The organism is Levilactobacillus yonginensis (assembly GCF_964065165.1).
Taxonomy (GTDB): Bacteria; Bacillota; Bacilli; order Lactobacillales; family Lactobacillaceae; genus Levilactobacillus; species Levilactobacillus yonginensis_A.
Genome location: NZ_OZ061549.1, coordinates 1960019 through 2075361 on the forward strand (window position 1 = coordinate 1960019; position 115343 = coordinate 2075361).

Annotated in this window: 99 protein-coding genes and 1 riboswitch (2 of these 100 running past the window's edge); of the genes, 56 read left to right on the forward strand and 43 right to left on the reverse strand. The window is 47.4% G+C overall.

The window, feature by feature from the left end; genetic code table 11:
- From AB3Y94_RS09225 to AB3Y94_RS09255, 7 genes are all read right to left on the reverse strand, one after another.
- Positions 1-288, reverse strand: the start of a protein-coding gene (locus tag AB3Y94_RS09225; protein ID WP_367295961.1) for a GGDEF domain-containing protein. 837 nt of this gene lie to the left of the window's left edge; the window shows 288 of its 1125 coding nt (coding positions 1-288); it begins with the start codon at positions 286-288; its stop codon lies off the left edge, out of view.
- A gap of 253 nt (positions 289-541) precedes the next feature.
- Positions 542-760 carry a winged helix-turn-helix transcriptional regulator gene (locus tag AB3Y94_RS09230; RefSeq protein WP_367295962.1) on the reverse strand — a complete coding sequence of 73 codons (219 nt, stop codon included), beginning with the start codon at positions 758-760 and terminating at the stop codon, positions 542-544.
- On the reverse strand, positions 754-951 hold the full coding sequence (locus AB3Y94_RS09235) for a winged helix-turn-helix transcriptional regulator (RefSeq protein ID WP_367295963.1): 198 nt from the start codon (positions 949-951) through the stop codon (positions 754-756). The genes AB3Y94_RS09230 and AB3Y94_RS09235 overlap by 7 nt, the downstream gene beginning before the upstream one ends.
- Positions 952-1141: 190 nt before the next feature.
- Entirely contained in the window at positions 1142-1582 is a 441-nt protein-coding gene (locus tag AB3Y94_RS09240; protein WP_367295964.1) for a hypothetical protein, read from the reverse strand.
- 111 nt (positions 1583-1693) lie between these two features.
- Complete coding sequence (locus AB3Y94_RS09245) at positions 1694-2779, reverse strand: family 20 glycosylhydrolase (protein ID WP_367295965.1); 1086 nt, start codon at positions 2777-2779, stop codon at positions 1694-1696.
- A 106-nt stretch (positions 2780-2885) separates the two neighbouring features.
- The gene (locus AB3Y94_RS09250; RefSeq protein WP_367295966.1) at positions 2886-3281 is read right to left on the reverse strand and encodes a type II toxin-antitoxin system HicB family antitoxin; all 396 of its coding nucleotides are present in this window, start codon (positions 3279-3281) and stop codon (positions 2886-2888) included.
- Positions 3282-3327: 46 nt separating this feature from the next.
- Entirely contained in the window at positions 3328-3510 is a 183-nt protein-coding gene (locus AB3Y94_RS09255; protein ID WP_367295967.1) for a type II toxin-antitoxin system HicA family toxin, read from the reverse strand.
- A gap of 340 nt (positions 3511-3850) precedes the next feature.
- Here AB3Y94_RS09255 and AB3Y94_RS09260 point away from each other — a divergent pair, with 340 nt between their 5' ends.
- Genes AB3Y94_RS09260 through pglX (AB3Y94_RS09275) form a run of 4 tightly spaced genes read left to right on the forward strand, consistent with a single transcriptional unit; the run spans position 3851 to position 12263 of the window.
- Positions 3851-4444: a DUF1819 family protein gene (locus AB3Y94_RS09260; protein ID WP_367295968.1), complete on the forward strand. Its 594-nt coding sequence runs from the start codon at positions 3851-3853 to the stop codon at positions 4442-4444.
- 1 nt (position 4445) lies between these two features.
- Complete coding sequence (locus AB3Y94_RS09265; RefSeq protein WP_125682911.1) at positions 4446-5024, forward strand: DUF1788 domain-containing protein; 579 nt, start codon at positions 4446-4448, stop codon at positions 5022-5024.
- A 12-nt stretch (positions 5025-5036) separates the two neighbouring features.
- Positions 5037-8708, forward strand: a complete 3672-nt coding sequence (brxC, locus tag AB3Y94_RS09270) for a BREX system P-loop protein BrxC (RefSeq protein WP_367295969.1) — start codon at positions 5037-5039, stop codon at positions 8706-8708.
- A gap of 36 nt (positions 8709-8744) precedes the next feature.
- Positions 8745-12263, forward strand: a complete 3519-nt coding sequence (gene pglX, locus AB3Y94_RS09275) for a BREX-1 system adenine-specific DNA-methyltransferase PglX (RefSeq protein ID WP_367295970.1) — start codon at positions 8745-8747, stop codon at positions 12261-12263.
- 59 nt (positions 12264-12322) lie between these two features.
- Here pglX (AB3Y94_RS09275) and AB3Y94_RS09280 read toward each other — a convergent pair whose 3' ends face one another.
- Positions 12323-13411 (reverse strand): tyrosine-type recombinase/integrase, encoded by a 1089-nt coding sequence (locus AB3Y94_RS09280; RefSeq protein WP_367295971.1) that lies wholly within the window; start codon positions 13409-13411, stop codon positions 12323-12325.
- Between the two features lie 304 nt (positions 13412-13715).
- On the opposite strand from AB3Y94_RS09280, the gene AB3Y94_RS09285 reads away from it, so the two are divergent.
- On the forward strand, positions 13716-14768 hold the full coding sequence (locus AB3Y94_RS09285) for an IS30 family transposase (protein ID WP_367294742.1): 1053 nt from the start codon (positions 13716-13718) through the stop codon (positions 14766-14768).
- Between the two features lie 118 nt (positions 14769-14886).
- On the opposite strand, the gene AB3Y94_RS09290 is transcribed toward AB3Y94_RS09285, so the two are convergent.
- Positions 14887-15807: an IS30-like element ISLsa1 family transposase gene (locus AB3Y94_RS09290; RefSeq protein WP_011373852.1), complete on the reverse strand. Its 921-nt coding sequence runs from the start codon at positions 15805-15807 to the stop codon at positions 14887-14889.
- Between the two features lie 84 nt (positions 15808-15891).
- A complete protein-coding gene (gene pglX, locus AB3Y94_RS09295; RefSeq protein ID WP_367295972.1) occupies positions 15892-17904 on the reverse strand; it encodes a BREX-1 system adenine-specific DNA-methyltransferase PglX in 2013 nt (670 codons plus the stop codon).
- An 87-nt stretch (positions 17905-17991) separates the two neighbouring features.
- On the opposite strand from pglX (AB3Y94_RS09295), the gene pglZ reads away from it, so the two are divergent.
- From pglZ to AB3Y94_RS09315, 4 genes are all read left to right on the forward strand, one after another.
- Positions 17992-20529, forward strand: coding sequence for a BREX-1 system phosphatase PglZ type A (gene pglZ, locus AB3Y94_RS09300; protein ID WP_367295973.1), 2538 nt, complete (start codon positions 17992-17994; stop codon positions 20527-20529).
- A 432-nt stretch (positions 20530-20961) separates the two neighbouring features.
- A complete protein-coding gene (brnQ, locus tag AB3Y94_RS09305) occupies positions 20962-22344 on the forward strand; it encodes a branched-chain amino acid transport system II carrier protein (protein WP_367295974.1) in 1383 nt (460 codons plus the stop codon).
- A 364-nt stretch (positions 22345-22708) separates the two neighbouring features.
- Positions 22709-24094, forward strand: coding sequence for a branched-chain amino acid transport system II carrier protein (gene brnQ / locus AB3Y94_RS09310; protein ID WP_367295975.1), 1386 nt, complete (start codon positions 22709-22711; stop codon positions 24092-24094).
- A 92-nt stretch (positions 24095-24186) separates the two neighbouring features.
- Positions 24187-25512: a replication-associated recombination protein A gene (locus tag AB3Y94_RS09315; protein WP_367295976.1), complete on the forward strand. Its 1326-nt coding sequence runs from the start codon at positions 24187-24189 to the stop codon at positions 25510-25512.
- Between the two features lie 18 nt (positions 25513-25530).
- On the opposite strand, the gene AB3Y94_RS09320 is transcribed toward AB3Y94_RS09315, so the two are convergent.
- The gene (locus AB3Y94_RS09320) at positions 25531-26073 is read right to left on the reverse strand and encodes a DUF805 domain-containing protein (RefSeq protein WP_367295977.1); all 543 of its coding nucleotides are present in this window, start codon (positions 26071-26073) and stop codon (positions 25531-25533) included.
- Between the two features lie 318 nt (positions 26074-26391).
- Between AB3Y94_RS09320 and arsC the strand changes: the two genes are divergently transcribed.
- On the forward strand, positions 26392-26814 hold the full coding sequence (gene arsC, locus AB3Y94_RS09325) for an arsenate reductase (thioredoxin) (protein WP_367295978.1): 423 nt from the start codon (positions 26392-26394) through the stop codon (positions 26812-26814).
- Positions 26815-27121: 307 nt separating this feature from the next.
- Positions 27122-28306, forward strand: a complete 1185-nt coding sequence (locus AB3Y94_RS09330) for an ROK family protein (RefSeq protein WP_367295979.1) — start codon at positions 27122-27124, stop codon at positions 28304-28306.
- A 139-nt stretch (positions 28307-28445) separates the two neighbouring features.
- Here the strand turns inward: AB3Y94_RS09330 and AB3Y94_RS09335 are convergent, their stop codons facing one another.
- Positions 28446-30656 (reverse strand): MucBP domain-containing protein, encoded by a 2211-nt coding sequence (locus AB3Y94_RS09335; protein WP_367295980.1) that lies wholly within the window; start codon positions 30654-30656, stop codon positions 28446-28448.
- 319 nt (positions 30657-30975) lie between these two features.
- Entirely contained in the window at positions 30976-31305 is a 330-nt protein-coding gene (locus tag AB3Y94_RS09340) for a hypothetical protein (RefSeq protein ID WP_367295981.1), read from the reverse strand.
- 373 nt (positions 31306-31678) lie between these two features.
- Here AB3Y94_RS09340 and xylA point away from each other — a divergent pair, with 373 nt between their 5' ends.
- The 5 genes from xylA to AB3Y94_RS09365 all read left to right on the forward strand — a co-directional run bounded on the left by xylA (position 31679) and on the right by AB3Y94_RS09365 (position 39705).
- The gene (gene xylA / locus AB3Y94_RS09345; RefSeq protein WP_125682939.1) at positions 31679-33034 is read left to right on the forward strand and encodes a xylose isomerase; all 1356 of its coding nucleotides are present in this window, start codon (positions 31679-31681) and stop codon (positions 33032-33034) included.
- A gap of 667 nt (positions 33035-33701) precedes the next feature.
- Positions 33702-35213 carry a xylulokinase gene (gene xylB, locus AB3Y94_RS09350; protein WP_125682941.1) on the forward strand — a complete coding sequence of 504 codons (1512 nt, stop codon included), beginning with the start codon at positions 33702-33704 and terminating at the stop codon, positions 35211-35213.
- 253 nt (positions 35214-35466) lie between these two features.
- Positions 35467-36840, forward strand: a complete 1374-nt coding sequence (locus AB3Y94_RS09355; protein ID WP_367295982.1) for a sugar porter family MFS transporter — start codon at positions 35467-35469, stop codon at positions 36838-36840.
- 325 nt (positions 36841-37165) lie between these two features.
- The gene (locus AB3Y94_RS09360; protein WP_367295983.1) at positions 37166-38542 is read left to right on the forward strand and encodes a sugar porter family MFS transporter; all 1377 of its coding nucleotides are present in this window, start codon (positions 37166-37168) and stop codon (positions 38540-38542) included.
- A gap of 383 nt (positions 38543-38925) precedes the next feature.
- Positions 38926-39705 carry a (S)-acetoin forming diacetyl reductase gene (locus AB3Y94_RS09365; RefSeq protein ID WP_367295984.1) on the forward strand — a complete coding sequence of 260 codons (780 nt, stop codon included), beginning with the start codon at positions 38926-38928 and terminating at the stop codon, positions 39703-39705.
- Between the two features lie 96 nt (positions 39706-39801).
- Here AB3Y94_RS09365 and AB3Y94_RS09370 read toward each other — a convergent pair whose 3' ends face one another.
- On the reverse strand, positions 39802-41100 hold the full coding sequence (locus AB3Y94_RS09370; protein ID WP_367295985.1) for a tyrosine-protein phosphatase: 1299 nt from the start codon (positions 41098-41100) through the stop codon (positions 39802-39804).
- Positions 41101-41301: 201 nt separating this feature from the next.
- On the opposite strand from AB3Y94_RS09370, the gene AB3Y94_RS09375 reads away from it, so the two are divergent.
- Positions 41302-41676, forward strand: a complete 375-nt coding sequence (locus AB3Y94_RS09375) for an iron chaperone (protein ID WP_367296505.1) — start codon at positions 41302-41304, stop codon at positions 41674-41676.
- A 342-nt stretch (positions 41677-42018) separates the two neighbouring features.
- Here AB3Y94_RS09375 and AB3Y94_RS09380 read toward each other — a convergent pair whose 3' ends face one another.
- Both AB3Y94_RS09380 and AB3Y94_RS09385 read right to left on the reverse strand, forming a co-directional pair.
- Positions 42019-42534: a universal stress protein gene (locus tag AB3Y94_RS09380; protein ID WP_367295986.1), complete on the reverse strand. Its 516-nt coding sequence runs from the start codon at positions 42532-42534 to the stop codon at positions 42019-42021.
- 23 nt (positions 42535-42557) lie between these two features.
- Complete coding sequence (locus tag AB3Y94_RS09385; protein WP_367295987.1) at positions 42558-43067, reverse strand: YbhB/YbcL family Raf kinase inhibitor-like protein; 510 nt, start codon at positions 43065-43067, stop codon at positions 42558-42560.
- 199 nt (positions 43068-43266) lie between these two features.
- Here AB3Y94_RS09385 and AB3Y94_RS09390 point away from each other — a divergent pair, with 199 nt between their 5' ends.
- Together AB3Y94_RS09390 and AB3Y94_RS09395 are read left to right on the forward strand one after the other, a co-directional pair.
- Complete coding sequence (locus AB3Y94_RS09390) at positions 43267-44436, forward strand: ArgE/DapE family deacylase (RefSeq protein ID WP_367296506.1); 1170 nt, start codon at positions 43267-43269, stop codon at positions 44434-44436.
- 344 nt (positions 44437-44780) lie between these two features.
- Entirely contained in the window at positions 44781-45557 is a 777-nt protein-coding gene (locus tag AB3Y94_RS09395; RefSeq protein WP_367295988.1) for a potassium channel family protein, read from the forward strand.
- A 20-nt stretch (positions 45558-45577) separates the two neighbouring features.
- Here AB3Y94_RS09395 and AB3Y94_RS09400 read toward each other — a convergent pair whose 3' ends face one another.
- Positions 45578-46195 (reverse strand): hypothetical protein, encoded by a 618-nt coding sequence (locus AB3Y94_RS09400; protein WP_367295989.1) that lies wholly within the window; start codon positions 46193-46195, stop codon positions 45578-45580.
- A 206-nt stretch (positions 46196-46401) separates the two neighbouring features.
- Between AB3Y94_RS09400 and AB3Y94_RS09405 the strand changes: the two genes are divergently transcribed.
- Positions 46402-47265: an aldo/keto reductase gene (locus AB3Y94_RS09405; protein WP_367295990.1), complete on the forward strand. Its 864-nt coding sequence runs from the start codon at positions 46402-46404 to the stop codon at positions 47263-47265.
- On the opposite strand, the gene AB3Y94_RS09410 is transcribed toward AB3Y94_RS09405, so the two are convergent.
- The gene (locus tag AB3Y94_RS09410) at positions 47266-47655 is read right to left on the reverse strand and encodes a hypothetical protein (RefSeq protein ID WP_367295991.1); all 390 of its coding nucleotides are present in this window, start codon (positions 47653-47655) and stop codon (positions 47266-47268) included.
- Positions 47656-48250: 595 nt separating this feature from the next.
- Between AB3Y94_RS09410 and AB3Y94_RS09415 the strand changes: the two genes are divergently transcribed.
- Both AB3Y94_RS09415 and nhaC read left to right on the forward strand, forming a co-directional pair.
- Positions 48251-48781: a GNAT family N-acetyltransferase gene (locus tag AB3Y94_RS09415; RefSeq protein WP_367295992.1), complete on the forward strand. Its 531-nt coding sequence runs from the start codon at positions 48251-48253 to the stop codon at positions 48779-48781.
- A gap of 356 nt (positions 48782-49137) precedes the next feature.
- The gene (gene nhaC, locus AB3Y94_RS09420; RefSeq protein ID WP_367295993.1) at positions 49138-50583 is read left to right on the forward strand and encodes a Na+/H+ antiporter NhaC; all 1446 of its coding nucleotides are present in this window, start codon (positions 49138-49140) and stop codon (positions 50581-50583) included.
- A gap of 29 nt (positions 50584-50612) precedes the next feature.
- On the opposite strand, the gene AB3Y94_RS09425 is transcribed toward nhaC, so the two are convergent.
- Positions 50613-51269, reverse strand: a complete 657-nt coding sequence (locus tag AB3Y94_RS09425; RefSeq protein WP_367295994.1) for a metal-dependent transcriptional regulator — start codon at positions 51267-51269, stop codon at positions 50613-50615.
- A 382-nt stretch (positions 51270-51651) separates the two neighbouring features.
- Between AB3Y94_RS09425 and AB3Y94_RS09430 the strand changes: the two genes are divergently transcribed.
- The 4 genes from AB3Y94_RS09430 to AB3Y94_RS09445 all read left to right on the forward strand — a co-directional run bounded on the left by AB3Y94_RS09430 (position 51652) and on the right by AB3Y94_RS09445 (position 55872).
- Positions 51652-53238, forward strand: a complete 1587-nt coding sequence (locus AB3Y94_RS09430; RefSeq protein WP_367295995.1) for an Nramp family divalent metal transporter — start codon at positions 51652-51654, stop codon at positions 53236-53238.
- 3 nt (positions 53239-53241) lie between these two features.
- Entirely contained in the window at positions 53242-53673 is a 432-nt protein-coding gene (locus AB3Y94_RS09435) for a universal stress protein (protein WP_367295996.1), read from the forward strand.
- Positions 53674-53865: 192 nt separating this feature from the next.
- A complete protein-coding gene (locus AB3Y94_RS09440; protein WP_367295997.1) occupies positions 53866-55428 on the forward strand; it encodes an Nramp family divalent metal transporter in 1563 nt (520 codons plus the stop codon).
- 12 nt (positions 55429-55440) lie between these two features.
- On the forward strand, positions 55441-55872 hold the full coding sequence (locus tag AB3Y94_RS09445; protein ID WP_125682980.1) for a universal stress protein: 432 nt from the start codon (positions 55441-55443) through the stop codon (positions 55870-55872).
- 61 nt (positions 55873-55933) lie between these two features.
- On the opposite strand, the gene AB3Y94_RS09450 is transcribed toward AB3Y94_RS09445, so the two are convergent.
- On the reverse strand, positions 55934-56920 hold the full coding sequence (locus AB3Y94_RS09450) for a GMP reductase (RefSeq protein WP_367295998.1): 987 nt from the start codon (positions 56918-56920) through the stop codon (positions 55934-55936).
- Between the two features lie 27 nt (positions 56921-56947).
- Complete coding sequence (locus AB3Y94_RS09455; RefSeq protein WP_367295999.1) at positions 56948-58234, reverse strand: adenylosuccinate synthase; 1287 nt, start codon at positions 58232-58234, stop codon at positions 56948-56950.
- A 275-nt stretch (positions 58235-58509) separates the two neighbouring features.
- Here AB3Y94_RS09455 and purB point away from each other — a divergent pair, with 275 nt between their 5' ends.
- Positions 58510-59802: an adenylosuccinate lyase gene (purB, locus tag AB3Y94_RS09460; RefSeq protein ID WP_367296000.1), complete on the forward strand. Its 1293-nt coding sequence runs from the start codon at positions 58510-58512 to the stop codon at positions 59800-59802.
- Between the two features lie 374 nt (positions 59803-60176).
- On the opposite strand, the gene AB3Y94_RS09465 is transcribed toward purB, so the two are convergent.
- The gene (locus AB3Y94_RS09465) at positions 60177-61109 is read right to left on the reverse strand and encodes an alpha/beta hydrolase (RefSeq protein ID WP_367296001.1); all 933 of its coding nucleotides are present in this window, start codon (positions 61107-61109) and stop codon (positions 60177-60179) included.
- A gap of 71 nt (positions 61110-61180) precedes the next feature.
- Positions 61181-61981, reverse strand: coding sequence for a tyrosine-protein phosphatase (locus tag AB3Y94_RS09470; RefSeq protein ID WP_367296002.1), 801 nt, complete (start codon positions 61979-61981; stop codon positions 61181-61183).
- A 155-nt stretch (positions 61982-62136) separates the two neighbouring features.
- Here AB3Y94_RS09470 and AB3Y94_RS09475 point away from each other — a divergent pair, with 155 nt between their 5' ends.
- Together AB3Y94_RS09475 and AB3Y94_RS09480 are read left to right on the forward strand one after the other, a co-directional pair.
- On the forward strand, positions 62137-63033 hold the full coding sequence (locus tag AB3Y94_RS09475; RefSeq protein WP_367296003.1) for an alpha/beta hydrolase fold domain-containing protein: 897 nt from the start codon (positions 62137-62139) through the stop codon (positions 63031-63033).
- 263 nt (positions 63034-63296) lie between these two features.
- Positions 63297-65141: a protease pro-enzyme activation domain-containing protein gene (locus AB3Y94_RS09480; RefSeq protein ID WP_367296004.1), complete on the forward strand. Its 1845-nt coding sequence runs from the start codon at positions 63297-63299 to the stop codon at positions 65139-65141.
- 277 nt (positions 65142-65418) lie between these two features.
- On the opposite strand, the gene AB3Y94_RS09485 is transcribed toward AB3Y94_RS09480, so the two are convergent.
- The 3 genes from AB3Y94_RS09485 to AB3Y94_RS09495 all read right to left on the reverse strand — a co-directional run bounded on the left by AB3Y94_RS09485 (position 65419) and on the right by AB3Y94_RS09495 (position 67672).
- On the reverse strand, positions 65419-66021 hold the full coding sequence (locus AB3Y94_RS09485; RefSeq protein WP_367296005.1) for a hypothetical protein: 603 nt from the start codon (positions 66019-66021) through the stop codon (positions 65419-65421).
- A gap of 183 nt (positions 66022-66204) precedes the next feature.
- Positions 66205-66861, reverse strand: a complete 657-nt coding sequence (locus AB3Y94_RS09490; protein WP_367296006.1) for a hypothetical protein — start codon at positions 66859-66861, stop codon at positions 66205-66207.
- Between the two features lie 76 nt (positions 66862-66937).
- The gene (locus AB3Y94_RS09495; RefSeq protein ID WP_367296007.1) at positions 66938-67672 is read right to left on the reverse strand and encodes a gamma-glutamyl-gamma-aminobutyrate hydrolase family protein; all 735 of its coding nucleotides are present in this window, start codon (positions 67670-67672) and stop codon (positions 66938-66940) included.
- A 159-nt stretch (positions 67673-67831) separates the two neighbouring features.
- On the opposite strand from AB3Y94_RS09495, the gene AB3Y94_RS09500 reads away from it, so the two are divergent.
- The 4 genes from AB3Y94_RS09500 (at position 67832) to tnpA (ending at position 71328) form a co-directional block, all read left to right on the forward strand.
- Positions 67832-68077 (forward strand): hypothetical protein, encoded by a 246-nt coding sequence (locus AB3Y94_RS09500; protein ID WP_367296008.1) that lies wholly within the window; start codon positions 67832-67834, stop codon positions 68075-68077.
- A 119-nt stretch (positions 68078-68196) separates the two neighbouring features.
- Positions 68197-68844: an endonuclease III domain-containing protein gene (locus AB3Y94_RS09505; protein WP_367296009.1), complete on the forward strand. Its 648-nt coding sequence runs from the start codon at positions 68197-68199 to the stop codon at positions 68842-68844.
- Between the two features lie 135 nt (positions 68845-68979).
- Complete coding sequence (glpK, locus tag AB3Y94_RS09510) at positions 68980-70497, forward strand: glycerol kinase GlpK (protein WP_367296010.1); 1518 nt, start codon at positions 68980-68982, stop codon at positions 70495-70497.
- A 366-nt stretch (positions 70498-70863) separates the two neighbouring features.
- Entirely contained in the window at positions 70864-71328 is a 465-nt protein-coding gene (tnpA, locus tag AB3Y94_RS09515) for an IS200/IS605 family transposase (RefSeq protein WP_367295194.1), read from the forward strand.
- Positions 71329-71555: 227 nt separating this feature from the next.
- Here tnpA and AB3Y94_RS09520 read toward each other — a convergent pair whose 3' ends face one another.
- The 4 genes from AB3Y94_RS09520 to rlmD form a co-directional block, all read right to left on the reverse strand.
- Positions 71556-71750, reverse strand: a complete 195-nt coding sequence (locus tag AB3Y94_RS09520; protein ID WP_367296011.1) for a helix-turn-helix domain-containing protein — start codon at positions 71748-71750, stop codon at positions 71556-71558.
- 333 nt (positions 71751-72083) lie between these two features.
- Entirely contained in the window at positions 72084-72890 is an 807-nt protein-coding gene (locus AB3Y94_RS09525) for a DUF368 domain-containing protein (RefSeq protein ID WP_367296507.1), read from the reverse strand.
- A 971-nt stretch (positions 72891-73861) separates the two neighbouring features.
- Positions 73862-74311 carry a hypothetical protein gene (locus AB3Y94_RS09530; protein WP_367296012.1) on the reverse strand — a complete coding sequence of 150 codons (450 nt, stop codon included), beginning with the start codon at positions 74309-74311 and terminating at the stop codon, positions 73862-73864.
- 82 nt (positions 74312-74393) lie between these two features.
- Complete coding sequence (rlmD, locus tag AB3Y94_RS09535) at positions 74394-75947, reverse strand: 23S rRNA (uracil(1939)-C(5))-methyltransferase RlmD (protein WP_367296013.1); 1554 nt, start codon at positions 75945-75947, stop codon at positions 74394-74396.
- 946 nt (positions 75948-76893) lie between these two features.
- Between rlmD and AB3Y94_RS09540 the strand changes: the two genes are divergently transcribed.
- The 6 genes from AB3Y94_RS09540 (at position 76894) to thiE (ending at position 82003) form a co-directional block, all read left to right on the forward strand.
- Positions 76894-77547 (forward strand): ATP-binding cassette domain-containing protein, encoded by a 654-nt coding sequence (locus tag AB3Y94_RS09540; protein WP_367296014.1) that lies wholly within the window; start codon positions 76894-76896, stop codon positions 77545-77547.
- Complete coding sequence (fetB, locus tag AB3Y94_RS09545; protein ID WP_125691230.1) at positions 77544-78311, forward strand: ABC transporter permease; 768 nt, start codon at positions 77544-77546, stop codon at positions 78309-78311. Before AB3Y94_RS09540 ends, fetB begins: the two co-directional genes overlap by 4 nt.
- 11 nt (positions 78312-78322) lie before the next feature.
- On the forward strand, positions 78323-79159 hold the full coding sequence (locus AB3Y94_RS09550) for an oxidoreductase (RefSeq protein WP_367296015.1): 837 nt from the start codon (positions 78323-78325) through the stop codon (positions 79157-79159).
- 47 nt (positions 79160-79206) lie between these two features.
- A riboswitch (TPP riboswitch) is annotated at positions 79207-79311 on the forward strand.
- A gap of 412 nt (positions 79312-79723) precedes the next feature.
- Entirely contained in the window at positions 79724-80512 is a 789-nt protein-coding gene (gene thiM, locus AB3Y94_RS09555; protein ID WP_367296016.1) for a hydroxyethylthiazole kinase, read from the forward strand.
- A gap of 22 nt (positions 80513-80534) precedes the next feature.
- Positions 80535-81350, forward strand: a complete 816-nt coding sequence (thiD, locus tag AB3Y94_RS09560; protein WP_367296017.1) for a bifunctional hydroxymethylpyrimidine kinase/phosphomethylpyrimidine kinase — start codon at positions 80535-80537, stop codon at positions 81348-81350.
- The gene (thiE, locus tag AB3Y94_RS09565) at positions 81350-82003 is read left to right on the forward strand and encodes a thiamine phosphate synthase (RefSeq protein WP_367296018.1); all 654 of its coding nucleotides are present in this window, start codon (positions 81350-81352) and stop codon (positions 82001-82003) included. The genes thiD and thiE overlap by 1 nt, the downstream gene beginning before the upstream one ends.
- 83 nt (positions 82004-82086) lie before the next feature.
- Here the strand turns inward: thiE and AB3Y94_RS09570 are convergent, their stop codons facing one another.
- Both AB3Y94_RS09570 and AB3Y94_RS09575 read right to left on the reverse strand, forming a co-directional pair.
- Positions 82087-82980 carry an IS3 family transposase gene (locus AB3Y94_RS09570; protein ID WP_367294846.1) on the reverse strand — a complete coding sequence of 298 codons (894 nt, stop codon included), beginning with the start codon at positions 82978-82980 and terminating at the stop codon, positions 82087-82089.
- Complete coding sequence (locus AB3Y94_RS09575) at positions 82977-83651, reverse strand: helix-turn-helix domain-containing protein (RefSeq protein WP_367294845.1); 675 nt, start codon at positions 83649-83651, stop codon at positions 82977-82979. Before AB3Y94_RS09575 ends, AB3Y94_RS09570 begins: the two co-directional genes overlap by 4 nt.
- Positions 83652-84261: 610 nt before the next feature.
- Here AB3Y94_RS09575 and AB3Y94_RS09580 point away from each other — a divergent pair.
- From AB3Y94_RS09580 to AB3Y94_RS09605, 6 genes are all read left to right on the forward strand, one after another.
- Positions 84262-85560 carry a Y-family DNA polymerase gene (locus tag AB3Y94_RS09580; protein ID WP_367296019.1) on the forward strand — a complete coding sequence of 433 codons (1299 nt, stop codon included), beginning with the start codon at positions 84262-84264 and terminating at the stop codon, positions 85558-85560.
- Positions 85553-85861 carry a hypothetical protein gene (locus AB3Y94_RS09585; RefSeq protein WP_367296020.1) on the forward strand — a complete coding sequence of 103 codons (309 nt, stop codon included), beginning with the start codon at positions 85553-85555 and terminating at the stop codon, positions 85859-85861. The genes AB3Y94_RS09580 and AB3Y94_RS09585 overlap by 8 nt, the downstream gene beginning before the upstream one ends.
- A gap of 14 nt (positions 85862-85875) precedes the next feature.
- Positions 85876-86268, forward strand: coding sequence for a hypothetical protein (locus tag AB3Y94_RS09590; RefSeq protein ID WP_367296021.1), 393 nt, complete (start codon positions 85876-85878; stop codon positions 86266-86268).
- A gap of 274 nt (positions 86269-86542) precedes the next feature.
- A complete protein-coding gene (locus AB3Y94_RS09595) occupies positions 86543-86932 on the forward strand; it encodes a hypothetical protein (protein ID WP_367296022.1) in 390 nt (129 codons plus the stop codon).
- Between the two features lie 12 nt (positions 86933-86944).
- Complete coding sequence (locus tag AB3Y94_RS09600) at positions 86945-87073, forward strand: hypothetical protein (protein ID WP_367296023.1); 129 nt, start codon at positions 86945-86947, stop codon at positions 87071-87073.
- 403 nt (positions 87074-87476) lie between these two features.
- Positions 87477-88265 carry a CAP domain-containing protein gene (locus AB3Y94_RS09605; RefSeq protein WP_367296024.1) on the forward strand — a complete coding sequence of 263 codons (789 nt, stop codon included), beginning with the start codon at positions 87477-87479 and terminating at the stop codon, positions 88263-88265.
- A gap of 659 nt (positions 88266-88924) precedes the next feature.
- Here the strand turns inward: AB3Y94_RS09605 and AB3Y94_RS09610 are convergent.
- Both AB3Y94_RS09610 and AB3Y94_RS09615 read right to left on the reverse strand, forming a co-directional pair.
- Complete coding sequence (locus AB3Y94_RS09610; protein WP_367296025.1) at positions 88925-90142, reverse strand: hypothetical protein; 1218 nt, start codon at positions 90140-90142, stop codon at positions 88925-88927.
- Between the two features lie 100 nt (positions 90143-90242).
- Positions 90243-91349: a hypothetical protein gene (locus tag AB3Y94_RS09615; RefSeq protein WP_367296026.1), complete on the reverse strand. Its 1107-nt coding sequence runs from the start codon at positions 91347-91349 to the stop codon at positions 90243-90245.
- A 324-nt stretch (positions 91350-91673) separates the two neighbouring features.
- On the opposite strand from AB3Y94_RS09615, the gene AB3Y94_RS09620 reads away from it, so the two are divergent.
- From AB3Y94_RS09620 to AB3Y94_RS09630, 3 genes are all read left to right on the forward strand, one after another.
- Positions 91674-92234, forward strand: coding sequence for a sigma-70 family RNA polymerase sigma factor (locus AB3Y94_RS09620; protein ID WP_367296027.1), 561 nt, complete (start codon positions 91674-91676; stop codon positions 92232-92234).
- Between the two features lie 102 nt (positions 92235-92336).
- The gene (locus tag AB3Y94_RS09625) at positions 92337-92534 is read left to right on the forward strand and encodes a hypothetical protein (protein ID WP_125691254.1); all 198 of its coding nucleotides are present in this window, start codon (positions 92337-92339) and stop codon (positions 92532-92534) included.
- A 36-nt stretch (positions 92535-92570) separates the two neighbouring features.
- Positions 92571-92825 (forward strand): DUF2922 family protein, encoded by a 255-nt coding sequence (locus tag AB3Y94_RS09630; RefSeq protein WP_125691256.1) that lies wholly within the window; start codon positions 92571-92573, stop codon positions 92823-92825.
- Between the two features lie 663 nt (positions 92826-93488).
- Here the strand turns inward: AB3Y94_RS09630 and AB3Y94_RS09635 are convergent.
- Entirely contained in the window at positions 93489-94397 is a 909-nt protein-coding gene (locus AB3Y94_RS09635) for a LysR family transcriptional regulator (RefSeq protein ID WP_125683053.1), read from the reverse strand.
- Between the two features lie 829 nt (positions 94398-95226).
- Between AB3Y94_RS09635 and AB3Y94_RS09640 the strand changes: the two genes are divergently transcribed.
- A complete protein-coding gene (locus AB3Y94_RS09640) occupies positions 95227-96441 on the forward strand; it encodes a PLP-dependent aminotransferase family protein (RefSeq protein ID WP_367296028.1) in 1215 nt (404 codons plus the stop codon).
- Between the two features lie 615 nt (positions 96442-97056).
- Here the strand turns inward: AB3Y94_RS09640 and AB3Y94_RS09645 are convergent.
- From AB3Y94_RS09645 to AB3Y94_RS09655, 3 genes are all read right to left on the reverse strand, one after another.
- Complete coding sequence (locus tag AB3Y94_RS09645; protein WP_367296029.1) at positions 97057-97803, reverse strand: hypothetical protein; 747 nt, start codon at positions 97801-97803, stop codon at positions 97057-97059.
- Positions 97804-97901: 98 nt separating this feature from the next.
- The gene (locus AB3Y94_RS09650) at positions 97902-99236 is read right to left on the reverse strand and encodes a DUF5776 domain-containing protein (protein ID WP_367296030.1); all 1335 of its coding nucleotides are present in this window, start codon (positions 99234-99236) and stop codon (positions 97902-97904) included.
- Positions 99237-99319: 83 nt separating this feature from the next.
- On the reverse strand, positions 99320-100606 hold the full coding sequence (locus AB3Y94_RS09655; RefSeq protein ID WP_367296031.1) for a DUF5776 domain-containing protein: 1287 nt from the start codon (positions 100604-100606) through the stop codon (positions 99320-99322).
- Positions 100607-101507: 901 nt separating this feature from the next.
- On the opposite strand from AB3Y94_RS09655, the gene AB3Y94_RS09660 reads away from it, so the two are divergent.
- On the forward strand, positions 101508-102878 hold the full coding sequence (locus AB3Y94_RS09660; RefSeq protein ID WP_367296032.1) for an S-layer protein: 1371 nt from the start codon (positions 101508-101510) through the stop codon (positions 102876-102878).
- Positions 102879-103428: 550 nt separating this feature from the next.
- Positions 103429-104952, forward strand: a complete 1524-nt coding sequence (locus AB3Y94_RS09665; RefSeq protein WP_367296033.1) for an S-layer protein — start codon at positions 103429-103431, stop codon at positions 104950-104952.
- A gap of 104 nt (positions 104953-105056) precedes the next feature.
- Here AB3Y94_RS09665 and AB3Y94_RS09670 read toward each other — a convergent pair whose 3' ends face one another.
- A complete protein-coding gene (locus AB3Y94_RS09670; protein WP_367296034.1) occupies positions 105057-106862 on the reverse strand; it encodes a DUF5776 domain-containing protein in 1806 nt (601 codons plus the stop codon).
- Between the two features lie 388 nt (positions 106863-107250).
- On the reverse strand, positions 107251-108582 hold the full coding sequence (locus AB3Y94_RS09675; protein WP_367296035.1) for a tyrosine-protein phosphatase: 1332 nt from the start codon (positions 108580-108582) through the stop codon (positions 107251-107253).
- Between the two features lie 228 nt (positions 108583-108810).
- Between AB3Y94_RS09675 and AB3Y94_RS09680 the strand changes: the two genes are divergently transcribed.
- Both AB3Y94_RS09680 and AB3Y94_RS09685 read left to right on the forward strand, forming a co-directional pair.
- Entirely contained in the window at positions 108811-109353 is a 543-nt protein-coding gene (locus AB3Y94_RS09680) for a hypothetical protein (protein ID WP_367296036.1), read from the forward strand.
- Between the two features lie 114 nt (positions 109354-109467).
- Positions 109468-110838 (forward strand): hypothetical protein, encoded by a 1371-nt coding sequence (locus tag AB3Y94_RS09685; protein WP_367296037.1) that lies wholly within the window; start codon positions 109468-109470, stop codon positions 110836-110838.
- A 60-nt stretch (positions 110839-110898) separates the two neighbouring features.
- On the opposite strand, the gene AB3Y94_RS09690 is transcribed toward AB3Y94_RS09685, so the two are convergent.
- Entirely contained in the window at positions 110899-111573 is a 675-nt protein-coding gene (locus AB3Y94_RS09690) for a hypothetical protein (RefSeq protein WP_367296038.1), read from the reverse strand.
- Between the two features lie 308 nt (positions 111574-111881).
- Between AB3Y94_RS09690 and AB3Y94_RS09695 the strand changes: the two genes are divergently transcribed.
- A complete protein-coding gene (locus tag AB3Y94_RS09695) occupies positions 111882-112658 on the forward strand; it encodes a hypothetical protein (protein WP_367296039.1) in 777 nt (258 codons plus the stop codon).
- Positions 112659-112907: 249 nt separating this feature from the next.
- Positions 112908-113288, forward strand: coding sequence for a MarR family winged helix-turn-helix transcriptional regulator (locus AB3Y94_RS09700; protein WP_367296040.1), 381 nt, complete (start codon positions 112908-112910; stop codon positions 113286-113288).
- Between the two features lie 54 nt (positions 113289-113342).
- Here the strand turns inward: AB3Y94_RS09700 and AB3Y94_RS09705 are convergent, their stop codons facing one another.
- Positions 113343-113600 (reverse strand): hypothetical protein, encoded by a 258-nt coding sequence (locus AB3Y94_RS09705; RefSeq protein ID WP_125683564.1) that lies wholly within the window; start codon positions 113598-113600, stop codon positions 113343-113345.
- A 134-nt stretch (positions 113601-113734) separates the two neighbouring features.
- Complete coding sequence (locus AB3Y94_RS09710) at positions 113735-114337, reverse strand: hypothetical protein (protein ID WP_367296041.1); 603 nt, start codon at positions 114335-114337, stop codon at positions 113735-113737.
- Positions 114338-115200: 863 nt separating this feature from the next.
- Here AB3Y94_RS09710 and AB3Y94_RS09715 point away from each other — a divergent pair.
- Positions 115201-115343, forward strand: the 5' portion of a protein-coding gene (locus AB3Y94_RS09715; RefSeq protein WP_125683567.1) for a hypothetical protein. The gene runs 124 nt beyond the window's last position; 143 of the gene's 267 nt are visible here — the first part of the coding sequence; it begins with the start codon at positions 115201-115203; its stop codon lies off the right edge, out of view.

The following is a 115343-nucleotide window of genomic DNA, read 5'->3' on the forward strand; positions in this document are numbered from 1 at the left end:
GACCAGCGGCATAACTAGGTTAACCAGAGTAACAGCCAGGGTCTGCATGGCGTATAAGCTAAATAGCAATACCATTAACTGAGCAATCGCATAGCCCCAGCTGAGGACACTCCCACCGTTTAGCACGAGGAAGGTTTGTCTCAAAATCACGACGCCACCGACCACCACGCCGGCTTCCAGTAAATCGACGATGATGGTGTAGGGCCGGGAAAGTCTAACGGTGCGTTGTGCCAAAATATAGGTCATAATCATCATAAGGGTGATGAGACCAACGGTAATTAAGGCCATGATTACCGATTTAATGTTAAATATATCCTGGAAAAAGTTCTCAAGTAGGTCCATAGAATCACCCAATCGTTATGATGTTCTAGATTCAGTTTAAGCATACCATAAATGGGGGTGACGGTTTTATTGATTAATAAATAAATTGTTAAAATGATGGTGATTGGGGCTATTTTGATTTTTGGTTTTATGGTGAATGCCGGAAACCAGGGCTTTTCGTGAGTAGTAGCCTTCCGCAAGAAATGCTAACCAGAGATTACTAACGGCGCTGGGGCTCTTCACGATTTGATGTGAGTGTGATTGAACACTGTGTTGCGCTTCCAAGGCATTGCCCCAATCGAAGAGCTCGCCCATGGTAAGGACTGGGGCTTTTACCCAAATCGGTGAGGTGATAGGTCACGGCGAGCAGCACGGTCTCATAACTGTGGCGCCGGACTAAGCCGTCGTATTCTAACTCACGGAGGCTCTCAGTTAACATGGTGTTGGTGATATGTTACCAATGGTCCGTTTAAGCTGATTGTCGTGTTGGTCGTCTTCCAGCGTCAGGTGCCAGAGGATGGGAATCTTCCATTTCGACCCGATGATTTTTAAGGCGTATGGAATCGGGCATTGTGGTGGTATATTCTGTTTGAAGTGAGCAATTTCTTGATCAAAAATGGTTGAATCCATATTGATACTTCCAGAGATGGTGGAAAGAAAAGTAGGCGTACATGATTATAAGTTGCTATTACAGCACGCTGCTAGGTGATCTCAGTCAAGCCAGTAGGATTAGGGGACAATTTAACTATTATCAAAACAGGCCACCGATTTAGGATCGGTGGCCTGTTCACTTCAGTTAGAATTATGTAGTTTTAAAAAGTTAGAAAGGTGTGGAATTGCTGACCTTAGTAATTACATGTTTATAAGGTGCATAGACGTAAGCTTTCTTTTTAGTCTTTACTTTGAATTTAGTGATTGTCGTGCCGCCTTCAACCCAGTACTGTTTTAACTGATAAACATGATGGTGTAAGGATCTGTAAGTTGTTTTTTTAGTACTTCCGGCAGAATTTCCACCATCTTTTAGGACGTCGAGCCAAGTATTGGAGATATAAAAACGGATTCGATAATGGTGTGGATTACCTTTCTTGAATGGAATTCGACTTTTACTATAGAGTTGCTTAGTGTTCCAAGAACCTCTTAAAACTTTAGGGGTTCCTTTATGCCAAGTAGCAGCCTGTGCGGGTGTTAGTGGCGTTATAGTTAACACACTTAAAATTACTATAGAAATCAATAGTAAACTAACCTTAATCTTTTTTCTCATGGATTATTTCCCTCCTTAATATAGTTCAAGTGTAGCATTAAAGAGGGACAATAGGGAATAAAAATCGCCAACTCATAGTGGAGTGCTTCATAGGGTCGGCGGCTTTTTACTTTACTTTGGAATCTTAATACGATGAATAAATTTCACGATAGCCTTGGTGGAGATATGAGATGAATCATGGCCCCACAGGCTGACTAACGTCCCTTTGGTTTTTACCTTTGGTTGCATGGTGCGGTTGTTGTTCTGATTTTTAGCGGTAATTTCGTTAAACATCGTGGGCTTGTAACGATTGCGAAGATAATTGATGAAGTAGTTATCATCGGTTTTGTTACCAATGTACTTCAACTGATAGTAGGTGGCGTAGCTGTTGGCGTTAACGATTCGTCGTTTTGCGCTCACCAGGTTCTTCACGGCAACCCGGTGCGTTCGACGGTTGGTCAATGTCTTTTTATCGGAACGGTTCCCCGCCTGGGACCAATAGTTGACGACGATATTTTTGGCTATTCGGGGAAGCTCACTCTTTAGAATTGAGTCGTTCCAGACAGTTGTGGTGAATCCCCGCTTATTCTGGAAGCGATTGAGTTCATTGATGAAAGTGGTTAGAGACTTGTATGCTTCGGGACTGCCAGGCACTTCGTCAGCTCCTAGGATAAAGTCTCGCAAAGATTGTTTCTTGAAAATGGTGTCGAGTTCGCCGTAAATCTTTTGGACGACGGTAATGGACTGCTTCTTGGTGTAGTCCAAGGTATGGCTATCCATTTTGACCTTTTTATAGGTTGTGGGCCGTTTCTTCTTTAGTTGACGGAGGATGGCCCCAGCGTGTGAAGGGGCATCAACGTCTGGGACGAGCTGAATGTGTTTTTTCTTGGCAAAGGTGACTAAGCGTTTTAAGGCGGCCTTGGAAAGGACCTTCTTACTTGCCTTGTTACCAAGATAGGTGGACTGGAAGCTCAGATGTTCGTTATCACTGAGGTGTAGAACCACGTAATTTAATTTTTGGTCACGAGCTGCCTGGATGACTGATTTAACGGACTTTTCGGTTAGGGGATGCCGACCGAGGTCAATCAAAATCCCCTGACGGTTAGGCAATTTAGAAGCCTTGACGGCAGCCTGAGAGGTAGTCGGTGCCTGCCAGAATAGGAACATACTGAGTAACAATAGTAATGTTGTCAGGAACTTTTTGTGACGGTTAAACATGGTGCACCTCCCTAGTTTAGTGTGTGGTGAATGGTATTTTCTAGCATACCCCGCGGTATCTTGGTGGGTCAACGAAAGGGGCTTGGTTGTGTCAGATTTTGCATGTTTAAGATTGCAGTTTGTCTTTCAATGCTTCAGTTAGCGTAGCAGAAAAATTAAGGTTAGCGGCAATTCCTAAATCGTTGAGATATTTGGGAATGCTAAGTGTTTTTTTGATACTTCGATTCTGTTCTCGTTCGCGAGCAATTTTTGTGTCAACCTCAATGGGGACGAGTAATTGTTCTTCTGAATGAGGGATTGCCAAAGGATCAGAGGGTTCAGGAAGTGGTGTGTTAAAGTCCTCGGCGGTTAGTAAATAGCCCTGGAGTGCATCAGCAGCCATGTGTAAGGCATCGGCAATATTCTCTCCAAAAGTAGCAGCATTGGGCTCTAAGTCTGGAAAGGTAACTTCGACCTGGCCGTTTTCATTAAAGGTGAAAAGTGCAAAATATAAGTACTTCATGGAATTGACCTCCAAGTAGAAATTAAGGAGACACCACAAACAAGGCTCACTTGAGCCCAGCTTGCTTCCAGATACTGTTGAGGGTACCTTTTGGAATGTCCTTTCTGGGGTGAGGGACGGTCACGATACCGGGGAGATCATCATTTTTAAAATGACAATGGTCGCCAGTTACTCGTACTTGGTACCATCCGTGATGCTTCAGTATCTTTAAGACTTCGCGAGAGTCCATGGAGCTATCTCCTTGTGAGACAACTAGAGCTTAACACGTATGATTATACGTGGAAAGATAATTTCTTGAATTGCGTCAGTTATTGAAGGATTGCCATCCAAATTTGAGCTTGATCAGAAGATCAGGGTTACAAAAGCAGGTGTAATTTCGTTTGTAAGAATGAAGGGGGATAAAATAATGTGCTTTAGAAGCATTATTATATAAAACCCAAATTTCAAAAAAAATCCCAAAGATGTTCCTTGGAATTGGTAGTAACTCTCGCGTGAACGTCGGATATCTTATATACTTGGGAAAGAATCCGACTTAATGGTTAGAACGGTATAGAAAGCGGGGATTAGTTATGTCCCAATATAGTGCGTCAATAATTACACATTCATTTTGGTTTACGGAGTTTTCACAATATTTAGAATTACGGGATCAAGGCATCGATGATGCAGATATTCGATCGATGAGTATTGACGATAACTATTTTCAACAACAGTCAACAGCACGGGCTTTAGATATGGTGCGCGTAGTTAAGCAGCGAGTAGATACTCTTGATGTAGATTATTTTGACTTATTTCCATCATTAGATTTGGAAAATCAAAAAATTGTTAACTTGTTAGCTAGTTTGCATTTAAACCGATTATTTGATGAGTTTATGTATGAGGTTTATCGGAATGAACTATTACTGGGAGATGCTAAGCTTCATAGTTATGAAATTGAAGCTTTTTTTAGTCAAAAACAAGTTGAAAATGAAAAAATTGCTAGTTGGAAAGAGGAAACAATTCGACGAATGGCGGGGACGTTTAAGACTTTCTTGCGAGAAGCGGATCTGTTAGAGAATCAGGGAGACTACGATTTAGTTAAACGGCCTCTCTTGGATGTACGTTTAGAAATGTTGTTACATACAAAAGGTGAAGATCGACAGTTAGCTGCATTGGTAGGGAGATAGCATGACAGATACAGTTTTGAAATTAAAGCATTTAAGAGAAAAGGTTGCTGATCCAGATTTTCAACAGAGTCGAGGATTATCCAATGAAGTTTCTTATTATATTCTAGCTTTTTCGCCACAAGATCAGCCACTAGTGACCGAGGAGATTGGGTCAATGCGGCAACAGTTGAATCGAGAAACGGTTGGAATTGATATTGTGGAATTTAATCTTTACCACATTATGTGGGAATTGCTTGATGATATGGGAATTCGCGAAGATGTTTTAGCAATGGAAGAAAGCGATGGGATTGATTATCTGACAGAACAGTTAAATAATGCTCTAGAGATGACTAGTTCGGAGAATATGTTTGTACAGTATATGCAACGGCATTTACCCAAGACCCCAGTTGTGGTTTTTGTGACTGGTATTGGTGAAATTTTTCCACTGATTCGCGCACATAAGGTTTTAAACACAATGCATCAAATTGTAACCAGTGTGCCGGTAGTCTTCTTCTACCCTGGCACGTACGACAGTTTAAGTCTCAGTATGTTTGGTGAGTCTAAAGAGGATAACTACTACCGAGCATTCCAAATTAACTAGGGGAGAACCGTGATGAAAATAAGAGATATTTTTGCAAAATCGATTGATCGTGATATTAAAGGTGTTATCACAATCGGGGATGAGCAGGATGCTAATGTTAAGCAGGAATTAGAAGAATATGTTGTCACGAAGGAATTAGATAATCACTTTAAGGACTTCTTCGCGGCTTATGCAGAGGGAATTCGCCACGATACCACTAACATGGGGGTGTGGATTTCAGGGTTCTTTGGTTCTGGTAAATCACATTTCTTAAAAATATTGGCTTACTTATTAGAGAATCGTGAAGTAGCCGGAAAATCTGCGTTAGACTACTTCGTTGACGATGATAAAATTCATGATGCCCATACCTTAGCAGATATGAAGTTAGCAACAACAGTTCCGAATGAAGTAATGCTGTTCAATATTGATTCGAAGGCTAAAAATGGGAACAAATCGCAAAAAGATGCCATTTTAAATGTCTTTTTACAAGTCTTCAATGAACAATTAGGTTTGTTTGGCGCTGACTTTTGGATTGCTGACTTGGAGCGTGATCTGATTTCTCAGGGAAGGTATGAAGACTTTCAAGCGAAATTTCAGGAATTGGATAAGCAACATCGTGAATGGAAAGAAGCACGTAATGCATATGCCTTCTTGAAGGGTACAATTCGTGACACTTTAGTTGCCATTGAGTTCATGTCCACTGCCGATGCTGATGGATTTATTGACCAACTGAAGAAAGAGTACCCGATCAGTGTCGAAAGTTTTGCCAAGTTGGTTAATCAGTACATTGAAAGTAAAGAAAAAAACTACCATATGGCTTTTCTGGTTGATGAAGTTGGTCAATACATTGGTTCTAGTCAACAACGGATGCTGAATCTACAAAGTATTGTTGAAGATCTAGGAACTTATACGCATGGTAAAGCGTGGGTCATTGTGACCAGTCAGCAGGCAATCGACAAGGTGACAAAAAACATTAATGGCCAAGATTTTTCTAAAATTCAAGGGCGATTTAATACTCGAATTGCAATGTCTTCGGCTAATGTCGATGAGGTTATTCAGAAGCGTCTGTTGGCCAAAACAGACGCGAGTGAACGGCTGTTAGAGAACACCTTTGCTGAGAATCAACATGTGATTAATAATTTAATTAGTTTTGATGGCAAGGAAGAACGGAAACGGTACGATGATCCGCGGATGTTCGCAGATCTTTATCCATTTGTGCCTTATCAGATTTTTCTTTTACAAGATACGCTAACGGCTATTCGGGAGAATGGGTCGGACGGGAAACACTTGGCTAATGGTGAACGGTCAATGTTAGCTGTATTTCAAGAGTCGGCTAGACGACTGGAGGACCGGGATACGAAAGCGTTAGTGCCGTTTAGCATCTTTTTCCAGGGACTTAGTCATTTCCTAGATCATACACATATGATTGTTATTCAGCGTGCCCAAAATAACGAATTGATTAATCCCACTAAGGAAGATAATCCGTTTGCTGTCCAGGTATTAGAGACATTGTTTATGGTGAAATATGTTCCAGATTTCGATGCGACTTTAAATAATCTGGTTACATTGATGATTGATTCGATTGATACCGATCGAATTGAACTAGAAGCCAAAGTTAAACAGGCATTGCGTGTGCTTCAAGAACAAAACATCGTTGAGAAGACCAGTAAGGGTTATGAGTTCTTAACGGATGCTGAACAGGATATTAGTAAGCAAATTCAGCGTCAGAGTGTGGACTCAGGGGATGTCTCTCAAGCAATTGGGGACTATCTCTTTAGTTCAGTGGCCATTTCACGTCGTTATACGTATCCGCAGTTAAAGCAGCAGTACACGTTTGTATTCAATCAGTGGGTCGATGACCGTCCAGTTGGGCCAACTAATCAGGATATTAATTTGAAGATGGTAACGGTTGAAGGCGAAACTAACCGAGATGAAATTGAACTGCGTCGGCAATCTAGTTCACCTGAACAGCCACAGATCATTATCGATTTGCCAGCAGATCTGCAATATGCGGAAGATCAGCGTCAGGTTCAGAAGATTCAGAAGTTTATTTTAAATCCACATGAGCAGTCTCAGGATGCCCGTTCACAGAGAATTATTGATCTGAAAAAGACGGAACTTTCCTCTTTGAAGAAGCGAGTTGCCCAAGAATTGTTAGAAGTTTTACAACAGGCTGACATTTACGTTCAAGGGGACAAGATTGAAGCCGGCAAGAAGGATTTCTTTGGGCGATTGGCGGATGCTCAAGAAAAATTAATTGATGAAATCTATCGTAATCTTAGCTATATTGATTCGGTTAAACAGGATAGTGATGTGGTAGCGCTGTTTAAAGATACGAATGAGCTGGTTAAGAATACAGATAATGAACGAGCAACGCAGACAGTCTTGGAAAGAATTAACCACGAGTATTCGGGTCATAATAAGATTTCTTACAAGTCTGTATTAGAGCGCTTCAGTAAAATTCCGTATGGCTATCGTGAGATTGATACAAAATGGTTGGTTGCGAAACTTTTCGTTGATTCTAAGTTAAAAGTTTACGTTAATGGCGAGGCATTGAGTTTGCATACCGACATCGTTGCGAACGAGATGGCAAAATACTTCTCCAATCGAAAATTCGTTGATGCAGTTCAGGTAGAACCACGCCAAGCTATTAGTGAGAATAAGAAGAAGGATTTACGCAAGGTTGCCTTAGAGGCTTTCGGTAAGCAATCATTTAGTGATTCAGAAGATGACACTTTGGTTGATGAATTGCGTAACAGTATGCAAAATGAATTGGGTGCCATCAAAATCTATCTGGCTAAACCGGTCTATTATCCTGGAAGAGATGTTTTAGAGACGGGTCAATCCCTAATTAATCAATTGTTGGCACAAAAAGATGCTGATAAGTTTTATGATTTAATCAGTCGGAAACGTGACGATTTCTTAGATTGGCGCGAAGATATGACTGAATTTGGAATTAGTGAGTTTTATCAGAGCGTGAGCCAACAAGAAATTTGGGAATCAGCCCAGACGCAGTGTGATGTTTATGAACATTCAAAAGAATTCGTGACCAGTGATCAGGTTAAACAGACTGTTCGTGAAATTTCTACAATAATGAAGAACCGACCCCAGGGAAAGATTAAGCAACTAAAGGACCTGGTTGATAACTTTAAGTCAGTGTATGGGGCAGAATTCGATAGTGGTTTAGGTAACGTACAGCAACGGATTTCAGCGGAACAAAAGGTGGTCAATGAGTACAGTACTGATCATGGCGTTCAAGATGAATTTTCTAGTAAAATTCAACGGACGTTTGCTGATTTACTGGATAATGCACGTGATGCGACCACGTTGAATGGGCTTTATGTGATTCCGCAGCAGGCAACTGCTCGGCGGGTCCGCTTAACTCGCGAAATTGACAGCTTATTGGCACAACGGCTCGCCGAAGTAGAACGTCAACGTAAAATTAAAGAGCAGAATGTAACTGCTACGACGAACGAGAACGGTCCGGTTAATGATAAGAATGATGACGCCGTTGAACCGACACAGATATCGGATGAGGATAGTGAACTGGTTCAGAAACCTCGAGATATCAGTGCTAAAACGTTGCCGGTTGACCAGACGTGGCAGTTGCAGAGTCCAGAGGATGTTAAAATTCAGATCAATCAGTTACAACAGGCACTGTTACAGCAATTGGAAGAACATGGGAAAATCAACTTTGAACTGTAAAGTAAATGAAAGTCATTGAGAGTGAAGGAAGAGTTTATGGATAAAACAGCGATTAAAAAATTTGCGATTGAAGCGCGTCGTTCACTCATCGAAAGTATTCAATTAAAGGCTGCAACGTTAGGAATAACTAAAGACGGTGTGGGCGATAAATTACCAATCTCAACATCAGAAATCGAGTATTACGTAGATGATCAGAGTGCAATCACTGGTAAAGATATCAGTAAGCGACAAAAGTTGGTTGCTGAATTAGAACAACGGGCGCAAAAGAATGACTTTGCAACAGCTTTTAAGGACCTCGTAGAGGAGGTTGCTTATACTTGGTTTAATCGGATTATTGCGATTCGATTTATGGAAGTAAATGATTACTTACCAAGTCGGACACGAGTTCTTTCGAGTACTGAGAATCGAAATGAGCCGGACATTATGTTAGCAGCACGTGATATCGAAGATGATTTAGGTGGCTTTTCGTCAGCTGAACGGTCGGTAATTGATAAAGCGCAAGACACTGAGTTGCCAAGTGACATGGATGCAGAGTATCAAATGCTATTTATTAAGCAGGCTAATGCGTTAAACAAGAACCTGCCATATTTATTTGAGAAAACCAATGATTATGCGGAGTTATTGTTCACTCCAAGCTATCATGATGGTGTTATTCAGCATTTAATTACTGATGTTAGTGAAGATGAGTTTAACGTGGCCGTTGGTGGTCAAGTGGAGATTATTGGGTGGCTGTATCAGTACTACAATACGGAACCCCACGACCAAGCTGTCAATATTACGGGTGGTCCGGTAAAAAAGAATGATATTCCAGCCGCAACACAATTATTTACGACCGACTGGGTTGTTAAATATATGGTTGATAACTCACTTGGAAAATACTGGTTAGAACGACATTCGGACAGCCATTTGGCTGATAAGCTGGATTTCCTACTGCCAGGTGAATTATCAATTACAGCTGACTCAGAGAATATTGAAGAACTCAAAATTATTGATAATGCAATGGGATCTGGTCACATTTTAGTCTATGCATTCGACGTTCTGATGACGATCTACCAGGAACAAGGGTATTCATCACGTGATGCTGCGGTATCAATTATTCAGAACAATTTATTTGGGTTGGAGATAGATAAACGGGCCTATCAACTGGCATACTTTGCGTTAATGATGAAGGCTCGCCAGTTTAATCGACGTGCCTTGCGTCCAGATAATCTGGTACCAAATCTCTATGTTTTTGAAGATACTGATGATATCTCGGAAGAACTTTATTCTCAGGTTTCAGATAATTTAACGGATAGATTGCAGGACGTGACTAATACGTTTAGTAATGCGCGTGAGCTAGGATCAATTATTCATCTTGAATCAGAGAAAAATAACTATTCAGAACTCGCCGAAGCTGTTCAGCAAATCGAGGTAGATGATTTGGATATCTTTGGTGTTCAGAATTCCAAAGCCAAACTTTTGCGCACATTAAAAATCGCACAAATTTTAACGTCTCAATACGATATCGTGGTAACCAACCCACCATATATGAATAAAATGGAACCAGCCCTAAAGAAATACGTCAAAAAGTTCTATTCAAACTATGCTGGCGACCTGTTTTCAATCTTTATTTTTAATAACAGTAATTTAGTGAAGCCAGGTGGATATTCAGCGTTTATGACACCCTTTGTTTGGATGTTTATTAAAACATATGAAAAGCTGCGTAAATTCTTGATTGAAAATAAGAAAATTGACAGCTTAATTCAGATGGAATACTCGGCCTTTGAAGAAGCTACGGTGCCAATTAACACATTTGTTTTAAAAAATACCAAGGATGAAAGTTTAGGTTCTTACTTGAAGCTTTCTGCCTTTAAAGGTGGTATGGGCGTTCAAAAAGATAAAGTCTTAGAAGCCATTGAAGATCCCCAGGTTGACTATCTTTATCGAACTAACCAAGCGAACTTTGCTAAGATTCCGGGTAATAAAATTTCATATTGGGTATCCTCTAAAATTTTAGAGGATTTTCAATTTCTCCCCATAAAAGAATATGGAGTAGTTAAATCTGGAATCATGGCTAACTCAAAGTTTTTAAGAGAATGGTTTGAAGTACCCATGTCTGAGATCCAATTACATGGGACGGATGCATCTGATCTGCAAGGATTCAAATGGTTTCCTATTAACAGTGGTGGTACTTTCAAAAGGTGGTTTGGTAATAATTCTCCAGTAATTGATTTGGAAGATGCGGGTCATGATATCAAAGAGTCAGGAACCAATTATCGGCTTAGAAATTCTGATTATTATTTTAAACAAGGTCTCACTTGGGGAAGAATAACGTCATCAAATACTTCATTTCGCTTATCTAGACAAGGTAATCTTTTTGGGGATGCTGGGCCAATGATGTTTATCGATAATTCTATATATTATATCTTGGGCCTTTTAAACTCTAAAATTATGCCGGCAATTTCTAATATTCTGAACCCAACTCTAAATTTCCAAGTGGCTGACATGAATGATGTACCAGTAGTTAATAATAAAAACGAAGCTGTAGAAAATACTGTTAAAATCAACATTGATTTGACTAAGTATGATGAAGTGAGCTTTGAAACCTCGTGGGACTTCACTCGTCATCCACTCCTAACTCACATCGCTGACGATAAGCGAACTGAAGTTGATGGTGAGCTGCAAAATGCTTTTAAAATATGGCAGGGTGAAGCAAAAGAACGATTTGATCAATTAAAGGCAAATGAGGAAGAGCTTAATCGAATCTTTATCGACTTGTATGGACTGAATGATGAATTGACTCCAGAAGTGGCAGATAAAGACGTATCGGTACGTTTGGCGGACGAGGTTAGAGATATTAAGTCGTTCCTTTCGTATTTTGTAGGAGTTGTTTTTGGTCGTTATTCATTGGATGTGGAGGGTTTGGCATATGCAGGTGGTGACTGGAAGCAAAGTAACTATCAAACATTTGTGCCAAACGAAGATAACCTTTTGCTATTGAATGATGATGATTACTTTGGCGATTCAAGGGACATCATAAATCGTCTGCGGGCCTTTCTTGGAACCACTTTTGGTACTGAAAATGTTCAGGATAACTTAGATTACATCGCTTCTGTCGTTGGAAAAAAAGCGGATAGTAGTGAAGCATCTATTCGACGCTACTTTGTCGACGACTTCTTTAAAGACCATTCTAAGATTTATCAAAAGCGACCAATCTATTGGGAATTCAATAGCGGGAAACAGAATGGTTTTAAAGCATTAATGTATCTTCATCGCTATGATAAAAATGAATTGGCGATGATTCGTACGAATTACTTACATCCGTTGCAAGGAAAGTATGAGCAAAGAATCAGTCAATTATCACAGTTGTTAGCCGATGAGAATGTAGTTAGTCAGAAGAAAAAGTATGAAAAGAAATTAAAGCATTTAAATCAACAGCTAACAGAAATCAAAAAGTATGATCCAATAATTCAACATATTGCAAATCAACAAATTAGCTTAGATTTAGATGATGGGGTACTTGTAAATTACAGCAAGCTTCAAGATGGAAACACGATTTTATCCAAGCTGAAATAATGTCAAAAGGAGCCTCTCAAATCTGTGAGAAGCTCCTTTTGTGCCAAGTGATGTGCCAACTATTTTGATGCACTGTTTAGGATTGAAATGATCTTATCTTGGTCTTGAGACTCAAGCTCTTTGATGATGTGTAAGTAAGTAGATTGAGTAGTTGTAATATTACTATGTCCAAGTCTTCTCGAGACTGAAAGGACACTAACCCCCTTATATAACAGTATTGAGGCATGTGTATGTCGTAAACCATGAAAAGTGATTCTAGGAATATGAAGATTGGTCAGTTTATTTGTTAGGACTTTATTGATTTCAGCACTAACTAGTACGTGACCCGTATTGTTCATAAATATCGGTTGCTTACTTGGGATGTCCTTATTTGATAGAAATTGAATAATTTTACGGATTGTATGCTTACTAACTGCAATTTCTCGAATAGAGGAAGGAGTTTTTGTTTTCATAAATCCAGTTTTGTACTTGTAGTCCCATGCCTTGTTGACATTAATTAAATAGTTTTCAGAATCAATGTCTTCTGTGGTTAGGCCGACGATTTCGCCGTAACGCATGCCGGTCACTGCGGCAAGATAGATAATTAGTTCACCAGGTTGGGTGGTGTCAAGGTTATGAAGTAGTTTACGCCAATTGTCATAGTCTAAGGTTTTGGCAACCTTGGGGCGTTCTTTGCCAGTAATTACGGCCTTTCGAGTGGGATCTGTTGTGATTATCTTTTCATCTAACGCCTCAAGGATGCAGGCTCGGAGCTGTTTATGGAAACATGAGACAGTTCTTCGAGCATGATTCTTTGCAAATTCGTTAATTCTTTCTTGGTAGATTATTTTGGTTAAATTTTTGAGTTTTAGTTCTCCAAATAAGTGGACAGCATGTTTTGCTGTATTTTGATACTTATTGTATGTGATGGGGGAGACAGCATTTTGTTTGTAAACCTTGATCCATCGGTTGTAGTAAGAGACTAAGGTTTCATTGCCGGATTGAACTGTCATAAGATTTGGATGCTCTGTCTGAACCTTACTAGCGGCAAGGATAGCTTCAGATTTTAAAAGAAATCCTGATTTTCGAAGCTTTTTGTATTGACCGTGTGAGTCCTTATAGGAAATTTCGTATTGCCATGCGTTGCCACGTTTTCGATAACTAACCATGTATTTTTCCTCCATTACGTATTACTTGGCACAAGTTTGTCACATATCAACTTGTTAGCCAACGGGAGAACGACAATGTGATAGGTTATCGTCAGCGATGTGAGTTAGGAGTGGATGACGAGTGAAGTCCCAGGAGTTTTCAAAAGAATCCCAATCTATTTTTGATAAACTATGATTTTTTTTGATAAACTATGATTTTTTTTAGATGGCGAATTTTATAATCAAGTTAGCCACTTGAAATTTAGGACAAAATAAATACACCAAGACGTAAATCTCAGGTATCATTGGAGTTCTCACACAAACAATGAAAGAGGTCTTCGTCTTGATGCAAGAACAGCTTACCATGAATCGTCCCAAGGGTCACCATCTAACTTTGAAAGAGCGTGGAAACATTGAGGTCTACTTTAACCACGACAAGCTTTCTCGGCGGAAGATTGCTGAGTTACTTGGCGTTAGCCCGCAAACCATAAACAACGAAATCAAGCGAGGCTTGGTAACCAATAAGAAAATCGTTAACGGTAACGTAGTCTTCTATGAGGTCTACGTGGCGGAACTAGCCGACCAGCGGTACCACGAGAACCGCAAGGCCTGCCACAGGCCTTGTAAGTTCTTCCAGGCGGCTGACTTTATAGCCTTCTTTGTAGAACACTTTAAGACTGATGGCTGGGCTCCAGATGCTGCTGTAGGCCGCGCCAAGGTGTTAAACCTTTTTCGGCCTGACGAGATGGTCTGTACCCAAACGTTGTACAAGTACATCGACGAACAACTTTTAGAGGTCTGTAACTTAGATCTTACCGAGAAAATGCGGCGGCGACTACCCAAGCACGTTAATCACAAAAATAAGCGTGTAATGGGACGGAGTATTGAAGAACGTCCGGCTGAAGTTGACTCTCGCAAGACGTTTGGTCATTTCGAGATTGATACTATCGTTGGTAAACGTGATGGCCATGAGAGTGTGATTATGACCCTGATTGAGCGTCAAACTCGCTTCCAATTTATCCGTCTGATTGACGGGCGTGACGCCGATTCGGTTGAGTACGCCCTGCGAGAAATCCTCGCAGAGTATGGACCAGTTATCAAGTCGATCACCGCTGATAACGGACCTGAGTTTGCCTTGCTGAGCGAGGCATTGCGTTCAGTGGCACCAGTCTTTCATACGCACCCGTTCACCTCTAGTGAACGGGGAACCAATGAGGTCCATAACCGGATGGTCCGCTATGACTTTCCCAAAGGCATGTCCTTAGACGCCGTAAGTCCTCGGGCTGTTGCTAGAACAGCGGACAAGTTGAATAACACACCTCGTCGTCTGCTAGGCTTCCAGACTCCCGCCGAACTCTTCGCCGCCGCCTGCGGCTAGGCTCCTCGCGCCACCAACTTCAACCCCTGAGAATCCCTTGGTATCAGTATTTGGTCCTAGTGACTAACTTGTTCTTGCAATTTGCGATTTTTTTTAGATACTGTGGCAAATTACAAGTTTAATCCGAACAAGCCCGGAATCTTTCAATGGCAGTCTGTTGATGATGTATTTTTAATGGTCGTTGATTAATTAGTTCAAGTGCTGCTAGGATCTCATCAGTCGTTACTTGGCTAAAATTGGTCTTTTTCGGGAAGAACCAGCGTAACCGTCTATTAAAATATTCATTGGAACCTCGCTCCCATGGTGAATATGGATGGCAAAAATAAACTTTGATCTGATAATCCTGTTCTAAGGCCTGATAATTGGCAAACTCTTTACCATGATCAACAGTAATGGATTTTACTTGGGGACCGAAGGCCCCCATAAACTTGCCAAAGGCGGTGTTTAGAGCCTTAGCCGTTCTATTAGGGGCTTTGATGGCCCATAGAAGTCGGGTCTTACGTTCTACGAATGTAACCAGACATGATCGTGACTCACTTCGACTAGAAAGCACCGTATCTACTTCCCAATGACCAAAAGCTAACCGTTGATTAACAGTTGTTGGCCGTTGTTCGATGGAAGTCCCACTTGTAAATTTCCCACGATTTTCGCTCACTCGGTGCTGGCGGACATTCCGATTGGGTAGATCAGTCAATTTGAAGGGGAGCCAGCCACGATTAAGCCAATTATAAATTGACGCAGTGCTCAAGTTATAAGCGGCCGCAATGGTTTCTGGTGACCAGGTTAATCGTAAGTGATTGGTAATTAAAGTCGCTAATGCTGCCGTCAGCATCGAACGACGGCCGCAATTCCGCCTTTTGCGATCTGCATCTTGCTGAGCTAATTCTGGATCATAAGGTTTAACCCGGTCCAACTCATAGCTAATCGTAGCTTTGGCGACGCCTAAGGCGTCAGCCATTACTTGGTAAGATTTATTCCCCTCATTGACCAGTTGTGCTAGTGCGCCACGTTGAAAACGTGATAAAGTAGATGTACCCAAAGTAATCACTCCCTATATTGGTTGGAATTAGCTACTACCATTGTAAGTGATTGCTTTGGGCTTTTTAATTTCTGTTCGGATTAATTATAGAATTTGCCCTGTAATAATAGTTTCGTCATCAGCATATTGTATAGGCAGTTGGCTTAAAGTTCCGGGTTGGAAATTTAAAGTTGGATTTTGATAAGCCAATAATTCCTCTGTAATAGGTGACGAAAGTAGTGCCTGTAGCAAGAAGAGCTTATTCTTGGAGTGATTAAACAACTTTGATCCAGCATTGTCAAAAAGGAACCCAAAATCATCAATCCTAGAAGAAAACTTCCCAGAAGTTAGTGCATTCCATGTTATTCCCGGTTGAAATATATAGTCTAAATTGTAATTGTGAGATCTCACTTTTCCAGCGTTATTTTTAAAATTTCTAATTTCTAATCCATCGTGTTTCCAATTAATGACATACTCATTATTCCCATACCATTTTCGATAGCCTCCGCCTTTGTCGTAAGGAAACCACTCTTTACCACTATTATCAGCCTGACTTCTGGAATGCATATTAAAACCAATATTAAGAATTTTCACTTCGTACCAGAATCTTAAAAATCTCTCATTGTTTGCTGTAGCCATTCCAAGCCTTGGACTTGCGATTTCTTTCAATAGGTGTTCTCCATAGCTAGATAATGCTTTTTCACTAGCCCAATAAGCAATCGGCATTCCTGGAATCTTAGCAAAGTTCGCTTGGTTAGTTCGATTAAATCTGTTTCCAGTAATTGGTACTTTGTTAGGAGCTGTTCCTGAAACATCGCTAGTTTTAATCTGATGATAGGTACCAACGAATTCGAATAACTGGCAATTACGTATAATCGAAACTACCGTCCCAAAGGCAATGCCCATGACATTATTTTCCATGTGCATCAGATTTGATATTGTATATTCTTTTAAAAGATTAACTCGCATTTTCTCAAAGCTTGAAAGGAACATCCATGATTGCATTGTGACCATGGCATTATATCCCCCTGATACCAAGGCTTTATTCCATCTTTCCATAAACATAGCAAATAAGTCAGACTTGGAGTTGGGATAATTTTTCTTAGCGAATTTTGATAAATGCTCACCCATTCGCGATGAACCCATATAGGGTGGATTGGTAATAACTACTTGATACTTGCGACTTAGTAATTCAGCGCAATCTAAAATTGCATTTACTTTATCAATTAACGGAATGAGCTCAAACGACAATTGGTTTTGATTCAATTGATTCAGTTCTTTTCTAAGTGTTGTCAGAGTTTCTATATCTTCAAGTATTAGTGATCCCAGTTCATTTCCGAACTTAAAATCAGCTAATAATTTAGATAATATATCAACACTTTTCTCAGATAACTGTTCTTCCAAAATATTGAACTCTGAAGGCTTAAGATCGTCAGTTCCAGGGATATCATATAATCTAAGTCCTTTAATTTGAGTTAGAGCACGTCGATTGAACTGTCTGGCCTTCATCATGACGGCAAAGTATGAAAGCTGGAAAGCACGTGTATCAATATCTAAACCGTTTAAATTAAACTTGATAATGTTACTTGCGGACTCTCTCTGAGAATAACCTTCAGATTCATAAATTTGCATCAAAACGTCAAATGCATAGACCAAAATGTGACCTGATCCCATTGAAGGATCAATAACTCTTAATTCATCAATTTTTAGGTTTTCTAATGAAGAATCAATTATCTGTAGGCTAGTATCCACGCTATCACTTTGTGGAGCATCAACCATATAATATTTCCAGCCAAAGCTTTGCGCTATTTCACTTTCTGAACGAGTATCTCCCTTAACCAGCAAACTTTTAATCCAGTATTTTCCAAGTGAATTTTGTACCATGTACTTCACAATCCAATCAGGTGTGAAGATTTGTGTCGCTGATGCAATTTCAATATCTCTGAACTTATGAGACTTGGGTTTACCAATTACTATGTCCTTTGGTTCCGTATTGTAGTACTGATACAGCCACCCAATAATCTCCACTTGACCACCAACGGCCACGTTAAACTCATCTTCACTAACATCAGTAATTAAATGCTGAATAACACCATCATGATAGCTTGGAGTGAACAATAAAATTCACAAATTCTACTGCGGTTAGTACTGAAGTACGTTATGATTAACGTACATTTATAAAACGAAAAGAAGAGGAGTAGAGCCATGGCAGATGTGGATATCAATCAAATTATAACCACTCTTAAAAAAAGGTTTACTGAACAAAATCAGTTTGTTTTCTGGTACGACGATAATGGTGATTTTGTTGATAGTATTGCGGCAATTCGTGAAGCATTATCGACTGTTGCGGATGTCTACATCATGCAGCCAGGGCGTCAGCTGGAAACAAAACAGCATTTACTAACGCTTGATCGTCAAGATAAGGTGCTGGTTTATTCACCCACTGCGGAACCGGCCTTAGAGGAAGACCATTTGCGCAGCATTGTTCTGTACTCTGGAAGATTCTCAGCCGACTCAAAAGAGATATTACGTAAAGAGTTAGGTTTACCAGATGAACTGAAGCCGTTTATTCAAAAGTATGCGGCATATTTTGGTAGTAATCGTCGTCGGAAATTATTCGCACAGTATGATTTAGCCAGCTATCAGGAAAATCCTGAATTAGCGATTATGGCTGCGTTAGTGCAACTTAATCAGCCAATTGTTGATTTTTTTGATATTCTCCAAGAAGTTTTACGCAAAGGCATTAAAGAAAGTATGGCCTTATCTGACTTTGAGCACTATAGGGTGCGTCAAGCTTTCTGGTCAGAAATTAATACGCGATTTGGGTATGCTAGTGAATCACCTAAACTGGAAGAGCTAATGACAGGACTTTATGTGACAGTGGCCTTTCAGCAGATGGAGAGGGCGGTTCCCAAAGAGCAAGCAATGTATGATTTAAGCGATCACGCGGCTAACGTTCAGACTTTTATGCAGCAATTCAGTAGTCGCAAAGAGTCGGATGGTTCTGGGGCAGAGGATAGTTTTGATAGTATTGGGGAATTGGTTTGGCAAAATATTGATGGTGATCGGGCCTTTAAGGGCGATAAAATTGACGATTTAGCTAAATCTGATGTTTTTCCAAGATTTGATCAATTGATTCTCTTGTGGATTCAGGAACGGCTACAACTTGAAGATCTTGACAGTCGGTTAGCTGGTCAGACGATTCCGGAAATTACTCGAACTCGGCTTGAGACGCACTATGGGAACAAACCGCGTTTTGCTCGTCTGTACCGGATGATGCGTCGGGCCTGGAACATTATCCATAAATCCCATCAACAACCCGCAGATAGCATGCAGGGGCTTATTAGTGACTACGTTTCTCAAGACGGCTACAAAGTAGATACTGACTACCGTAAGTTTACGTATTACTATCAAATGGCTGGTATGCCAGAGCAATTTGCTAAAACGAAAAAGTTGATTGAATCAATCTATGTAAATAATTATTTGGACAATGCCATTTATGCTTGGAATGATCACTTGGATTTCACTGATTTGAAGCCTAAGCAACTACAACGTAACTTTTACCGGTACTATATTGGACCTGAGAAAAATCGAATTGTCGTTATCATTTCCGACGCTTTCCGGTTCGAGGCTGCTAAGGAATTAGAAAAAAAGTTGAGTCGCGAAGATCAAGTTACAGCATTATCGATGAATTATTTACTTACGGGACTCCCATCGGTTACGTACATGGGCATGCCGGCGTTGTTACCGCACCGGCAGTTAGCATTGAAAGACAAGACGTTACTGGTGGATGGGCAGTTAGCGACTAATCGTGAGGCGCGGCAGGAAATCTTGAAGCGCCAGAATCCTAAGAGCGTCGCATATGCTCTAGATGATTTAAAGGGGGCAACGTCCAAAGAAATTCGAGCTAAGTTTTCGGGACAAGAGGTCGTCTACGTTTATCACAATCAAATTGACGCAATCGGTGATAATAAAAAGACTGAAGATGATGTCTTTAAAGCGACAGACGAAGCAATTACGGAAATTCAACAGTTAATCTCACGACTCCGAACGAATGGTATTTCGCACTTCTATGTCACAGCCGATCACGGGTATATTTATCGAAATGATCAGTTAAAAGAGACGGATAAGATTGAAGTTGCCAAGGGTGAAGCCGATTTGAAGTCACAACGCTATTTGGTAACGCCAAGAAATTTTGAGGTGCCGGGTGTTGGGCAACAAAAGCTAAGTGAGATTCTAGCCAATGATGATCCACGCCTTGTCTATTATCCAAAGACGGCGAATATCTTTAAATCTTCGGGCTCTTTTAATTATGTACATGGTGGTGCTTCACTTCAGGAAATGCTGGTACCTCTTTTAGAAGTTAGAACAACGTCCAATCGATCCGCAGCTCATGATGTTGAATTGGAGCTTTTTAGTATGAATCGGCAGATTACGTCGTTAACGGTGCCACTGGTTGTTCGTCAGTCAGCTGCAATTAGTGCGACGGTTATTCCAGCAGAATTTAAGTTATATTTTGTAAATGATCAGGATCAACAAATCTCGGGCCAGACGACGGTTAATGCCAATAGTCGATCAGAATCCGTAAAGGAACGGATGCAAAACGTTCAAGTTATTTTAGCAGATCGAGATTATGATAAGCAGCGTCAATACTATTTGGTAATTGAAAACATGAGTAGTGGTCAGAAAATAGAAATTGAATTTACAATGGATATTGCGGATTTGAATGATTTTAATTTTTAAGTAGCTGGACCTTGAAATCAGCCGAAGGACCAAGTTAACCCGCGTTCTCACAGACTAACTACGCAGTAAATTTAGAAAAATTAGAACTTTTTCAATTTTATCATTGATTTTTAATCTTTCGCTCGCTATAATAACTATCAAATACTTCAAAACGTTGAGGAAAAAAGTAGCGAACGCAGCGATGCCCAGTGAGTCACGTCTAGTGGAAAGTGACCGTTTAGCGTAAGTGAAAATCATTTCCGAGTTCGATGCTGAATCAGTAGGCTATCGTGGTTGCCACCATTACTTGGCTAGCGGATGTTTGTCCGTGATGAGTGTGGTGGCGTATGCGACCGCAAAAAAGGTGGTACCGTTCTACTCGTAGAGCCCTTTTCCCAGTATGGGAAGAGGGCTCTTTTTAACGTTAAGGGGAAAATGAGTGGAGGTTTCAATATGGAAAATAGTTCAGTTGCACCGCGTAGAAGTTTCAAACAATTATTAGTGGTTAGTTCCCTGATTTTCGGGATGTTCTTTGGGTCCGGGAACCTCATTTTCCCCGTACACTTGGGGCAAATGGCTGGCTCTAACTGGTTCGTCGCCGCTCTGGGGTTTGCCATCTCCGGTTCACTGTTTCCATTACTGGCTATCCTGGCCGTCGTCTTCACTAAGAGTGACGGTCTGTACGACCTTGCTAAGCCGGTTGGGCGCCATTATGCCGCTCTGTTCTTAGTCTTGGTTCACTTAACTATCGGACCGTTCTTTGGCACTCCCCGGACTGCTGCAACGGCCTATGAAATGGCCGTTCAGCCATTCTTACCTACCCGATTCACCACGGTCGGGATGTTGGTCTTCACGGGGTTATTCTTTGGTGCCGCCTATCTGCTAGCCACCCATCAAAACAGCCTAGTCAAGGTGGTTGGTAAGTATTTAAACGCCTTCTTCTTAGCCATGTTAGCTGTCCTCTTCGTCGTAGCCTTCTTCAACCCAATGGGTAGCCTGCAACATACACCAACCGCCGCTTACCAAGCCAACGCCACAGTCAGTGGGTTGTTGGAAGGGTACAACACGGTTGATGCCGTCGCCCTGTTGGCTCTGAGTGTGACCTTTGTTCATGCCGTTCGTGGCCTGGGTTACCGGGATCGCGAATTAACTAAGTTGACCGCCCATGCTGGTACGTTGAGTATCGTTTTAGAAATCGCTATCTACTTTGGCCTGGTTCTGCTGGGTGCTTTCAGTATGAGTCAACTCAAGCTCTCCGCTAACGGTGGGGTAGCCTTATCCGCCATCGTTGGGCACTACTTTAGTAACTTTGGGACGCTGTTCTTAGGAGTCTTAGTCACGTTGGGGGTCTTCACAACGGCTTTAGGACTGGTTACGTCCTTTGCTCAAGATTTCCACAAGTTGTTCCCAAAAGTTAGTTACCTGAACTGGCTGCGGGTCACGACGTTTGTTTCCTTCGTCGTTGCGAATGCTGGGTTAAACGCCATCATCGCTTGGTCCTTGCCCGTATTGATGCTGCTCTACCCACTGTCCTTAGCCTTGATCTTAGTTTCCTTGACAGTTTCCAAGCGGCCTTACGCCGGTTTGGTTTACAAACTGACAATTGCTTTCGCTGCCGTTCCCGCCGTTTTGGACATGTTAAACACCGCTCCCGCCGTTGTTTCTGGTTTTGGCCCAGTGGCCGCTGTTCTGAGCTTCTACCATTCAGTTGTGCCATTCGCTAGCCTAGGGTTAGGCTGGATTGTACCAACTCTGGTGGGCTTCGTCATTGGTTTTGTCTGGGGCCGTGTCCGGTGGGCAGCCCAGTCGACCGTTCCCGACAGTAATCAACTATAAAATAGAAATCTCATCTTTTTCTCATTTTATCATTGCATTTTAAGAAAATGGTGACTATAATACAAATCAATACTTAATAAACGTTGAGGAAAAAAGTAGCACGCCCAGCGATGTCTAGGGAGTCACGGTAAGTGGAAAGTGACCGTCAAGGGTGCGTGAAAGTTACTTCTGAGTTCAGTGGTTGATAAGGCCACTGTGGGTGCCACCATTACATGGCTAGCGGATGTTCGTCCGTGATGAGTGTGGTGCGTCATTGGCCACAAAAAGGTGGTACCGTTCTACTTATAGAGCCCTTTTCCCAGTATGGGAAGAGGGCTCTTTTAACGTTCAAGAGTAAAAAATATAGAAACTGGAGGAATCAATTATGGAAGAACTTGCAGCAACACCAAAGAAAAATATGGGGCAATTACTCGTCGTCAGTTCTTTAATTTTCGGCATGTTCTTTGGCTCAGGTAACCTGATTTTTCCAGTGCACTTGGGGCAAATGGCCGGGGCGAACTGGTTCATGGCCGCATTTGGTTTCGCTATCTCTGGTTCACTCTTCCCACTACTGGCCATCCTGGCCGTAGTGGTTACCAAGAGTGATGGTCTCCTAGACCTTGCCCGCCCAGTTGGTCGGCACTACGCCGCTATGTTCTTGATCCTGGTTCACTTGACCATCGGGCCCTTCTTCGCAACCCCTCGGACGGCCGCGACGGCTTACCAAATGGCGGTTGAACCCTTTATTCCGAAAACCTTCTCCACAATGGGGATGCTTCTATTTACCGGATTATTCTTCGCCATTGCATACTTGGCAGCGATGCATCAGAGTGCGCTACTCAAAATAGTTGGGAAGTACCTGAACGTGGGCTTCCTGGCCTTACTTGCCATTATCTTTCTGATTGCCTTTATCAAACCAATGGGGAGTCTCTCTCAAACCCCAACGGCAACCTACCAAGCTAACGCCACGATTGGTGGCATGCTTGAAGGGTACAATACGTTGGATGCCGTGGCACTCTTGGCTCTGAGCGTTACCCTGATTCACGCAATTCGAGGCCTCGGATACCGAGGCCGTGACCTGACTAGATTAACCACTAAGGCGGGGATTCTGAGTATTTCACTAGAAGTTATCATTTACTTTGGTTTAGTTCTGCTGGGGGCTATGAGCATGAGTGAATTAAAGCTTTCTGCCAACGGTGGAGTGGCTCTCTCCCAAATCGTGGGGCACTACTTTAGTAGCGTTGGGACGCTATTGTTAGGTGCCCTGGTAACGTTAGGTGTGTTGACGACTGCGATTGGTTTAATTTCTTCTTTCGCTCAGGATTTCCACAAGCTATTCTCTAAGATTAGTTACCGGACCTGGCTGCGGGTTACCACGATTCTTTCTTTCTGCGTGGCCAATGCTGGGTTGGATACCATTATCAGCTGGTCACTGCCCATCCTCATGCTGATGTATCCACTGTCCTTAGCCTTGATTCTCTTGTCCCTGACCGTTTCCAAACGGCCGTATGCTGGTATTGTCTACAAGGTGACGATTGCCTTTACGATTTTACCGGCCATCTTAGATATGTTGGCCAATTCTCCAGCCATTGTCACTAGCTTTGGTCCAATTCAGAGTCTATTGGCGTTTTACCACGGTGTGATTCCGTTTGCTAGCATCGGTCTGGGCTGGTTGGTTCCAACCTTCATTGGTTTTGCCATTGGGCTGCTGTGGGGGCATCTCCGCTGGGTAAGCCAGCGAGGAACGGTTCCAGAAAGTGACCATCTGTAGTCATGTTATCGGAGAAAAGTCGCGGCCAGTGGTCGGGGCTTTTTCTTCGGTCTCAAACGGGTTATGATTACCTGTAAAAGGGGGGATTTCTCGTGGAACAAGAATCATTGTTTTCAAATAACCGGCAAAATACGCCGTTAGCTAGTCGGGTTCGGCCACGCACCCTCGCTCAGTTCGTGGGCCAAACGCACCTGTTAGGAACTGGCAAAATCTTACGAGAATTGATTGAAAATGATCAAGTATCGTCGATGATCTTTTGGGGACCACCTGGTGTTGGTAAGACCACTTTAGCTGAAATCATTGCCCGGCAAACACAAGCGAAGTTTTTGAGCTTTAGTGCCGTTGACAGCAGTATTAGTAAGATTAAAAAGATTATGCACCAGGCTGAAGATGACCGCGAAATTGGAGAACAGACGATTGTATTCGTCGATGAAATTCACCGGTTTAATAAAGCGCAACAGGACGCTTTTCTGCCATACGTGGAGCGGGGCAGTATTATTCTAATTGGTGCAACGACGGAAAATCCTTCGTTTGAAGTCAATTCAGCACTACTTTCGCGGTGTAAGGTCTTCGTCTTAAAGGGCTTAGAGACAGCGGATATTGAGGAGTTATTAACCAATGCTTTAAAGAATCCCGCCGGGTTTGACGTTCGGGTCAAGATTGGTGCTGACGAGTTGCACGCCATTGCGGAATTTGCCAATGGGGATGCGCGGACCGCCTTGAACACACTGGAAATGGCCGTGTTAAATGGAGATAAGCAGGGTGATCAGGTGACGGTCACTTTGGATGATTTAAAGCAATTGATCAGCCAAAAGTTTGTCTTATACGATAAAACAGGTGAGGAACACTACAATATTATTTCGGCGCTACATAAATCAATGCGTAATTCCGACGTCGATGCAGCGATTTATTGGTTGTCTCGGATGTTAGAGGGCGGCGAAGATCCGTTGTACATTGCGCGGCGGTTAGTGCGGTTTGCCAGTGAGGATATTGGCCTTGCCGACACGAACGCGCTGAACATTGCGGTAAATGTCTTTCAGGCTTGTCAATTCTTGGGAATGCCCGAATGTGACGTACATTTGGTTGAGGCCGTAAGTTACCTGTCCTTGGCTCCCAAGTCGAATGCACTATACAAGGCACGATTGGCTGCTAAGAAGGACGTAAAAGAGACCCGTGATGAACCGGTTCCGCTACAGATTCGGAACGCGCCAACGAAATTGATGAAGGACCTGGGATACGGCAGGGATTACGAGTATGCTCACGCCACGAAGGATAAACTAACTGAAATGGAAACGATGCCACCGGGCCTACGGGGACACGTGTACTATGAACCTACGGAACAGGGGCGTGAGGGGCGCTTCAAGGAACGATTGGCGTACATTAAGCGATGGCATCAGGCACACCGTTCATCAGATTAATGGGCAACCGGCAGGTAACTACCTGCCGTTTTTTTGGAGATAGCGGTTGTGTTGTTGGCGCGAAGGTTCACAGAGAATTAAGAGAAAAATCAGACTTCCCAGCGGAATCAGATTGATCAACCAGAGCCGACCACTGTGGCCGGTATCGTGTAGGCGTCGGACCTGGGCTGTAATATTGCCAGCAATCACAATAGCCAATAAAAGTAGTAAGGGAGCGGCGGTTAGGAGATTCATCTCTTCACCCAACCGGTGAAAACTGCCAAAGCTAATAATGGCTAAGAAGCCTAGGACCATTTCTACCAAACTGCTACCGGCAGTCGACCACCAGAAGTCCGCGCGGCCCATGTGTCCTGCTAGATTGCTTAAGTTACGGCAAAAAAGGACACTGGATGTGACTAAGTCCGGATCGACCGTTTCGTTATAGGGTTGGTCGGGTTGGTCATCAATTAAGGAGTAAGAGAACGCATCCATACCTTGGGCGGTTTGACAATAGTGGCAGAAGTTGGCGCCTAAAGGAATGGGCTTTCCGCATTTGATGCAGGTGCTCTTATAATTTTCCATCGATGATTAACCCCCTATGAGTTCACGGCCGCTTAGTAACTGGCTAGCTTTTCATGACTGAAGCTGTTAAGATTCATCATAGCGGCTGACAGTTGGAATAGCTATGTTTTTCTCCCGATCACGGTAAACCCGCTATAAATTGGTTAATATGCAGTTGCGTAGTATAACGGATGTAATGGAACGGGTCGCCCTTCCGGCTATCATCGTAAGGGGCTGGCAAGCCATTTACCGGTGGTTAAAAATCCGTTTTTTTTCAAAGAAAGGTGTAGAATGATGACACCAATATCATTTGTTTAATAAATAGAGGAGGCCTCATCAATGACCCAATTATACTTTTTATGCACGGGTAATTCATGTCGGAGTCAAATGGCAGAAGGTTTTGCCCGTCAGCTTGCACCCGAAACTTGGCAGGTGGCCAGTGCCGGGGTCGAGCAACATGGTTTGAATCCGTTGGCGGTGAAGGTCATGGCGGAGCGCGATATCGATATTTCACAGCAACAGTCTAAATTGATTGATTCCCAGTACCTCAATCAGAGCGATATCGTCGTGACGCTCTGTGGGGATGCCCGCGACCGTTGCCCGGTCACACCACCAACCGTCAAAAAGTTGCATTGGCCACTTCCGGATCCAGCGCAGGCAACGGGGAGCGATGAGGAAATTCTCAACGTGTTTCGGGAAGTTCGCGATGAGATTCAAGCACATGTGGCTCAGTTGATCAAGACGCTCCAAGCAACGGATTAGAAGACGAATGTCTGACTAAAATAAGGAGCTGCCCAATTAATTTGCGGGCAGCTCCTTTCAAACATTAACTAAGTTATTCAACAAACTTCTGGCGAAACAGAACAAATTTTGGTAAAACGGTTGAATTTTGATTGTACATAAGCGATACTGGGGTTAGTTGGTTCACTGAACCATGATTAAAAATATTGTTACCGCTTGCAACGTCGATTTAATCGCGGAAGTGTGACTAAACGGTTGGTTGGTCTTTTTGTAAGACCAACTTGGGGCGGCAATGAGGAACGGTTATCGTTTTTGAGGAGGGGATTTAATGGTTCGACGTAGTATGAATCGGAATCAGTTGCATGACCAGAACCTGAAGTTTGTCCTGCAACAGATTTTTAACAATCACCCCACCTCGCGGATTGAAATTTCTCACCAGCTTAACCTGAATAAGTCCACGGTCTCATCGCTGTACAATACCCTGATGGCCGAAGGTTACTTAACGGAACTAGGCTTGGGGGAGGCGTCAACCGCTGGTGGGCGGAAACCAACCTTGGTCGAGATCAACAATAGCTACGGTTACACGTTGACGTTTGACCTGGGCTACCGGCATCTGCACGCACTTGCAACTTGGCTCGATGGCAGCGTTTGGAAATATGACCGGATTGATACCAAAGGCCAGTCAATTCACGAAATGGTCGACCGAATCAATCAGTACATCACAGATTTACAACGCGAAGACACTAGTAGCAATGGCTTGTTGGGTATCTGCTTTTCCATCCATGGAATTGTGTTCAACAACCAAGTGAAGACGTCACCATTTATTGATATGGATGGGGTAAACCTGGAACAGGTCTTCTCCACGGCTTACCAGGTGCCCGTTGTTTTGGAAAATGAAGCCAACCTGTCCGCTATTTATGAACGGGACTTTAACGGTGCCCGTCAGCTCAATAGTACCGTGACTGTCAGTATCCATAGAGGAATTGGTGCCGGGATTATTCTACACCGCGACCTTTTCCGTGGTGAACACGGGGATGCTGGTGAAATCGGGCAGACCATCGCAGATATTCAGATGGATGCCGCTGATTCCCCCCATCCCGTTCACGCCGAAGATATTAGCTCAGAAGATGCCATCATTCAACGAATTGAGGATCTGAAAGGCTTAGAGAGCTTGGATCGGGCGGCCATTGTGAAGCTGTATCGAGAACGGGATCCGGAGACCATGATGACACTGGCTAACTTTGCTGCCGCCATTGGCGGGATGCTGTACAATTTGATGCGGTCGTTGGATCCGGATGCATTCTTCCTAAATTCACCGTTGGTTGAAGAGTTGCCAGAGTTGCTGACCCAAATTCGGGCGGTGTTTGCGAACTTGGCCCAAGTAGAAATGAGCATTGAGTTAACGAAAAATGCCCGGTTAGCAACGGTATTGGGTGGCTGCTCTCTGATCACCCACCGCGTATTAGGCTTGGACCACTTTGAATTAAACTTTGAACGGCCTGACGCTGAATAAAATTAGACATTAAAGGGTTTGAGACAAACGTCTCAAACCCTTTTTGCGTTCCGAACGTACATGATCGAAACGTGTGCTGAAAGGCAGTTAATGATCATTGACTAACCGCCTTCTGACTCACTCTTTTTCCGGCGATAACTTAATCTTGTTTCCGCCAGATACCTAGCCCGATTAGGGAGCTGAGTAAGAGGGCGATTCCAATGAGTGGTGAGGAAGTTCGTTCATTGGTTTGCGGTAACGTGGTTTGGGACCGCTTGGCTGCAGTGCTCCAGGCGACGGAGTCCTGCACGGCGGCACGGACCTTAGCGTTGCCGGTAGTCGAAGGGGTGGTGGCGTGGCCAGCTAACATGGCGGCGTTGCCCCCATGTTGCTGACTAATGATGCCGGCAGCATTACCACCGTCCTGGGCAGACAGTTGGGTAGTTGGGCTGGGTTGCTTGGCTGGTTTACTAGGCTTCTTAGGCTGAGTGGTGTTGCCGGTGTCCCCGGTATTTCCGGTCTCATCAGTCTTATTGGCCCGGTAAACGTACGTTACCTCAGAATCTGTCTTGCCAAACGTCCCAGAAGCGTTGGCCGGAGTGGTGGTCAACGTGTACCCCGACAGGTTTAGAGCCGCGGTTTGATAGGGGGTGCCGGTATCGCCGGTCAGGACTTTGTCCGCGGCGAGTTGCTGGCCTTGTTGATCGACGTAATGGACGGTTACTGAAGATTGAGTGGTTGGTGTGACGACTGGTGGGGTTGCCTTTTTTTTGTAAACGAAGGTGATATCGATGGGGGCGTCCGTGTAAGTTCCAGTCGTTTCACCAATTGTTTGGACGAGTGTGTAACCGTCGATGACTGTATCCTCAGCCGGAATGGTGTAGGCATCACCAATCATCCCAGCGGGGAGGGTCGTATCGTCTTTAATGGCTTTGCCGGCGCTGTCTTGGTAATGCAGAGTGATGGCCTCCGCCGGCTGCGGGTTGACGTAAGGAATGAAGAGACGAATCGTGATAAATTTGCCTTCACCAGAGCCTGAGAAGTCCTCAATCAAGTAGTACTTTACCGGGTTTTGAACAGCCGTGTAACCAGGCCAAACACTATAATTGGATGGTGAAATCTGGTCAGGTAAGTCGAGGAAGGTCACACTACCATCGGCGTTGGTGGTGGGGTTGCCGTCCTCACCAGTTTTAATGTGGCCACCCCGGTAGTACATCCGCATGAGTCCACCACCGTTCATGTGATCTTGATAGATGGTTTCTAAGATTTGATTGTCATTGTAATCGGATGGGATGTCGATCGATAATTTACCCGAGAAGTTTTTGGGCAGTTTGACCAGTTGCGGAATGGTAATCGTTGGGTTAGCTGGGTCCACGACGTAGTTGGTCGTCAGGGTTGCTTGTTGTTCGGAAAATTCGAGACTTGTGAATTGGCTGTAATCCAATGAGGAGAAATCATAAATGCCATTGCCGTTGAGATTTAGCGTCTTCAACTGGGTCAGGTTAGCCAATGGGGTGACGTCGTTTACGTGGTTGCTGGAGAGGTCTAAATAAGTTAGCTTAGTTAGCGCACTTAATGGCGAAATGTCTGTGATGTCGCCTCGGTCGTAGCCTAGCATCATCATGTCGTAGGTATTCCAAGATAAATCAAGATACGTCAAATTTGTCGCGAATTCTAATCCCTGAAGAGAGTAGGGATGAATCCCGTCGTTGGAAGTGGTGGTAGCGAGGTTCATGTGGCTGACTTCGAGTTTGGTCAATTTTAACAGGTCGTCCTTGGTCAGTGAAGCTGCGTTCTTGCCGAGCGCATTGGCCACGAGATTTTGCAGTTTTTTATTGGGCATCCACTGGTCAATCGTTTCTGCGGTAACCGGGGCAGCCGTTGGTACGGCGACCTTGGGGGCAGAATAAGCTGGCAACTGGGCCATACGACTGGTCCGCCGACTAGTTTGACGATTTTTCGCTAGTTTTGGCGTTGGTGTACTGTCCGAGTTGGGTGTTTGCTCTGACGGCTCAGGAGTATGTATCGTTGGTTCAGAGGATTTGGCTACTGGCGTCGGAGCCGCTGCTGGTGTTGATGCAGGGAGGATTGCCGGTGCTTCCTTTGGTTGGGGTTCCTGCTGGTCGGTCACCGGCTCAGTCGCTTGACTGGCAGTGGTCTTCAATTTGGTCGTTGTGGCAGTTGTATTCGCAGCGGATGGGTCTGGTTTCACGGTGGCGGTTGCCTGGTCGTTATCAACGGTGGTGTCCGCACTAGCTTGCGTTCCACTAAAAGTGACTACCATTCCAGCGGTGACAATACTGGCGAAAACCCAGGCGCGACCGCTCTTATACATTTTGTAGTGTCGTGATTGGTTGTTGCCCTTAAACATTCTAAACTCCCCCTCAAAAGTAAATATATTCTGAAAAAAGCGCTTTCGTTATTTTCATTATACAGGCGCGTAATAGCGAAGTCTATAAATGATTGCTCATGGAAATTTCTATAAGTAATGGTATATAGGTACGATTAATTGGCCACGCAAAAGGCTGGTAACAATAGCGGCTTTTTTATTTCTGTTAGTATCACATTTTATAGATTATGGCGAAAGTCCTTGGCTAGATGGACTTGTCCACTTTAAAAATGGTGGCTAATTGGCCAACTGAAAAATGCTTACCAAATCCGCTTGGGAATTTAGCAAGCATATCAATTAGTTAGTCATGTTCTCTAACACGATTCAGTTGACGGCCTACCAGCCAGCTGGTCCCGATAAGGCAGAGTCCGACACCTAACCAGGGCGATACGATTTGCTCACTGGTTTGTGGCAGCGTTGCTTTTCGTTGATGAGCGGCGTTCCAGGTAACCGAATTCTTCACCGCTGCCCGGACCTTCGCGTTCGGATCGATTCTGCGGGTAGTCTGCTCAGAGGCAGCGGCTTGGGTGGTGGTTGACGTCGCAATCCCCCCAATGGTGCACAGCAAACCAATGACGACTAGTAGGGTGAGCAGGTGGCGCCCCCATTGATGATTCGTATGTAAATCCATCAGATATCCCTCCCAGGTAAATGAGTTGTGACCGTACCAATTAGTTACCTTCATTATAAGAAGGATAATTGAAAAGTTCAGCAATTTAGATGTGACGATTTTCACATATGCTGGAGTTTCCCGTCACAGACCGGCTTCAGTTTATTAAGTTTCTCGCCCAACTAACTTGGTTTAAGAGGGACATAGATGCCATCAAGGACTGGTGTTAAATTCTTTTGGAACGTGGATAGTTGGTAGCACAAGGATTACGTGCAACCGCTATCATTTTTCTGGAAAAAGTTTTCGAAAACGCTTGCATTTAGATTGTTCCCTGTTATACTAGGATTTGTAAGTTGGTTGTCGCAACGAACTAACTAGGAGGGTTTTACTAATTATGGATACTAAAACAAGTTATTGGAAAGGCATCGACAAGATTCAATACGTCGGGCACTCAGATAAAAAGTCAGGCTTAGGGTTCCAGTACTACAACCCAGAAGAAGTTATTGGCGGTAAGAAAATGAAGGATTGGTTACGGTTCGCCGTAGCTTACTGGCACACATTCGATCAACGTTTGGTTGACCCATTCGGTGATGGAACTGCCCAACGTCCTTACGACAAGTACACAGATCCAATGGACTTGGCTTTAGCCAAGGTTGATGCTGCATTTGAATTTTACGACAAATTAGGTGTAGATTACCTTTGCTTCCACGATCGTGACTTAGCTCCAGAAGGCGACACTTTACGTGAAACCAACGCTAACTTGGACAAAGTCGTTGACAAGATCGTTGAATACCAAAAGACGAGTGGCATGAAGGTTCTGTGGAACACGTCAAACATGTTCACGAACCCTCGCTTCGTTGAAGGGGCTGCTACTTCTCCTTACGCTGACATCTTTGCTTACTGTGCCGCTCAATTGAAGCACAGTTTGGAAATTGGTAAGCGCGTTGGCTCCGAAAACTATGTCTTCTGGGGTGGCCGTGAAGGTTACGAATCACTCTGGAACACGAACATGAAGGAAGAACAAGAACATGCTGCTAAGTTCTTCCACATGGCTAAGGACTACGCTAACGAAATTGGCTTCGATGCACAAATGTTGCTCGAACCAAAGCCTAAGGAACCAACGACTCACCAATACGACTTCGATGCCGCAACCACCATTGCCTTCATGAAGGAATATGGTTTGGACAAAGACTTCAAGTTGAACTTGGAAGGTAACCACGCTAACTTAGCTGGTCACACTTACCAACACGAAATCCGGACTGCCCGTGAAGCAGGTCTGTTAGGTTCATTGGATGCCAACCAAGGCGACAAGCTGATCGGCTGGGATATTGATGAATACCCATCTAACCTGTACGAAACGACTGCTGCTATGTACGAAGTTGTTGAAAATGGTAGTATTGGCCCTCGCGGTGGGTTGAACTTCGATGCTAAGCCTCGTCGTTCATCATTTGCCCCAGAAGACCTCTTCTACGGCCACATCGTAGGTATGGACAGCTTTGCTGCCGGCTTACGGGTTGCTGTTGCTATGAAGGAAGACGGCTTCTTAGACAACTTGAAGAAGGACCGTTACAGTTCATACGAATCCGGTATCGGTGCTGATATCGAAAGCGGCAAGGCAGACTTCAAGTCCCTTGAAAAGTACGCTATCGACAAGCCACAATCAGAATTGATTGCTGCTACGCACTCTGACCACTTGGAAGAAGTCAAGGATACGATCAACCATTACATCATTGACACTCTGAGCAAGTAATCTCGGACTTTGTGAAAATAAATATCATATAGAATGGCGGACGGACGGTGTGTTCGTCCGCCATTTTTATGCTTGTGATTTGCGGTTAACGCGCTGCCGCCAGCTACTGCGCTGTGGGCAACCTTTTCAGCCAAAGTGCGGTCTGAAAAGGCACGAGAGAACCCCGCCTAACCCGCGCGTTTCCCTCGTGGCCCGTGGTCTAAGCTAGCTAAGAATGCTAGTTAATACCACCGTCACTGCACAGTAACTGCCGGTCTCCGGCTCTAAATGGTGTCAAGGTGGCATCAGAATAGCGTGGCATTATTGGGTTAGGATTCATGAGCGTCAGAAATAGGCAACGCAACTCACGTAATCTATCTGAAGCAATAACTGTTTAACATAATTAGGATAACCAAACGAATAGATGGCTAGGTCCAGTTTCACTAGCGGATTGGTAATGGTATGTTGCCAGTAGTTAGCTGGAGGCGGAGACGGGTCACGCAGTGTCGATGTTCTTAGTGGCGGTTTTTGCCGCTTAGAACATGGGCCGCACTTGGTGACCCACGGTTCTGGTGGGGCGCCAAGTCGCCGCGGAAGACCGTTCTGTGGCTTCCGGGGTTGCCCCACAGTGTGACCCGTCTCCACCGGAAGCGGCCTCAACCACTAAAATATTTAGGAGGAATGACCGATGGGGAAGTATGTACTCGGTGTTGACCTAGGGACCAGTGCCGTTAAGGTGTCGGCCTTAGACCACAGTGGGCAAATTGTCGCCCAAGAAAGTTTTGACTATGATTTGATTCAAAAGAAGCCTGGCTATAACGAACAGAACCCAGAGGACTGGGTTTCTGGAACAACGGTGGCGATTGTGCGGTTGATTTTAAACGATCACTTAGATGCCGCTGACATTGAAGGCCTGAGTTATTCTGGACAAATGCACGGGATGGTTCTGCTTGACGAAAATAAGAAAGTTTTACGTCCCGCTATTTTGTGGAACGATACGCGGACCACGCCACAACGTGAAGAAATTGAAGCCAAGATGGGCGACGAATTTGTCGACATCACTGGGAACCAACCCCTCGAAGGCTTTACACTGACGAAATTACTTTGGGTCAAAGAAAATGAACCTGACATTTGGGCTAAGGCTAAGTACTTTGTCCTGCCTAAAGACTACGTTCGTTACCGCATGACGGGTAACCTGGCCATGGACTATTCAGATGCGACTGGGACCGTTCTCCTTGACGTTGCGAAGGGTGAATGGAGCCAGAAGATTTGTGATACCTTTGATATCCCGATGAGCATGTGCCCACCTTTGATCAAGTCCGTTGACTTTGCTGGGACGGTTACGCCGGCCTACGCCGAATTCTCTGGATTGACCACGGCCACTAAGGTCTATGGTGGTGCCGCTGATAACGCTGCTGGTGCCGTTGGTGCCGGAATTTTGCACCCGAACATGGTTCTGTCCAGTATTGGGACGTCTGGGGTTGTTCTGAAGTATGAAGACACGGCTGACGTGAACTATCACGGTGTCGTGCAGTTTGAAGACCACGCCATTCCCGACAAGTACTACTCTATGGGGGTCACTCTGGCAGCCGGTTATTCTTTGAGCTGGTTCAAGAAGACTTTCGCTCCAGAAGCTGATTTCACGGACTTTGTGGCCAGTGCAGCTAAAAGTACTGTTGGTGCTAATGGGCTACTCTACACGCCTTATATCGTGGGTGAACGGGCGCCATACGCCGACGCTGACATCCGGGGGAGCTTTACCGGGGTCGATGGCACCCACAAGCGCTATGACTTCGTGCGGGCCGTTCTGGAGGGTATCGTCTTCTCATTCCGGGATCTCTTTGACATCTACGAAGAAAATGGTGGCGATTTTGATACGGTCGTTTCCATTGGTGGTGGGGCCAAGAGTCCGCTCTGGCTGCAAATTCAAGCCGACATCTTTAACCGTAAAGTTGTCAGTTTGACGAATGAACAGGGACCAGGGATGGGGGCCGCCATGATTGCTGCCACCGGTCTCGGCTGGTTTGACTCCCTACAAGACTGTGCCGAAACCTTCGTACACTTTGGCAAGGCTTACGAACCAAATCCTGAGAACGCTAAGAAGTACGCTAAGATGCACAAAATCTACAAGCAGGTCTACCAACAGACCAAGTCGATCAGTGCGCAATTACTGGATTACCGGCGCGAAGAGCTTAACTAGCGAGAGGCTTTTCATCAATGAAATGCAAGTAATCTGATAGAAAAACTCGGTAAAATGCCGAGTTTTTTTTATTTTCCTAAGAAAACGCTTCCAAAACGGTTTGAACCATGTTATTATATGCACATGGTTGGTTGAACCAATCAACCAACAACAGTTAAAAACACCAACTTACACTTACATCTTCAGCTATACTTCGTCACATACACTGCCACTTTAGAATTTTACGGTGAAAGCCGCATAAGGAGCGATATCTATGCGAAAAGTTTCGACCGGATTTGTTTATTTCTTCGGGGCTTTGGGTGGATTACTATTCGGTTACGATACCGGGGTAATTTCCGGAGCCATTTTATTTATTCAAAAGCAGATGAACCTGGGTTCTTGGCAACAAGGCTGGGTCGTCAGTGCCGTTTTGTTGGGGGCCATCTTAGGGGCTGCCATCATCGGACCATCCTCTGACCGTTATGGTCGGCGAAAGCTACTGCTATTATCAGCAATTATTTTCTTCGTGGGGGCCTTGGGCTCCGCGTTCTCACCAGAGTTTTGGACATTAATTATTTCACGGGTCGTCCTCGGGATGGCCGTTGGGGCTGCATCAGCCTTGATTCCAACTTACTTAGCTGAACTATCACCCGCTGACAAACGGGGGACGATGTCCAGCCTGTTCCAACTGATGGTGATGACCGGGATTCTGTTAGCCTACATCACCAACTACGGTTTTGCCGGCTTCTACACCGGCTGGCGTTGGATGTTAGGGTTTGCCGCACTTCCTGCCGCAATCCTGTTCTTAGGTGGGTTGATCTTACCTGAAAGTCCACGTTTCTTGGTTAAAACGGGTCACAGTGACCACGCTCGTCAAATCTTGGACACCATGAACAAGCACAACACGTCCGTGGTTGACAAAGAATTAGCGCAAATTGAAGAACAAGCTAAGATGAAGAACGGCGGCTGGAAAGAACTCTTTGGCCTGATGGTTCGTCCTTCATTGACGATTGGTATTGGTCTGGCTATTTTCCAACAAGTCATGGGTTGTAACACGGTTCTGTACTACGCACCAACTATCTTTACTGACGTTGGTTTCGGGGTCAACGCAGCCCTGTTAGCCCACATCGGTATCGGGATCTTTAACGTGATTGTTACTGCGATTGCCGTAATGATCATGGATAAGATCGACCGTAAGAAGATGTTGAACATTGGTGCCGTTGGGATGGGGATTTCCCTGTTCGTTATGAGTCTCGGGATGAAGTTCTCCGGTGGTTCTCAAACCGCAGCCATCATCTCCGTTATCGCCTTGACCATCTACATTGCTTTCTTCTCCGCAACCTGGGGTCCCGTAATGTGGGTTATGATTGGTGAAGTCTTCCCACTGAACATTCGTGGGTTAGGGAACTCCTTTGCTAGTGTGATCAACTGGACCGCTAACATGATCGTTTCCTTAACTTTCCCATCTCTGTTAGACTTCTTCGGTACTGGTAGTTTGTTTATCGGTTACGGGATTCTCTGCTTTGCTTCTATCTGGTTCGTTCAAAAGAAGGTCTTCGAAACTCGGAACCGTTCTTTGGAAGATATCGAAGCAACCTTGCGTTCTAAGGCGGACGAAAAAGAAGCTAGCCTGAACGCTGCGAAATAAGTTAAGTATTTCCTTTGATTGCGAGAGGGCCATTCCTGCGAGGATGGCTTTCTCGTTTTTTTTGTAAAAAATTTTAAAGTGACTTGGATTTATCAGTGGTGGTGAGAAACATAGGGTTTATAAGGAAAGTCACGAGATTGTGCTGCGAAACCGTTTACTCTGATTGCGAAAACCTTCACGAAATTCTGTAGGAAACGCTTTCAAAAATTTGATGAAAGTGCTATCATAGCTTTTAGTTGGTTGTAGCAATCAACCAACATCAGATGTGCCAACTTACATATTGCAAAAAATTATGCGGCGACGAACTGTCAAAGGAAGTAAGAACATGCGAAAAGTTTCAACTGGCTTTGTTTACTTCTTCGGCGCCCTTGGGGGTCTCCTCTTTGGGTATGATACCGGGGTAATTTCAGGAGCAATTCTGTTTATCCAGAAACAAATGAGTTTGGGGTCTTGGCAACAAGGCTGGGTCGTTAGTGCCGTACTATTAGGTGCCATCTTAGGTGCCGCTATCATTGGACCATCCTCTGACCGTTTTGGTCGGCGGAAGTTGTTGCTGCTTTCAGCTATTATTTTCTTGGTCGGTGCTTTAGGGTCTGCCTTTTCACCAGAGTTCTGGACATTGATTATTTCCCGGATCATCTTGGGGATGGCCGTTGGGGCTGCCTCTGCTTTGATTCCAACGTACCTGGCCGAATTGGCACCTGCTGATAAGCGGGGGACCGTTTCTAGCCTGTTCCAACTGATGGTCATGACGGGGATTCTGTTGGCTTACATCACCAACTACAGTTTTTCTGGCATGTACACCGGCTGGCGTTGGATGTTGGGGTTCGCTGCGATTCCAGCGGCTCTGCTGTTCATTGGTGGGTTGGTCCTACCAGAAAGCCCACGGTTCTTGGTTAAGTCAGGCCACATGGCTGAAGCACGTGAGGTGCTGGATACCATGAACAAGCATGACCAAGCCGCCGTTGATAAGGAAGTTGCCCAAATTGAAGAATCAGCCAAGATCGTCAGTGGTGGTTGGAAGGAACTCTTCAGTAAGATGGTTCGCCCTTCATTGACCATTGGCTTTGGGTTAGCGATTTTCCAACAAGTTATGGGATGTAACACCGTGCTGTACTACGCGCCAACCATCTTTACGGATGTTGGTTTCGGGGTTTCCGCCGCACTGTTAGCCCACATTGGTATCGGGATTTTCAACGTGATCGTGACGGCCGTTGCTGTAACGATTATGGATAAGATTGACCGTAAGAAGATGTTGATCATTGGGGCGATTGGGATGGCCATCTCCCTGTTCGTTATGAGTCTGGGGATGAAGTTCTCCGGTGGTTCTCAAACCGCTGCTGTTATTTCCGTAATCGCTTTGACCATCTACATCGCTTTCTTCTCCGCAACTTGGGGCCCTGTCATGTGGGTTATGATTGGTGAGGTCTTCCCGTTGAATATTCGTGGGTTAGGGAATTCATTCTCTAGTGTGATCAACTGGACCGCTAATATGATTGTTTCCTTAACGTTCCCATCCCTGTTAGACTTCTTCGGTACTGGGAGTTTGTTTATCGGTTACGGGATCCTCTGTTTGGCTTCCATCTGGTTTGTCCAAAAGAAAGTCTTCGAAACACGGAACCGTTCATTGGAAGACATCGAAGCAACCTTGCGTGCTAAGGCTGGCGAAGATGCTTCTAGCTTGAGCGCCGCACAAAAGTAAACAGAAGTGGTGCCTGAGAAATTGCCAGTAACGCTATGATTGGTTGATTTCCCAGCGTCCTATTTAAAATCAAGTGAAAGATTGAAGTCACTCCTGAGAGGGTGGCTTCTTTTTTTGAGTGAGGAAGGTTTGGTAGTTAAGGGATGTTATGAGCTGGTTTTGGCGGGAGCTTTGAGTCGAGCTGAAGGACCGTTCCTCTGGCCGAAAGCGGTCCCCACAGTCCACCCACTCCCTGCGAACCGGAGGCGGCAATTATAGTTGCTAAAGTCGACCAAGGTTTAGTTAACAAACTACGTCTATTTGGATAAAAGGATTTCCGTTTAAGTCGTTAAGCACTTAAAGTTCAGTCGTATCAAAAAGACTTACTTTAAGGAGTGAAAGTTATGGAAGAAAAAATGCGGGTTGCATTGGTTACTGGTGGCGGTCAAGGGATTGGGAAAGCGATAGCTATGCGACTGATCCACGATGGTTTTGCAGTCATGTTAGCAGACTTGAACTTAGAGAATGCACACTTAGTGGAGGAAGAGATTGAAGCTGCTGGTGGTCGGGCGGGTTCGATTCGGACCAACGTTGCCGACCGCGAAAGTGTCTTCAAGGCGGTCAACGCTGCCGTCGAAGAGTTTGGTGACCTGAACGTAATGGTCAATAACGCTGGGCTTGGGCCAACCACGCCCATCGATACGATTACGTCAGAGCAATTTGATAAGGTCTACCGGGTCAATGCTGGTGGTGCTCTCTGGGGAATTCAGGCGGCTCACGCCAAGTTCCGCGAACTGGGTCATGGTGGGAAAATAATCTCCGCGTCCTCCCAAGCCGGTGTGGTGGGGAATCCTAATCTGGCCCTGTACAGTGGGACCAAATTTGCCATCAGAGGGATTACCCAGGTTGCTGCGCGCGACTTGGCAGCTGAGGGGATTACCGTCAACGCGTACGCGCCAGGAATCGTCAAAACGCCAATGATGTTTGATATTGCCCATCAGGTCGGTGAAAATGCCGGTGAGAGCGATGAGTGGGGGATGCAGACATTTGCCAAGGACATCGCGTTAGGCCGGCTAGAAGAGCCTGAGGATGTTGCCAACGTGGTCTCTTTCCTGGCGGGTCCTGATTCAAATTACATTACTGGGCAAACGATTGAAGTTGATGGTGGGATGCAATTCCATTAGTATGAATCTTGGTAGAAATGATAAGGGTTTGAGACTTTTGTCTCAAACCCTTATTGTGTTCTGAGCGTCTATCGTCGAAACGTGTGATTAAACCAGCTACTGTTTAATTTTCACGACGTATTTTTTCAAGATCCACGCGGTGTGGTGATGGTGGTCTTGCACTTTTAGATACGTGGCTTTCTTACCGTTAATTTTGACGGTTTCCTGTTTGATGATTCGCCATTTAGTTTTAGCTGATTTGGAAGTCTTACCTTTGCTGTGCTTGAGATGAGCGTCTTTGAACCAGACCTTGTGGCCCTTTAACCGGTAGATGTAATTGGTGTGGCGTTTCTTAGTAACTGTAATCTTAACGGTCTTTTTCGCTTTCTTCGTTGGCTTGATGGTGTCGCCTTGGCCAGCCGCAGCGACGGTTGTAGCGGTAGAAGGCTTCGTCACTGGTGCAGGAGTCGCAGGCTTAGGCGTGCTGGGTGTTGGTGCAACGGGGACGCTAGGACTGGGCTTAGCCGTCGTATAGGTTGAACTGTAAGGTGTGTTTTTGCCATCAGTTGAGACCAGGTAGCGGGCTTTCAGTTGTTCACGTTTGGCGACGGGGAAGTTCAGCTCGCGAGTCAGGTAGTTTGAAATATTGGTGTAGTTCTGTGAGATGACTTGGTAATATTCGTCGATCCAACTTTGCTTAACGGCTTCTCGGTCGTAGTAATAGTTGGACAACATGAAGTCGTCGACGGTCGTTTGTTTGTCCATACCCAGTGCGGAGAGGATGAGGACGGCCGCGACTCCCGTCCGGTCTTTCCCAGTGACGCAGTGGAAGAGGGTGGCGCCTTGATTGGTTAATAAACGGTTTAGAAATTGGCGATAACCCGTAATGGCGTAGTAGCCTAACTCAAGGCGCGAGCCGTAAAAATCGCCATCACCTAGGCCGTGGTTGGCTGCGGCTTGGGGTCCGAAAATTGAGAGATAGGTGATGGGGGCTCCAGGAATGGCGGCGTCGGGTGAACCGGCCACTTGGCCAGGCGTCCGAAAGTCCACGACGTTTTTTACGTTGTAGTCGTGACTGAGGACAGTAACGTCGTGGTCGTCCAGCTTGTATAGCCGGTCCGAACGAATCAAAGCTTTGGGACGAATCTGCCATTTACCATCGGCAGTCTTAATGCCGCCCATGTCACGGGTGTTTTTGGTGCCACTGAGGACGATTCGGTGGTCGGGATTGGGCTTGGTTGGAACGACGTAGCTGGAGCGATTGGCGGAAGAAGATTTAGCAGAGTTAGCTTTGATCGTAGTTGGTTTAGTTGGTGCAGTCTGAGTGGCCGCGGACGCGGTTGGCACGATAACACCAGCCAGCAGGAGCGAAAGACAGAGAAGCTTAATTGATCGAGCAGTGACTGAGTGAGACATGGTAATTCCTCCCTAGAAAATAGTTTTTGGTCCTTAACCATTACTCACGTTATCAGATGAATGTCACGGTTCAATTAGGTTTCAGTATAAATGCTGTAAATTCGAATATAAATTTCGTTGTAATAAAAGTTTACTTGCCGAACGACTTAGCGGACGTGGTACAATGGGAGCAACTTTTTGAAAACGTTAAGGGGTGACCAGATGATTGCAGAATTTGAAGAGTACCTGGGTAAGATTGAAGACGAGGCGCATCAGGAACGGGTGCGCACCGTTTTAAATTGGGTCCAGGAGACTTTTCCGCAGCTAGAACAACGGTATGCGTGGAACCAACCCATGTTTACGGATCACGGAACGTTTATTATTGGTTTTAGCGTGGCCAAGCCCCACATGGCATTTGCACCGGAAGGGCCAGTCATGGAAAAGTTTGCTGACCAGATTGCGGCGGCGCATTACAATCCCGGCAAAAAATTCGGCCGGATTAAATGGACGCAAGACGTGGACTACGACTTACTAAAACGAATTATTGCCTTTAACATTGCGGACAAGGTGGACTGTACGACATTTTGGCGGAAATAAGTATTTATCTTCGGTGACCAGAAGTGGGACCTACCGTGAGGACGCTTCAGCCAAAAGGGCGGGCTTCTCGCTCGATTTGAAGCCACGGAAACCACGTGTCTTCCAAGGCGCCAATGGCTTAGATTGAATTAGAATATTTTGTCGCGAGCTAAAGACTCAGGTCTGTTGCTATCTTCGAAAATAAAAATAAAGGGTTTGAGACAAAAGTCTCAAACCCTTTTTAGGTTGGTCTTAAATTATTTCGTTTAACTGAGTTGTCTTCCGCATATTGAGCTAGCAAACAAGATGGTGAATAGTTGAAGTCAAACTTGGACAGCCCCCGCCAACCGGAGACGAGAACTACTAGGAAAGCTTAGGCTGTTCAGCGTTCTTGGCAGCGGCGCGTTTGGCATCGATGAGTTCGCCCTGTTCGTTAGTCCGGACCACAAAGACGTCGATCTTAGCCATACGGCTGACGTAGGCCGTTACGGAACCTTCGACGACGCGGGCCACGACGCTCAATCCGGTTGCGCCCAACATAATCAGATCATCGTGGTGGTCTTGCACAAATTCATGAGAGATGACCGTCTTGGGATTGCCAAATCGCACGTGGATGTCCATATCCTTGAAGCCAGTGGCAGCACTGGTCGTCTCCACTAATGAGTTCAGGTAGGACTGAGCGTCGTTTGCGAGCTCGTGGATGACCCCACCCGGCATCGATCCACTGGCGTAAAAGCCGTAGTGGTTGATGCGTAAGACGTTCAGGAGGTCAATGTGCGCGTGATTTCTTTGCGCAACGTCCACGGCCTTTTTAAGGGCCAGTTCAGCTTGAACGGATCCATCAAGGGGAACCAGGATTCGTGAGTAATTCTGTTCCATAATTAACCTTCTTTAATAGTAGTTTAGACGCGTCCCTTTAAGGTGATGGTGGCTGTATCCAGAACGTGCCCGTTGATTTGATGAAGAAAGTCGTTGAGCCAGAAGCCATCTTCCAGGTCTAGCTTGGTGTTCAGCGCGTAGACCGTCAAGCTGTAGTCGTGGTCCTTATCTGGTGGGAATGGTCCCGTGTAGTTTTGAAAGATAGCGGGGTCCGTATTGCCAACCAGAGAACCGGCATTGCTATTGCGGCCGTGAACGTGGGGAATCGCGTTCGTCCGGGAAACGTCAGCCGTGATTTCGCGGGTAGTTCCGGGAAAGTTGGCGGCGACCCAGTGAATCCAGGGGAAGCCACAGACTGGAACGGCATCGAAGTCAATCAGGTTTAAAGCAATGGTGCTGGTTTTCTTAGGTAATTTCGATAGACTGATGGGAAATGATTTGACGGGGTCTCCGGCGTACATATCGTCGCCAGTGGCGTGCTTACTATATTCGTCGGCTAAATAACCGTCTTCTGTTGGCACAAAAATTCGCATGAAATCCCTCCTATATAATGACGCTTAACTCCCTTCATTATACCGCAGGCGACTGACAAACTGTGAATATTCATGAATAATGTATAATTATCCGAATAAGCAGAGAAAAACTAATATAATTTCAGAAATGGCTTGATTTACAAAACTATTAGCGTATGATTAGAAACAATTAGTTCGCTACTCAGAAAGGATGATTCGCATGACACCCCAAGCAAAGATTGAAATTCTTCAGCATTTAATTCAAATTCCTTCGGTCAATGACCATGAGACCGACGTTGCCAACTACATTGCCAGTTTATTTGCGCCATATCCGCAGGCTAAGGTTGAGAAGGTTCCATTTGCTCAGGACCGAGATAATCTAGTGGTCACGATTGGTAATCCAGCTGGACCCCAGCTCGGCCTATGTGGGCACATGGATGTGGTATCGGCTGGGGATGAATCGGCCTGGAGCCACGCGCCATTCGCTGGTGAAGTGGTTGGCGACCAACTCTTTGGTCGGGGGGCTTCCGATATGAAGAGCGGTCTGGCAGCCATTGTCATCACTTTGCTGGAATTCTTGGAACAGGGCGTTCAGCTTAAAGGGAGCGTCCGGTTAATGGGGACCGTCGGCGAAGAGACTGGGGAATACGGTGCGGCTAAGCTCACGGACGAGGGGTACGCTGATCATTTAGCGGGCCTGATTATTGCGGAACCCAGCGGTTTAGACAACGTGGTCTACACGGCGCGAGGGGTCATTGACTACAAGGTCGTGTCCACGGGCAAGGCCAGTCACAGTGCCCGGCCGGAAAAGGGTGTCAATGCGATTGATAATCTGATGAAATTCTATAATGCGGTGGGGCCAATTATGGCGAAATACACCAAAACGGATCCAGTCTTGGGTGGCCTCCTACACAACGTTGATTTAATTTCTGGTGGCGAGCAAATCAATTCAATTCCGGCCCACGCTGAGCTAATGGCTAATATGCGGACGATTCCCGCTTATCCAAATCAGGTGATTTACGATGAGCTGGAAGCATTGATTGCTAAATTAAATGAGGAACCTGATGTGGATTTGACGTTGAGTTACAGTTATCCTGAAGAAGCAATTCCAGGTGACCCTAACGCACCGTTGGTACAATTGGCCAAGCAAATTAGTGATAAGGTCTGTGGGCATGACACGCAGATTGTGGGTTCCGGTGGCGCTAACGACGGAGCCGAGTTCCTGCGGGCTAAGGCGGACTTTACCAGCATTGAACTTGGTCCGGGGAGCAACACCTCGCACCAAGTTGATGAGTACATCTCCGTCACAGAATTTTTACAAGCCGTTGAAGTCTATGAGGCATTGGTCCCAGCGTTCTTTGAGGAAACCTTGAAGGCAGCGATGGACTAATTGTGTTGCGCGAGTTGGCAGTTGACTAGGAGCTGCCGGGTACTGAAGTGAATTTAAGACGTCAAAAGGGCTGAGAGGTGATCTCAGCCCTTTTGAGGTGTCGAGATTAAGATGTATTGTAATCGTGGCAGTAAATGAGTGTAAAGTTAGATAGCCATATTGGTGGACGCTCGCTACTGTCTTGGTGAGCGGCCACTTCACTAACCGGAAGCGGCAAGCGGAATCCAATGATTAAGATTATGAATAGAAACTAGCAAACCGGTTAAACTTGCATCGAATTTCTGGTAATTTTGAGCGATTTGATTATATTTAAAAGTAATTGGGTAAGGGGGGCAGCGAGTCTGATGATGAAGCGAGCACAACGTGGATTAGTTATTTATCATACCGGTGTGACACTGTTAACGCTCTGGTCGGTGATCAACGTGAGTTTGATGATTTTACGGCTGGGCAGTCATGCAGTTGAATTGACGATTGCTAACAGTTTATTAGTGGTGTTTGCTATTGATTATTTCGTCCGGTTAGTTGTGACGAAGAATCGCAAGATCTTTCTCATTCAGTCGGCCTTTGATTTGCTGGGGATTATTCCGTTACATCCCGTTTTTGCTTTCTTTCGACTGGGTCGGTTGGTCCGGTTAATTCGGTTTCACCACCTTTTTTGGCGGTTGGGGATCGCTGGTAAATGGACGAAGGCTTATCACCGTTTTATCTATAAAACAGGATTTATCTATTTGTTTTCGATTAGTGTAGCCATCATTGTTTTGAGCGCTTTTCTCTTCTCGTTAGCTGAGAAGCAAAGCCTGGCTAATTCACTTTGGTGGGCGATTACAACGGCCACGACCGTAGGGTATGGGGATGAGACACCTCATACGGCGGTGGGTAAGATTGTTGCCAGCTTCCTGATGTTCGGGGGCGTTGGTTTCATTGGGTTGCTGACCAGCACCATCATGGATTTCTTTACCAGTCGGGCCACGCAATTGGCCACCGACCACGAAGTCCAACAGCAGGCTGATTTGGTGAAATTGTTGACGAAGATCGATGTCTTGGCTACGAAGGTCGATCAGTTACAAGATAAAATTGTTGCCCTAGAAAAAACGACGAAAAAAAACACGCCCTCCCATTAGGAAGTGGCGTGTCACCGTGATTAATGAACAAATTGTAAATTGTAATTTCCTTGACCATCCGAAGTGATGGTGTAGGTGCTGTAACCTTCTTGAAGCCATTGATTCTTGGAAGCCTGTGCCCAGTTCTGCGCATCAGCAACCGACGAAAAGGTGTGGGTCGTGCCAAACGAAGTTGGGTTGTGACTGCTGTCCTTATTAGGTGCACTAGACGTGCTGTTAGCAGAACTTTTCTTCGTTTGTGCCTGATCCAGTAGCTTTTGCTCACGGGTCTGAACAGCGTTGTTCGACTCGTTGTTAATAATATTCTGTAATTTTTGTTTTTGCGTAACGGTAAGGCCACTGTCATCGTACTGACTGTAGCGCTTCTTGAAGCTCTCAAAGGCGGACTGTTCCGAAACTGAAGAGGAACGAGCCGCAACGGAAGCACTGACACTGGATGAGCTACCAGTGCTGGCACCAGAAGGGTTGTTGTGGTGGTTAATGGCTAGGACCAGCAAAATGGCAATAGCCAGCGTTAATAACGTCATGATCCATGGCCACCAGCGACGCGGCTTTCTTGGCCGTTTGCGAGTGGGCTGATCTGACCCCTGGTTAAAGTTATACCGTTGTACGCGTGATTTTGGTTCTTGGTTGTTCAACTGAAAAACCTCCATGTCCAGAACGGTGTGAAAAAACAAGCTTGCCGTCGGGACGACAAACTACCACACCCTTCATAATACCGCAAAACACCGCCAGAACAAAATTTTCCTGCTGATTTCGGAGATTTCTTAACCTTTCTTACCGCGAAATCAGTCAACCTATTGTATGATAGAAGTGGAACTAAGTCTGAAAGGTGGTTTTTATTTTGCATAATGATATTCCTGCATTACCGTTAAATAATGGCAACCGGATTCCCCAACTCGGTTTAGGGGTCTTCCAAGTCGATAACGCTGAAGATACCAAGAACGCGATTAAGTGGGCTTTAGCAGCTGGGTACCGTCACATTGATACGGCCGCATATTACGGCAACGAACAGTGGGTTGGTGAAGCTATTCGTGAGAGTGGCCTCAAGCGTGAGGACGTCTTTGTGACCTCTAAGCTGTGGAATAGTGAACGTGGTTATGATGAGACGAAGGCGGCCTTCCAAGCAACGTTGGACCGTTTAGGATTTGATTACTTGGATATGTTTTTGATCCATTGGCCAGCTCCTGGTTACGTTGACAGCTGGAAAGCAATGGAAGACCTCTATAAGGAAGGCAAAATCAAGAACATTGGGGTGTCTAACTTTAATCAGAAGCAGATGGATGAGATCTTGGAAGCAGGGACGGTTAAGCCAGTCGTTGATCAGATTGAAACGCACCCGTACTTCCAACAAGATGAGATGCACGCTTACCTTGAAAGCAAGGGGATTGCGCATGAAGCTTGGAGTCCACTCGGCGGTGGAAACAATAATGCCTTGAGTGACCCAGTGATCAATGAGTTGGCCGCTGCGCATGACGTTAGTGCTGCCCAAATCATTTTACGTTGGCACGTTCAACGAGAAGAAATTGTGATTCCGAAGTCCATCCATGAAGCTCGGGTTCAACAGAACCGCGACATCTTTGCCTTTGGGTTGGATCAGGACGAAATGCGAGCCATTGCCAATCTCGATGCCGGCAAACGGGTGGGTCCAGATCCAGACGATGCCGCCTGGTTGAAGAAGTCACAGACCTACAGTAGCCGCAAGTAATTAGCGGTACGGTGGAATATCTTTGGCTGTTGCTTGGGGTACCAGTTGATCGGTCAACGTGTTCACGACCGTAATGGGTATCCGGGCAAAGGGACTGAAAAAGTGGGGATGATCTGGGTCGGGAACGTCCTGGGTCTCCTTGAGTTTAGGAACTAATGCGACTAGGTCTTCCTTGTGAAGATCTAGTTTTTTTGCATAATAGACGACCTCGCGGTAACTGAAGTTTTTAAAATAGAAGTAGTAGCAGAGTCCGGCTACCACAAAATACCAGAAAATCGTCCATTCCAGGCCAATGGTACTGGGGTTGAGGAACCCGATGAAAATTGCAGCGACAACAAAGATGAGATAAAGCCCGATAGAAAGAGCGGCCCAACGCTGTTTATGCGTCAAATGTAGCACCTCGTTCTGTTTAGATTTGTGCTCCTAGTGTACGTGGTTTGGTTAGGAAAATTCAAGCTATTTCGTTAAATCTTCCTCGAAAGTTTAGACATTAACCGCCAGTCGTGTATAATAACACGGTATTATTTACTTTGGACCTCGATGGACGCCTTACCGGGCGAGAAAAATAGGCTGGAACGCTGTGAACGCGATTTCGAGCCAAAGAGCGGTCTCGAAACTCGGTTCTGCCTAACCACGGAAAACCACCGTGCTAAGGCAGTGCCACGGCTGAGCCTATTTTTATCGCCCTCGCGGCTGATAGGGGTCTATGCAAATAATTTCTATCAACGTCAGTTAATGTGAATGTTGATGGATGATGGTTAGCGCAATGTTAGCCGTGAGGGCGGGACTGTAGGTGCTCAGCCATGAAATTTCTCTTAGCTGAGTGATCTGCTCAGGTTAGAGAAAGACCGGACTTTGAGACCGCTTTTTGGCTCAAAGCCGTGTCCATGGCGTTCCAGCACCTACAGTCCCGCCCGGTAAGGCGGCCAACCCCAAACCAAGAACAATGATGAAGTCAATCGCGAAGAAATGAGAGGTAGACAAAGTGAGTTTAAGTTTTGAAACGATTCAGCCGGCCGACTATGAACAGGTTGATCAGATCGTCAAGAGTGCCTTCGCTGCTATTGAAGAAAGTGACGGCGATGAGGTACCTCTGATACACCGACTGCGAGCAACGTACGACTATCAACCTAGTTTAGAAGTAGTCGCCAAGGCCGATTTAACGACGGTGGTGGGCCATGGGTTGCTAACCCCCGTTACTATCCGAGGGAGTCGCCACAACACGACTATCGTGGCCTTAGCACCACTAGCCGTGGCGCCCGACCAACAGGGCCAAGCCATCGGGAGTCAATTGCTGAGTGAGTTAGAGACTCGGGCCCGGCTAGCTGGATTTACAGCGGTCAGCGTGGTGGGGGATATGAACTTCTACGGGAGCCGCGGTTACGTGATGGCCGAAGATTTCTCAATTCATAATTCACTACCAGTACCGATGGGAAGCAACTTGATCAAACCGTTGACAGCTGGGGCTTTAGCTCACGTTGGTGGGATGATCGAATACCCAGCCTCATTTAAATAAAATTTAGATTAGAGGTTGACGGGGTTTTCTCATCGTGCTATTATCAAATCAATCAAATAACGAACGCTAATTTCCATTACCAAGTAGCGTGTCATCTGTGCGTCAGAAAGTCGGTGGTTGCTGCGAACCGATCAGGGTGATTACGACGAAATACAGTGGAATGTCCTGGTACGCCAGGCGGACAATTACTAGAGCCGTTACCATCTAGAGAGTGGAGTTACTGGGTCTAGAACCAGTGGCTCAAGTTGGGTGGTACCACGGTTTAAGTCTAATCGTCCCTGTTGCATAGTTGCAGCGGGGACGATTTTTTTGTACATAACTTGGCGAAGATAAGATAAAAAGAGGAGCGATTCGATATGAAAGAAGAACAACCAAAGACAAATTGGCGGCCAGTACGTTTTGGCGAAGCCATTACCATCTTATTAGCAATGTTAGTCATTATGGGTTTTGGAGTTATCAAATTCGGGTTATCACCAATGACCCCCGTGTTACTAGTAATCGCGTTAGTCATTCTGTGGGCCAAGCTTCGTGGCGCTGAATGGGATGACATTCACGGTGGCATTATTGAAGGAATTAAAACTGGGATTATTCCCATCTTCATCTTTATTTTAATCGGGGCGTTGATCAGTGTTTGGATCGCCGCTGGGATTATTCCTTCCATGATGGTCTTCGGGTTTCATTTAATTTCTGCACAGTGGTTCGTTCCTTCCGTATTCCTAGTTTGTGCTATTATCGGGACGTCCATTGGGAGTGCCTTCACCATCATCTCAACCATTGGAATTGCCCTCTTCGGAATGGGGACCACGATGGGCTTCAACCCAGCTTTAGTTGCTGGGGCCATCATCTCCGGTGCTATCTTTGGTGATAAGACGTCACCACTTTCTGACTCGACTAACCTGGCTTCGGCCATCGCTGAATCTGAATTGTTTGCCCACATTAAGAACTTGATGTGGTCCACGATTCCCGCTTTCTTGGTTTCCTTAGTGCTCTACTTCATCATGGGAACCGGTGCTTCTGACACCAATGCTTTAGGCAAAATCAATGCGACGTTGGCGACGTTAAACGGCCACTTTGCTATTACTTGGTGGGCAGCTTTACCATTAGTTATTATGTTGGTTTGTGCTTGGCGGAAAGTTCCTGCAATCGCGACCTTGTTGATCAACATTGGTTTGGCTATCGTCATGATTTTCATTGAAAAGCCTTCAACGTCTCTGAGCAGTATTGCCACAATGATTGAATCTGGCTTTGTTTCTAAGACTGGTAACGCTAGTGTAGATGCTTTGCTGACTCGTGGTGGGATCAGTGCCATGATGTCCACCGTTTCCCTGATTATCCTGACGCTGACCTTGGGTGGCTTGTTGATGAAGTTCAACATCATCCAAACGGCCATGGTACCGTTGGCTAAGCGCCTGAAGAGTTCTGGTTCATTAGTTACAGCCGCTATCCTGTCTGGGATTGGCGTAAACGTCTTCGTTGGTGAACAGTACTTATCCGTTATCCTACCCGGGAAAGCCTTCAAACAAACCTTCAACGACCGTGGCTTGGACAACTTGGCCTTGAGCCGGGTCCTTGAAGATGGTGGGACCGTTATCAACTACTTGGTTCCATGGGGGGTTGCCGCCGTGTTCGCTGCCAACACGTTAGGGGTCTCTACGTTGGCATACCTACCATTCTGTTTCTTCAGTCTCTTATCGCCACTCTTCTCTATCCTCAGTGGGTTCACTGGTGTTGGGTTGAAGCGCCTGCCTTCTAGTGATGACAGTAGTGCTACGGCCGCAACGATGGCCGCTGATGGCCGTTAATCAATAACTTTATAAAAAAGTCCAGCACCCTAGAGGTGTTGGACTTTTTTGGTGTAAATGTAGTCTGCGGCGTTGAGGTTCAACGTAATTTCCCGGTGCTGTGGTAATTCTAAATACAATAGATTTAAGTTGCGGTCGCATTTGGTGATCCGCACGGGAACGTCCAACGGTAGCGCAATTTCTTGCAGGTAGTCAACTAAGTCGGTTGTTTCCAAGTAGCTTTGGCAAATGACTTGCTGGCCGGTCACGACGTCGCTGAGGCGGGTGATGTGGGTGTCATCCAGAACGCGACAGAGTTCCAGAACGCCGCCAAAGGGGCTCCGTTCTGGTTGACCGAGATAAGAATTGAGGGCAGTAGCGGTTGCTGGTGTTAAAGTATCCGCCATGGCCCAAGCCTGAGCGGGAACTTGTGATAAAGGCAACTTCAGCTGTTGTGTCAAGAGAACTTCACAAAGGCGGTAGTTATGTAGTAACTGACAGGCAAGGTGACGACCGCGGTCGGTGAGAGTTACCCCGGTGTAACGGCGGCGGTCGACTAATTCATCACGTTGCAGTAGCCGCGTGGTTTCAGTTACGGTAGCTGGTGAAACGTTGGCAAAGTGGCGAATCTGTTTATTGCTGACTCGTGGCCGAGCAAAGCTGCACTCAGCAATGATTTTTAAGTATGAATGACGCTGGTGTTCCATCTAATCAACTCCCCAGTCAGATCAGAAAATGTTAATCTCCCCTAAAAAAATGTTTATTACAGTTAAAAGTCTACCCGTAAGTGGTAGATGTTGCAAGTTTTCTTTTTTACTCCTTATTTGAGTGACTAATTGTACGTACTTTTAGACGGTAAATACCGAAGGCTGGGCATTTATTCACTAATTAAAGTTATTTTTGAAAAAGTTTTGGGTTATTCTGGTCGGTGAAATGATGACTAGAATGGCAATGATGAAAGCGCTTAAAACACTAAAATAAAAATTAACCAAGGTATATTAAAGAGTTAAGTATCCCTAAAAAAGTGTTTGATTTAGCAAAACATTGAGTTACAATGGGCCTTGTAGGAAATAGAAGGGGGTCTTCGTTTTGAGTGATACACCAAAGAAGCACAAACTCATTGAGTACGCCAATGGGCGCTCGCTTGAAGAGATTAACGGTACGGTTAAAGTACCCAAGGGGAAAGGGTTCTGGAAAACACTATTTATGTATTCTGGGCCTGGCGCGTTAGTTGCGGTTGGTTACATGGATCCAGGTAACTGGTCAACGTCCATCACTGGTGGGCAAAATTTCCAATATCTATTAATGTCGATTATCTTGATCTCAAGTTTGATCGCGATGTTGTTGCAATACATGGCGGCTAAACTTGGTATCGTGAGTCAGATGGATTTGGCCCAAGCGATTCGGGCCCGGACGAGTAAGTCGTTGGGGATTGTTTTATGGATCATGACAGAATTTGCGATTATGGCGACGGATATTGCTGAAGTTATTGGGGCAGCGATTGCCCTGTATTTGCTCTTCCACATTCCGTTGGTTGTTGCGGTATTTATTACGGTATTAGATGTTTTGCTATTATTACTGTTAACCAAGATTGGTTTCCGGAAAATTGAAGCTATCGTGGTTTGTCTGATTCTGGTTATCTTAGTGGTCTTTGCCTACGAAGTGGCGCTGTCTAATCCCGATTGGGGTGGCGTTATTGCTGGTTTAGTACCGAGTGCTAAGACGATTTCTTCAACGCCACAAGTTGGCGGCCAAACCCCAATCAGTGGGGCATTAGGAATTATTGGGGCCACAGTGATGCCACATAATCTTTATCTGCATTCAGCAATTTCGCAAACACGGGAAATTGACCATAATGATGAAGACGATGTTGCACGTACAGTTAAGTTCACCAGCTGGGATTCCAATATTCAGTTGACCTTAGCCTTCTTCGTCAACGCCTTACTGTTGGTCATGGGAGTTGCTGTGTTCAAGAGTGGCTCAGTGAAAGATCCTTCATTCTTCGGTCTATTCCAAGCCTTGTCGGATACAAGTACCATGAGTAACGGTGTCCTAGCTGGCGTAGCCAAGACGGGAATTCTATCGACGCTGTTTGCCGTTGCCTTACTTGCTTCTGGGCAAAATTCAACTATCACCGGGACTTTGACGGGTCAGGTTATCATGGAAGGTTTCGTTCACATGCGGATGCCGCTCTGGTTGCGGCGGTTAGTCACCCGGTTGATTTCTGTGATTCCGGTTCTGATTTGTGTGATGTTAACGAGTGGGAAGAGTGCCATTGCTGAACATGAAGCTCTTAACGACCTGATGAACAATTCGCAAGTCTTTCTGGCCTTTGCCCTACCGTTCTCCATGCTACCGTTATTGTTAATGACGGATAGTAAGTTGGAAATGGGACAACGATTCAAGAACACTCTGTGGGTTAAGATATTAGGCTGGATTTCTGTGTTAGCTCTGACCTACCTGAACTTGATTAACATGCCAGCATCCATTCAAGGTTTTTATGGGGATACGATTACAGCTGGCCAAAAGATTTTCGCGAACAATTTGGCTTACGCCCTGGACGCTGCGATTATTGCCATGTTGATTTGGACGGTTCTAGAATTACACCGTGGTAGTAAGCGGGTTGCCGCTCAGCTCCGTGCTGAACAGAATGCAACCACGAAAGAGGAGGCCTAACTAATGGCAACGACTTTTAAACGAATTTTAGTTGGCGTTGATGATTCAGCAGACGCCTTATTAGCCTTTGATTACGCAATTCATCAGGCAAAGAAGGACGATGCTGAGCTCGTCATTGTCTCCGTGTTGGAAAATGATGAAATGAACGTGTACCAGGCACTGGACAGTGATTACATCCACGGGGAACGGGATGCACTGAAGGAACACGTGAAAACCTATCAACAACAGGCTGAAGCAGCGGGCGTTACCAGGGTTAAGGTGATCGTCGCTGAGGGAGAACCTGGTGAAACAATTGTGAAGAATGTGATTCCTCACGTTGAACCGGATTTACTGGTCATTGGATCAATTGCCAAGAAAGGTGTTAGCCGACATTTTGGGAGCCAAGCAGCTTACATGGCCAAGTACGCCAAGATTTCGGTCATGGTGGTCCGTTAAACCTTACGAAAGTAAAATGACTTATCCGAAGTCGGTCAAGCTGGAAGTCCAGCCTGGCCGGCTTTTTGCGACTAATTGTTTGGTAGCAATGAGAAACTTCTTAAATGGGAGGGCAAACGGTACTTTTCGGGAGCGACTAGCCTTACACTTGCCGTGGCTCAGGTAAGGTGGGTCGTTAGGGGGAGTGATTGGATGGACAAGGAAAAGAAACATAAGTTGATTGAGTATGCCAATGGTCGGTCACTGGAAGAAATCAATGGCACGGTCAAGGTTCCCAAGGATCTGGGATTTTGGAAAACGTTGTTTGCTTATTCTGGACCTGGTGCGTTGGTTGCCGTGGGGTATATGGATCCTGGGAACTGGTCGACTTCCATTACTGGTGGCCAAAACTTTCAATATTTATTGATGTCTGTCATCTTGATGTCAAGTTTGATTGCGATGCTCTTACAGTACATGGCAGCTAAACTTGGCATCGTGAGTCAGATGGATTTGGCCCAAGCCATTCGGGCTCGAACCAGTAAGTCATTGGGCGTAGTTTTGTGGTTACTCACGGAGTTAGCCATTATGGCGACGGATATTGCCGAGGTCATTGGGGCAGCAATCGCGTTGTATCTGCTCTTTCACATTCCGTTGGTCATTGCCGTCTTTATCACGGTGTTCGATGTGCTGTTACTCTTGTTATTAACGAAGGTGGGATTCCGGAAGATTGAAGCAATTGTTGTTTGTTTGATCATGGTAATTTTGTTCGTCTTCGTTTATCAAGTTGCGCTGTCTAAGCCAGATTGGTTAGGGGTGGCCAAAGGATTGATTCCAACGACTAAGACGTTCTCCACGGGTACGCAGGTCAGTGGGATGACGCCGTTGAACGGAGCTTTGGGAATCATCGGTGCAACCGTCATGCCACATAACTTATACCTGCACTCGGCTATTTCTCAAACCCGGTCGATCGATCACAATGATGAAGACGATGTGGCGCGGACGGTTAAATTTGCAGGGCTGGATTCAAACATTCAGCTGACCTTTGCCTTCTTTGTCAACGCTTTACTTCTGATTATGGGGGTCGCGGTCTTCAAGACTGGCGCGGTCAAGGATCCATCGTTCTTCGGGCTGTTCCATGCCTTGTCAGACACTAGCACCATGAGCAACGGGTTGTTGAGTAGTGTTGCACGGACCGGTGTTTTGTCTACGCTGTTTGCAGTGGCCTTGTTAGCTTCCGGGCAAAATTCTACGATTACTGGGACGCTATCTGGGCAAGTTATCATGGAAGGTTTCGTCCACATGCGGATGCCCTTGTGGCTGCGGCGGCTGGTGACCCGGTTATTGTCCGTGATTCCCGTCTTGATCTGTGTCGTGTTGACCAGTGGTAAGAGCGACATTGCTGAACACGAGGCCCTCAACGACTTAATGAACAATTCACAAGTCTTTCTAGCGTTTGCGTTACCGTTCTCGATGTTACCGTTGCTGATGATGACGGATAGCAAGTTGGAAATGGGAGAACGGTTCAAGAATTCTTGGTGGCTAAAGATTCTGGGTTGGTTTTCCGTGATCAGCCTGACCTTTCTGAATATGGAAGGCTTGCCGGGTCAGGTCCAGGGCTTCTTTGGGAGCAATGTGACGGGCGACAAGTTGCTGCTGGCCAATGGCATTGCTTACGTATTGATTTTTGCAGTGTTGGCGTTGTTGACGTGGACGGTGGTCGATTTACACCGCGGTAATCGGCGACTGGCGGCAGCTAAAGCTAAGGATTTAGAGTAGGGGGAAGGATACATGCCAACAACTTTCAAAAGAATTTTAGTTGGGGTGGATGATTCGGCGGACGCCTTACTAGCCTTTGATTACGCGATTCATCAAGCGGTTCGGGATGAGGCGGAGCTAGTGATCGTGTCAGTCCTAGAAAATGAAACGATGAGTGTTTATCAAGTTTTGGACAATGACTATATTCATGGCGAATATGATGAATTGAAGGCGCACATTCAACGTTACCAGCAACAGGCTCGTGATGCTGGGGTTAAGCATGTGCGGATGATGATTGCGGAGGGTGAGCCCGGTGAAACGATCGTTAAGGATGTGATTCCCCAGGTGCAGCCAGATATTTTGGTGGTCGGATCGATTGCTAAGAAGGGTGTCAGTCGGCACTTTGGCAGTCAAGCGGCCTACATGGCCAAGTACGCACCCGTTTCGGTATTAGTCGTCCGGTAGTCTTATTAGAAAAAACACGTCGTAAAAATCAGATCACCTGATTTTTACGACGTGCTTTTGTTTAATAACTATCGCCATTCAAGATGGAACTCTTAACGATGACGTAGTCGACCGTTCGAATATCCAAGAGATTACGACCGCCCGCGTAGGAAATAGAGGATTGTAGGTCCTCTTTCATAGCGTTGAGCGTGTTCGCAATATCACCACGGAATGGGACCAACATTTGCTTACCTTCGACGTTACGGTAGGCGCCCTTTTGTTTTTCAGAGGCGGAACCCCAGTATTGCTTGAAGGTCCGACCGTCGATGGTCAGTAAACTACCAGGGGATTGTTCGTGACCGGCCAGCATTGAACCAATCATGACCATGCTAGCGCCAAATCGAACTGACTTAGCGATGTCCCCGTTATACCGGATACCACCGTCGGCAATGATTGGCTTGCGGGCAGCCTTGGCACATAGCCGTAGGGCTGCTAGTTGCCAACCACCAGTCCCGAATCCGGTCTTGAGCTTCGTGATGCAGGCCTTACCAGGACCAATACCAACTTTAGTAGCGTCGGCACCAGCATTTTCCAGTTCACGGACAGCTTCGGGGGTACCAACGTTACCGGCAATGACGAAACTGTTTGGCAGGTGTGTTTTGATTTGCTTGATCATACGAATCACCGCGTCACTATGGCCGTGAGCAATGTCGATGGTAATGTATTCTGGCACCAAGTTAGCAGCGGCTAACTCTTCGATAAAAGCTTGTTCGTCGGGTTTAACCCCAACACTAATGGATGCAAAGAGTGATTTTTCATGCATCCGTTCGATAAACCCGCGTCGTTCCTCGGGTTGGAATCGGTGCATCACGTAAAAATAATCATGTTGCGCTAGCCAAACCGCCAACGGTTCATTGATCACCGTTTCCATATTGGCCGGTACGACGGGAATTTTAAACCGGTGGGGGCCAAATTCAATGCTGGTATCGGCTTCGCTACGGCTTTCAATGATACATTTATTAGGAATTAATTGGATGTCTTCGTAATCAAATACTTCAGCAGGATGCATGTGGGTCACTCCTTGTACTTAGTTAGGTTAGGCGTTCCAGACGTCTTGTAAAATGTTGGTTTGTTCCCGGTCCGGGCCGACGGAAAGGGTAGCCAGGTCAACACCGACTAATTCAGCTAAACGCTTCACGTAGTTTTGCGCGTTAACGGGCAGTTCTTCAACGGAATGACAGTGGGTGATGTCTTCCGTCCAGCCAGGGAATTCTTCATAGATTGGTTGACAAGCGTCCAGGTCGACCAAACTGGCTGGATAGTGGTAGATGGTTTCGCCGTTTAATTCGTAGGCAGTACATAACTTCAGGGTCTTTAACCCGGTTAAGACGTCTAAACAGTTCAATGAAAGACTGGTTAAGCCAGAAACCCGCTTGGCGTGACGGAGGACAACACTATCGAACCAACCGATTCGGCGAGGTCGTTTTGTGACCGTTCCGTATTCATGGCCAACTTCGCGAATTGTATCGCCAATTTCGTCAAATAATTCAGTTGGGAATGGCCCGTCACCAACTCGGGAGGTATAAGCTTTGCAAACACCGACAACGTGGTCGATTTTAGTAGGGCCGACACCGGAACCGATGGTAACGCCACCAGCAACCGGGTTGGATGACGTAACGAATGGGTAAGTTCCGTGGTCAATATCGAGCATAACGCCTTGAGCACCTTCAAAGAGGACGTTCTTGCCAGCGTCGATAGCGTCATTGATGACAACGGAGGTGTCGGTGACATGGTTTTTGATTTGTTGCCCGAGGGCGTAGTATTTATTGAAGACTTCATCAAAGTCTAAAGGTTCTTCATCATATAATTTGGTTAAAACATTGTTCTTTTCGATTAAGTTTTGGCGTAGCTTGTCCGCAAAGATATCGTGGTCCAATAAGTCGGCCACCCGAATACCAATTCGTTCAGCCTTGTCCATGTAGGCAGGGCCGATTCCCTTGTTCGTGGTCCCAATCTTGTTTTCCTTAGCCTTTTCTTGGGCCTGATCTAACAGGATATGGTAGGGCAAGATGACGTGGGCCCGGTTAGAGATTCGTAAATTATCGGTTGCGACGCCATGTTCGTTAAGGTAGGCCAATTCTTCAATTAAAGATTCTGGATTTAAGACGACACCGTTACCAATCACGCTGGTCTTGTCGGCGTAGAAGATCCCTGAAGGAATCAAGCGTAACTTGAACGTCTGACCATTGAAGACGATGGTATGACCGGCATTGTCACCACCTTGGTAGCGGGCAATGACATCAGCCTTCTCACTTAGAAAATCCGTGATCTTTCCTTTACCTTCATCGCCCCATTGACTACCAACTACTACTGTTGATGACATTGCAAACACCTCATCGTTATTATTTGCTCGGCCGAACGCCCAGCAGAAATAAGTGTATCAAGTTCGTGTGAGAAAAGCAAGCAAAAAACGAACAATTATTTATTTATGTTAGGTTAAAGTTCTTTTAATTAAGGGAAACAACTAATTATATAAAGATACGAAGGTGAAATAACTAGCTAAAGTAGGATGTTCTGTGATATGATTGTTTGTGGAGAAAAAAGCGAATAAAGTCTTTAATGTTCGGGTTTTACCTGAATTCACGGGAGGAAAACACTATGTTAGAGCGCTATACCCGACCAGAGATGGGCAAAATCTGGTCCCTTGAAAATCAATACCGATCCTGGTTAGCTGTTGAAATTGCCATTGACGAAGCTTGGGCGCAGTTAGGCGAAGTACCAGTTGCAGATGTGCAAAAAATCCGAGATAATGCCAAATTTGATGTTGATCGGATTGCTGAGATCGAAGCCGTGACGCACCATGATATTGTGGCCTTCACGCGTAACGTTTCTGAGTCCCTAGGTGCTGAACGCAAGTGGATTCATTTTGGTGTGACGAGTACTGATGTGGTCGATACGGCTCAGGGGTACCGATTGAAGCAAGCTAATGCGGTCTTGCGTCAGGATTTGGTGGCCATCATCGCGACGTTAAAGCGATTGGCACTTCAATATAAAGAGACGGTCATGATTGGTCGGACGCATGGTATTCAAGCGGAACCCACGACATTTGGGTTAAAGTTAGCTCGATTTTACGCTGAAATGCAACGCAATCTGGAACGATTTGACCGGGCCGCCGCTGCCGTTGAGACTGGTAAAATTAGTGGGGCCGTTGGAACGTTTGCCAACGTACCACCAGAAGTTGAGGCTTTCGTCTGTGACCAGTTAGGTATCAGTGCGCAGCCTGTTGCTAGTCAAGTGTTGCCACGGGATCTACATGCCGATTACATTGCCACGTTGGCCTTGGTTGGGACTGGGGTCGAGAATATCGCGACGGAGATTCGGAGCCTCCAGCGTTCGGAGATCCATGAGGTAGAAGAACATTTCAACCCGGGTCAGAAGGGGTCTAGTGCCATGCCACATAAGCGCAATCCGATTGGCTCAGAGAACGTTACGGGATTAGCCCGGGTACTACGCGGCACCATGGTCACTGCGTATGAAGACGTTAGCCTCTGGCATGAACGGGATATTTCTCACTCATCCGCTGAACGGATGATTTTACCGGAAAGTACAACGTTGTTGGATTACATGCTGCATCGGATGAACAGCATTCTCAGCAACCTAGATGTCTTCCCGGAAACTATGAAAGCCAATATGGGACGGACTTATGGGTTGATCTACAGTCAACGGTTGCTACTTAAACTGATTGAATCGGGGCTGAGTCGTGAAGCCGCGTATGATTTGGTTCAGCCGTTGACGGCTCAGGCATGGGACGAACAAAGGCAATTTCGGCCGTTGGTTGAAGCCAAAACGGAAATTACCGATCGCCTGACTCCCGAACAGATTGCTGATGCTTTTGACTATCACTTACGTCGCGTTGATTTTATCTTTCAACGACTGGGGTTAACGAAGTAGAGACATTTATTTTTTGAACCTTAACGCAAAAAAATCGCACCGTTCTTAGGGAAGAACGGTGCGATTTCTTTTCATGAGGAGTGCGTTCACATAAGGGGGTGCGAACGCAGTTTAGAGGAGTTGGTTAGGCTTGAGGGAACCTAACCAGGGAATGATTCTCTTAGGGGGAGAGAATCTAAAAGGGGATTGGATATAGATTTTGATTAGTAATAGTTATTGGCTAATTACTATGGTTATTACTATACCCGGAGATTGTGAATAGAAAAGGTCAAAAGCCGTGACGACTTTTTGATAAATTGGTAAAGAAAAAATAAAGTGTGAAGATTCTTCGAATACGACCAAAACGCCGTTAAGCTAGGCTTAAGGTTACTTAGTTAGTTGAAATAAGTTTGCAAAAATTCTTCAACGTGTTGCTGATAACGGGTCGGGTTGATCCAGAAACTTTCGGCATGTGAAGCGTTTTTCACAATCCAAAGCTGTTTGGGCGCGTGAGTCGCCGCATAATTTTCGTAGGCCATGCCAACTGGCACGTAAACGTCCTTTTCGACATGAATGAAAAGAATGGGACGCTTGTTCTTCTTCAGCTGTTGAGTAGCCGTCACATCGCCGAGATAGTAGCCTAGCCGGCGCTTAGAAATAGTGCTGACTAGCGGTTCAATTGGATACTTGGGGAGGTGGAACTGCCGTTTTAATAGGTAGGTCAATTCAGCCTCGATGCTGGAGTAGCCACAGTCTGCGATAATCGCTTTGACTTGTGGGGGTAGACTTTCCCCGGATAACATTTCCATGGTTGCGCCACCCATGCTGACACCAAACATGAGAATCTTTACGTCAGTGTTGGCTCGGTTAATGACCTGTTGAATCCATTGGAGATAATCTAGTCGATCCAACCAGCCGAAGCTAATGTACTTCCCAGCACTTTCACCGTGGCCCCGATCGTCCGGTAAGAGGACATTAAAGCCCAGACGGTGGTACATTTGCGCAAAGTTGGCCATCGTTTCACCATTTCCCTTATAACCATGGGAGATGATGACAGTCTTTTCACTAGGTGTTTCAGCGGGAATGTATTCTGCGACCATCCGGTTTTGCGGGTCGTGTTCGTGGAGATACCATTTTTCCTTGTCGACCTGCTGGAACCAGTCGACGTAAGCGTAGTAAGCGTCAGCATATTTTTGTTTATCAGCCGAAGTTTCGGGAACATAGTTGACCCGCTTAAAGGCAAAGCTGAATAAGCGTTCACTAGCAATCAATGAGGTGGCCGCAATCCCTAGCAGGGGTAACGTCCAGGTCAGCGTTTTTCTCTTCATCGTTAATCAGGTCCTTTCGAATTATTGTTAAAAAACCAGACTACCCGCTAACACGGTTAGTCTGGCACGGACTAGGCGTCCAAATAAAGTTGTTTTAAATTAGTTAAGTCGCTACGTGATAGACCCAGAACGTCCTTTAAATAATCTTGCGTCCCACCATACTGAGTATTGATAATTCTATTTGCGGCGTCAAAGTAATCGTTGCTAACGGAGTACAGTGCCCGAATATTTGAGGCAAAGGCTTCACCATAGCCCTTCTTTAAGGCATCTGCCGTGACCAATTTAATGTGTTCAGCTGAAGTTTCATTCGTCATCAGGTAATCTTGGCGAATCGTCTGGGGGTCAACTCCCAGTGCACTCAACACAAAGAAGGCCCCCATTCCGGTCCGGTCCTTACCTGCTGTACAGTGAAACAGTACGGATTGTTGTTCATCTTCGTTAGCTAATAACGTTGCAAAGAAGTCGTGGTAGGCTTTCTGCGCAGAATCTAAGGTGACCATTTGGCGGTAGACGTCGACCATGTGGTCGTGACCAGCCGTGCCGTCGTTGGAAAAGCGTTTTTGCAAGTCAGCCTCGCTGGCCGAAGCATCCGTCTGATCATCCGCGGGAAAAACCGGGAGAAAATGATACTTGACTCCCACTGGTACGCGGTCTGGCGATTGGACCTGTTCGTCTTTAGAACGGAAGTCGACGTCGGCCACGACACCATAATTGCTTAACATTTGTTGATCTTCCGGGGTGAGCTCAGCCAACCCAGCGGTCCGCAACAACTTGTGCCACTTGACCGTGTGTCCGTCAATCGTCTGGTAGCCGCCAAGCTCCCGGAAGTTCCGACCGCCAGTCACATGTAAAATTCGTTGGTTGTCTGTCATTCGTTTTACCACCCTTTCAGTCATCAGTTGTTACCCTTTCTATTTTACCGGTTTTTCAAAAAATTACCTAGCAATTGGTTTTAGAAGAGGCGTTTTCGCCCAAAAGGCTGTATACTGTCAATTAAGAGTGAGAATTGACGAAGGCAAAAGATAGGGTGATAGTCGTGAGTTTGCGTGGGAAATGGTTACTTTTCAAGACCCAGCATAGTCAACTTAAGCAACAGATCCAGCAAGCGTTTTTACAGCCTAGCCGGCAAAACCGGGCCGTAGTCCCCGAAAAGTTCCCAGCCAACATGGTGACCAAGGAACGCAAGGTCTTCGGTGGGCGGTTGTTGACCGTGGCTTCGGGTGCGCCCTTGCCGCAACACGTGTTGTTATTCCACGGTGGGGCGTACACCATGCAGGGAATCGACAGTCACCGCAAGTTAATGGAAACATTGGTCGATCAAGCTAACCTGAGAATCACGTATGTTGATTATCCGTTGGTTCCAGAGGCAACTGTGGACGATACATTGGTGTTTGCAATGAATAGTTACAGCTATTTACGCGCCCAGTATCCCGATGACCAATTCTTTTTAATGGGTGATTCTGCCGGTGGTGGCTTGGCGTTGTCATTGTTACAACAGTTAAAGGAACACCAAGAACCACTTCCTGTTGGGACTATTTTGATTTCGCCATGGACGGATTTGAGTATGATGAACCCGGACCTGAAGGTGGCTGCTAAACACGATCCATATCTAACGTTAGCGACGTTAAAGAAAATTGGATTTGCGTACGCTGGTGATCATCCGGTGACGGATCCGCTAGTGAGTCCCATTTATGGGAGTTTTGATAATTTGGGCCCAATACAGTTGTACTTTGGTGCTAATGAACTATTAGTGGCCGATGATGAACGGTTGCTTCAAAAACTTGAAGCGGCTGAGGGGACTCCCATCAAAGCCCGCCGGTTGAAGTCGATGCTGCATGATTATATTCTGTGGAATAAATTACCAGAATCTAAACGAACGTTGAAGGAAGTTAAGCAGTTTATTCTAACGGGAGAACTGGGTTAAATGGGTTCGCCAAGACCATCCGTCTTGGGCCCCATCTCGATGTAAATAGACCGCAACAAGGAGACCGTGTCCTGGGACACGGCCTTTTTGTCGTGCAACAGCTAATGGGAATACCCATTAAGCCCAAATTAGTTTTGAATCACAATAACTGTCATAGCGCCCGTCTTTGTTAACCCGTCTAATTTATCGGTAATCAACCAGTGGCTCCCCATTCTTTTTACGACTAACGGCGTATAATATGAACATACAAAGGGGATGGACTCATGAAAATACGCTTGATTGTGGCTAGCCTGGTGGTTGGGCTGCTGGGGATTACTGGTGTGCAAGCCAGTGCAGCATCGACAGTGCCGCTGGCCACACCGTACCGGGAGAGCTCACTAACTGGCCTTAAAAAGGTTAAACAGGTCGCTAAGGGGAAGACGGTGACGTTGGACTTAGTATTGAAGACCCGTAATGCCAGTAAGTTACCGTCCACGGCCTTAGCTGTTAATACGCCAGGAAATTCGCAATTTCAGCAATTTCTGACACCGAGCACGTTTCGGTCTAAATTTGGCCAATCAACCAGTACGACTAAACGTCTGACGACTTACTTCAAAGCTCGGCATCTGAAGGTTGTCACGTTTAATGATGGCTTAGTGATGCAGCTGAAGGGGTCAGCTGCCGCGATTGATGCCACCTTCGCAACTAAGCTTAAAACGGCGAGTTACCACGGCCAAAGACTTCAGTATTCTAAGAAGACGCCGCGATTGCCCAAAAACGTGGCGCAACCCATTGAAGCGGTCGTTGGTATTACCAATTTAGTTAAGCTCACGAGTCTATCGGAACCCGGGACCACGGCGAGTGACGGACCAACGACGGATGGTGCCCCCCAGAACTTTCTCTCGCAGTACCACGCCACAAATTTGGCCGCTAATAGTCAGGGCCAGGGTCAAACTATTGGTATCATTAGCTTCAGCAAAGTAAAGACGGCAGACATCACTCATTTCTGGTCAGAAGAGGGCGTCGCGGCTTCTGCCAACCGGATCAGTGTGAAGTCCACTGGCGGGATGAATGTTTGGGGAAACGTTGACCCAGGTAACGCCGAAACTTCGTTGGATGTAGAGCAGGCTGGCGCGCTAGCACCGAAGGCCAAAATTCGGGTCTACACGGCGTCACTCAGTGATGTTGGGTGGATCAACGCCTTTGCCAGCGCCTTTGGTGAAAATAAGGCCAGTTCCCTCTCCCTGAGTTGGGGCCTGTCAGAGGGGGTTCTCCAGAGTCTCAGTAAGGATCACTTATTAACGCCACTATACGGAAACATTATGAGCACGCTACTATCTCAGGGAGCGACGCAAGGGGTGTCAACTTTTGCGGCCTCTGGGGACAGCGGTGCTTACGGAGAAGAATTAGCGGCTAACGGTGACGTAAACGAGGGAATCTACGCCAACTTCCCAGCTAGCAACCCGTGGGTCACGGCGACTGGTGGGACGACATTGCCATTTTCTGGAGACTTGCAGGATGGCAATCACGTCACCGTTAAGCGGGAACGAACCTGGGGTGGCGACGCACTATTTAATGCATATCATCGTGATCCCGCCTTCTTTAAAGCAAATTCGGACGCTATGGATACGTTGCAGAGTGGTAGTGGTGGCGGGATTTCTACGCTGTACGGCACGCCGAAGTATCAACAGGGGGTTTCGGGGGTCAACACTTACAATGCCCGGCAGTACTTGTCTGCTAGTGGCTTGCCCCGGCTAAATCCTAAATTAATTCAAGGCCGTCAGAGTGGTCGAAACTTCCCAGACGTTGTGGCTGACGCTGATCCACTTACAGGATATGATTCCTACACGTCCAGTGATGGCTGGCAAGTTATCGGGGGAACCAGCGTCGTGGCACCGCAGTTTGCGGCCATGGCGGCCCTGATGAACGGTAGTCGGACACACCGAATGGGTCTGTGGAATCCGCAGCTTTATGGCTTGGCGCAAACGTCGGAGTCGCCGTTTACTCAACTGGATGCCACTACCAACAACAGTAATTTGTTCTACGTGGGCCAGCCCGGTAAGACTTACAACCAAGCCGCTGGATTGGGTACCGTGAACTTTGACGAGTTAGCGCACGCGTTCCAATAAAAAATAGAGTGGGCTAGAAGGCACTAAGCGGAGCGTTTCAGCAACATAGATTTGAATATGCAAAATGGGTCTGGGACAAAAGTCCCAGACCCATTTTGCACTCCGAACGTATATGGTCGAAACGTGCGCCAAAAGGCAGTCAACTCCGCTTAACGTCGATAGACAAACAATCCAAAATCGGGATTATTCGTCTATCGACGTTAATGCTCATTGACTAACCGCCTTCTGTCCCACTCTCATTTTGATTTTTGTAGCTACTCAAGCGTTACCGAGTCATTTATTTGTAGACAATGCTGTAATCGCCTGAATCCTTTTGATGAGGGAAGTCGGTACCGGTGAAGGCGTTGGTGGGCATCCACGTGGTTAGGTCCTCATAGCTGTAGTTTTTTGTTGATTTAGTTTTAATCTGCCGGCTAGCGGTATCACTGTCGGTCATAATGCTGGCAATCTTACTGGATTTCTTGACGGGAATCAGATAGGCGTTGGCGTCACCGGCTGGGACCTTGCTGTAGACGGCGTAGACCGGAATTTTCTTCTGATGAAATTTGTAATTGAAGACGTAACGTTTGGTTCGGGGGTTAACCTTGACCTTGACCTGGCCGGTATCGTTTAGGTCAGTATTACCAAATTGCGCGGCAATCTTGGGTTCATAACTTAGTTTGGACTGTTTAAGTGCCAGCTGAACGACCGCCTTGCCACTGGAAACACCCGCTGGTAGGGGATTGGCTTGCTTATGATGGGTGGTGATATTCATGCCCAGAGCGAATAGCAGAAATAGGATGCCGACCCAGATTTGCCAGCCTTTGCGTGGTTGGCGCAGGTTGGTCCAGATTAAGAGGACGCCCCAAGCGATGAAGAACCAAGTGACAAATGAATTCATAAGTAGCCGACCTTTCCGTAGCAGAGTTAATTAGTTAGAAGTTTATCTACTTCTAGCTTAAGTCAGACTAGGTCAATCTACAATACCAGGTTTAGCCATTGTGAGTAGAGTTGTTGAGTGGGACGGTTAAAGCCATCAAAAAAGGTTCGAGCCAGTCAGCTCGAACCTCATTAACAGTTAGGGTTAAACATCCACGTGATGTTTTAAAGCGGGGAAGACGTGATAGTCTGCCCAGGCCATGACGATACCTTGGGTGACTAGCGCCCAAATGGTCCCGAAACCGATGGCGTTTAGCTCACCAGTAAAGATGTAGGACAAAACAATGATAGTGACCGGTGGGACGTAGCTGGCCCATTGCGCAATGACGGCGGAACCATGTAGGAATCGGAACCGCAGGATGTAAGCCACATCATCATTTGGATGCATGATGACGTTGCAGCGCTGGTAGATGGACACAGCGAAAGCGACCCCAATCAGCCCAATGATGTCAACGATGACCCGCCCCGTCAGGTTCAACTTACCCACGCCGACCCAGTTCCAGAAGTACCCGATCCATTCGACCAGATAACTGAAGGGGATGATGTAGAGGATGTTGGAGACGAACCGTTTGCGGTCGAATCGCCCAAGCAGCACCTGGTTCATCAAGGTGATGACGACTCCGTAAACGAACATGGTCGTGCCTAGGGGTACGTGAATCCAATTTGCCAGGTTCACGGATGAACCGGTCCACACCGCACTCCCGAGATTAGTCGAGATGGTGAGGGCGTTAGCGGCGGAGTTAAGTAAAATGGAGAACGTCAAAAAACGCATTCGTTGTCCGAAGTCCTTCATTTTCGCCACTACCGTTCACCTCTTCATTAGTCTAGTTTCTAGTTTAGCCGAATGACGAGGGAAGTAAAAGGCCTTTACGTTAATTTTACACTTCCGGGGTCCGAGCGGCGGCTCGGTTCACAAAGTTCTCGAAAATTTGACGTGACTCTTCGTGGTGCTTATACATGTTTTCGGGGTGCCATTGCACAGCTACGATTTGGTCACTGTTCTTGGACTCCAAGGCTTCAATGACCTGATCGTCCGCCTGCGCTGTAATTGTCAGGGAAGGTGCCACCTGGTTAACGGCCTGGTGATGGCGAGAGTTGACGTAAGGCCGAACACCGGTCAACTTGGCCAGCGTACTACCGGGCACAACGGTGATATGGTGGCTGGGTTGGTTGCCCGCGGCGGCCTGACTGTGTTTGATTTCAGCAGTTGGATCTTCGCTGAGGTCTTGATACAGGGTGCCGCCTAAGCCGACGTTGATCAGCTGGAGACCCCGGCAGATTCCCAGGATGGCTTTATTGGCAGCGACCGCTTGTTTAAGTAATTCAATCTCAAAGAGGTCACGTTTCCGGTAGGTCTTGCCCAAGCGCAGGTGAGGCTCCTCATCAAAGAAAGTGGGATCGACGTCAAAGCCACCGAGAAAAGCTACTCCGTCAAAGAGGGGTAAGTAATCGGCAACGTCTTCGGGGTCCACGCTAGGTAAAATGATGGGAAGGCCCCCCGCTTTCACGATGGCTTCAATCACGGGACGGGGCGCGAAGGCCGCATTTCGTTCGTTGATAATATTGGTTGCTTCGTCGAGTGTGTCGGCGGGTAAGGCAATTCGTGGGCGCATAGTGTCGCTTCCTTTCGGTGTTGTTTATCGACTAGTATACCCACTCCCACGGCTATTTGTCACGAATCCGAGAAATAGATCTGATGAAATAGTTAACAAATTACGGATTTAATTCTATAGTAAGGTAGTAGACTAATAAATTTAAGCGAGGTAGACATGATGACAGAACGGCAAGTGATTCAAGAAATTTTGAATTCCGAAGCGTTGGAATACAGCTTTGAAAACGTCGATGAGGATTCTAAAGAATACACGCTTTTGTTGAAACGGCAGGAACAAGATGTACGCCCGGTCGATGAACTGAACAACGAAATCAAGAAATACTTCCAGAGTGCTGACTTTGATTATCAAGAAGAATTGAACCCTGAAGGCGACGCTGATATTCGGTTGGTTATTAAGCGTAACTAGTTCAACAAGCAACAAGCGTGGGCTCAGTAGGTGTTGTTTTCTACTGGCACACGAAGCATAGGGGGTGAGCCGTCTGCTCAGCTCCTTTTTGTAACCTTAATTTTAGGAGGACGGTTGGCATGACGATTGAAGAATTGTACCGCACAATGGCGAAGAAAATGGGGCCGCAACCGTGGCTAAAACCAGGGACCCCGTGGGCCGAAACCCCGGTGGAAATCATGCTGGGCGCCATCTTGGTACAGAACACCAACTGGCGCAACGTTGAGCCGTCCCTGATCAATTTGAAACGAGAAACGGCCTTCAAACCCGCCCAACTCCGCCAACTCACGCCCGAGACGTTGGTACCACTGATCAAGACCAGTGGGTTCTACCAGCGGAAGGGGGCCGCTATTTTGGCCTTGGCTGACTGGCTCGGACAGGTCGCTGACGACTTAGACGCTCTCAAGCAACGGGATGGGACCAGTTTACGGCACGAGCTGCTGGGTATCACTGGTATCGGCAACGAAACGGCCGATTATATTTTGATGTACACACTGGACCACGGGACGTTCATGGTCGACACTTACGCGCGGCGGCTATTTGCGTGGCTGGGAGCAACCATGCCGAAGACCTATCCGGCGTTTCAGAAACAAGTCTTGGCTCGGTTCTCACTGGAATTGGCTGATTACCAGGAATTTCACGCGTTGATCGATGAGTTTGGTAAGCAAGTGAAGTCTGATGAAGCCTTTGCTCAGTCCTTTTTGGCTGGGCAGCGACTGACGTTGTAAACCTTAAGAAATTCACAAACCACCAGTGGGGCGAAACAAATTCTGGCCGCAACATCAACGGGCGTGCTATGATAAGTGCATTGAGTTTGGAACCGCTTCCGTTCGTGAAGCAAAGACTTGGAGGGAGATTTACATATGGCACTCAAACAACCGGAGAACTATCTGTTAGCAATCGACCAAGGCACGAGTAGCACCCGGGCGCTCATTTTTGATCACACGGGTCGCAAGGTGATTGAAGGATACAAGGAAGTTCCCCAATATTATCCCCATGCAGGCTGGGTTGAATCCGATGCGAATGAGATCTGGAACAGCGTCCTGTCGGTCATTGCCAGTGCACTGATCGATGCGTCGATTCATCCAGAAAATATTCAGGCTATCGGTATCAGTAGTCAACGGGAAACCACGATCGTTTGGGATAAAGTGACCGGTGAACCCATCTATCACGCCATTGGCTGGCAAAGTAAGCAGACGTCTAGTCTCGCTAAACAGTTAGTGGCTGAGGGCCGGGCCGAGGCCATTAAACAAAAGACTGGGCTGGTCGTGGACGCTTACTTCAGTGCAACCAAGGTGCGGTGGATTCTGGACCATGTGCCGGGCGCTCAGCAGCGGGCCGAAGATGGTGAGCTGTTATTTGGGACGGTCGACAGTTGGCTGGCCTGGAAGTTATCGGGTGGCAAGATTCACGTGACCGACTACAGTAACGCCAGTCGGACCATGTTATTTAACATTCACGACCTCCAGTGGGACCAAGATATTCTGAACTGGTTGAACATTCCAGCGGCCATGTTGCCCGAAGTGAAGTCTAGTTCTGAAGTCTATGGGGTTACCCAAAACTTCCAATTCTATGGTGTGGAAGTCCCAATTGCTGGGATTATTGGTGACCAATCAGCCGCACTGCTGGGGCAATTGGCCTTGGAACCCGGCACCGTAAAGAACACGTACGGGGATGGGGCCTTCGTCATGATGAATACCGGCCACGAGCCACAGTTGTCCGAACATAATCTGTTGACGACGATTGCCTATAAGCTAGATGGTAAAGTGACCTACGCACTTGAAGGGTCAATCCTGGTAGCTGGGACGGCGTTGGCTTGGTTACACGAAAGCATGCAAATTATCAGTAGTGTACCGGAGTCTCGACAAGCTGCCATGGCCTCGACGGATGACGATGAAGTTTACGTGGTCCCTTCCTTTAACGGGTTGGGGGCACCTTACTGGGATCCCGACGCTAAAGGAGCCGTCTTTGGCCTGACCCGGGGGACCAACCGGGAAGACTTTGTGAAGGCGACGTTGCAGTCAATTGCTTATCAAACCCGGGATGTCTTACGGACGATGAAGCAGGACACTGGGATTCAAATCTCAGAGTTGATGGCCGATGGTGGAGCCTCGCGGAACCGCTATCTGATGCAGTTCCAGGCCGATATCATCAACACACCAGTTCAACGAGCCGCCGATGAAGAAACTACGGCGATGGGGGCTGCCATTGCGGCGGGCCTAGCCGTTGGTTTCTGGGATAGCCTGGATGAAGTCAAAGAGATTCGGACGGCGGGTCGGCTCTTCACACCGAACATGGAAGAGGACCACCGGAATCGGTTGTACGCTGGTTGGCAACAGGCCGTTGCCGCTACCCGGGCCTTTAAGCCGGATCAAGATTAAGAAACTTTGCATTAGAAGTTAAAACTAGAGGAGTGGGACCAAAGGCGGTTAGTCAATGAGTATTAACGTTGATAGGCGAACAATCCTGGTCTTGGATTGTTTGTCTATCGGGGTTAAGCGGAGTTGACTGCCTTTTGTCGCACGTTTCGGCTATATATGTTTAAATCGCAATCAGGGTGAAGGACTTTTGTCCTTGACCCTTTTTGGTAGTGCCTTTAGGCCCAGTTGAGCACGCTAAAGCGTGCGAAACAAAAACCCACCCGCTATGCGGGCGGATAATAGATCGGTTGTACCAAAAAGCCCTCCATAAGAATTAGAATGTAGGTGTCGAAGCCAACATTGCTAAATCGAAAGGGGACTTTTTAAATGGCGAATAAACTCAACAGTCTTGCGCACACAAAGTGGTTATGCAAGTACCATATCGTATTCACTCCAAAGTATAGGAGAAAGATGATTTATAATCAATATCGACGTGACTTACAGGAGGATATTCGACTTTTATGCCAGTATAAAGGGGTCAAGATTTTGGAAGGTCATATGATGCCAGATCATGTTCATCTCCTGGTAAGTATCCCACCCAAGCTCAGTGTGTCGAGCTTTATGGGATATTTAAAGGGAAAAAGTGCGTTGATGATGTTTGACCAGCATGCAAATTTGAAATATAAATTTGGAAATCGACATTTCTGGTCAATCGGATACTACGTGAGCACGGTGGGCTTGAACGAAGCCACCATCAAAAAATATATTCGTGATCAAGAAAAAAGTGATCAGGCGGTGGATAGACTCAGCGTTCGGGAGTATGAAGACCCTTTCAAGGGTCAGGGTAAGTAATACAAACGCCGCTTAAAGCGGCAGCAAAAGTGGCAAACGCAATTTGGCTTTGACACACAAAAGCCAGCGCCTTGAGACGCTGGCCAGTATCCAGGGCTTATAGCCCTCGAGAAAACCACCCGTTCAACGGGTGGTTTTTATTTGCTGGCTGTTATCACTGATAATTTAGTTAAACAAATTGAATAGAGAGCTGATTTCCGGCAGCTGTCGCAATTTCACTAAGCAGTTTAACGGAAACATTCAGCCGTTTCAATGCGGGCAATAGTGGATTGGGGTTTGCCAACGAGTTCAGCAAATTCTCGTTGGGTAAGCTGTTTTTGGTATTGTTCCTTAACAATCTTGTTTCGGGGCGTTTTTGCAGGTTTTTTAGTGAATCCATGGGTAATTACGTAATGATTTCCTTCAAGGTGAAAATAAGTCACGCGTTAGGTGTTATTTCGTTGACGTGAGCGTATTTCGAATAAATTATCTGTAAGCTTGCGAATCCATCTTTGACGTTCAGCGGTATATAAACCGTACGTTTCAATTTTTAAAATCAATTCGGTTAGTTCAGCAGCGTCTTGGTGAGGTAGTGCATCTAGGGATTTTGAAAATTCGAACCAATCACAGTAGTCAAAAACCACGTAGCTTCACCTCATGACAGCCAATCTGCTATCAAGTAGCAACTACTTAGTATTGATGGCAGTGACTTTATTTTTAGGCCTGATACTAAATAACTCCGCAAAAAGAGGTTGCATTTTTGCGGAGTCGTTGATTTACTTGTATTTTTCTTCCAACTGACTCATCCAGTAGCCCAAGGCAATGCCGACCACTAAAGCGATGGCGCTGAGAATCAACGTTTGCCAGGTGGCACCAGCGTATGAAATACTTTCAGCAGCGTGACTGTTGGGCACCAAAATTAAGATGGTGCTGGCGGTGACAATTCCCAAAATGAAATGGTATACACGGGAATGGAATCGGTGAATCAAGTAGTCCATGCTCTTGGAGAAGAGGGCCATGGCCAGGATTCCCCCCAAGGTAATGGGCAAGTAGACGCCTAGAATATCGAAGTTTTTAAATCCAGTGAGCATTGGCGTGAAGAGTCCCAGAATCAGTAATAAGTTGGACGGGCTGAGCCCCGGCACAAGGACCCCCAGGGCAATCAGAGCACCAGCAATCATGAATCCCCCAAAATTAGCGGGCAGGGTGCCAAAGAGGTCACTCATAAAGTAGAGAAGCCCGCCACTAATCAGCAGGGTTCCCCAGAACCAGGCGTGGTCGGCCCCATCACGAGCCGTCTGAGAACTGGCCGTTTGCGTCAGGGCCGGTAACGTTCCTACAATGGCGCCCGCGAATCCCCAGAGAACGATGATCTGCCAGTGTGCCAGCAAGTATTCTAGCGGGGCCGAAAGGAGGGCAATACCCACGATTCCGCCCAGGCCGACTGGGACAAAATACCAAAAATCACGTTTAAAATTTTCTCTAAAGTGTGCCATGAAGCCTAGCAGGCGTTCGTAAATTCCTAGAATGGCGGCTAAGACACCACCAGAAACACCGGGTAAAATGAAGCCTAAAGCAATGATGACGCCCTTAAAAAAAGCGTTTCAGTGAGCTATCGCGTCGAGTCGTTTGCATAAGATTCTCCTTAACTGGTTCGGCGTGTTTTCCCTAAGATACCAGAATTAATGAGTTGGAACAATCAGCCAGCCCGTAAATACAGGATTTTTTAAAAATTCTGACATTGGGTGAAATAACTTAACCAGAACGAAAGAGAAGTAATCGAGTCATTTTTACCAGAGTTAGCGGTACCTGTGGTATACTGACACCAACAAAGGCGCAGGCATCTGACTGCCCGCGCCAATGTAGATGCCGTTAAAGACGGCTGGCAGTTGAAGGTAAACAAAAATCGTCTCTTCCGCTTGTCAAAGTTTAGAGGACGATTTTTATTTACCCTGGTTTTTGAAAATATGCCATGCGTTACGCAATCCACCCATGGCCTTGATCAACTTCGTCACGCGGCGTACCAGTAAGGTACAAAGCGAGACTAGTAAAATTAAGGTCATTAGTGTATCAAGTAAGGTAACAGCGAACCAAGACAAGACAACCTCCTTTCATGCGGTATGGTGAAACGCCTTGACTATTCAAGTCATGGGCACCAGTCCCTTATAATTAGATTTGCCAACCGTCATTAACCCTCTACGAGATTCAGTGTAACAGGTTTGAAGGGTTTTACGACGACAAACGCCTCTGTATCAGTATTTAGCTAAATTAATATTGATGGGATTATATAAAGAGGTGTGTGAAGAAATCTGGGTGAATCGGTGGTGTTCTGGCACCAACAAAGGCGAGGCATTAGCCTGCCAGAGCCAATGTAGATGCCGTTAAAGACGGCTGACAGTTGAAAGCAAACAAAAATCGTCTCTTCGCCTGTCAAAGTTTAATGGACGATTTTTATTTGCCCCGGTTTTTGAAGCGACGTTATGTAGGATTGAACGAAAAAAGGGCTGGTTCCCACACAAAAATGTGTGAGTACCAGCCCTTTAATTTTACGAAATTATTCTTTGGGTGTGGACCAGTAGTGTGCCCGGGCCAAAAGGTCCCGTGACCGCTCATCTGCTGGGACGAAGCCCTTATTAAACAAGTGTTTGAAGTACATCATGTTGTACAACGTTCCCCAAACGATTCCTTGGATAAATGGCCAGACCGTCGCAGTGAACTGAGCCAGTTGCGTTGCCGGAATGGACATCACCATGAGCATCGCTGCCCCCAGTTCAACCCCTAGGATACATAGGAGGTTGTACCAGTCGGCTCGGAAAATCGTTGGGAACGGTGGGAAGAGAAACATTGTCCACGAGAAGCCAACCTTGGCGATCCGCATGTTGCCCGTTTCAGGATTGACGACTGTCGCGTAGTTGGGCGGCAAGGGGAATCCTTGAGGGCCGTCACCATTTTGGTTATTTTGATCATCATCATCGTTGTTTAAGCCCTTGAAAGGATCTTGCATGTCATTTGCCAACTTTCTAAAAATTTCGTTCCTAATTCGTTAAATAAAAGTCTAACACGAAAAGTGGCCACTGCCTATTAATCTATTGACGTCGACTTAGTTTGACGACTGCTTCGCACCGCGCCGTCTGGGGCATCATGTCCACAGACTGGATGTAATCGACCTGATAATCATGGGTCAACTCAACCAAGTCCTTAGCCAATGTCGATGGGTTGCAGGAAATGTAGACGAGCTTATCTGGTCGCACACCGAGGATGGTATCAATCAGCGTGCCATCTAGACCAGTGCGTGGTGGATCTACCACGATGGCGTCCGGCCGGAAACCAGTCATGACCCATTTCGGCAGGAGTTCTTCAGCGGTTCCAACTTCGTAGTGGGCGTTGGTAATGCCGTTGGCCACAGCGTTTTCGTTAGCGTCCTCTACAGCTTCAGGAATGACGTCCATCCCCCGAACTTCCTCGGCCACGTCAGCCAGAGTCAGCCCAATCGTACCGATACCGGAGTAGGCGTCGACCACGGATTCGCCAGGTTGGAGGTTGAGGGCTTTCTTAGCTTCAGCATACAGAACCTCCATTTGGGCAGGGTTCAGTTGGAGAAAGGCCCGGGCGGATAGCTTGAAGGCCAACCCGTCGAGCTTTTCGGTAATGGTTTCTTCGCCAGCTAAATGGCGGGTGTCGTCGCCCCAGACCAGTGATGTCTTGCCGGGATTGACGTTTTGCATAACGGAGGTTACCTGTGGCAATTCCTTCGCAATGCGTTCCAACAGTTCCCGCTTGCGGGGGAGTTTTTGTGAGTTGGTGATGAAGACGAGTTGCACGTCATCGGTGTTGGCAGCGGCCCGAACGACCAGTGTCTTAACGATTCCGGAACCGGCTTCTTCATCGTAGATCGGCATGTCCAGGTCCTGTAACATGGCAACGACGGCCCGCATAACCGTCATGGTGACGGGCATTTGGACGGAACAGGTGGCTAAGTCAACCAAGTCGTGGCTGCGTTCGGCGTATAAACCAGCTTCAATCTGGCCCTCGGCGTTGCGGCGGACTTGGAACTGAGCCTTATTCCGATAACCATAAGGGTCAGCCATCCCCAGCGTTGGCCGCAGATCATAGTGCCGGTAACCTTCTGGTTGGTAACGTTCCAGGGACTGTGCCACGATGTCACGTTTAAATTTCAATTGTTCTGGGTAGTCTAAGTGTTCTAGCTCAAAGCCACCCACTTCGTCGGCGTAGCTGTCACGGGGATCGACCCGGTGAGGGCTGGCCTTACGGATGCGGTGAACTTTAGCTCGGAGAAAGCGGGTCGCCACGCTGGTGACTTCAACCACGGCTTCTTCATCGGTCAGGGCGCCGGGAACAAAAACGGCCATCCGCTTGTAATAGCCGATACCCTCGCCGTTGATACCCATTCGCTTGATGGTCAGTGGGAAACGTTGACCAACTTCGACCTGGACGCCTGGGTTTTCCCGGGCTTCCCGTTGGCGGTCGTTAAATCCGCGGTCGTGTTGGTTGTCATTGCGCCGAAAGCCGTTGTGGCCCCGGTCGTTCCGGTCAAAGTGGTTCCGCCGGTCGCTGTGTTCGTGCCGGTCGTTGCGGTCACTGTAGGTGCCGCGGTGATTCCGTGAATCAAAATTTGCCATATTTTCTCCTATTTTATAACGCATTAGTTAAGTGTCTTCAATTGCTACCGAACAGTTACGGTCTTGAATAGTATAACAAACTTTGTCGCTTCCTGGGGGTTGGGGCGTTTTTCCTAAAAATGGAGCCGTTTCCATAGGCAAGACCCGTCGATTTGGGTACAATATTGGTATCTAGCTGATTTGGTGGTGGTTGGCGCCTTACCGGTCGGTAGATATGGGCTGGAACGGTGCCGACACAACTTGAAGCCTCGCAACCCACGAGTCTCCAAGCTTGGCCTTATTCTAAGCCAGCGGGAAACCCATTCGCTAGCTAAGAATAACGACGCGCCTGAACCCATATCTACCGACCTCTCGGCTGACACTGACCACATACTAGCTTGGGTTCCAAACGTTTGATGTGGTGGTTGGCGCCTTGCCGGTCGCAGCAGATGGGCTGGAACGGTGCCGACACAATTTTAAGCCTCACCCAACCCGTGAGTCTTAAAACTTGGTCTTATTCTAACTGCCAGAAAACCACTGGCACTAAGAATAACGAGGCGCCTGAGCCTATCTGCTGCGACCTCTCGGCTGACACTGGCCATTCACCAGCTTGGTTCCCAAACGATTGGCGTGGTGGGGTCAAATGGCCTTGATTGGTGAGACCTTTGCAACCACATAGCAGGATAGGTTGGCTACGGAGCTGCGCCACTGCTGCCATGAATCACTAACGTAGCCGGAGGGCGACAGGGGTGGTGGCAGCTGTGTCGGTGGTCTTAGCTCGGTGAATTTTCCGAGGTTAGACCACGGGACGAGCTTGAAAACGCGCGGGCTTGGCGTGGTTTCAAGTCGAGCCGGAGGACCGCCCCTCAGGCCGCAGGCGGTCTCCACAGCGGGTACCACCCCTGGCGGCCGGAGGCGGCCAATAAAACACCAAAGTAATCAAGGAAAATCAGAGGAGGCAACATAATTGAGTTTGATTTCATTGAAAGGGGTCAGCTACCGTTCGGGTGACGAACAGATTCTGAACGGCATCGACCTCGACATCGAGGCACAGGAGTGGGTCACCATCGCCGGTCCATCCGGCGGGGGGAAGTCGACCCTGGTGCGAATCATTGCCTCACTTTTAAGCAAGACCGCGGGGGAGCTGACGTTTGACGGGCAGCCCATCGAAAGCTACGACCCGATCGCGTATCGGCGGCGCGTTTCCTACAGCGTGCAGCAGCCGACTTTGTTTGGACAAACGGTGCGGGATAATCTGAGTTTTCCGTACCAGATTCGGCAGCTACCGTTTGACCAGCAGCGGGCCATCGATGCCCTGGAATACGTTGGTTTAGCGGCCAGTGACCTGGATAAACCGGTGATCGACCTTTCCGGGGGTCAGCGGCAACGGGTCGCGCTTCTTCGTAACGTCATGATCTATCCAGAAGTCTTGATTTTGGATGAGGTGACGGCTGGGCTGGACGCAGAAAATAAGTCGTTTGTCTGGCAGATGATCCGGCACTTCAATCGGGAAGATAAGCTCACGATTATTGCCATCACCCACGACCAGTCAGAAATCGACGACGCGCAACGGTTAGTGATGGTCGAGAACGGCCGCATCGTGGCGGGAGGTGCCCAATGAATTTAGCAGTCAATAATCAGTCGTTGATGCTGGCGCTGGGCCTGGTGGTCATCGCCCTCATCATCGGTTGGAAAGAAAAATTAGGCATCGACCGTGACATGATCATCGGCGTGGTGCGGGCCATCGTGCAGCTCTTTATCGTCGGGTATCTGTTGAAGTACGTCTTCAAAGTTGATAACGTGTGGCTGACCAGCACGCTGATTTTAATCATTATTTTTAACGCCAGCTATAATGCTAAACAGCGCAGCAATGGGATTCCACACGCACTACCAATTTCGATTGGCGCCATTCTGGCCAGCACGGCCGTGACGCTGGGCGTACTGATGTGGTCCGGCGCTATCAAATTCATTCCGTCGCAGATGATCCCCATTTCCGGGATGATTGCGTCAAACTCAATGGTCGCCATTGGTCTGTGTTACCGCAACCTCAACTCGCAGTTCCGGTTGGAGCGACAGGCGGTCACGGAAAAATTGGCGTTGGGCGCCGACTTGAAGGACGCGTCACGCGACATCGTGCGGGATTCCATTAAGACGGGGATGCAGCCGACGATTGACTCCGCCAAGACCATGGGAATCGTGAGTCTGCCGGGGATGATGTCCGGCCTGATTTTCGCTGGAGTTGACCCGGTACACGCTATCAAGTATCAGATCATGGTAGTCTTCATGTTGATGTCAGCCACCAGTATCGGATCGGTTTTGGCCTGTTACCTGGCATACCGGGGATTCTATAATAAACGTAAACAGTTGGTCATTCCGTCAAATTAGGAGGTAATCATATGTCACAACGAAAAGTTGCATTAGTCACTGGTGCGTCATCTGGAATCGGTAACGCCATTGCTCGCAGTCTGCACCGCAACGGGGTCATCGTCTACGCCGGGGCGCGGCGGGTCAGTCGGATGAACGATTTGGACGACCTGGGGATTACCACACTGCCGTTAGATGTCACGGACGCTACCAGTGTGGAACACGTTGTCGACCGCATTGTCAGTGAGACTGGTCGGGTGGATATCCTGGTCAACAACGCTGGCTACGGCCTGATGGGGGCGTTAGAGGATGTACCCCTGGAACAGGCGCAAGATCAATTCGATGTGAACTTATTTGGGGCGGCCCGGTTGATTCAGTCGGTGCTGCCGATGATGCGGCAACAACACGCTGGTCGGATCATCAATATTACCTCGGTTGACGGCAAAATAGCCCAACCGCTGGCTAGTTGGTACGTTGCTTCCAAGTTTGCCTTAGAAGGCCTCTCTGACGCGTTACGCTTGGAGCTGGAACCACTGGGCATCCATACTGTCGTCATCGAACCCGGGGCCATTCGCTCCGAGTGGGCCGACATTGCCACGAAACATTTGCAGGAAACCTCTGCTAAGGGCCCGTACCAACCAACGGCGGACCGCGCAGCGGCGATTCTGGCGGCGGTCAAACAGTTCTCCAGCAAGCCCCAGGTCATCGCGCGGTTGGCCGACAGAGCAGCGTTGTCTCGGCGCCCGAAGACCCGTTACCATGCGGGTTCTGGTAGCCAGTTACTCTACTTGAAACCATTTATGTCCGACAAGATGATCGACCGGATGTGGCGGGTGGTTGGTGAAGCGGCACAACGAATTACCCACTAACCCGAGTGTCGTTGCTGTTAATCAGAAACCTGTTATACTTAAATCAACCAGAACACTAGGGGTGTCCACGATTGGGCTGAGACGCGGGTGACCGCGATCCCTTAGAACCTGTCAAGTTCAGACTTGCGGAGGGAACGTGTCGTGGCACCGAACAGCGGGCCGCCGGTTCACACGCGTGAGCTGGCGGCCCGCTTTGTCTCGTTGGTAAATTGGTCGCCTCCGGCTGGCAGGGCGGGCGACCGCTGTGGGGACCGGAAAAAGCCGAAGAGCGGTCTTTTTCCTCGACTGGTAGCCCCGCCCAACCCGCGGGTCTCCCAGCTCGTCCCACGCTGTAACTTGGTAAACCACCAAGTAACACCGTCGACACAGCGAGCACCCACCCTGCCAGCCTTCGGCTACGGTTGCGTTTAAAGTAAAGCGTCGCCAGCGCTAGTGTGACTGGGCTGTTGTAACCAACGACAATCTGGTCGTGCACCTGTGATCAGATTGGTACGATTCATCGTTCCGCCGCAGTCTCACTGTGACCGGTTCACTCTGGAAAAATCTATAGGGGGATTCACCATTATGAAAGTAGACTTGTTGAATGAGCTTCGGAAGCAGAATCCAATCGTTTTTAACATCTCCAACTTCGTCACAGTTCAAGACGTGGCTAACGGTATCAACGCGTTGGGCGCGTCGCCGATCATGTCCGAAGAAGTGGGTGAGGCCGAGGAAATGGTTGGCTTGGCCAGTGCCGTTTGCCTGAACCTGGGGGCGTTTACGCAGACCCAGGTCGAACAAATTCGGACGGTGGGGCGCTTGGCAAACCAGCAGAAACGGCCGTTGGTGGTCGATCCGGTAGCGGTGGGGGCCGTTCATTACCGGAAACGCATCACCACGGGCTTACTGGCCGACTTTCACCCGGATGTCATTCGCGGGAATGCCGGTGAGATTGCGGCGTTGGCCGACGTTGATTGGCAGGCGAAAGGCATTGATGCCGGCGAAGGTAGCGGTGACCTGGTGACCATTGCGCAGGCCTGTGCTAAGAAGCAGGGCTGCGTGGTCATTTTATCCGGGCCGACCGATATTATTACCGATGGGACCCGCACGACCAAGGTCTTGAACGGTACGCCGTTGTTCCAGGTCCACGTCGGCTCTGGCGATATGTTATCCAGTATTGTGGCGGCGTTCTGTGCCATTGAAGAAGACAGTTTTGAAGCAGCACAGACGGCCTGCCTGGTCTTTGCGGCGATTGGCCAATTAGTAGTCAAACAGTCGCCAGACGTGGGTGCTGGAAGTTTTATCGTGAAATTATTAGATGCTTTACAGAGGACAACGGTTGCAGATATTTCAGCAATTGCAGCCTACGAGTAAGAATCAGAAGGGATGAGTTATTATGGCAAATGAGTTTCCACAAACGTTAACGATTGCGGGGACCGACAGTGGTGGTGGTGCCGGTGTGATGGCTGACCTGAAGACGATGCAGGAACGGCAAGTCTTCGGCACCGCTGTGATCGTTGCCGTGACCGCGCAGAATACGTTGGGGGTCCAGGACTTCATGGCGTTACCGCAGAAGCTGGTGGATGAACAGTTCGCTTCGCTGGCGGCTGATTTGAAGATCCGCGCCTGCAAGACGGGGATGTTAGCGGACGCTGCGCACGTGCACGGCGTTGTGGAAAATTTGAAACGCTATGACTTTGGACCCTTGACGGTCGATCCCGTGATGATTGCTAAGGGCGGTGCGGCGTTGCTGGCCGATGATGCCGTGGCAACGGTGCGCGATGAACTGTTGCCGCTGGCGGACGTGTTAACGCCTAATCTGCCGGAAACGGAACGCCTGACCGGAAAAACCATTCAGGACAACCAAGCCATGGAAGATGCGGCGGTTGCCTTGCAAAATATGGGAGCGAAAAACGTGGTCATCAAAGGTGGTCACGAGGCGACGCCAGACCAGGCCAGTGACTTTGTCTTACTGGCAGACGGTCGATCATTTTGGCTGACGGCGCCCCGGGTAGCCACGGTTCGGACGCACGGGACTGGCGACACGCTGTCGTCGTGCATCACGGCTGAATTGGCGAAGGGCCAAGACTTTGAATCAGCCATTCGTATTGGTAAGGATTTTGTCACGGCGGCAATTGCCAATCCAATTGCCGTTGGTAACGGCCACGGTCCGTTGAATCATTGGGCTTATAGCCAGGGAGGTGCCGAATAATGTCAGTTACGTTTGAACCAGGCCTGTTGCGGGCCTACTTTGTCGCGGGTAGTCAGGATGTTCCCAATCAGGACTTGCGGGAAGTCTTAGCAACCATGTTAACTGCCGGTATCACGGCGTTTCAGTTCCGTGATAAGGGCAACAGTCAATTGACCCCCGACCAGCGATTAGCGTTGGGAAAGGATTTGCGCGACCAGTGTCACGCGGCCAGCGTTCCGTTTATCGTGGACGACGACGTGGACATGGCGTTAGCCTTGCACGCTGATGGCATTCACGTGGGGCAGAGCGACCAAAAGATTCAGCAGGTGATTCAGGAAGTCTCCGGGCAAAATATGTTTGTGGGCCTGTCCTGCTCGACGGCAGCTGAAGTGGCTGCGGCGAACCAGTTGACCGGCGTGGATTACTTAGGCAGTGGTCCGATTTTCCCAACCACGTCCAAGGACGACGCTGATCCGGTCATTGGCGTGGCTGGGCTGCAGAAATTGGTGGCTCAGGCGAACGTGCCAATCGTGGCCATTGGCGGGATTAGGGTTGATTCGTTAGCCGCCGTTGCCGCTACTGGTGCGGCCGGTGTAGCGGTTATCACGTTGTTGACGCGGAGCACGTCGCCAGCCAGCGATGTGGCCGCGATGCGCCAAGCATTTCACCGTTAAATATAAGTAAAAAACAGCGCAGTGACGGGGTGTACTAGTCCCTGTCAAGTTGTCATATGAAATAATATAATTTTATGTTGTCTCTAAGCGGCCTCACTCCGGTATTCTACCGGGGTGAGGTCGTTTCTTGCTGGTGAGCGATCTAGGTGATTGAAGTAGTGGATTCCTTCCTTTACCAGCGCTTCAAATTCTTCGTAGGTTTTGGGCATTGGATGACGATCCATCCAATGCGTCTTGAACTCATTCCACCAACGTTCCATTGGCGCGTTATCGCAAGGCGTACCCGGTCGTGACATACTGCGTGTGACTTCGTAGGGGACCAGAAAGTTATTGAATTGTTTGGACGTATAAGCCGATCCGCGGTCAGTATGAACTACCGGATTGACGTCACCAGCGTACTCAAAAGCCCGCCGAAATACTTCGATTTCGGCATCTGCTGTTTCTGTTTTACTTAAGTTAGAGGCAATCAAGACCCGTCCGTAAAGGTCCAAAACGCCGCTCAACCGCATTTTGAACTGCCCATTAACGCCGTAAGATAATTCAGTTGAATCGGACAGCCAAACCTGATTAGGGGCGGTGGCCGTAAAATTTTGGTTCAAAAGATTATCTTGCATGTACTGTTCTTGTTCCTTGATTCTATGATGCTTCTTGACCCGAATCTGGCATCGAATCCCTAGGTTACCCATAATGCGTTTGACTCGCTTAATGGTAACGTCAAAGGTGATCTGCTCGTCTCGGTTCAGGTTTGATAAAATCTTACCAGCACCGATTGCTTGATGATGTTGTTTAAACCAATATGTGATGCGTTCTTCTAGTAGCTTTTCTTGAGCGCCCCAGACCGTTTCTTGACGGTGGAGGAACTTATTGTAGGCTTGCCGGCTCACGCCGACGTATGACAATAATTTTGTGATGGCACCGTGTTTCCCTTGACTGACCTCGCTGATTGCCCGATATGCCAGTCGATGTTGTTGTTTCACCCCTTGCGCTGAAGTTCCTGATATTTTTTTACAAATTCTTCCAGTAGTTTCATGTCGGCGACCTGACCTTCCAATTGTCGAATCCGTAGATTCGCTTTGTCTAGGTCGGTCACTTCTTTTTGTGCCTTACGGCGCCCACGGTTGTCTCTTAGAACCTCATATCCGCCATCTTTAGCCTTCATAACCCATGAACGAGCCTGCTGATAGGAGACTTGATAATGTTCGGCCGCTTCGCTATATGAGTGCTTGTGTTTGGTAATGAATTCAACGACTTCAATACGCTCTTCCCACGTGGTTTTTCGACTCATTTTCGGGACCTGCTTTCTTGACGGCGACGCCGTCACAGTTTTGTCCCTATTATACTTGGAAACCCAAGTCATTACTTGGGAAAATGAACGTAAACCATACTTCATAGCTAGTTCCTGTGCGGAACCTTCACCGTTCAAAAAGGCATAGATAACCTGTAGTTTGAAGGCACTACTGTAGTGATGATTTTTCTTGGCTTCCCTCAGTCCATCAAGGCCATCACGGTGGTATCGATCTAGCCACTGAGCCACCGTATGCTCACCTAAACCATTTGCTTTTCCAAAGGCTGTACTTGATAGTCCCGAAGCCTCAAATTCGTTAATCAATGCCAGCTTCTCCATGGCACTAAACTTGGCTCTTGGCATACAAAAAATCCCTCCGTCATTGTCAGATGAATTATATTATTTCATCTGACAACCACAGAGGGATCATAACAGGGATGTTATCCCAGTTCACTGCGCTGTTATAGTTGTTTTACACTATTAATGCATTGGCCACAATTATCATGTTACCCCTGAATGTTTTGGGCGGCCAGTCGACCCCTATGTAACGCATTAAAAAAATCGTAACAGACAGTTATCAGGTGAAAAATTAAGAAAATATCTATCAAAAAAGCGAAACCATAATCCACTGTGTTTAAGTGCAGCGGAAATCGGTTTCGCTTTAAAAGTTGAGGAAGCTAGTTGACTAGGGCTAACTTCACAAGTTCATTCTAACACGCGGTGATAGCAAAAGCTACCAAAATTAGACCAATATTGTTATTTTTCTCTAAGAGGATAGTTATTAATGCATGTGAATTTACTAAGCGGATTAGTTTAAGGAGTACGGCGTTTATGGGGTAAGTGTATCTGTGTAGATAACCGCTAAGAAGTGGATTTAAATTAATTGAAATTTCAAATTTTTTTGCGATGTTCGCTTGCAATTGAGAACAAGTGTTCGTATAATAATGACAGTCAAGTGAAAGGGGGTGCTGGCATGGATTATTCGAATGAGCCGCACGGGATGTTTCTCATGATTGATAATAAGTCGTTCTATGCCAGTGTTGAGAGCGTTGAACGGGGACTGAATCCGTTGGAATCGGTTCTGGTTGTGATGTCTGAAGCCGACAACACGGGGAGCGGTTTGGTCTTAGCAGCTTCGCCGATGGCCAAACGCGAGTTCGGAATCAGCAACGTCTCCCGGCAGTACGAAGTGCCGGATGACCCCCGCATTTTAGTGGTGCCGCCGCGAATGAATCTGTACATCCAAAAGAATTTGGCCATCAACCGAATTTTTCGACGGTTTGTGGCGGACGCTGATCTCTTTCCGTATTCAATTGATGAATCAATTTTGGATATGACCAAGTCGTGGCGGCTTTTTGGGAACACGCCAGAAGAGGTCGCCCGCCGGATTCAACTCACCGTACGGCATGAGCTGGGACTCTATACGACGGTGGGAATTGGGGAAAACCCGGTGCAAGCCAAACTAGCGTTAGACCTGCAAGCCAAACACGATAAAGAACTGATTGGCAGGTTAACCTACGAATCATTTGCTGACGGGATCTGGCCGATCACCAATCTGGAAAAGGTTTGGAGCATTGGCCATCGGACGGCGGCGCACCTCAACCGATTGGGCATCCACAGCATGGACGACCTGGCTCACGTGAATCCGTATGAGCTACGCCACGAGATGGGGTTGATTGGGACACAGCTCTTTGCCCTATCCTGGGGAATCGACCGAACGAAATTACGAGAGGTCCGGCCAGCTAAGGAAAAGAGCTGGAGTAACTCTCAGGTTTTACCGCGGGATTATAAGGTCCAGCGTGAAATCGAGTTAGTGATCCGAGAAATTGGACAACAGGTGACTTCACGGATGCGGCACCATCAGCAGCAGGCTGGTAGTATCAGTTTGTTTATCGGCTTTGCTTGGGATGGCCAAGCCGATGACGGTCGGGGTGGGTTGCACCATACGCATCGAATTGCACCGACCGACAATGCGCGAACCATTATCGCAGAACTGTTGCGACTCTTCCGGCAATACTGGGAAGGTCAACCGGTCCGCAACATTGGGGTGGGACTTGCCCGCCTCAGTGTAAGTGGCAGCCTGCAGTTGGACATCTTTCAGGACCCCGAACGGCAACTAAAAAATGATCGCTTTGACCGGGTCATTGACGATCTGCGTGATCGGTTTGGGAAGACCGCGGTGGTACCGGCCAGCAGCTTGATGCGTGGTGGTACCATGATTCGCCGGGCATCGCTGGTGGGTGGCCATAATGGGGGGAATAGTTTTGATTGATTGTCGACAGGAAGCAGCCGTTATTTTGACCAGGCTTGATCCGCTGTTTACCAAACAGTGGCATTGTCGCTATCGCATTGACGTGGTCAATAATCAGTACGGGGCCGAGTTTAATTTCTTTTTGGACATTCGCCGCAAAGACCACCGAGAACGGTCGATTCCGTTACATACGGTCAAGACGACGGACTTAGAAACGTTAGAACGGGTGATCTCGGTGGTTCAAGAGGGGACGCAGCTGACGTTAAATTTCGTTGATTTTGGTCAGGTCCGGTGGCCCTTGAGCCAACGCTGGATTCGTTAAGGAAGTGACGACCCATGGTTCTTCGCCAAGTACACGATGATGATCTCGTGAACAGCTTTTTTAAACGCGACTACCATGACCGGGGCATGTTAAAGTGGGGCGGCTTCTATCTCTCGGACCACACCAGTGCGTTAGCAAAAATGCACGCAGCCGAGCAGGTCGAAGAGCCGCTGCCGAAACAACCGCTATCAGTCGTCAGTGAGCGACTGGCGGAAGCGTGGCGCACGCATCAATCCGTGCACCTGCAGCTGAACGTCATGGATGATAACCAGACGTTGGCGTTGGTCGATGGCATCGTAGTAGGGGTACATGAAGATAACGTGGTGATTCAGCTGGCGTCCGGGCGCTGGCGGGAATTGCCGTTGACAGAGATTCGGTGTGTGAGCAATCAATCGAAGAAGGGTTAAGCGGGCCACTAGGCGGGGAGCTTATGTGGTACGCGTTTTTACAACGTATGTTCGGGGATAGTCAAAGGAGACTGGGATAATATCTGGGTCTCCTTTTTAATAGTCTATTATCCAATTAACTAAGCAGTGGTTTGTTAGATAAGACCCTAGATACGATAACCATCGCAATTGACTATCAACGATTGTATGATGGAGCTAAGCCGAGTATTTGACTGAGCAGTGGTCCGACGCCACCCATTTGCGCTAGAATGAACGTAAACGGGAAGGCGATAACATGGACTTCATTGATTTTGAACCGATTACGTTGCGTCACACGCCGCTGGGAACGCGGAATCAGTTGCCGCGCGAACATGACCGGCAACTGGATTGGGAAAAAATAGCCGCCTTGATTCGAGATAATCACGATGTCATGGCGGTCGTCCAAGCCGGTTTGGCAGAGGATTGGTTAAACACGCAGGGCACGATTTGGGATGAACAGTGGGGGTATTACCGTTATCCCAATGATCCACGCGAACCCGATGATACCGTCTTTTGGGCGGCGTCCACGTGGGCCACACCAGCTATTTTGGTCACGTTTCACAATGAACTGACGAAGGCTTTTGCGTGTTATAAGATTGGCCGCGACCCCGATTTTCACTATTTGGGCCGTGAGCACCTAGGTTAGGGGTAACTAGACATGAAATTAATTGAGACACCGCACGTTAAGCTGACGGTTCAGCGAATGACGCGACGAGAATGTTGGCATGAGCTATTAGGACTCGCCGTTCTAGCAATCATTGGGGTAATTTGGTACAAGTTGCAATAAATAAATAACTGAAACGACCGCTCCCACTCACCGTTAATTCGGCAGGCAAGTCCTGAATGAGTGGGATTTTTTTGTGCATTCAAGGACTGCCGAAAGAACTGCCAGCTGGCCAGCGAGAAAATATTTTGCCGACTTAATAAATAAAGCCGTTTGCTTATTGCCTTTTTTGTTTAATGGGGTGTACTCTATTAGTGGGTGAAGTTCTTTGGCAATTCTTTTTCTAAGCGCTGGTAGTTAGCACTTGGTGACCGTCAGAGAGTCAGCTTAACCTAATTCGTGGGGAGTCCCGCAAGCATCTTGGAACCTAGGCCACGGCCACAGAAAGTAAAGTGATAAGTCAGTCATTTTTTGGTTTAGGCAGCGCTAGTTTTGAAAAATTTAGCATAAATGGAGGGTATCAAGAATGAAAGCAAAAAAGATGATGATTTCAGCGCTCACGGTTCTCAGTGTCGCCGCAATGGGGCTCACCACAATAACGAGTGCCTCTAACACTGCTTTGGCTAAGTCTAAAGCGGCAAAGGTTTTGAAAACAACTACTTATAAGTCTAAACACAAGGTTCACGTCACCGGGGGCTGGATGTATTCAAGTACGAAGTTGACGAAGAAGACCCACCACATGACCAAATACTTATATACCAAGTTTTATGCGACCAAGAAGGTCACGATTCGTCAGGCCAATGGCAAACAAGTTACATACAATTATTTGAAGTCTAAGAACGGCAAAACGAAGGGCTACGTTTCTTCAACTTACGTTTACAACAAGTGGGGTTACGGCAAGTACAGCGTGGCCGCTTACCGGAAGGCCTTCGTGAAGAAGCTTAATGAGTTTCGGGCTAAAGACGGCGCAAAGCCTGTGAAGGAAAATGCCAAGCTGGACAAGATTGCCCAGAAGAACGCTGATCGGATGCGTAAGGAAGGCAAGTCGTTCGAAGGCAAAGTTGAAGGAACGCCACATGCTGGTTGGATTCAAGATAATTACACCAGTAGTAAACAGGACCCAATCCTCGGCTTTGAAAATGGCACACAGTGGGGGCAAGGTATGGCGTTTTCTTGGATGCGAATCACAGACAGATGGCGTGATATCGGTGCCATCCCTCATTTGATGAACCCCGCGCAAACGAAGGTTGGTGTGGGTGGCATGCAGCATGGTCAAGAACTCTATGAATTTGTTCTGCTGTCTCACAATAACTAGGTAAAGGTATCAAGATACATTAATAGACCGAATTTCTGGTATTAGCAAGCGCTTCGCAGCGCTTGTCGACTACCTGAAATTCGGCCTATTTATTTAGTCACATATCCTAATTTTGTTGAGCGTACCCGCCATTACCAAGCTGACAACGCCCTGCTATCGGTAATGCAAAGAACTAGCGTAGCCGGAGGGTGCCAGGGTGGGGGCCGGCTGTGTCGGTGGTGTTGGGCCGGGTGGGTTGTCCGGCCCTACAGCACGGGACGAGCTCAGAGACCGCGCGTTCTTGGCGGGGGCTTTGAGTCGAGCCGGAGGACCGCACTTTGGCCGCAGGCGTTCCCCACAGCAGACCCCCACCCTGGCGGCCGCAGGCGGCCATTAAGCTTTCGAATTTAAAAGAAAAAATAGCAGGGGGCGTGTCGACGACAAGCATGCATCGATACGCCCCCTGTTGGAGATTGAGTTATGGTGTGTTTCACAGATGGGTTCAAGCCCATCTCGAGGCAAGTATAACATTCTCAAATTAATTTGAGCAGTTTTCTGTTATGAAATGGGTCAATTTTAGCTGATAGCTGACCGGCAAAATAAAACAAAGACGCCGAGACTTTATCTCAGCGCCTTTGTTATTTTTAAGTTTACCTTGTCCCACTGTGTTTCAAAAAGGTTTATTGCACGTGCACGTCGATCCGTTCGTACAGGTTCGGGTTATTTACGCTGGTAACGGTGACACTGGTGTCGCCAGCCTTGTGGCCCGTAATGTTGAAGCGACCGGTTGTGGTGGAGCTAGGCGCAGACGCAATCGACTTGTCCTTGCAGACGATGGTGTAGGAATTCATCGGATCGGCCTTTGAGGTTGGATTGCCGTAGGTGGAAGCCCACATAATGATTTGCTTGCTGTCACCAGCATCGAGGTGGTCGATCAGGGTTACGTTTGAAGAAATATCAGCGACCCGGCCATCGGCGGCTGCTTCGGACTGCTTGGTGTGGGTGGTCCGGTCATCCGTTGGCATAGCGTCACGAATAGCTTGGCCGACTTCCGGATTGGTTGGGTGGTAGAGGGCGTTCTTGTCGCTCAAATACCAGGTGTTGGCCTTGTCCGGAATAGCGGCGTAGGCAGCGCTAGTAAAGTCAGACTTGAGCTGACTCAGGTCGATTGGTGAGGCACTGGCCATCTTGTCGCTGACGTATGGGAAACCGTCTTCATCGTAAGGAACGTTGTCGACGTTGTACAGCGTAATGCCGTTGCCTTCTTTACCAAATGCAGGCAAGTTCAGCCATTGTGACCAAGTAATGTGTTTAGTTGATGCAATGTACATTGAGCCGGATTTGCTGGAAGTAGCGGTTTTAGAACTACTTGTTTTAGAGCCGGTCGTTTTGGAGCTGGTCTTACTGCTGGTTGCCGTGGTTTTACCAATGGTTGTCTTAGTGGCTTTAGCCTTGGCTTTGGCAGTGGCAGTATTTGCCCGCTTCTTCGTTTGCGTAGAGGCCGTTTCGAAACCTTCTAAGTAACTCTTAGCAATCCAGGCGCTTTGTGCATGCTTGCCGGAGTAGTAGCCGTTGAACCCAGTGACGTAGTAGTAGATAGTCTTATCTACTTTAGCATGACGAGTGGCGTGGTAGACGGTATATTCGTAGTCTTTGTTCCGTAGATTAAAGGCTTTCTTGAAGGTAAATTTCTTGCCGTGAACTTTCTTAAAGCTATAGGCCTTTTTAGTAAAGCCCTTCCGCTTAAGAATCACCTTGTGCATCTTCATCTTCTTATTCCACTTTACCGTGTGTAACTTAGCAGCGTTGGCAGAACCGTCAACGGTCACCAGACCGCCGCCGATACCGGCTGCCAGTAAAGCAGCCACGCTCAATGTTTTAACTAATTTATGCATCATAATTTCTCCCCTGAAATACAGAATATAAGCATTAAAATAGTCTGACTGAAGACTCAGCCAGACTATTTAATTTTCAATTGATTCTGCTAAGCATCAAAGCTTAGAAGTTGTTGCTAGTGGTCTTCAACAGTTCGGCACCCCGGTTGCTCATCAGGTAGCCGGCACCGTTCTTGGTAAATTGAAGTCCTTCAAATTCACGATGGCCGTTCAACTTCGTGGCCTCAACTTGGCTAGCCTTCAGCTTACCCAGCTTAGAAGCGGGGATGGATGAAATGCTGCCGTCGGAGACGAAGTACAGGCGGTTACGCTTGGCGTTGTAGGACATTGCCTGTGGCTTAGTCCCAGGATTATGACGCAAGCCTTGCATAACCAAGTGGAATTTCACAGACTTGCTGTTGATCTTCCCCTTGTAGATCTTAATGGCGCCCTTAGGAGCCCAGCCACCATTGGAGTAGGTGAAGAAGTAGGCGTTACCGTGCTTATCAAACGTCAGGTTAGAGCCCATGGTAACGGTACTCTTCAACATGAAGTTGATCTTCTTGGTTGGCTTCAATGAGCTCGTTGAAACTTGTTGCACGTTGGAGTGGACCTTAACGGGCGCGCCGATAAACCAGAGTTGGCCGTTCTTAGGGTTCATAGCCAGTGATTGGCCGTGGCCCGTGTTAAATTTATGCCCAATCTTGACGTACTTCATGATGGCCTTGTCCTTGCTGCTCATCTGCTTAACGGAGTGGTCGTAAGTGGCGCGACGCAGGGCGTCCATGTGGCTGGTGCTGATGCCAAATTTACTCCGCAAAGCCCCTAAGTTGTACCGCACAATCCAGCCGCGAGTACTCTGGGATGTCGTGGTGATCAGTTCGTAGAGTGTGTTGCCATCCTTCGAAAGCACTTCACTCTGTGGGTTGCCCCAGTCAGCGGACTTGTTGTAGGTCACTGGCAGGAAGACGTTCGACTTGAACGTGACTTTCTTCCCCTTGGTGCTGGAGATCTTAGTTGGACTGGTCTGGAAGATGTCGCCGTAGCTCTGCTTGAATGAGTAGCGCTTAACGAACATGTTCTTATTATTGACCGTCTTGTACTTCTTGACGTTATAGTTGGCCAACGCGTTACCGTGTTGGGTGTACGTCTTGGCGTGAGCCAGGGTCGTCGTCCCACCGAAAAGTAGGGCAGCGGAGGCTGCGGCCGCGAGAAAAACAGCTTTTTTCATGACAAATACCCCTCTGTATGTATAAATTTGAAACGTTTCCATAATCATTTATACCACAAAATACCGGCTTCTGTGGGAAAAAATAAAATAAATTTTAGTTGGTTAAAGGTTCAAGCGGCCACTAATCCCGGGGTAGCGGCAATTTAGACCATTTCAAGCGAACGTCCGTTTATCAGTATTGTTAGAATGAACGATTATTTTTTTCATATCAACGCGGGGGTCGGTTGGCCACCACTGAGCGTTAGGTAATTCCCAGCAACTCCCGTAAAGTGGGGGTGTTCCATGGCGCCGTGGACATCACACTTGAAGGGATGATGCCACAAAATGGAAACACCACACGCCGCCGCGTACCGGTTCTTGTACGACGGCGACCACGAGACGATTCTATATGCAGTTATGAAACAACTACACATCTGGCCCAACCGTGCGGATTACGAGGATTACTTGCAGGAGGCCCGGATCCTCTTTCCAGAGATCTACGTGGCCTTTCCCGAGAACCCCGAGGAGAAGCCACACCAATTTCTGGCCTACGCACAGCAGAAACTATACTGGGCGTTGCTGGATAAGCTACGGCAGGAGCGTAAACGCGTGGACCGCCAGTTACCCGGTGATCAGGAAGAACTCCTGACGGCGGTGGCCAGCGACGATGATATTTTAGACGCCATCGGCCAGTCGGACTTTCGCCAATATTTATTGAAATTAGTGGGTGGGGCCGGCAAGACCGGCGAGTGGCGCTTTTTAGTGGGCACACTGGTCGACCAGCTAACGGCCGATGAGATTGCCCAACGCCACGGGGTCAGCCGCAATACCGTCTATAAGTGGCGACGGTCGTTACTCCGCCGATTGGTCCATACACTGACGCCGCCAGATAACTTTTTGGATTAATTTGCCAAAAGGGGGTTACAAATTCCGTTTGGATTTCGTTAGTAAGAGTGTAAGGGTTGGCCAATCACTTACCAAAATCAGCACCACGAAGGGAGCACCACCATGCAAAACAACTGGAAGAAAACGACGATTACCTTTACCTTTGGCAACGAAGGCGCCCGCCCCGTTAAGATTGTCATGCAAAATGCCATCGCCGCCCCAGCCACGCAACAAGTCGAAGCGTTCGGTGGCTACTTGGCCACGTTGACGGGGATTCCGTTCATCTCCGCCACGGTCAACACGCAAAACGCCGTTGCCTAACGCTCGCCCCTCAGCCAACTGAAAGGAAGTTATTAAATGAAAACCTTAGAATTGAACTTTAAAGGCTCCGACCTGCGCATCAAGCACCTGCGGTTGAAGTACGTGAACACGGAACTCACCACTGCCGACGTTGAGGCTATTATGGCGCAGATTGCCACGGCCAAGCTGTTCGCCAAGGACGATGTGAACCTTTACGCCGAACCGTTGACGGCCGATGTGGTCGAAACGACCAAGCAGACCATCTATCCACTGGCCGTACCACCGGTGGCGCCAGTTACCCCGGTCGCCTAACGCCTACGTAACGCAACCTAAAAGCGGCCGTCTCCCGGTGAGGAGGCGGCCGCTTTTTGTTGGGCTTTGGATTACGCAGCGGTTGGCTGGGACGGCGTCTGCTGTGGGGAACGCCTGCGGCCTGAGAAACGGTCCCCCGGCTCGACTCGAAGCCCCCGCAAAATACGCGCGGTCTCCGAGCTCGTCCCGTGCTGTAAGTCCGGGAAGACCCAAGCGCCCGAACTAACACCACCGACACAGCCGTCACCGTCCCAGCCAACCACTGCTCACATGTGCGCACCCATGCGGCGTTGGTGGCCCTTTGCCATGCCGGGGATTGGTCGGAATTGGTGTAGGTGATAGTAGTTACGGTTGGGTGTGCGTCCGTCCGGGGTGTGGCCGTTTACTATTGGTTAGACTGTAGCTTGACCGCTTGCGTGATCGGTCAATATTCACCCACTAGGTTAACTGGTCAAACTAGTTTGAGCCGGAGGATGTCAGGGGTCACGCAGTGTCGATGTTCTTAGCGGTTTACCGCTTAGAACATGGGCCGACCTTGGAAACTCGCGGTGTTGGCGAGGTGTCAAGGCGCCCTAGAGACCCACGGGTTTAGTGGGGCTCTAGGGTTGCCCCACAGCGTGGCCACTGGCAGCCGCAGGCGGCCGGCCCCAACGACAATTTCAGTTAACCAACGTGAGGATGACGCAACACCTGATCGGGATAAGCGGTGGTGACGTACTCGGTGATGGCGCGGATCATCTTGGCCGTCGACGGTGCCTTGGCCTGTTCCGCGTTGACCACCAGACAGATAGTCCGATAGAACTGTGTATCAAACGGATAGACGTGGACGTTGCCAGTGACCTTCTGTAGCGCCAGCTCGGGCAAAATACCCATGCCCATTCCGGCGTCCACCATGGCCAGAATGGATTGGTCGTCAATGGAGAAACGAATGGCGTTGGGCCGAATTTGGTAGTGATCCAGGGCCGCCTTGGTGTCCTTATCGTAGTCGCCGCGTTGGAGGATGAAGTTTTGGTCGACCAGGTCGGCCGCGGTCACCGTCGTACGATTGGCGGGGATGAAGTCGGTCGGCGTGATGCAGTAGATTTCATCCTTGACCAGCGGTAGGACCGTCAGTTTTTCCGAAACGGGCAGGGCCGACAAGCCTAAATCAAGGCGACCGGATTTAACCGCCGCGGCGATGTCCGCGAAGCCCGCCTGTTCCAAATTAATTTGAATGTCCGGGTAGTCCTGTTTGAAGCGCCGAATGATGGGCGGCAACCAGGAAATACAAACGGAGGAGAAGGCGCCCAGCCGCACGGAACCAGCGTTTAACCCGTTGATATTGGCAGCGGCCTGTTCCAGTCGGTCCTCGGCGTTGATGACGCCTTGAATCAGGGGCAGGACGGTCTTGCCGTCGGGCGTCAGCTCAACGCCAGCCCGGTTCCGGATGAAGAGTGGGAAGCCTAATTCCTTTTCCAATTGATTGACGGAGTGGCTGATGGCCGAGGGGGTCACGCTCAATGTCTGGGCGGCTCGGTAAAAAGTGTGTTCCTGTACGATGGCTTGAAAGACACGGTACGCAAAAGGTAACATGTGCGGCCACCTCCTTTAATTTTTATGTGTGTGGTTGATCTCCGGTTGGCCGGGCGGGTGACTGGCTGTGGGGAACGGTAAAAGCCAAAGGGCGGTCTTTTACCTCGACTCGAAGCCCCCGTCAAGTACGCGCGGTCTTCGAGCTCGTCCCGTGCTGTAAGTTCGGGAAAAATCCCCCGAACTAACACCACCGACACTGCCAGTCACCCGCCCAGCCAACCTCCGACAATAACACCGCTCTGAATCCGCGGGTGGCGAGTAGCGGCGTTACCATCTTGCTAGTTAGATTAATAGTAGTCTGCCACGGGTTTTTAAAAATATAGATTAAACATGACAAACTTTAGCTGACAGATATTCACCTAAGGCCCGATTAGCATGAGTGCCTGACACGTTCACCACTTACATAAATGGGTCATTCAGCGGAAGGCCAGTCTTCCCCCAACCAATTGTCGATTCTGACAACCAATGTAGCCGCAGGTGGTCAGGGGCGGGGGACTAGCCGTGACGACGGTGTTACTTGGTGGGTTTAAGCCAAGTTACTCCGTGGGATGAGCTTGGAGACTCGGTGTATTTCCAAGGCTCCAAGTCAAGGAGAAAGACCGCCTTTGGGCTTTCTCCGGTCCCCACAGCGGCCCGCGTCCCTGGCCACCGTAAGCGGAAATTTAGGAAGAAAAAGCAACCTTTAGTAAAGATGAATGCCATTCATGCAATTTCTAGATAGTTGAACGAGTCTTTCTGTCACCGATATTCTATCATACCAGTAAGCAGTCAGGAAGCTTCAGTCAGCGGTTCGGCCAGTCAGTAAGCCGATCAGAAAGGTGTGACCGTCATGTTGAAAAATTTAGTAGCACAGCGCGTCAATCCCGATGTCCCGTCAGCCTTGAGTGGGCTGTTTGTCAATGACCCCGATCCCCACGCCATCTCATTTGCGGCGGGGAGTCCGAACGAACGGCTCTTCCCAGTCAAAGAAATGCAGCGGGCCTTCAACACCGCCATTGAGCAGCAGGGCGCCCACCTTTTCCAGTACCAATCAATGCAGGGGAACCTCGACCTGCGGGAAAAGCTAGTCGCCCGGATTCAGAAGTGGGGCCACGTCACGACTACGGCGGACAACGTGATTGTCACGGTCGGTGGGCAACAGGCCATCGAACTGGTCGCGAAGGCCTTGCTCGACCCCGGCGATGAAATGGTGGTCGAGGTGCCGACCTACGTGGGGGCACTGGCGGCCTTTGACCTCTACCAGCCGACGTATTACTCGGTCGACCTCCAAGCGGACGGTCTCGACCTCGACGAGCTGGAGGACACCTTAAAACGTCATCCTGGTATCAAACTACTGTACACGGTGCCGGACTACCACAACCCGACCGGCATCACCATGAGTGTGGCCAAGCGCCAAGCCTTGGTGGCATTGGCGAACCGCTACGACTTCATCATTTTAGAGGACTCGCCGTACCGCGACCTAGGGTACGCCAACCTGCCGTTACCCGCCATCAAGAGTTTTGATACGCAGGACCGCGTCATCTTCGTGTCTAGCTTGTCGAAAATTCTAATGCCGGCACTGCGGACGGGCTGGCTCGTAGCCGATGGGTCCATTCTAGACGCCATCCTGAAGGTTCGGTTAGCCAGCGACCTGGAGGCCAACGGGGTGATTCACGCGGCGATTGCTAATTATATGGAAGAAAACGATTTAGACCAGCACGTTAACGTGTTGAAGGACCACTACCGCCAACAGTGTGCGGCCATGGTGGCGGCGCTGGAAAATGACTTCCCCGAGGAGGTTAGTTTTACGCGGCCTGAGGGTGGTTTCTTCGACTGGGTAACCTTGCCCGAAGAACTGGACGCGGCGGCGCTCCTGAGCCAGCAGGTGATTCCTCAGGCCCACATCAACTACGTACCTGGTACGAACTTTTATCCGGGGCGCGACGTTCATAATTCCTTGCGGTTATGCTTCAGTGGCTTATCGCCAGCGGAAATCAGTGCGGGCATGGGCCGGCTGGGCGAGCAGGTCAAGGCGGCGGTGCGTGAGGTACGACCGGTGCTGTAAACCTAGCGTAAAAAGGCAAACTTAGCAGCCTAATTACCACCAAGTTTGCAATAATCGCCGTTTTTTTAAATCTTCACCACCAAAACGACCGGCAAATTCAAATTTTCGCTCGGATATCAATCTTCATGGTAAGTAAAGGTTGAAAGCAATGAAACACCCACTGTGCCTGATACAACCAGGATCGGGTAAGTCAGACATAGTGGTTACCGTCTTACCGTTCGCCAAATTTGATTCATTCTCGGCTACCTAGGGGAACGGCAAATATTGAATAAGTGCTGTCATTCAGGTGTTTAAGCTAGCTTAGTTTCCAAGAACCCGATTAACCGGAGGCCGTCAGAGGTGGAGCCAGCAGTGTCGACGGTGTTAGCCGATTTTCGGCTTACAGCGTGGGACGTGTTTGGAGACTGGTGGTTTTTCCAGGCTTCAAACCGAGTCGGAGGACCGCTTCTCAGGCCGTAGGCGTTCCCCACAGCAGGCGGAATCTCTGACGGCCGCAGGTGGCTGGATAACTGTTTTCAAACTTTAGATAGTAATCAAAAAATCACCCACACGTTGGCAACAAGGTTCACTAACGTGTGGGTGATTCTATTTTTAAATCATATTAAGCCAAAGTTCCTACTTAGCTGGTTCCAAGAAGATGGCGACATCGCCAAGGCTAGAACCACCTTCGTAGTAATCGGGATCGGTTTGAACACTGATTCCAATATGCCAACCCTTGAACTGGGCCCGCGTAGCTGCCGGGTACCCCTGCTTCTTCAACAGTTTGTTGTAGGTCTTCAGGTAGTTGCTTGGCGTCCCTGGACAGGAGAACTTGATTAGTTTCTGACCAGGGCCAGCGGTGACGTATTGTGCGTCGACACCGTCCGTTGGGTAGGTAATCTGATCGGCATCATTAGTTAACTGTTGATCCATAGTGGTTCCCGGGAAGAGACTATGTAAATCGTTGACCAAAACCTGTTCCTGTTTCTCCTGGGCTGCTTCAGCTGGACTGACCTTAGGTTCAACGCCACCCGGTGTCAAATAGCCGCGCCAAATCCAGCCACCATGTGGGCTGTAGAGCGTATGAACGTGGTAGTAAATGGCCGACGTATGCTTGCGCTTGTTGTACAACTTTTCGTGCGCATCGGTCACCCAGGTAATGTTATCCCGGTTGTACGCATAGCGCGTGCCCAGGTGCTTCGAGTAACGGGCCCCACGCATCGTGTGGAATTGGTGCGCCTTCATACTTCGCCGCCAAACTAGGCGAACGGAATTGGCCCGGGCCGCTGAATATTGAGAAGCGTGCGCGGTGGTTGGTTGGCTAACCAGTAGTGGGAAAGCTAAAGCCGCCGTCACGGTTCCTAAAACGATTAATGATTTCATGGTAATTCTCCCTCTACTAATTAGTTTAACGCTAAGACCGGTCAAGGGTGGTCAAAATGCACCACTTTAAAGAATTTGAAATATTAGTTAATGACCGACTATTTTTTAACTACCAATACTTTATTAGCTGAAATGAAGTGGCCGTTGGGCAAAACGAAGCGGTTCGTCAGATGGTATGACTTAACGGCCTTGACCTTCAGGACGGTGCCGCGGGTGTAGTGACGTTGCGACTTGCCAGTTAAGCTAGCGGTTTTGTAAGCGTTCAGTCCGTGGCGACTTAACACTTTGATGCGCTTGGGCGTTGATTGATAGTAGGTGCTTTCGACGTAAGCGTTGTTTGCCGTGATGTAGCCGCGGAGTTTGTCGGTTGTCTTGGTGTGGTTGACGTCACGGACCTTATAACGCAGGGTACCGTTCTTACTCTGGGCGTAACCGGTGACGACAAATTGCGGCCGCTTTGTCCGACTTTCCTTGGCGTAGAAATGCTTGCGGGTGGCCTTAGTAAAGTTTGGCGTCTGATAGAGGCCAATGGCTTTGGTGGCGTAGACGGCCTCACCTTTGACGGCCACGGGCTGAGTAGCCGGCTTGTCTGCCGTGGATGATTCACTCGCACTGCTGGACGAACTACTGGTGTTGGTGCTACTACTGTTACCGCCACCACCGGGTTTCACCGGATCAGCGTTCTTGATGTAGTGAATGGTGGTCGTGAAGCCGTCGGAAGTGACGGGGTCATTGTCGCGGAGCGTGTAACCAGGAATGTCATAGTGGGTCTGGGTGAGGTCGGCCTGCAGGGTGTGCACCATGTCGGTCATATCGCTACCCAGGACACTTGGCTGGTCACCAGGTTGAGGCGTACTGATTGGTAGAACCAGTGGTGCCTGAGCGTCCTTGCCATTTTGGTCGGTAAAGTTGATTACAAAGTTGGTGGGGTTGAGACCACCATCGTTATTGGTCAGGGTGCTGTTCCCAGCATCCAGACTGATATCCTGGACATCAGGACCAGCAACTTTGACCCATTCAGAGGTGCTGGTACGAGCAAATAAGCCAGCAGTGTTGTAGTCTTTACTGTCATTCGGGTTGCGTGGCTGAAGGCTGAGTTGAAGTTGATCAACCGAGTACGAGGTTTGTCCGTTCAGGACTTCTTCTAGGCTAACTCCCTGTGGGTCAAAGATAGGGTAGGTCGTGTTTTCGTCAGCGGTAAGCGTTATGACGTTATTATAGCCTGCACGATCAGGCATTGTGGTCCACACGGCGTAAGTCGTACCAGGCATGACCCCATGGGTTGCCGTGTCACTACTGTCGGCGGTGATTTTAGTCGTGGGGGTGGTGGAATCCCCAGTAGCGGCGTGCGCCTGAACTTGCGTTGCAGCGCCGGCAGTCAGTAAGACTGCTGAGAAGAGTAAAGCTGAAAGTCCAATTTTTTTGATTGTCATAACACAGTTCATCTCCTAAGAGTCACGCCAGTCAGCAACTAAATTTAGTTACCAGCTGGCGTGAGCAATTTTGATTAAAGCGGTTATTTCTTAATGACTAACGTCTTATTGGCGGAAATGTAATGGCCGTTGGGTAAGACAAAGCGGTTCGTCAGGTGGTACGACTTAACGGCCTTGACCTTCAGACTGGTGCCGCGGGCATAGTGCTTCAGAGCTTTACCCTTCAGGCTAGCCTGACTGTAGGAGTTGATGCCGTGGCGACTCAGAACTTTGATAGTCTTGGGATTGCTCTGGTAGTAAGTATTCGTGACATAAGCACTGTTGGCCGTAATGTAGCCAGTCAGCTTAGCGTTGTGGACGTCGCGAACCCGGTAGCGTAGGACACCATTCTTAGAGCGAGCGTACCCCGTGACGATAAATTGGGGCCGGTTGGTTCGGGACTGCTTACTATAGAAGTGTTGGCGGTTAGCTTTGGTGAAGGTCGGTGTCTTGTAGAGACCGATTGCCTTGGTAGCGTAAACAGCTTCTTTTTTGACCGGAGCAGGTTGATTGTTAGATTGGTCAGCGGATGAGGAGGCACTGCTGGAAGAGCTGGAACTACTGTCGGTGTTGGTGGTATTACTGGTGTTGTTGCCAGTGTTGCCACCAGGGGTACCAGGGTCGACTGGCGTCTCCTTGGAAACGTAGTGGAACGTGGTCGTGTAGTCGCCATCAGTGGTGACTGGATCAGTGGCACGTGGCGTGTAGCCGTCGATGTTGTACGTCATTTTGGGGAGATCGTCACGAATGCTGGTCATGGCAGTCTTGATGGAGTCGTTGACATGATTTGTGGGATCTTCCTCTGTAAGGTATGAATCAATGGGAATTATTAGGGGGTTTTGAACAGCTTTATCATTTTGATCGACAAAATTAACGGTAAAGTTAACCGGGGATTTTCCACCGGTGGAGGATAATGTGTCGTCGCCAATGGAAACATAGACTTTTGAATTTAGCTTAATCCATTGGGTGGGATTGTTTTGGAGTTGTAATAATAAACTGTCAGTGTTGGCAGGTTCAAGATTAACAGCGATTTTTGTGACAATTTGTGCACCAGGACCAGGGGTTGTTCCATTCTGTACGCCGTGGTCGTCGTACGTGGGGATGCCGTTTGCGGCAGAACCCAGAACAGCCACGGTGCCGGCAGGCAAATCAGCCCAAGCAGTGTGGGTACCGTCAACGATACCGTGAGTGGCGTCACTGGTGCTGGTAGTAGCCTGAGTCGTTGGCGTGTCAGTGGATGAAGCGGTTGCATTTGTCTGAACGGTAACACCAGCAGTTAGCAATGTAGCTGAGAAGAGCAAAGCTGATAAACTCATTTTTTTGAATGTCATGAAATACTCAATTCCCTTCATATGTAGAATTATATGAAACCCTATAGCTTGAGTATAGTGTTAGACCGGGGGAAGGACAACGAGTTTTCTCGAAAAATAATTATGAATATGATAAGTGATTTATCCTGTCGACGAAGCGACTGGCTAGTGGAGAATACCGTGATCAACGGACTTGTTCGTCCAATTACAAGTAAAGCGGCAACAAGGATACAGGAGTGAGAGAATTAGAACGTTCTCATGTTAACGCGGGGTATTCCACATACAATGAAGATATTGGTCGTTAAGTGACGTCTCACTAATAGGAAGTAATAGCGCTATTGGCCAGTAATAATGGGGCCTAATTGGTCATAGTTCTCTACAGGGATGCCCATCAACAGCCAAATTCAAGGCAAAACAAAAAGGGCCGACGAATATGACTTCGCCGACCCTTTACCTTAAAGAAGTTAATCGTTTCCGTTCTCCGCGGAAGCGATTACTTTAAGGTAACAATTTCCTGTTGCCAAAAAGCATCACCCCCTTTCTTTTGATAACAGCAGTATGGACCCAGCCGAAAAGAAATGCAAGTAAAGTGACCTTCCTTAAAGGTGCATTAAGCTTTAAACGGTTTTAAAGGTTTAAGTATCGCTTAAACAATAGGTTTCAGGAGGTTTTCATTAACTGGTACCGCTTTTAAAAAGATGTCAATACTGTTACAGAAGCCGGCTTATTATTTCATTCCAACGACAAAAAGAGCATAATCCTTGTTTCCCCGCAACTATCAAGCTATAATCATAGTCGTAGTTAGGGGATAGCAAACGAGTTAGTACTTTTAAAGAATATAATTCTTAACAAAAGCGCTAATTTCGGTTATACTATTCTTGCTTGATAAATTACATATTTTATGTTTGGAGGAAGAAAGATTATGCAATCAAGTTTAAAGAAATCACTTTACTTGGGTCTCGCTGCATTAAGCTTTGCCGGCGTTGCTGCAGTTTCAACTACTGCTTCAGCTAAGTCATATGCTACTGCAGGTGCCTATTCTGTTTTAAAGACGGACGCTACTAAGCGTAACGTCGAAGCTACTGGTACTAACGCTTTATACACTAAGCCAGGTACTGTTAAGGGTGCTAAGGTTGTTGCTTCTAAGGCTACCATGGCTAAGTTGGCTTCTTCAAAGAAGTCTGCTGACTACTTCCGTGCTTACGGTGTAAAGACCACTAACCGCGGTTCAGTTTACTACCGTGTAGTTACTATGGACGGCAAGTACCGTGGTTACGTTTACGGTGGTAAGTCTGACACTGCCTTTGCTGGTGGTGTTAAATCCGCTGACACGTTGACTAGTGCAACGATGCCTACGCGTACTGCTGGCTTCCGTTTGACAAACGCCAAGAAGAACACGCTTTGGACTGCTCCTAACAACACCCAATACAAAGCTAAGAAGGTTAGCATGTACGGTGCCAACGCTACCGATACCTTTACGGTTTCCAAGGCAGCTACTAAGACGCGTGAAGGTAGCTTGTACTACTACGTTACCGACGAACAAAACTCTGCAGTTGCTGGTTGGATCTACGCTGGTAACGGCTACAAGGACGCCTCAACGACGACTCTTGGTGGCTTGACTACCGGTGTTGCTGAACCAGACGCAACTAACGACAACAGTGTTAAGGTTGTTTACCGCGATGCTAACAGTGCCCAAGTTGGTTCTGCTACGTTCATCACGACTGCAGCTAAGACTAAAGCCGGCGATGCTGTAGCTTCTAACAAGAACGCTGCGGGTAAGGACTTAGCTACTTTTGCTGCTAACTCATTGCCAAGCGGTTACGCTTTGAAGACTTCACCAGTATCAACTAGCAACGCTACCTTTGGTAACACGCTGTACGTTGACGTGATTGCTGCTGCAACGTCTAAGGTTTCCTTGAACGTTGAAAAGGTTGACAACGGTTCATTCTCTATCAGCAGCCCATTAACTACTGGTAACCTGAGTGCCAGCGAAGCTTCAGTTACTCTGAATGCTGACGCTATCTCAGCATTGAGTGGGAACAAAGGCGAAAGCATCCCTTCAGCTAAGTTGACGACTATTGCTTCTGGCTTTAGCTCAACTTTCAAGGGTACGAAGACTTACTACACCACTAGTGGTGCACCAGTTCACTACGAATTCACTTTCAACCCAACTAACTTCACGAGTGACAACCGGAATGCTTCATACGGCGACACTTTGAAGGCTAGCTTCGTGGCTACGTTGAAAGACGGCGCCGCAACTACTACTTCTACTGACAGTAGCTGGATTGCTTAAGCTTAATTAATCTTTGAGAGCCATCAAATCAGATCTGATTTGATGGCTCTTTTTATGCGCTTTTTAAGAGGATACCAGATTGAAACACAAAAGGCAGATGGCCAACTCATAAGGACATCTGCCGAGGAGATTCAATCACTAGAATATGAGCCGAGTTAGTACTCGGAAATCAATAGATAGTAGTGGTCAATTTGAAGTTTAGCACTTATCGAAGTGGACCAGATGGATAAGGTAGTGTGGAGTTAAAGTTGGAACATGGTCTAGGGGAAACTAAAAAATAGATTGATTTAGATTAACGTTGACTTGTTGGCTGATGTATTATCAAGAATTTTGTATTATGAGGAAGGCCCTCATAATTCGGGAATTTGTTTTAAAGTTTGTTTTTCGATGAAATCGTTGGCTGGGGTGTAAGAAACTGCTTAAATACATAAGTTTAAATATTCCAATATTATGATTGATATAGGGAATTTTAAATAGGGTGTTCTTTCTGAAGGTGGTTCTTGCTATACTGGTGGCTGTTCAACCATAATATTTTCTAGGGGAGAAGACAATGAAATCAACTTTAGCAAAGTCACTATACTTGGGGTTAGCTGCACTGAGTTTCGGAGCGGTTGCGGCAACTTCAGTATCAACGACTGCAGATGCTGCTTCTAAGGCCAAGATTGTATCTAAGTCTGCTTTAGGCAAGGCAAGTAAGAACGTGGAAGTTACGGGGACTAACGCGATCTACTCAAAGCCAGGGACTGTTAAGGGTGCCAAGGTTGTTGCATCTAAGAAGACGGTTAAGGCTTTAGCAAGTTCACAGCATTCCAAGGATTACTTCCGGGCTTACCACATGGCAGTGACTAACCGAGGAACTGTATACTACAAGGTCGTTTCTATGAACGGTAAGTACCGTGGTTACATCTACGGTGGTAAAGTTCAAGGAACTTTGGCTGGCGGAATCCGTGAAGCCAAGACTGTTAAAGAAGCTACTTTGCCAACACGAGTAAAGGGCTTCCACCTGAAGGACGTTAAGAAAAACGCTCTGTGGTCTGCACCTAAGTACACGGAATACAAGACGCACAAGTCTAGCCTGTACGGCGCAACTTCAAAGGATACTTTCACGGTTTCTAAGGCAGAAACTAAGACTAAGGAAGGCTCATTGTACTACTATGTAACTTCCGACCAAAACCCTTCAGTTGCTGGCTGGATCTTCGCTGGTACTGGTTATGAAAGTGCTGCAACGACTGAATTTGGTGGCTTGACTGTTACCGAATCAGAAGCTGCAGCAACTGACGATAACAGCGTAAAGGTTGTCTACCGTGACGGTTCAAAGATTGTTGGCCAAAACGTTTGGATTACGACTGCTGCTAAGACGCATGCCGGTGACAAGGTAGTTACTGCTTCAAGTGTGACGCCAGCACCTGCACCAACGCCAGCACCAGCTCCTGCTCCAGCACCAAATCCAACTAATCCAGCACCAGTAGCTCCGGCTAAGCCAGGCTCTGCAGCTGCGAAGACTCGTGCTACAGCACCAGCAGTTAAGGCTTCAACCAACGTTGCTGGACTTACGCTGGAAGACTTCATTGCTAAGAAGGCACCAGCTGGTTACCGAGTAACTAGTAAGGCTGCTGATTTAGTTGTTAACGCAACTTACGGTAACACCATTTACGTGAACGTTGAGAGTGTTGGAACGTCTAAGCTTCAATTGATGCTTGGGACAGTTACGACGAACAAGGTATCCGTTCAAAATGGTTTGAAGCAAGGGACTAAGCTGACGGCTGCTGATGTAACGGCACAGCTTCCTAAGGATGTTGCTGAAATGTTAACCGGTAAGGCAGGTCAAACTGTTGCTAACTTGGACAAGTTACAAACTAGTTTGGGTGCGCTGAAGCTTTCTGGTAAGAAGACTTACCTGGATAGCTCTGCCAAGCAATACCACTATGAATTCACGGTGTCACCAGAACATTTTGCTACCGATAACCGAGCTGTAAGTTATGGTAACGCGTTGACGTTATTCGTGAATGCTAACTTGGTACCATCTTCTGGTACCAGCACGTCTACTGACAACTCATGGATTCAAGACAAGTAATTCAATAGTCATGATTAAGGATGATCGCAGAGCATGCCGGCGGTCATCCTTTTTTATTTTGGCGCAATAAAAAATCGCCAGTCGCCTGACGATTTTCGATGAAGCTATTTGACTACTTTAACGTACTTGCTGTTGGCAGTGATGAAGCCACCAGCTACCTTGTATCGCTTGACGCCGGAGCGGTGAGTCTTGTCGCCGTGGGAGTGGTCCCAACCGGAAACCTTGATAGTTGCGCCCTTCTTGTAGGTCTTAGCGACCTTCGTCAGGTTAACATCTTTGTAGACTCGGACCGTTGTCTTAGCCTTCACTTTTTGAACAGTCTTTGGCTTAGTAGGGGAGACGTACTTCTTACTACCAGTAATGTAGTTACCGTTAGGAAGTTGGTAACGGGTCGTCTGACCTACCTTAACCACCTTCGCCACCTTGATAGCCGTGCCCTGCTTCATGTGACGAACCTTGCTGGTTAAGCCGGTGTTACGGTGAACGTTGACGCCTTTAGGGTTGGTAACGTGGAGCGTCTTGTAGTTGTTACCCTTCCAGTAGAGGTTGGCCACGTACTTGGAGTTAGCCGTCACGTGAGAGCCATCACTCAACTGGTAACGAGCAGCGCCGTTCTTAGAAGTGGTCTTCTTGACTACCGTGAAGACTGGGGCGTGGGCCCGGGTCTTCTTGGCGTGTGTTTGAACCCGTTGGTGATTCTGGAAGGTTGGGTTGGTGTACCGGTAGAGCTTTTGCTTACCGTAGATCTTGAATGGCGTTACGGCTGTGCCGGATCCTGATCCGTTACCGTTGTTGCCGGTATCGACATCGGTACCTGGGTCAGTGCCACCACCATTTTCGTCACCACCACCAGGGGTATCAGTGCCACCGCCGTTGTTGCCGCCACCGTTGTTGCCGCCACCGTTATTGTCACCGCCACCAGTTTCGTTAGCCTTATATTTTACGGTGATTTCTTGGTTAGTACCAATTTCCAGTTCTGAAAGATTAACCGTTACGCTAGCTTGATCTGGTGTATGGCCTTCAACAGTTGGAGAAGTAATTGTTTGTTCTTTTGACTTGTCATCTCCTCGAATTACCTTTGTTTTAGCAACTTCGGTGTTATCTTCAGAAACGTATTTGATTGTCGCAGATCGAGCTTCTTTTTCTGGAATAGACCGTATTGAAGTGGTTTGATTAGTATCAGATTCTTCGCCAAAAGTGATAGTATCAGTACTAAAAACGTATTTTTCAGTTCCCCAGTTCCAAGGCCTTAAGGCAGTTTCTAAAGTTGAATGTTTCAAGTCAATGGTTTCACCAGGCATACCATGAACTACGATGTTCCCAACTGTAATACCAGATTTAGTTTGAACTTTAATAGTCATACTTACCGTACTCTTTGAAAAAGGAACGTTGACGGTTGAGTTGTTTTCGCCGATTTCATGTGAAAGTTCATTTTCAAGTCCAGTAGTATCCAGAGTATATCGTTGAGCACTATTATCATTTTCCTTTTTCCAATTTTCGTACAACTTATTGGCAAGGTTAAAGGTTCCTGCCCCGTGTTCTGAAATAGACCATGCTTTGTATTCGTTACCCCAAAGTTGAGAATTTCCAATTTGGTCATTGTTCAACAAGGAGAAGGAATTAAGTGCTTCCCGATAACTAAGCGGAGCGTAAAATGGAGCTGCCTTTTCAGCTTGTTTTATCAAATCGCTATAGGTTGCTTCGTCAGGGAATTTTTCATCGTCAACTGTAATCTTTAATTCGTCCGATTCAACCACCTTGTGTGCTGTATCGTCCTTATCAACCGGTTGTAAAGTAAACGTATATGGTGCTGCTTTCGCCGTCACCGTCTGTGCTTCACTCCAAGTACTGCCTGCCAAACCGACACCCACCGTTGCTGCTAAAACTAATAATCCATTATGCCACCGCATATTATCTCATCTCCTTGTTTTTTGTATTAGGTTTTTGTGTGTAATAACTATAACATCAAGATAATCATTATTTCTACCACACATTTGCAAAAGTGGACAATAATCTTAATTTATTATACGGTTATGTATCGTTTCTTCTAATATATAACCAAGTTTACTGTTTGAACGTATTTATTTTAAATTTGTTGTTGACGTCGTTTGTTTGGTAAATTTGTTTTAATCACTATTGGATTAGATTGCGGTAGTACGGTGTTTTGGCAGATAACACTGTTTTCCGTGAAGTAATCCAGTTTGAAATTACACTGAGGCTTTGAATCGCATTTTGCGTATAAAGAAAAGAGGGCTCGAGGTTGGTTAATACCAATCCCGAGTCCTCTTATAGAACATACTATTTAACTTTAGTAATGTAACTCTTGTCAATCCAAGCTTTATGACCGGCGTGATCTTTTACTTCGAAGTAGGTATGCTTCTTGCCGTTGATCTTGATATGCTCTTCTTTAACCAGTTTCCACGTGGTTTTCTTGTGTTTTGGCGTGTGGCCAAACGCTTTTTTTAGGTGGGAATCTTTAAACCACTTTTTGTTGCCCTTTAAACGATAAGTATATTTAGTGTGGAGGTTCTTAGTTGAGGTAATCTTGATTTTAGCTTTCTTCTTAGCCTTCGTTACCTTATGTTTTTTGACGGGCTTGTCCGCCGCGCCGCTTTGATGAGTAACTACAGCGGGCTTAGTTGCCGGGGTTGTGGCTGGTTTAGCAGGCGCAGGCTTGGCTGGTGTTGCGGGGGTGACGACGGTCGGATGCGTTACTTGAGCCGGTGCCTTAGGGGCAGGGTAGGCCGTTTTCTTACCGTCAGTTGAGATTAAGTACATGGAACGTAGCTTTGCCTGTTGGGCGGGGGTGAAGTTGATCAGCGTCGTGATGTAGTTAGTCATACTCCCGTAGTTACTCTTGATTTCGCTGAAGTATTCTTTGATCCAGGCTGCTTCAACGTGGCCACCGACCTCGTTAGACTGCATGTAGTCGTCGGTGATGGTCTTCTCGCTCATCCCCAGGATGGACATGACTAAGACGGTCGCAATTCCCGTCCGGTCCTTACCCGAAGAACAGTGGTAAAGCGTTGCCTGTGAGTTCGTGAGGAGCTTGTTTAGAAATTCGTGGTAACCGTTCACGGCTGGGTAACCGAACTCCAACCGTTGAACGTAGAAGGAACCGTCACCGGAGAAGTCACCGCTCAGCGTGGGGTGTTTACTGCTGTCACCAAACGCATGTGGTCCTAAGATGGATAGCTCCGTCGAAGTAGCGCCGGGAACGGGCTGGTCGGGTTCGTAGTCAATTTGACCAGGCGTTCTGAAGTCCACGATTGACGTCACGTGGTAGTCGTGACTCAGCACCTTCTTGTCCCCGTTAGTTAAGCCGTTCAGGTTGCTTGAGCGAATTAACCGTTTGGGCCGAATCTGCCATTTGCCGTCAGCTGTTTGATAGCCGCCCAAATCCCGGGCGTTGTAAGCACCGACCAAAGGAATGAGTGTCTTGTTGATGTCACCGTACTGGTCGACTAAGGCCTTCAGCGCGGCATCGTCGTCAGCGTTCCTGGTGGAACGTGTGATGGCGACAGGTGCCTGTTGCGTGGTAGCGGCGAGTGCACTAGGTCCGCCGATACCAGCCAACGAAAGCACCACGCCGGCAATACTCAATGACTTGACAATAGATGAACGTTGCATAAAATCCCTCCCAAAACAATTATATGTGTTACGGTTCCTATTCTAGTGGTCAAATGTATAGGGGCTGTTGGAATTATGTATTTGTTTTGTAAAGGGGTTGAACCCGTTATGAGATTAGTTATTTTGGGGGATTTCAAATGCAAAACAAGTTAATAACTGATCCGGTCACATACTTATCTGGTTTATCAAATGGACGTGTGCTATTCTTTAGCATAGGAGGGCTAAGTTATGAAATCATTAGTGAAATACATAGTTTCAATAGCTTTATTAATTGCGTTATTCCTAGGCGTTTCAGCGGCTATGCCAACGTCGGCCAGTGCCAAGACGTACACGAATCCTAAGACACTGCGGCGACATGATTGGTACTCGAATCATGAAGATGTTGCGGGGAAGTGGCGCTTCTGGAAAGTTCACTTTGCCAAGCACTCTGTGTATGAATACAATAAGACAAGCCGGAATGGTAAATGGAAGAATCGGTCACATATTAAGGCGAGTCGTTATTTTGTTCGAAAAGCCAACCACAAGCATTGGTATACCTATGGTTTCCGTGGGTCTGATACAGCATTCATGAGCAGCGTTAGAACGATGAGTATCAAAAATACTGGAGCTGATTCTAAGACGCACTGGACGATGGTTTCGTTTGATATGTCGAATAATAAGGGTGGTTTCAAGACAGGTGCGCCGTACAAATGTTGGGAATACTTTACGAAGATGAAGTATGTTTCATCCAATTATGAGTTTTATCATGAGGTCAATCATTTCATTAACTAATGTGGTTTAAGCTACATTAAATTATCGTGACAAGTAAATCGTGTAAGTGTTAATTTGCTATACTAAGAGGCATTAACAATAAACTAATATCTAAATTCGAGGAGACAATCAAATATGCAATCAAATTTATCAAAATCACTGTATCTTGGACTGGCTGTGCTGAGTCTGGGTGCTGTTGCGACGGTATCTACGTCTGCCAGTGCTGCTACCAAAGCCAAGGTCGTTTCAACTAAGAAACTGTCCACTGATGGGACTAAGCGAAACGTTCAGTCTAACGGTAAAAATGCCCTTTACTCCAAGCCAGGGACTGTCAAAGGCGCCAAGAAAGTTGCGTCTGCTAAGACAATGAAGAAGCTGGGCACTTCCAAGAAATCCGCTGACTACTTCCGTGCCTATTCCCAACAAGTTACGAATAAGGGAACTGTTTACTACAAGATCGTTTCCATGGACGGCAAGTACCGTGGCTACGTTTATGGTGGTAAGAAGGAAGGTACCTTTGCTGGCGGTATCAAGAAGGCTTCCACGATGAAGAGTGCCACGTTACCTGCTAACCAGACCGTTTACTTCAGTAAGCCTGGTAAGAGCAACGTAACGTGGAGCGCACCAAAGAACACGCAGTACAAGGCTTCCAAGTCCGTTAAGGATACGACGGCTTACGCTGATGACGTGTTAAAAGTCACCTCAGCAGCCAAGAAGATCCGTGAAGGCTCTCTGTACTACTACGTGACTGATGCTGCTCATCCAGAAGTTAATGGCTGGATCTATGCTAAGTCAGTTACTTCAACTAAGCCAACGACTGATACTTACAACGAAAAGACTGATATCAAAGTTAACTTTGTTTCTGCAACGGGTAAGGCCGTTAAGTCAACAACGCTGAGCAATTTAACGGATGCTAACGGTAAAGTTTCTGCGGCTAAGGGTACGGCCGTTAGTGCTGACGTTGCTAAGACTGCAACCGACGCCTGGGGCAAGAGCTTGTTGTCTGGTACGGGTTACACGTACACAGCTACTGATTCTATGAACAAGACGGCCGTTGCTTCTGCTAAGACTGGCGAAACGCTGACGTTGGTGGTTAACCAGAACGCCAACGCTGACACAAAGGTTCAGTTCTACGCGTTGAGCACTGATCAAACCAAAGGCGCTGCTAAGCTGACTGCCTACAAGTCTGGCACGGCGACCGCTACGACCGTTGGTTTCCCGACAGTTAGTGCCGCTTTCACCGGTGCTGCTGATGCTGCCTTCACGGTTAGTGATCTGCAAGTTTACTTAGCTACTAACAACCTGATGACGTTAAACACGCCTTCTTACAAGGATGCTGATGGCAAGCAGGTTTACACGCAATACAAGTTTGACAACGCCGTAGCTGGTACTTACAGTACGAGCAAGAATGCCCAAGCCTTTTACCATGCCGTTGTTGTTGCTGGCCCATCACCAGTTGATACACCAACGACTTCAACCACGACTAGCGCTAACTACTTTGCCTAAGTCGCACAATTAGATCATACATGAAAGGCATCGCCCACCGGCGATGCCTTTTTTGCGTACTCAACGATTAGCCAGCAGCTTCCGAGAATTCGGTAACTGCAAAGGTAACTCACTAGGACTAACGCCCGCAGCGGCACAAATAGCTGCCACTAAATCCTTAGCGTACAGCAAGCTGGCAATGTCGTGGGTTCCCAGTCGAAATTCAAGCATGTACAAATCATACATGGTAAATGGCCGTTCACCGTTCTCAACGGCTAGGTAGTCGCCATCGGCGTAGACCTTGGTTGCTACTTTTTCGGCTAGCTCGGGTTCCACCTGGGTGCGCAGGCACCGCAGGATGGTGGGGTAGTCGTTGCTGACAGCTGGATCGGTTAAGGTCGGCGCCGGTGACTTTAAAAAAGCGCAACGGGTCATCGCCGCGCGGGGATCCGTGCTTGGGTTGGTTAAGTCAGCGAACACTGCCTCTAAGCGCTGATAGAAGAGTTGGGCAGTCGCTGCATGCAGATCGGTCGTCCGTCGTAATCGCGCAACGTCTGCGTGCGTCAGTTGATAATTTATGAGAATTAATTCCAGGTCGTCGGGATTGGGGACCAAGATACGGTCACGCTCCAGTTCACGTAAGTACCAGCCAGGGACGTCCACGTCCGCCAGCACTTCGTCTGGGGACACGTTGGCGCCCATGATTACTCGGGCTACCGTCAGAATCTCTCCCAAGGAATGTCGGTCGTTTACCATCGTCATGGCCTCCTTTAGGTTTTGGCCAAGTATAGCAAACCATCCTGTGGCCAACATGATAGAGGAGTGAGAAAACGAATTAATTCTATATAATTTTAATTATAGTTCGTTAGAAATATACATAATTGTTTTGACCCAACACTGTTAAAGCAGCTAAATGGTGCGGATAGTAAGAAATGTATATTTTAAAAAATAAGTGTATTTTTCTTGCTATTATTCGGCTTTTGTGCGATTGTATAGCTGAGCCACAAGACAGCCATGGTAAGCTTTTAGGTGCCTTAATGTCTTCGAGAAAATGAGGAACATTAATGAATAATGCTCTGCTTTATGGGTTAACTGAAGACTATCGGGCAAGTGTGGCAAAAATCGGAGAGGTCGATCTGACTAAGCTCCAGCTGACCAATGTTGAACGATTTATTCCGGGTACGAATCTTGAGATGGACTGGGAATCATTGATTTTCATCAAAAATTTTCGGCGGACTAATGAGCGACACAATACGGTTGTCTGGACTGAGAAGGATGGCTTCTTCCGCACGGAGATGACATCTGACGGTTTGGTCAACCAAAGAATGAATGCGGGAACGCAGAATTGGCATGAAATCCAAACGATTGCTGAGGTTATTGGGATTCCGATGCCGTTACCATTTGTACTTGGTAAGACTATGGCAATTAAAACTAGTGAGAATAAGTCGGGGAATCATTTTAGCTGGTTAGGTGTTCATGCGGTAAGTAACTTAAACGAGATGTCTAAGGATAATCGGGTGAGAATCTTACTACATTGCGGCATGAACGCTGTCATTGAAGACCGAGTTAGTCGGTTGAGCAAGAAAATGTTCGAAGCACACGAAGTTCTTCGGTTTCAACAGGAGCGCCACGCTTTTGCCATTCAGCAGAACACGCCCGTACATGGTGGCTATTACCCACCACAAGCTCGGTTGATGGAGTTTGAGGTTAGACTTTATCTAAGTTTTGCCCTCAAACTGATTCGTAAGACGGGGTTTGATATTCGGGCGAGTGAGGCTGAAAAGCTGACCGTGGACATTCTGCACAACAAGAATCAACGGCTAGAGCATCTCGACGACTGATTAGACGTTAACGTGCGGAAAGATGGGGAGTGACGTACTCTCAGTGAGTCCAAATACAATGATTATTATAAAAAGTTTGGCTAAGATGTGATTTGTTTATAATATAGTCGGTTATCTATGGTAGGATATTTAAGAAAGGTAGCTCGGGGGTCAACCTTTTTGGCCTCAAACTAATTTTCACGCGATGACTATGTTTAGACGAACCGGTGGGGGTGGCAGCCCGCCGGTGGTCACGAGGAGGAGAGAGTCATGATGGAAGCGAACAAATTAGCCGTAGATGTCGAGCGGATTCACCAACTGAATTCACTTCTACGGCCCTTCATCAAACGGCCAAGCACCGGGGATGCGATTACCTTTGAGCAATACCGGATCTTACACGAATTGGCGGGAGAGAAGATCAGCACTAGCGAACTTTCCCGTCGGTTAAATGTCGGTCAATCAATGGTCTCCATTCAGATTAGCCGACTGTTGAACGGTGGCTTTATCCAGGATGAAACGTTACCGACCGATCGGCGGTACCACGTTTTCCAGATCACCCCGCGGGGACGCCGGGTCGAGGAGCACGTCAGTGAAGTTTTATCCGGTGCACTGCCAGACTTGATGACCCAACTTGGGGAAATTCTCAAATAGTTTGGCATAACAAAAACGGGTCCGAGACAATCACGTCTCAGGCCCGTTTCGTTGTTATTCGGCTGCTTCTAATTCTTCAGCAGGTTCTTCCATTGGCTTGCCAGCGGCATCGACCAATTGAAGTTCACTGTAGCGAATCACGACCAAGTCACCGAAGGAATCAATCTTATCGGTTTCTTTCTTGGATAATTGATCTGGTTCGACTTTCACCAGCGCAGAATGTTCGTAAGTCTTAGTAATGGTTCCGTAGAAAGCGTCTGAGAATAATTCAGTCTTTTCGCAGAACACACGATTATCTTCATGTAATGCCATGGCGATCGTCCCCCATAAAAGTAATTTATAACAGAGTAATGGTCTCATGGGAAAATGTCAAGGACTTTTCGGCCAAAACATAAATATAGCGAAAATATTCAGGGGATTTCCTAATAAGTGATTAGTTCAACAAACTAACCGCGCCGCAATGCCTCAATCCGAGACTGGGTAGCAAACGTTTGTAGCAGTTCACTTTGTTGGGTGACCTGAGCAGCAAAATCAGACAAGAACTTCAGGTCAATATCGCTTAAGCTGCGTTGACGTTGCGCAGCCGTGAGCAGGTCATCGACCTGTTGGCGGAGCTGTTGATTGGTAGCCAACACCTCACCAAATGCCGTTGTAGCGGGAAGACCGCTGACAGCCGTTGTGTGGACGACCGGTGCTGAAGCTGTCTTAGCGGACACTTGAGACGTTGGCGCCGCCATAGCGGCTGAGGTAGCTGCCTGAACGCGTTTAGGTGCTGGGGTGCTGGCGTCAAAGTAATAATAGACCTCACGTGGCTTGAGGGCCGCCTTTTTTATACGTTGGTCAATTGATGGGGCGGCCGAGACCGCACCCATCACGACGGAGGAGACGTAGCCCTGTTCGCCTAACATCTGCCGTAAGGTGACGGCCCGGATGCCACGAATGCCCGGAAACTTTTCCTCAGACACCACTTCCGTTTGGGTATCGTCTTGAAGCCATGCAATAATTTGCTGCCGAATCTTGGCAGCCTGACTGTTCTTCGTATTTGCCATTCTTTTTTGCCTCCGTATGGGTTGGTGTATACTGGTTGATTTGGTTAGTGCTGTGCTTTTTTGCCGCGATTGGCTGGGCAGGGCGCCGCCCTGTGGGGCAGACCTGGGAGCCAAAGGACGGTCTCCCAGGCGCCTTGGAACCTCGCTCAAGCCCGCGAGTTTCCAAGGCCGGCCCGTGCTCTAAGACCGGGTAAACCGCCCGCCCTAAGACCACCTTCACTGGGCTCTGCCCTGCCCAGCCAATCGCTACCGTAGATATATGATGCCATTAGGTGCGTGAACCCACGGTGACGATTGATCTGGGTGGGAGGTGTTGGCGGCTGGTGAAGTGGGGTTGCTCGGTCCAATGCCTAGTATCTTTAGGCAATGCTAGTTTTCCTAATGAAGCGGGTGATTATTTTCCTGCCAACTGTGCGTGGCGTTCATTGCTTCGTTAGCGTTATGACCAGGATTGATGGACTGGCCACGCTTGCGTCTTCACTAATTAATAATTAAATGACGTTGTTATTAATATTGAAGCATTATTTATGGGGTGCTGACAAGCGTTTGGTGTCAAAAAGCGTGAAATAATTGGGAGTTTTTGCGGTTACTAATCATTTTACAGTAAGTATGGTACAATCAAAGTACATAGAGAACTTTCTGGTGAAACCAAACTGGACGTGGTTTGGCAGGCTGACATCACTGTGCGCGGGTAGGTCGATCGAGACAATGCTGGCCGTGATGGTCACCTTCATGGTGTGTTTCCATGAATCTTTGATTGAGCGAACGCCGATATCAAGGAGGGGGCGCCTAGCGACTCTTCCTTTTTGTTACTCACGCCGTGCACCACCGAAATGTCGAATGAATATAGGAGTGAACAAATTTTGCATATCTTTAGAGATGAAAACGGGATTCGTCTGGTCGTTTCCCACCAGCTCGGACATTACGCCGTCCATTTCGCGAACTACGCCCCAGAACAAGAATTCGTGAACTACGAGTTAAGTCGCGATAAGCATGGCCGTTATCA

Bases quoted from the DNA above. Each gene is read 5' to 3' on its own strand.
- AB3Y94_RS09710 (WP_367296041.1), bottom strand. From the start codon at position 114,337: ATGGCAAATACGAAGAACAGTCAGGCTGCCAAGATTCGGCAGCAAATT.
- AB3Y94_RS09285 (WP_367294742.1), top strand. From the start codon at position 13,716: ATGAAAGAGGTCTTCGTCTTGATGCAAGAACAGCTTACCATGAATCGT.
- AB3Y94_RS09230 (WP_367295962.1), bottom strand. From the start codon at position 760: ATGTTAACTGAGAGCCTCCGTGAGTTAGAATACGACGGCTTAGTCCGG.
- AB3Y94_RS09685 (WP_367296037.1), top strand. From the start codon at position 109,468: ATGCAATCAAATTTATCAAAATCACTGTATCTTGGACTGGCTGTGCTG.
- AB3Y94_RS09610 (WP_367296025.1), bottom strand. From the start codon at position 90,142: ATGATGCATAAATTAGTTAAAACATTGAGCGTGGCTGCTTTACTGGCA.
- tnpA (WP_367295194.1), top strand. From the start codon at position 70,864: ATGGCGAATAAACTCAACAGTCTTGCGCACACAAAGTGGTTATGCAAG.
- AB3Y94_RS09375 (WP_367296505.1), top strand. From the start codon at position 41,302: ATGATTGCAGAATTTGAAGAGTACCTGGGTAAGATTGAAGACGAGGCG.
- AB3Y94_RS09480 (WP_367296004.1), top strand. From the start codon at position 63,297: ATGAAAATACGCTTGATTGTGGCTAGCCTGGTGGTTGGGCTGCTGGGG.
- AB3Y94_RS09655 (WP_367296031.1), bottom strand. From the start codon at position 100,606: ATGACATTCAAAAAAATGAGTTTATCAGCTTTGCTCTTCTCAGCTACA.
- AB3Y94_RS09235 (WP_367295963.1), bottom strand. From the start codon at position 951: ATGGATTCAACCATTTTTGATCAAGAAATTGCTCACTTCAAACAGAAT.
- AB3Y94_RS09575 (WP_367294845.1), bottom strand. From the start codon at position 83,651: ATGCCAAGAGCCAAGTTTAGTGCCATGGAGAAGCTGGCATTGATTAAC.
- AB3Y94_RS09635 (WP_125683053.1), bottom strand. From the start codon at position 94,397: ATGTTACCTTTTGCGTACCGTGTCTTTCAAGCCATCGTACAGGAACAC.
- rlmD (WP_367296013.1), bottom strand. From the start codon at position 75,947: ATGGCAAATTTTGATTCACGGAATCACCGCGGCACCTACAGTGACCGC.
- xylB (WP_125682941.1), top strand. From the start codon at position 33,702: ATGGGGAAGTATGTACTCGGTGTTGACCTAGGGACCAGTGCCGTTAAG.
- AB3Y94_RS09500 (WP_367296008.1), top strand. From the start codon at position 67,832: ATGACAGAACGGCAAGTGATTCAAGAAATTTTGAATTCCGAAGCGTTG.
- AB3Y94_RS09340 (WP_367295981.1), bottom strand. From the start codon at position 31,305: ATGGATTTACATACGAATCATCAATGGGGGCGCCACCTGCTCACCCTA.
- AB3Y94_RS09495 (WP_367296007.1), bottom strand. From the start codon at position 67,672: ATGCGCCCACGAATTGCCTTACCCGCCGACACACTCGACGAAGCAACC.
- AB3Y94_RS09260 (WP_367295968.1), top strand. From the start codon at position 3,851: ATGTCCCAATATAGTGCGTCAATAATTACACATTCATTTTGGTTTACG.
- AB3Y94_RS09620 (WP_367296027.1), top strand. From the start codon at position 91,674: ATGGAAACACCACACGCCGCCGCGTACCGGTTCTTGTACGACGGCGAC.
- AB3Y94_RS09615 (WP_367296026.1), bottom strand. From the start codon at position 91,349: ATGAAAAAAGCTGTTTTTCTCGCGGCCGCAGCCTCCGCTGCCCTACTT.
- AB3Y94_RS09245 (WP_367295965.1), bottom strand. From the start codon at position 2,779: ATGTTTAACCGTCACAAAAAGTTCCTGACAACATTACTATTGTTACTC.
- thiD (WP_367296017.1), top strand. From the start codon at position 80,535: ATGGCAAATGAGTTTCCACAAACGTTAACGATTGCGGGGACCGACAGT.
- xylA (WP_125682939.1), top strand. From the start codon at position 31,679: ATGGATACTAAAACAAGTTATTGGAAAGGCATCGACAAGATTCAATAC.
- AB3Y94_RS09265 (WP_125682911.1), top strand. From the start codon at position 4,446: ATGACAGATACAGTTTTGAAATTAAAGCATTTAAGAGAAAAGGTTGCT.
- AB3Y94_RS09255 (WP_367295967.1), bottom strand. From the start codon at position 3,510: ATGGACTCTCGCGAAGTCTTAAAGATACTGAAGCATCACGGATGGTAC.
- AB3Y94_RS09440 (WP_367295997.1), top strand. From the start codon at position 53,866: ATGGACAAGGAAAAGAAACATAAGTTGATTGAGTATGCCAATGGTCGG.
- AB3Y94_RS09425 (WP_367295994.1), bottom strand. From the start codon at position 51,269: ATGGAACACCAGCGTCATTCATACTTAAAAATCATTGCTGAGTGCAGC.
- AB3Y94_RS09645 (WP_367296029.1), bottom strand. From the start codon at position 97,803: ATGAAATCATTAATCGTTTTAGGAACCGTGACGGCGGCTTTAGCTTTC.
- AB3Y94_RS09250 (WP_367295966.1), bottom strand. From the start codon at position 3,281: ATGAAGTACTTATATTTTGCACTTTTCACCTTTAATGAAAACGGCCAG.
- AB3Y94_RS09385 (WP_367295987.1), bottom strand. From the start codon at position 43,067: ATGCGAATTTTTGTGCCAACAGAAGACGGTTATTTAGCCGACGAATAT.
- arsC (WP_367295978.1), top strand. From the start codon at position 26,392: ATGACCCAATTATACTTTTTATGCACGGGTAATTCATGTCGGAGTCAA.
- brnQ (WP_367295974.1), top strand. From the start codon at position 20,962: ATGGAAAATAGTTCAGTTGCACCGCGTAGAAGTTTCAAACAATTATTA.
- AB3Y94_RS09330 (WP_367295979.1), top strand. From the start codon at position 27,122: ATGGTTCGACGTAGTATGAATCGGAATCAGTTGCATGACCAGAACCTG.
- fetB (WP_125691230.1), top strand. From the start codon at position 77,544: ATGAATTTAGCAGTCAATAATCAGTCGTTGATGCTGGCGCTGGGCCTG.
- AB3Y94_RS09485 (WP_367296005.1), bottom strand. From the start codon at position 66,021: ATGAATTCATTTGTCACTTGGTTCTTCATCGCTTGGGGCGTCCTCTTA.
- AB3Y94_RS09455 (WP_367295999.1), bottom strand. From the start codon at position 58,234: ATGTCATCAACAGTAGTAGTTGGTAGTCAATGGGGCGATGAAGGTAAA.
- AB3Y94_RS09370 (WP_367295985.1), bottom strand. From the start codon at position 41,100: ATGTCTCACTCAGTCACTGCTCGATCAATTAAGCTTCTCTGTCTTTCG.
- purB (WP_367296000.1), top strand. From the start codon at position 58,510: ATGTTAGAGCGCTATACCCGACCAGAGATGGGCAAAATCTGGTCCCTT.
- AB3Y94_RS09680 (WP_367296036.1), top strand. From the start codon at position 108,811: ATGAAATCATTAGTGAAATACATAGTTTCAATAGCTTTATTAATTGCG.
- AB3Y94_RS09625 (WP_125691254.1), top strand. From the start codon at position 92,337: ATGCAAAACAACTGGAAGAAAACGACGATTACCTTTACCTTTGGCAAC.
- AB3Y94_RS09380 (WP_367295986.1), bottom strand. From the start codon at position 42,534: ATGGAACAGAATTACTCACGAATCCTGGTTCCCCTTGATGGATCCGTT.
- AB3Y94_RS09390 (WP_367296506.1), top strand. From the start codon at position 43,267: ATGACACCCCAAGCAAAGATTGAAATTCTTCAGCATTTAATTCAAATT.
- pglX (WP_367295970.1), top strand. From the start codon at position 8,745: ATGGATAAAACAGCGATTAAAAAATTTGCGATTGAAGCGCGTCGTTCA.
- AB3Y94_RS09240 (WP_367295964.1), bottom strand. From the start codon at position 1,582: ATGAGAAAAAAGATTAAGGTTAGTTTACTATTGATTTCTATAGTAATT.
- AB3Y94_RS09595 (WP_367296022.1), top strand. From the start codon at position 86,543: ATGGACTTCATTGATTTTGAACCGATTACGTTGCGTCACACGCCGCTG.
- AB3Y94_RS09465 (WP_367296001.1), bottom strand. From the start codon at position 61,109: ATGAAGAGAAAAACGCTGACCTGGACGTTACCCCTGCTAGGGATTGCG.
- AB3Y94_RS09580 (WP_367296019.1), top strand. From the start codon at position 84,262: ATGGATTATTCGAATGAGCCGCACGGGATGTTTCTCATGATTGATAAT.
- AB3Y94_RS09600 (WP_367296023.1), top strand. From the start codon at position 86,945: ATGAAATTAATTGAGACACCGCACGTTAAGCTGACGGTTCAGCGAATG.
- AB3Y94_RS09320 (WP_367295977.1), bottom strand. From the start codon at position 26,073: ATGGAAAATTATAAGAGCACCTGCATCAAATGCGGAAAGCCCATTCCT.
- AB3Y94_RS09630 (WP_125691256.1), top strand. From the start codon at position 92,571: ATGAAAACCTTAGAATTGAACTTTAAAGGCTCCGACCTGCGCATCAAG.
- AB3Y94_RS09695 (WP_367296039.1), top strand. From the start codon at position 111,882: ATGAATAATGCTCTGCTTTATGGGTTAACTGAAGACTATCGGGCAAGT.
- thiM (WP_367296016.1), top strand. From the start codon at position 79,724: ATGAAAGTAGACTTGTTGAATGAGCTTCGGAAGCAGAATCCAATCGTT.
- thiE (WP_367296018.1), top strand. From the start codon at position 81,350: ATGTCAGTTACGTTTGAACCAGGCCTGTTGCGGGCCTACTTTGTCGCG.
- AB3Y94_RS09335 (WP_367295980.1), bottom strand. From the start codon at position 30,656: ATGTTTAAGGGCAACAACCAATCACGACACTACAAAATGTATAAGAGC.
- AB3Y94_RS09395 (WP_367295988.1), top strand. From the start codon at position 44,781: ATGATGAAGCGAGCACAACGTGGATTAGTTATTTATCATACCGGTGTG.
- AB3Y94_RS09470 (WP_367296002.1), bottom strand. From the start codon at position 61,981: ATGACAGACAACCAACGAATTTTACATGTGACTGGCGGTCGGAACTTC.
- AB3Y94_RS09660 (WP_367296032.1), top strand. From the start codon at position 101,508: ATGCAATCAAGTTTAAAGAAATCACTTTACTTGGGTCTCGCTGCATTA.
- AB3Y94_RS09365 (WP_367295984.1), top strand. From the start codon at position 38,926: ATGGAAGAAAAAATGCGGGTTGCATTGGTTACTGGTGGCGGTCAAGGG.
- AB3Y94_RS09675 (WP_367296035.1), bottom strand. From the start codon at position 108,582: ATGCAACGTTCATCTATTGTCAAGTCATTGAGTATTGCCGGCGTGGTG.
- brxC (WP_367295969.1), top strand. From the start codon at position 5,037: ATGAAAATAAGAGATATTTTTGCAAAATCGATTGATCGTGATATTAAA.
- AB3Y94_RS09505 (WP_367296009.1), top strand. From the start codon at position 68,197: ATGACGATTGAAGAATTGTACCGCACAATGGCGAAGAAAATGGGGCCG.
- AB3Y94_RS09355 (WP_367295982.1), top strand. From the start codon at position 35,467: ATGCGAAAAGTTTCGACCGGATTTGTTTATTTCTTCGGGGCTTTGGGT.
- AB3Y94_RS09670 (WP_367296034.1), bottom strand. From the start codon at position 106,862: ATGCGGTGGCATAATGGATTATTAGTTTTAGCAGCAACGGTGGGTGTC.
- AB3Y94_RS09605 (WP_367296024.1), top strand. From the start codon at position 87,477: ATGAAAGCAAAAAAGATGATGATTTCAGCGCTCACGGTTCTCAGTGTC.
- AB3Y94_RS09550 (WP_367296015.1), top strand. From the start codon at position 78,323: ATGTCACAACGAAAAGTTGCATTAGTCACTGGTGCGTCATCTGGAATC.
- AB3Y94_RS09650 (WP_367296030.1), bottom strand. From the start codon at position 99,236: ATGACAATCAAAAAAATTGGACTTTCAGCTTTACTCTTCTCAGCAGTC.
- AB3Y94_RS09445 (WP_125682980.1), top strand. From the start codon at position 55,441: ATGCCAACAACTTTCAAAAGAATTTTAGTTGGGGTGGATGATTCGGCG.
- nhaC (WP_367295993.1), top strand. From the start codon at position 49,138: ATGAAAGAAGAACAACCAAAGACAAATTGGCGGCCAGTACGTTTTGGC.
- AB3Y94_RS09360 (WP_367295983.1), top strand. From the start codon at position 37,166: ATGCGAAAAGTTTCAACTGGCTTTGTTTACTTCTTCGGCGCCCTTGGG.
- AB3Y94_RS09665 (WP_367296033.1), top strand. From the start codon at position 103,429: ATGAAATCAACTTTAGCAAAGTCACTATACTTGGGGTTAGCTGCACTG.
- AB3Y94_RS09280 (WP_367295971.1), bottom strand. From the start codon at position 13,411: ATGGTTAGTTATCGAAAACGTGGCAACGCATGGCAATACGAAATTTCC.
- AB3Y94_RS09640 (WP_367296028.1), top strand. From the start codon at position 95,227: ATGTTGAAAAATTTAGTAGCACAGCGCGTCAATCCCGATGTCCCGTCA.
- AB3Y94_RS09435 (WP_367295996.1), top strand. From the start codon at position 53,242: ATGGCAACGACTTTTAAACGAATTTTAGTTGGCGTTGATGATTCAGCA.
- AB3Y94_RS09705 (WP_125683564.1), bottom strand. From the start codon at position 113,600: ATGGCATTACATGAAGATAATCGTGTGTTCTGCGAAAAGACTGAATTA.
- AB3Y94_RS09450 (WP_367295998.1), bottom strand. From the start codon at position 56,920: ATGCATCCTGCTGAAGTATTTGATTACGAAGACATCCAATTAATTCCT.
- AB3Y94_RS09530 (WP_367296012.1), bottom strand. From the start codon at position 74,311: ATGCAAGATCCTTTCAAGGGCTTAAACAACGATGATGATGATCAAAAT.
- AB3Y94_RS09700 (WP_367296040.1), top strand. From the start codon at position 112,908: ATGATGGAAGCGAACAAATTAGCCGTAGATGTCGAGCGGATTCACCAA.
- brnQ (WP_367295975.1), top strand. From the start codon at position 22,709: ATGGAAGAACTTGCAGCAACACCAAAGAAAAATATGGGGCAATTACTC.
- glpK (WP_367296010.1), top strand. From the start codon at position 68,980: ATGGCACTCAAACAACCGGAGAACTATCTGTTAGCAATCGACCAAGGC.
- pglZ (WP_367295973.1), top strand. From the start codon at position 17,992: ATGGCAGATGTGGATATCAATCAAATTATAACCACTCTTAAAAAAAGG.
- AB3Y94_RS09690 (WP_367296038.1), bottom strand. From the start codon at position 111,573: ATGGTAAACGACCGACATTCCTTGGGAGAGATTCTGACGGTAGCCCGA.
- AB3Y94_RS09590 (WP_367296021.1), top strand. From the start codon at position 85,876: ATGGTTCTTCGCCAAGTACACGATGATGATCTCGTGAACAGCTTTTTT.